This is a genomic window from Pseudomonas sp. NCHU5216 (assembly GCF_052156495.1).
Classification (GTDB): domain Bacteria; phylum Pseudomonadota; class Gammaproteobacteria; order Pseudomonadales; family Pseudomonadaceae; genus Aquipseudomonas.
This window is the reverse complement of record NZ_JBQLIX010000020.1, coordinates 1-92,967: the sequence shown is the minus strand read 5'-3', so window position 1 is coordinate 92,967 and position 92,967 is coordinate 1. Positions and strand designations below refer to the sequence as shown.

Below are 92,967 nucleotides of genomic sequence, written 5' to 3'. Positions count from 1 at the left end.
TTGGTGGAGCTAAACGGGATCGAACCGTTGACCTCTTGCATGCCATGCAAGCGCTCTCCCAGCTGAGCTATAGCCCCATCTCGAGGACGGGGCGCATGTTAAGAGCGCCCCGAGTGCCTGTCAACAATATTTTTCTTACGGCCCCAAATTTTTTGCCACTAGAACAATTACTTAGAGCCGGCCTTACAGTAGGGTGCGCCATGCGCACCGATGCTCAACAACTCGGCACGCGGCGCGCACAGCGCACCCTACACAGCCTTCAACCGATGCTGGCCAGCAGCTTCTCCCACTCCTTGGTCTCTTTCTTCGAGGTACCGCCGAGCAGCTCCAGCGCCTGGCGCAGGCGGAAGCGGGTAAGATCCGGGCCGAGGATTTCCATGGCATCGAGCACGGACACCGAGCTGGCCTGGCCGGTGATGGCAGCGAACATCAGCGGCATGGCATCACGCAGCTTCAGCTCCAGGTGTTCCACCACCGCCTGGATGCAGCCGGTGATGCGATCTTTCTCCCACTGGCGCAGCGCTTCGAGCTTCCACAGGATCAATTGCATCAACTGGCGAACCTGGTCGGGCGACAGCTTCTTGTGCTCGAACAGCTTGGCATCCAGGTTCAGCGCGCCGGAGAAGAAGAAGCCGGCCAGCGGTGCGATCTGGCTGAAGGTCTCCACCCTGCCCTGCACGTGCGGCGCGATCTTCATCAGGTACTCGGGATTGAGCGCCCACTTCTGCACCTCGGCGGCGAAGGTTTCTACCGGCAGCTCACGCAGCCACTGACCGTTGAGCCAGGACAGCTTCTCCCGATCGAAGATCGGCCCGCCCAGCGACACGCGGTTGATGTCGAAGTGCTCGATCATCTCGGCCAGGGAGAACTTCTCGCGCTCGTCCGGCATCGACCAGCCCATGCGCCCCAGATAATTGAGCATGGCCTGCGGCAGGTAGCCCATGCGCTCGTAGAAGGTGATGCTGGTGGGGTTCTTGCGCTTGGACAGCTTGCTCTTGTCCGGATTGCGCAGCAGTGGCATGTAGCACAGCGCCGGCTGCTCCCAGCCGAAGTACTCGTAAAGCTTGATCAGCTTGGGCGCCGACGGCAGCCATTCCTCGCCGCGCAGCACGTGGGTGATGCCCATCAGGTGGTCGTCGACCACGTTGGCCAGGAAGTAGGTGGGCAGGCCATCGGCCTTCATCAGCACCTGCATGTCCATGCGATCCCAGGGGATCTCGACGTCGCCACGGAGCATGTCCGGCACCACGCAGACGCCCTCGCTGGGCACCTTCATGCGCACCACGTGCGACTCGCCGGCGGCGATACGGCGCTGCGCCTCGGCCGGGTCAAGATGCATGCAGTGACCGTCGTAACGTGGGGTTTCCTTGTTGGCCATCTGCTGCGCGCGCACCTGATCGAGGCGCTCGGCGGAGCAGAAGCAGGGGAAGGCGTGGCCTTTGCCGACCAGTTCGTCCGAATACTTCTTGTAGATCTCGCCACGCTCGCTCTGCCGGTACGGGCCATGCGGGCCGCCGACGTCCGGGCCTTCGTCCCATTCGATACCCAGCCAGCGCAGGGCGTCGAAGATCTGCTGCTCGGACTCACGAGTGGAGCGCAACTGGTCGGTGTCTTCGATGCGCAAGATGAACTGGCCACCGTGCTGACGGGCGAAGCACAGGTTGAACAGCGCGATATAGGCGGTGCCGACATGGGGATCGCCGGTCGGCGATGGCGCGATACGGGTACGAACGGTGGTCATGAATGCTCTCGGAAGGAAGACACGAGGGTGAATCAAGCGGGCGATGTTAGCAGGCTGACCGGCCCCGGCTCCAGCAACCCACCACGGGTGATGGGCAAGGCGGCGATGAGGAAGTCGAGGAAGGCCTTGACCTTCATCGCCTGGAAACGCCGCGATGGGTAGATCGCGTAGATTTCCCCCACCGGCAGCCGCGCATCGGGCAGCAGCTCGATCAGGCGTCCGCTGCGCACCGCTTCTTCACTGATCATCACCGGCAGGCCGGCGATGCCCGCCCCAGCCACCGCCGCCTCACGGGCAAAGGTGATGTTGTTGCAGGTCAGTACCCGCTGGCAGGGCACGCTTGCATCCAGCAGCGGCCAGTAACGCGGCGCGTCGTGTTGCAAGAGGATGGCCCGGTGCCCCTCCAGCTCCGCCACGCTGCGCGGCGTACCATGGGCGGCGAGGTAGGCCGGGCTGGCGCAGAGACGTCGAGCGCTCTCGAACAGCTTGCGCGCGATCAGGCTGGAGTCCTGCGGCTGGCCGACCAGGATGGCGATATCCACCCCCTCCTCCAGCGGATCCACCAGGCGCGAGGTCAGTTCCACTTCGGCATTGATCTGCGGGTACTGGCGCATGAACTCGCCCAGCACGCGGCCGAGGAACAACTGGCCGAACTCGATGGGCGCACTGATGCGCAACAGGCCCGATGGCTCGTGCTGCAACTGCATCACGGCCTGCTCGGCCTCGGCGAAATCGAGCATGATCTGCCGACACCGCTCGTAATAGGCCTGGCCCACTTCGGTCAGGCGCAGCTTGCGCGTGGTGCGATTGAGCAGGCGTACACCGAGGCGCTCCTCGAGCAGGACGATGCGCCGACTCACGGTGGATTTCTGCATGCCCAGGCTGACCGCCGCCTGGGTGAAGCTGTGGCACTCCACTACGCGGGTGAAGATCAATGCGTCATCCAGCCCCATTATTGTTCCCCATAAGCAACAAAGCATGCCCAGTCTAGCCTCTACTAGCGCCAGCGGAACACTGTTAAATTTGCTTACATTCCCTCCGTTTGCCTTCGAGCCTCATGCATGCCCGCCCAATTGCAACGTCGTCTTCTCATCTTCGTGACCCTGCTGGTATTGATAATCGCAACCCTGTTCGGCCACTGGCTGCTGGTCGGGCGCTACCACGAGAGTACCGATAACGCTTACGTTCAGGGCGAGATCACGCGTATTTCCAGCCAGTTGAATGCACGCATCGAACAAGTGCTGGTGCGCGATAACCAGCACGTAGAAGCCGGCGAACTGCTGGTCACCCTGGAGGATGCCGACTTTCGCCTGGCACGCCAGCGCGCCGTCGCCGCTCTGCAAACCCACCAGGCCGAACGCGCCCAGGCGCAGAGCAAGCTCGACCAGCAGGCCAGCCTGATCGCCGCCAGCCAGGCCGATGTCGCTGCCAGCCAGGCCACCCTGGAGCGCGCCCAGCTGGATCTGAACCGCGCCCAGACCCTACGCAAGCCTGGTTATGTCTCCGAAGAGCGCGTCACCACCCTGGCTGCCGACAACCGCGTGGCCCGTTCGCAAGTCTCCAAGGCCCAGGCCGATCTGCAGGCGCAGCGTCAGCAGGTGGCCAGCCTGGAGGCCGAGATCAAGCGCCTGGATGCCCAGATCCTCTCCGCTCGGGCCGACCTGGAACAGGCCGATCTCAACCTCTCACGCACGCAGATCCATGCGCCGATCAGCGGCTTCGTTGGCCAGCGCTCGGCGCGCGAAGGCCAGGTGGTACAAGGCGGCGCCTACCTGCTGTCGCTGGTGCCGGATCAGGAAATCTGGGTGCAGGCCAACTTCAAGGAAACCCAGATCGGCCAGATGCGCCCGGGGCAGAAAGCCGAGCTGCGCTTCGACAGCTACCCCGACACCCCCATCGAGGGCCGCATCGACAGCCTGTTCGCCGCCTCCGGCGCGCAGTTCAGCCTGCTGCCGCCGGACAACGCCACCGGCAACTTCACCAAGGTGGTGCAGCGCATTCCGGTGAAGCTGACCTTCGCCGCCGACAACCCGCTGCACGGTCTGATCCGCCCCGGCATGTCGGTGGAAGTCAGCGTCGACCTGCGCAGCGACCAACGCCATGACGGGTGATGCGCTGATCCGGGCGACGGCAGAACCCAGCCGCCGCGACTGGATCGCCGTGATGAGCGCCATGCTCGGCGCCTTCATGGCGGTGCTGGACATCCAGATCACCAACTCCTCACTCAAGGACATCCAGGGTGCGCTGTCCGCCACACTGGAAGAAGGCTCGTGGATCTCCACCTCCTATCTGGTGGCCGAGATCATCATGATTCCGCTCACCGCCTGGCTGGTGCAGCTCCTTTCTGCGCGGCGCCTGGCGGTGTGGGTATCGGTGGGCTTTTTGATCGCCTCGCTGCTGTGCTCCATGGCCTGGAGCCTGGAGAGCATGATCGTGTTTCGCGCCCTGCAGGGCTTCACCGGCGGCGCGCTGATCCCGCTGGCGTTCACCATGACGCTGATCAAGCTGCCCGAGCATCACCGCGCCAAGGGCATGGCGCTGTTCGCCATCACCGCTACCTTCGCGCCCTCCATCGGCCCCACGCTAGGCGGCTGGCTGACCGAAAACTGGGGCTGGGAATACATCTTCTACATCAACGTGCCGCCCGGCCTGATCATGATTGCCGGCCTGCTCTACGGCCTGGAGAAGAAGGCGCCGCACTGGGAGCTGCTGAAGACCACCGACTACGCCGGCATCGCCACTCTGGGCCTGGGCCTGGGCTGCCTGCAAGTGTTTCTCGAAGAAGGCCACCGCAAGGACTGGCTGGAGTCGCAACTGATCGTCGGCCTGGGCAGCGTGGCGCTGGTCAGCCTGATTCTGTTCGTCATCCTGCAGATTTCCCGCCCAAACCCGCTGATCAACCTTGGCGTACTGCGCGAGCGCAACTTCGGCCTGTCCAGCATTTCCAGCCTGGGCCTCGGCGTGGGGCTGTACGGTTCGATCTACGTGCTGCCGCTGTACCTGGCGCAGATTCAGGGTTACAACGCCATGCAGATCGGCGAAGTGATCATGTGGATGGGCATACCGCAGTTGTTCCTGATCCCGCTGGTGCCCAAGCTGATGAAGATCATCTCGCCAAAGTGGCTATGCGCCCTGGGCTTCGCCCTGTTCGGCGCGGCGAGTTTCTTCTCCGGCGTGCTCAACCCGGACTTCGCCGGGCCGCAGTTCAACCATATCCAGATCGTCCGCGCACTCGGCCAACCACTGGTGATGGTCACCGTGTCGCTGATCGCCACGGCCTACATCCTGCCCCAGGATGCCGGCTCGGCCTCCAGCCTGTTCAACATCCTGCGCAATCTCGGCGGTGCCATCGGCATCGCCCTGCTGGCCACCCTGCTGGACGCACGCACCAAGGTCTATTTCGACTACCTGCGCGAATCCATCGTGCCGACCAACCCGCAGGTGGACGAACGCCTGCACCTGCTGACACAGACCCTGGGTAGCGAACAGGCGGCATTGGCCAGGCTGAGCCAGATCGCCCATGAACAGGCCACCATCATGGCCTACAACGATGCCTTCCATGCCATCGGCATCGCCCTGGCCGTGAGCATGCTGGCGATCCTGCTGACGCGAAAGCTGCCGCAGAACATGGCCGGGGCCAACGCGGCGCATTGAGTCCGGTCGTAGGGTGGATGCCGCTTTTTGCATCCACCAAGGCGGTGGATCGGTAAAGCGTGATCCACCCTACAGAACTGCATGGACGCAGGATGTAGCCCGGATGCAATCCGGGAATGGGATTATTGGCTGCGCTACACCTGCAACAAGCGATCACGCAGCTTCTGGATCTCGTCGCGCAACTGCGCTGCAGCCTCGAACTCCAGGTCGCGGGCGAGTTGGTACATCTTCTCTTCCAACTGGCGAATACGCTTGGTGATCTCGCTCGGCGAGCGCAGCTCGCTCTCGTAACGCGCGCTCTCCTCTGCGGCCTTGGCCATGCCCTTGCGCTTGTTGCTGCGCGCCCCCGGTACCACGGCGCCTTCGAGGATGTCCTTGATGTCCTTCTGCACGCCCTTGGGCACGATGCCGTTGGCCTCGTTGAAGGCCATCTGCTTGGCACGGCGGCGCTCGGTCTCCTCGATGGCTCGACGCATCGAGCCGGTGATGTTGTCCGCGTAGAGAATCGCCTTGCCGTTGAGGTTACGCGCCGCGCGGCCGATGGTCTGGATCAGCGAGCGCTCGCTGCGCAGGAAGCCTTCCTTGTCCGCATCGAGGATGGCCACCAGCGCCACTTCGGGCATGTCCAGGCCCTCGCGCAGCAGGTTGATGCCCACCAGCACGTCGAAGGTACCCAGGCGCAGGTCGCGGATGATCTCCACCCGCTCCACCGTGTCGATGTCCGAGTGCAGGTAGCGCACCTTGACGTCGTGGTCGCCCAGGTAGTCGGTCAAATCCTCGGCCATGCGCTTGGTCAGGGTGGTGACCAGCACGCGCTCGCCCACCGCGACACGCAGACGAATCTCCGACAGCAGGTCGTCGACCTGGGTGCGCGCCGGGCGCACTTCCACCTCGGGGTCGACCAGGCCGGTGGGGCGCACCACCTGCTCGATCACCCGCCCGGCATGCTCACCCTCGTATGGCCCGGGCGTGGCGGAGACGAAGATGGTCTGCGGGCAGGCCGACTCCCATTCCTCGAAGCGCATCGGCCGGTTGTCCAGTGCCGAAGGCAGGCGGAAGCCATACTCCACCAGGGTTTCCTTGCGCGAACGGTCGCCCTTGTACATGGCGCCAACCTGCGGCACCGAGACGTGGGATTCGTCGATCACCAGCAGCGCCTCGTCCGGCAGGTAGTCGTACAGGGTGGGTGGCGGCGCGCCGGCCGGGCGACCGGACAGGTAGCGCGAGTAGTTCTCGATGCCGTTGCAATACCCCAACTCGAGGATCATCTCCAGGTCGAAGCGGGTGCGCTGCTCCAGGCGCTGCGCCTCCACCAGCTTGTTGGCGCCACGCAGGTATTCCAGACGCTGCTGCAGCTCGGCCTTGATGTGCTCCACCGCCTCCAGCAGGGTTTCGCGCGGCGTGACGTAGTGGCTCTTGGGGTAGAAGGTGAAGCGCGGCAGCTTCTGGATCACCTCGCCGGTCAGCGGGTCGAAGGCGCTGATGCTCTCCACCTCGTCGTCGAACAGCTCGACACGGATGGCTTCCAGATCCGATTCCGCCGGGAAGATGTCGATCACGTCGCCACGCACACGGAAAGTGGCGCGGGCGAAGTCCATGTCATTGCGCGTGTACTGCAGCTCGGCCAGTCGGCGCAGCAGCGCGCGCTGATCCATCTTGTCGCCCCGGTCGAGGTGCAGCACCATCTTCAGGTACTCCTCGGGGCTACCCAAGCCGTAGATCGAGGACACGGTGCAGACCACGATGACGTCCTTACGCTCGATCAGCGCCTTGGTCGCCGACAGGCGCATCTGCTCGATATGGTCGTTGATCGAGGCATCCTTCTCGATGAAGGTGTCCGACGACGGCACATAGGCTTCCGGCTGGTAGTAGTCGTAGTAGGAGACGAAATACTCCACCGCGTTGTTCGGGAAGAAGGCCTTGAACTCGCCGTAGAGCTGCGCAGCCAGGGTCTTGTTTGGCGCCAGCACCAGGGTCGGGCGCTGCACCTGGGCGATGACATTGGCCACGGAAAAGGTCTTGCCCGAGCCGGTCACACCCAGCAGGGTCTGGTGCGACAGACCGGCCTCCAGCCCCTCGACCATCTGCCGGATCGCCTCGGGCTGATCGCCGGCAGGCTTGAAGCGGGTCACCAACTGAAACTCGGACATGCAGTACCTCGACGAATGACTGTGACGCTTCTCTTCGGACTGCGTCAAAAGCCATGAATTGCAGGGCGAGTTGGCAATAGCACCAGGTAGAGTCGAATCACCTGGCAAAAGGCCTTAATTCAGGGCTTTGCGCTGTCGCCCCCTGGATTCAGGGTCGTTATACTAACGCCCCGATTACGCGCCCCCTAGCGCTTTTGTCGGGGACGCCTGGCCTCCCACCCCTCACTCGAGTTGCCGCACCCATCATGAGTCTCTTCTCCGCCGTCGAAATGGCTCCGCGCGATCCCATCCTGGGCCTCAACGAAGCATTCAACGCCGACACCCGCAGCACCAAGGTCAACCTTGGCGTGGGCGTCTACTACAACGAGGAGGGGCGAATTCCGCTGCTGCGCGCCGTCGCAGAAGCCGAAAAGGCACGCATCGAGGCCCATGCACCGCGTGGTTACCTGCCGATCGAAGGCATCGCCGCCTATGACAAGGCCGTGCAGGAACTGCTGTTCGGCAAGGGCGCAGCCCTGATCGAAGCCGGCCGTGTGATCACCACCCAGGCTCTGGGCGGCACTGGCGCCCTGAAGATCGGCGCCGACTTCCTCAAACGCCTGCTGCCCGATGCCACCGTGGCCATCAGCGACCCGAGCTGGGAGAACCACCGCGCGCTGTTCGAGGCGGCTGGCTTCCCGGTGCAGAACTACCGCTACTACGATCCGTTCAGCAACGGCGTGAACCGTGGCGGTCTGCTCGAAGACCTGCGCAACCTGCCGGCGCGCTCCATCGTCGTGCTGCATGCCTGCTGCCACAACCCCACCGGCGTCGACCTGCAGATGGAAGACTGGAAAGCCGTGCTGGAAGTGTTGCGCGAGCGTGAACACGTGCCCTTCCTCGACATCGCCTACCAGGGCTTCGGTGACGGCATCGATCAGGACGCCGAAGCCGTGCGCCTGTTCGCCGATTCGGGTCTGGAGTTCTTCATCTCCAGCTCCTTCTCCAAGTCGTTCTCGCTGTATGGCGAGCGTGTTGGCGCGCTGTCGCTGGTCACTGGCAGCCGTGAAGAGTCGGCTCGCGTACTGTCGCAGCTCAAGCGCGTGATCCGCACCAACTACTCCAACCCACCGACCCACGGCGCCACCGTGGTCGCCAGCGTGCTCAACAGCCCAGAACTGCGCGCCATGTGGGAAGCCGAACTGGGCGAGATGCGCGAGCGAATTCGCAGCATGCGCCTGGCCATGGTCGAGCAACTGACCGCACTGGGTGCCAAGCGCGACTTCGGCTTTGTCGCTGAGCAGCGCGGCATGTTCTCCTACTCCGGCCTCACTGTGGAGCAGGTCGAGCGCCTCAAGGAAGAGTTCGGTATCTACGCCGTCGGCACCGGCCGTATCTGCGTCGCCGCCCTGAACAACGGCAACCTGGACAGCGTCACCCGCGCGATTCATGCGGTGCTCTGAGGCTTAGTAGAAACCAACAAAAACGCCGGCATTCATGCCGGCGTTTTTGCATGCAAAATGACTGATGACATGCCCTCGGACAAAATCATTTTCTGCTGCGGACATAAAAAAAATTCTTCCTCAGTCAGCATGTCGACAAGGGTCAACTTGCCATCAGGAAATGAACAGCCGGTATCTATGTAGACGACGTTGCCTAAATGCAACACCTCGGAAACCGTCGAGTGCCCGACATAGAGCCTATGAAGCCCCTCCACCGGACGACAGTCACGCGCCATGATTCGATTCCTAGCGTAAAGAGCCTGAACAAAGGCGTGATGCCGCTGTTCAGGATCAGCAACAGCTAACAACGCCAGTGCCTGCCTCCAATTGAAACCGCATTCCCAACCAGGCATTTCAGAATGGATGATTCCGGCATAATTGCCATTCATCAGTCGGACTTCAATAGCTATAGGCAAGAGCGCTAGGCGCTCAGCGATACGAAGCCGCTCTGAAAGCTCACACTCGTAAAACCATCGCCCCCCATTGCGCGCATGTCGTGGCGGATCTCCTACGCCAGCAACACTGTCGATTATCATCTGCTCATGATTGCCTCTGACCGCATAAAGCCAGGGCTTATCCAGCCACTCCAAAATCAGATGAGAGCACGGGCCGCGATCAATGAGATCACCCGTTACGAACAAGCGGTCTACAGACTCGTCAAAACCGACCTTGGACAGCAAGGCCTCAAGCATCTCAAAATGCCCATGGACATCCCCAACGACGAAATCACGCCCACGATCATTGACAGTGAAGTAGTGCGTAAGGATGGTTCCTGGCTGCATTTGCAAAACCGAGTCTACGAGATAATCAAGTCTGCAAGGCTACCAGCTCCGAAGCACGATGGAAAATAATCACTAGCTCAATGATGAGTAGCTGAATCGCTTGCACTCCATGGGCAACTAGATCACCACAAAGTGTTGACTTCCCTTTTTTAATCAGTAACATACGCGCCGTTGTTCCGCGATAGCTCAGTCGGTAGAGCAAATGACTGTTAATCATTGGGTCCCTGGTTCGAGTCCAGGTCGCGGAGCCAAATTCAAAGCCTCGGTTCATACCGGGGCTTTTTCGTTTTTGGCGGACTCTCAACAGGGACTGCGTCCCAGGTTATTCGCTTCGCTCACCCCTTCGGGGCCGCGCTAAAGCGCGTTCAGCTTCGCTGTCGAGTCCAGGTCGCGGAGCCAGATTCAAAGCCTTGGTTCATACCGCAACGCTGTTCACATGAGGTCGTGTGCGCTTTGCTCCCCTCTCCCATTTATGGGAGAGGGGCTGGGGGAGAGGGCTGAAAACGCCGCAAGTCTGCCGGCCCCCTCTCCTAACGCGGCCCACCCTAACCCTCTCCCCAGAGGGGCGAGGGGGGACTGCTCGCGCTAGGGTGTGCCTTGGTGAGAGTCCACCGAAAACGAAAAGCCCCAGCATGAACCGTAACGCTGTTCACTTAAGCTGCAGCCTACCCCTAACAACGAAAAAGGCCGGTCAAAAGACCGGCCTCAAGCAGCGTAATGCCGCCAAGCGTCAGTTCACGCTCAACTTGTCGCGATTCTTCTCCAGGGTTGCCTCGCCAATCCCCTTGACTTCCAACAGCTCGTCGACCGATGCGAATTTACCGTGCTGCTCACGGTACGCAACGATCGCCTGCGCCTTGGTCTCACCGATACCCGCCAGCTCACGCTGCAAGGTCGCAGCATCGGCGGTATTGAGATTGACCATGGTGGCCGGCGCCACCTGAGCGGCAACGGGCTTGGCGGCATCGGCCTTGGAGGTTTCGGCTGCAGAAACAGCCAGGGAGAAGGAAGCCAGAGCGGCGAATAGCAGAGAAGCAAGACGAACGTTCATCATGATATGTATCCTTACGTCAGTTGATCCATGTGAGGGCACCTAGCCCACATGGATCAACATACACACTGATGAATATCTGTCAACTCTCCGTGCGCTTCTGCAAGTAAAGCCAGTCGACGATCTCCCCCTCGGGACGATAACCGGAGACCACCTCGCGCAAAAGCTGCCGCACGCGCTCGTAGTCCTCACGCGCCACCGCCTCATGGAGTGCCTGCAGCACTTGCCTGTATTGCGCCCAGGGCAACATCTCTTCGTTGGCACGCATGATCATCGAATGCTCGGTGGGGCTGACATTGTCACCGATCAATAGCTCTTCGTAGAGCTTCTCACCGGGGCGCAACCCCGAAAACTCCACGGAAATATCTCCATGGGGGTTATCGACCGAGCGCACGCTCAAACCACTGAGCTGAATCATCTTTTCCGCCAGGTCGGCAATCTTCACGGGCTGCCCCATGTCCAAAACGAAGACGTCACCGCCCTCCCCCATGGAGCCAGCCTGAATCACCAGTTGCGCCGCTTCGGGAATGGTCATGAAGTAACGCGTGATATTGGGGTGCGTCACCGTCACTGGGCCACCACGCCGAATCTGCTCGTGGAACAGCGGAATCACCGAACCAGAAGAACCCAGCACATTACCGAAGCGCACCATGGTGAAACGGGTCTTGTTCACCCGATGCACTTTCTCTTCGCGCCCCCAGAGCACAGGCGCCGGTTCACCACTGAGTGCCTGCAATACCATTTCGGCCAAACGCTTGGTGCTGCCCATCACATTGGTCGGTCGCACCGCCTTGTCCGTGGAAATCAGGACGAAATGCGCAACCCCGGCCTTGACTGCAGCCTGGGCGGTGAACAGGGTGCCGAACACGTTGTTCAGCACGCCTTCGGCAATATTGTGCTCCACCATCGGCACATGCTTGTACGCTGCGGCGTGATAGACCGTATCCACCGCCCAGCTCGACATCACCTCCTCGAGCCGCTCCGGGTTGCGAATGGAGCCCAGAATGGGGATCAACTGAACGGCCAGGGACTCACGCTTGATCCGACCCAGCAACTCGGCATGGATGCTGTAGAGGTTGAACTCGCTGTGCTCGAACAACAGCAGGGTCTTAGGCTCACTGGAAAGAATCTGCCGGCAGAGCTCCGAGCCAATCGACCCACCCGCCCCGGTGACCATGACCACCTGGTTACGAATGCAGCGCTCGAACAAGGCCTTCTGCGGCGGCACCGGATCACGCCCCAGCAGGTCGGCGATGTCAACCTCCTGCACGTCATCCACCTTCACCCGGCCACTGGCCAGATCCATGAAGCCAGGCACGCTGCGAACATGCAGATTGTACTGACCGAGCAGCTCGAGAATCTCTCGCCGGCGAGCCCGCGAGGCGGAAGGCACCGCAAGGAGAATTTCCTGGGCGCCGGTTTCCTCGATCATCTGCTGGATATGCTTGGGCTTGTAGACCCTGAGCCCTGCAATCACGCGCTTGGCAATGGAAGAATCATCATCGATGAAAGCCACTGGCGTCAGCGTACGCCCCATGCGAAGAGCTGCCAGTAACTGGTTACCGGCTGCGCCAGCGCCGTAGATGGCCACTCGCGGCAAGCCCTGATCACGTATCTGCAGTCGATTGGGGCGATCGGCAGAAAACCAGTCCCCCATGAAGTACTGACGCATCAACAGGCGCAGCCCGCCAATCATCATCAGGCTCAACCACCAATAATTGAGCACCATGGAACGCGGGATCACTGCCGGTGCATCGCGGTACCAGTAAACCGCCAGAGCCAGTAGCAAGGCAGAAAGTGAAACGGCTTTGAAAATGCTCTTCAGCGCATCATTGCCGAAGTAACGCATCACCGCCCGATACATCCCCATGCGGATGAAAATAGGCACAGAAAGAAGAGGTGCCAGGGCAAAAAGCCAAGCGTGATGACCAAAAGGGTGGGCAGCATCCAGCTCCCCCATGCGCACTACGAAAGCCAACCACAGCGCGCACCAGACCAGCACGACATCCGTCATGACCTGAAGCATGCGCTTGGAGCGTCGAGACAACCCAATCAAACGCTCACGCAGGCGATCAGCAGCCTTTAACATCACGACCTCTCAACTTTTCATATCCCTTGAACGTGCACTAGCAGAACCTGTGAATGCGCAACACGCTGAGCATCGCCACTTCTGGCTCACGACGAAGAACGCACGCGATCACCAGCTCCCTTACCCAGCACCGTCATGAAGATGTACTTGAAATAATGCGCCAATGTCAGCTCACGGATCATCCGCTGATCGGTTTCCGCCAGCAATTGCGGTGTCGACATATCAATATCGCTCACCTGAGCCAAGCCAGTGATACCCGGCCGTACATCGAACACGCCACGACTGTCGCGCTCCGCTGTCAGCTCCTGCTGATTGGACAGCCCTGGGCGTGGCCCTACCAGACTCATTTCCCCTTTCAACACGTTCCAAAGCTGCGGCAATTCGTCAAGCTTGGTTTTACGCAAAAAAGCACCGAGGCGCGTGATGGAAGCACTGGAAGCCAGATGGCTGGCCACAGAGGCCGTATCGACCGTCATGGTGCGAAACTTGACCAGGATGAAAGGCTTCTGGTTGCGCCCTACGCGCTCCTGACGGAACAACGGCGAGCCGGTATCGAAAAGGCCCAACACATAGATCAACAGCAGTACGGGAAAACCGAACACCAACCCCAGCGAAGCAAACAGAACATCAAACAGACGAATCACGAACACACCTTCTCAAACCTTCTTTGACGGAAACGGGAGGCTCCCAACCTAACAACTCCCTTGTTTTGCTGATATCCACCTGCAGTGACCCCAGCAAGCGCTGAGCGACGGCACGCTTGCCCAATAGCGTTGCACCCAGGCTGAGCAAAGCAGCGGGCACAGGAATCAAACGCGCGGGCCTCCCCATGGCTTCAGCCACGCCACGCAGCAGCTCGGTCGTTGACAGATCCTCACCATCTCCAGCAAGAAAGACCTGATTGATAGCTGCCGGATGGTCGATGCAACGGACGATCAGGTCAACCAGATTGTCTATACCCACCAGAGAGCGTTTGTTATGAATAGCCCCTAATGGCAGCGGCAACCCTTTGCTCACGAGCTTGATCAGGCTGGCAAAGTTGCCCTTGACGCCCGGCCCATAAACCAAGGGCGGTCGGATGATGACGATCTCCAACCCGGTCTCGCTTGCCAGCTTCATAAGACCCTGTTCGGCCTCTAGCTTGGACAAGCCATATGGATCGTCGGGCATCAGGGTGTCAGAAGCTCGGTAAGGGGAACCTAAAGCAGTCTCCTCACCATGAACCTTTATAGAACTGATGAAAATAAAACGTCGCACACCTGCCGCGACAGCCGCCTTGGCCAAGTTCAGAGTAATCTCAGTATTGACGCGACGATACTCTGTAATAGGGTCGCTAACGGAATCTTGCATCACGTGAGCGCGCGCAGCAACGTGGATGACCACCGAATAACCGTTCAAAACAGCTTTCATAGCCTCCATATCGCCCAAAGAAGAAATTGTAAGACTGGAATAACCTGTAGAAGTGCCTGTTCGAGAAAGTGCCAAGAAGTCGACGCCTCGACGCTGTAAAACACCAACCAAATGACGCCCTACAAAACCGTTAGCCCCAGTCACCACAACTCTTGGCTCAAGAGCCATAACTAGCCCCCAAAACAATAGAGTCGAGCCTGGAAACGAAGGAATCGAAATTCAGCCTTTTCTTGAGCCCATGTCTTTCCATATCGATATCCAAGAAAGAGTAATTTGATCGTTCGACTTCTTGAAATGCAGAGACAACAGAATCGACATTGGGCGGCACAGCAATCCCCAGCCTATTATCTACAACCCAACGAGAAACACTGGTCTCGCTGCCACTGATCGCAAGAATTTTCGCCCCGGAAAAAACGTATGAAGACGATTTGCTGGGGAACGCATACTGCGTCACTTCATCCACGATAGGCAAGATTGCCCACTCATAGTCAGCGTTAATTTGCGCAGCCTCCCTAGCGCTCACCAGACCATAATAGTCGACATTCGCATGTTTCTCAGAGAGTGCTTTTAGCTGACCACTGAAAACACCACCGCCAGCGAACGCGAATTTCAAAGATCCACCGCCCGACAAATACTTTTCTATAGCATTGATCAGAAGCGGGATCCGCTGAAGCCTTCCCGCATTACCACAGAAAGAAAAACCAGGTGTTTTTTTGCTTTTCAACTCGATAGAGTCAAAGGAAACGGCAGGATTCTCGAGCACATGAACAGGGGCCTGGGTGGATGAACGCATACGGATGTATCCCGCCATCTGCTCGGTTATAGTAATAAGCCGAGTGGCTTTTCTCATGACCAGCACATCGGCCCACTTGAGTAATTTAAAAACCCATCGCTGAACAGGCACAACTACATCTGCAGCCTCCGGATGAATATCCTGAAGATGATATATATATTCAGCTCTAAAAATCTTGCAATAAATCATCACAATGAAGGGAACCACGACAGGAGGGTCAGTTGAAATATAAACTCTATTAGGCCGCAATTTCAAAAGCATCCCGAACACCCAGAGCATGAAGAAAATGGCATCAACAACTCGTGCCAGTACCGTACTGGAAGAACTTGTCCATGCTTTTACCGGAAAAAAGCAGACTCCTTTGCCGCGATTTTCTTCTGCCAGTCTGGAGCGAATGTCCGCATGATCTTGCAGGATTACCGACACCGAAACGTTATTGGCAGCGGCCTGCTCAGCGAAGCGCAGTAGCGCTTCACCGATCACAGGGTATACCGGCCAGAAGCTTCGATTGATAATGACCAATTTTTCGCCAGGCATCAGTACCGCTTCCAAACCGTACGCATAACGTAGTCGCGATAGCTGTGAACGATCCGCACTACCTTGTCCGCCACGTTGGGCATGCTGTAATCGTCCACCAAGCGCAAGCTGCGCTGGTCGCCACGACCTTGGGTTTCGATCACCTGGAGCGCCTGCATCACTCGCTCAACCTCGAGCCCTACCATCATCACGGCAGCTTCTTCCATGCCCTCGGGACGCTCATGCGCCTCACGTATATTCAGCGCCGGGAAGTTCAGGATCGAAGACTCTTCCGAGATGGTGCCACTGTCGGACAAAACCGCCTTGGCGCAGGCCTGCAGCTTGTTGTAGTCCTTAAAGCCCAGCGGCTTGAGCAACCGCACATTGGGGTGAAAGGTCACGCCCAGTGCATCCACACGCTTTTGGGTTCGCGGGTGAGTGGACACGATCACCGGCAGATTGTAGTGCGCGGCGACCTGATTCAAGGTTTCGGCCAGCTTGCGGAAGTTTTTCTCGGAATCGATGTTCTCTTCACGGTGTGCACTGACCACGAAGAACCTACCCTCCTCCAGCCCAAGGCGCTGAAGGACGTCGGAGGCGTCGATGCCTTCACGATAATAGGTCAGCACCTCGAACATCGGACTGCCGGTCTTGATCACCATATCCGGCGACAGCCCTTCACGCAGCAGGTAGTCGCGGGCGATGGTGCTATAGGTCAAGTTGATATCCGCCGTGTGATCGACGATGCGGCGGTTGATCTCCTCCGGCACTCGCATGTCGAAACAACGGTTACCTGCTTCCATATGGAAGGTAGGAATCTTGCGTCGCTTGGCCGGTATCACCGCCATGCAACTATTGGTATCGCCCAGCACCAACAATGCATCCGGCTGGACTTCAGCCAACACCTTGTCGACCGCGATGATCACATTACCAATGGTCTCGGCGCCCGTGGCACCTGCAGCATTGAGAAAATGATCCGGGCGGCGAATACCTAAATCGTCGAAAAAGATCTCGTTGAGTTCGTAATCGTAATTTTGTCCGGTATGGATCAATACGTGATCGCAGTGCTCGTCCAGCTTGGCCATCACTCGTGCCAGGCGGATGATTTCGGGGCGGGTGCCAACGACCGTGGCAACTTTCAGTTTTTTCATGGTTTCACCTGGCAAGCGTAGGTATCAGGATGCGCACGGTCGAAGATCTCGTTGGCCCAGAGCATCACGATCATTTCATCGTCGCCAATATTGGTGATGTCATGTGTCCAGCCGGGTACGGTTTCGACGATCTGTGGTTTATCGCCCTCAGTGACGACCTCATGGAGCTCACCCGAGGTCATATGGCGAAACCCAAAGCGGGCGCGCCCCTTGATGACCAGAAACTTCTCGGTCTTGGTGTGGTGATAATGGCTGCCACGGGTGATACCTGGGTGCGCGGTGAAAAACGAGAACTGCCCGCTATCGGGGGTTTTCAACATCTCGACGAACACACCACGTGGATCGCCGTACTTCGGCACCTCGTAGGTGAATCGATCGGGCGGCAGATAACTCAAGTAGGTCGAGTACAAGGCACGCACAAAGCCTTCACCCACCCGATCCGTGATCAGCGTACTGCGGCTTTGCTTGAAACCATGGAGGCGCTCGGCTATCTCGCCCACGCTCACCCGATATTGCGGCTGCACTCCGACACCGACCTCATCTCCCGCCAACAAGGCGAGGAAATGGCCAATCACGTCATCGATATACACCAGGGTGACGATGGCAGCCGGATCGTTGATCTGGATGGGCAAATCCCGGGCAATATTGTGACAGAAGGTGGCCACTGCCGAGTTGTAGTTAGGCTTGGCCCATTTGCCGAATACATTCGGCAGGCGCAGAATATGCACCGGGCTACCATGCTCCCGCGAGAGCGCCTGCAGGGCCTCTTCGGCGCCGCGTTTGCTCGCTCCGTAAGGGTTATCCAGCGCGGCCTGGCTCGACGACGTATACACGACCGGGATCTGCCGGCCACTGGCCACGATGGCCTTGCAAAGCTCAATGGTCAGTTCGGTATTGCCCTGACCGAATTCCGCAGGATCCTGGGGGCGATTTACCCCTGCCAGATGGAAAATAAAATCTGCCTGGGCAACACGCGCAGCAAGCGCCTCTAAATCGTCGGAACGACCGAACGTGAGAATCTCGACATCCGCACGCTCCCCTAGATGAACGATCAGATTCTTGCCAACGAAACCATTAGCTCCGGTGATCAGTACCTTCATGCTCACTCCTCGGGCGCTGCGTCTTCGCCACGCTGAATGGCGCGCATGAAATTCAACTTGAGCAACAGCTCCTGCATGCCCTGTACGTCAAGGCGCTCGGTGTTGTGCGAGTTGTAATCCTGCATATGAGAAATACGCTCTTCGCCCTGTTCCACGAACTTGCTGTAGTTCAGGTCGCGCAGATCCGGCGGCACGCGGTAGTATTCGCCATGATCCTCGGCGCAGGCCATCTCCTCACGGCTCAGCAACGCCTCGTAAAGTTTCTCACCATGACGTGTACCGATGACCTGAATTGGGTGTTCTGGCTTGCCCAACAAAGAGGTCAGCGCTTGCGCAAGCACTTCTACGGTCGCCGCAGGCGCTTTCTGCACGAACAGATCACCATTGCGACCATGCTCGAACGCATAGAGCACCAGGTCGACCGCATCGGCCAGGGTCATCATGAAGCGGGTCATGTTCGGATCAGTGATCGACAGCGGCTTACCCGCCCGGATCTGATCGATGAACAATGGAATCACCGAGCCGCGAGACGCCATTACGTTGCCATAGCGGGTGCCGCAGATGACCGTGCCGGAGTCGTCGAGGTTACGGGACTTGGCCACCATGACCTTTTCCATCATAGCCTTGGATATACCCATAGCGTTGATTGGGTAAACGGCCTTATCAGTACTCAGGCACACAACTCGCTTGACGCGATTCTGGATGGCCGCCTCAAGCAGATTTTCGGTACCTACCACATTGGTCTTGACCGCTTCCATAGGGTGAAATTCACAAGACGGAACCTGCTTGAGCGCAGCCGCATGAAATATGTAATCGACACCCCGGGTCGCATTCAAAATGCTCTGGTAATCACGCACGTCACCGATGTAGAACTTCAGCTTGGGACTGGCGTAATGCTTGCGCATGTCATCCTGCTTCTTCTCATCCCGGCTGAAGATGCGAATCTCAGCGATATCAGTATCGAGGAAGCGCTTGAGTACGGCATTGCCGAAGGAACCCGTGCCGCCGGAGATGAGCAGCTTCTTTCCATTGAACATATGCAATCCTGAAATCTGAATGCGAGACAGCCTAGCGGCGGCCTTGCAAGGCTGAATAAATAGAGTCACGTTTCTGCTGTGCGGTGGGGTAGCTGATCAACACAGCGCGATAAGGGCCTTTGAAGACGAAGAAGCTCCCCGCCGCCACGCCCACCACACCGCAGGCAGCGACCACCTTGTGCATGTCATCGAGGCAACCACCCCCGCCGAGCACTGTAAGTGGCACCGTAAGGGTCTCACGCAACTGAGCAGCCAGGGCCACATCATAGCCCTTCATCTTGCCGTCGTTATCAATGGAATTGATTACGATCTCGCCCGCCCCGAGCTTTTCCATTTCCAGCGCTACTTCGATGACGTTGCGCTTGGTATTGCGCGTGCCGTTATGCGTCCAGACATCCTGCGTTTTCCCCAGCAACCGCTGCTTGTGATCCAGAACCACCACAACACTTTGCCGACCGATCTCAGCGGCGATTTCGCTGATCAGCACGGGGTTGGCCAACGCAGCCGAACTGATTGCTACCTTCTCGACGCCCAGGGCGATGATGCGCTTGGCCTGCTCGGCGGTACGCACGCCCCCACCGTAACACAGCGGCATTCTGCACTCGGAAGCAAGGTGAGCGATCTTCTGATAGTCCGGCTCACGGTCATGGGCACTGGCATCGATATCGATGACGATCAGCTCGTCCGCTTCCTTCTCGTTGAAAATCTTCACGGCGTTGATCGGATCGCCGACATACTTGGGATCCTTGAAGCGTACGGTCTTCACCAGACCGCTATCCTGGATCAACAAACAGGGGATGATGCGTGGTCTCAACATTTCACAATTCCGCGAAGTTCTTCAGCAAGGCGACACCGCAGTGGTGACTCTTCTCGGGATGGAACTGCACCCCATACACATTCTTCGAAGCAACGGAGCAACTGAAGCTGGCGCCATAAGTCGCCGTCGCCGCGATATGCGCAGGGTCAGCGCACTCGAAAAAGTAGGAGTGAAGGAAGTAGAACAGCCAGCTCTCCTGTTGCCCCTGAAACAACGGGCTACCGGCGGCAGGCAGCACATCGTTCCAGCCCATGTGCGGCAGAGCCAGCTCGCTGGACTCAGCTACGGAATGGAAATTGCGCACGCGGCCCGGAATCCAGCCTAGGCCCGGCAGCACACCCTCATCACTGGAGTCGGCGAGCATTTGCATGCCCACGCAGATGCCGAGCACGGGAATACCCTGGCCAAGAACCATGTCATCGAGCGTTTGTCGCATTCCAGACGCATTCAGGCGCTGCATGGCATGGTCGAAGGCGCCCACGCCTGGCAGGATTAGTCTGCTGGCACCAGCGAGCTGATCAGCGCTGCTCGCTACCGTGACCGGTATATGCAGGCGTTTGTAAACGTTCACGAAGGCCTGAATGTTACCCAGACCGTAATCGATGATGGTGATCATCTGAAAAGTCTTCTCTCCAATCCGAGGGCGCTCATTACACGCGAACCGATGCCGATTAGAAAGCGCTTGTTCTTGTAATCCCGATACGTCTTGTTTTCGCCCTCGAAAATCGCCTGCAACTCATCGACCGAAAGCCCCAGTTTGTTGGCAACGAACTCGAATTCAGTTTTCAGGAATTGCTCGTCCATCTCGGGCTTGGCGATACGTTCCAGCGCTTCGTCGCGAGTCATCTGTCCCGTCATGATCAGGCTGGAGAAATGCGCACGGCGCTTCTCATAGCCGAATTTGCGAGGCATCCAATAATCCTCGTAGAAGCGCGTGAAGCGCGACTCGTGATGCTTGTGCTGGAACTTCTGCCAACCGAAACGCTGCTCCAGCTCTGCCTCCGCGTCTTTCTTGACGTAAGGCACCAGGTTGAGCGGCTTGACGATCTCCATCCCCAGCACCCGCTGATAGAGGATCTTGTAGGTCATGATATCGACCAGAGGGAAGGTTTTCAGCGGCCGCTTGCCGAAGCGTTTGTGAATATCCGCGAACAGGGTCTTGTCGATGCCCGGGTAGCCGCCCCACTCCTCAGGCTCGCGGCAGCACTCGGTGGAATAGTTACCCCCGGTCAGCACGTACTTGATGCCATGCTTGCGTGCGAACTTGTACAGGCCGGAGAAAAAGGCAGCATCCTGAGGCAAGTCCTGATCCGCAATCTGCGAACGCAAGAATGCCACCTGCAGATCCTTCATTTCTTCCCAGTTGATGACCTCGGTGTAAAGATCAAGGCCGAGGCCATCTACCAGTTTCTCGATATTACCTACGGCCTGGTCGGTATTCCAACCGGCATCGACATGGAAAAGCAACGGGCGCAGTCCCATCTTCTCCTTCGCAATATAAGCCGCGTAAGAACTGTCGAGGCCGCCGCTCAAGCCAATGATGCAGTCGAAATCCTTGCCCTCACCCTGCTTCTTGATCTTTGCGGCGAGTGCTGCAAGCTCAGCCTCCCCGCGCGCATCAGGATGCCAATTGGGGGCAATTTCTGATTTGAAGTTATTGCAGAAATCACAAACGCCGCCGGCATCAAAACTAATGCCTGGATCAGTGCTATCCATAATACAGGACGTACAAACTTGATACTCCACAACCACCTCTTCAGTCAAAAACTTAAGAGCAGTGCAATCATTATCACCACCACTCACCAATCATTGAGATCCGGTTTACGACACCAGTTAGCCAAAGCCTATCACAACAACAAAGAGCCATTCTATGCATCGAATAAAAACCACACAGCCACTTATTCATTGTATCGTACAAACTCTCAAACCCTTAGACCAGGCCGATAAAAGCCCAGCACTCGAATCTAAGCCCCCTCAAAAAATCCCTCTACCGAGCTCTCGTCCTTAAGAAAAACAACCTTCTTTCCCAGCGCCCTATATTCATAGCCAAGGAAAGAGTCATAAGAGACCATACATTCGCAGTCTGGAAAACATGACGCACCCAGCACTTCGTCAGCAAGAGCCAAAAGCTGCTCAACCGAACTATCGTACACATGCCTAGGATGGAGCTTGACAACAACAAAATACTCAAGGCCGTTTTTGACGCGCCGAATAAAATCAATCTCGAATTGAAGATAAGGGGCTGAGGACGCGAGGAATAGCACCCTCTTTCCCTCACCCACTTGCTGCAAATCGAACTTGGGCCGAATGATTGCCGAAGTACTGAATTTATAATAGCGTGCAAATACCGCCTCGAACCCTGAATCGAATACATACAAGCAATCCACCGTACCAAAGGGATTGGCAAACTCGATGTCACCATGGATATATGCGTGCTGGATAATCGAGCAACGATCCGTCAGCTTCGTGGCGATATAGTCCCAGCGCTGCAGGTTGCAATCGGTGACCAAGGCTTTCCCGGCACGCCCGGTCTTTTCTACAAACAGAGTGAACCAGGTGAGCTGCACTACGTCCACCGCGTGGAAGATCAGGTCACCGCGACGCACCCCACGCTGTTCTCGATAGCAGCTAATGGCAATTAACACACGCCAGACAATCACTATCGCGCGCAGGTAGTCAACAGCAGAAAGGTAGGGCAGCATGGCCCAAGGGCTCTTGCAACGAAAGCTAACTCGCTGATCGAAATCATCAAACAGGTAATGAAACAGCTTGAGATAGTCACTGTTGGGCAGGCTGATGCTATCCGGTAAATCAGCTATCGACAGTCGTTTGCGCAAGAGAGCAGCGAAAGCAAGAGCCAGGTTGCAAAGAGCAACGACAGACAAGGCAGGTAACAGCAGCAGGCGCATGACCTGTAAAATCAACAGAAACTTCCCGCCGTGTCGCTTCCACAAAGAAAACAGCGGCAAGATCTTGTACTGAGGTAAGGCATCAGCAGCCGCTTCATTAGCCAGAAATTTTTTCTTGAGTGAGCGATCGAGACAAACCTCGTTCACATAAGACTCAACGATAATCCGGGGCAGCGAGGAAACAGCACTAGCGCGCATCAATATTCTCTTTGAAAAAAAGCAAACGACTTCCACCCAGGATCATCAGATAGAAGAGCATATTGAACAAAACGATCCATTGCAGCATACTGCCTCGGAACATACTAAAGAAAAACAGCAACTCACAAGTAAAGACAAACAAGAACACCGGCCCCAAACTATAACGCAGGGAATACAGGAAGCAGATATAAAAAGAGTACAAAAACACAGGAACCACCCAAAAAATATAGCTCCCATAATTCAGATAAAGCTCTGTCTCGATTGGCCATTGCTGAGTAGCCGAACCTTCAAACCACTGTTTCGGGAAGTAGATCGAGGTCAGCCAGCGACTGATATCGTGCATGTACTCTTCAGAAGGTATGCCAAAGAACGTCAGCCATTTGTTCAGCGGATAATCCATGGTCAACAGGAACCCCGGCTGCATGTCTCGCAGAACCATGTCGTGCAGAAAAATGGTATTGAAATAGCTGAGGAAATATTCAAGCAGCATTTCCGGGGTACTGTAGAAACCATTGGAGCGAAAATACATGGCGAAGCTGAAAGTGAAGAGGAAGCCGACGAAGATGACGCCCCCCCTGACCAGGGTCAGGCGAGCCATGGTGACCCAGGGAATGCTGAAGAAGATGGCAAAGTAGAAGATCCGGCTCTTCACGCCCTGGATAAAGGCGCATAACACCAGCGCCGCCAGCACGAAGAGCACCAGGACCAGGCTTTTCCTGGGCTGGGTTTTCCAATAGAAACCCAGGACGAAGGCAAGAAAATTCGAGCTCATGATCAGAAGGAAATTGAGCAGGCCATAACCCTTCTTGTTTTCCAGGTAGGTATCGCTGTAGTTGCCGAACCAGGCCTCGACGCCCCCCGTTACCTGGAAGAAGAACAGCCCCCCCGCCAGCACCAGCGCAGTGAAGGTAAACAGCATGAAGGGGTTTACCCGATACTGCTCGAAGAGGCTCGCGGCCGACGTGCGTGCCAGGAGCACTTCGAGCAAGCGGGTAAAGAGGAAGAACAGCGTGAATACGTACGCATAGGAAAGCAGTGCTTCCTCGGAAAGCCGTAACCAGTCGTTGGTCTTGCCCCACGGCAGCACATACACCCAGTCAACCCACTCAAGAACGTAGAAGAGGGTGCTGGGGAAAATGAAGTACAGAAAATAGCTGCCAAACACCACGTTCGACGGACACAGTACCTCCCTGTTCCTGAACAGGAGGAAGACCGCCAGCATGAATACCACGATGAGAAATATCATACGCCTTGAGCCTCGTTATCGATCGGCTTCAAGGGCGTCGAGCTGCTTTTTTACGGCCTCGAAAACCAGGTCGTTTCCAGCAGCATTCAAGTGATGGTTGTCACTTAGGAATATCGTTGCAGCAGCACCTTGCGGATAGCACTCGTGGAGAAAACTTCCGGGAAATTGGCTGCGTAACAAGACATTGTACTCGTCGATCGATGAGGCAATACGCGGGTTCTTTGACTGATAAGCCTGGGAAGGCGGAGCGATGGGTACAACCATTATCCGTGCGCCCTCGAATATCTTGCTTAATGCCTGCAGATTCGCGCGAAAGATGGCCGGCTGTACATAACGGATATCACGCAAAACAATCAGCCTCGCATAAAAGCGCTTGACCAGGCGATGGACAGTACGATTTATCACAGATGGCAAGCGTAGGAGAATGGAAAGCTCAGCCTTCTTGATAGCACGTGGATAGCAGTCAACGATGCCCACCTGGAGCACGACGACATCGGGCTTTATCGCGGCGTAATAGTCCCTAGCCAATGACAGTAACTGGTTGCTGTCCATTCCTGGAACACTAACGCTTCGAAATTTGAAGCGGCCAGCGCAGTGATCCGCCAGGCGATAGGTCCAGCATTGATCATCGCGGATCACCGACGGGCTCATTCGTGGCAACCCAAGGGAGTCAGTTAGTACAAGCACTTTTTTCATGGGCGCCTTGAGTATGGATTTTTTTGAAAAAAGCCACGACCAATGCCCCAACCAGCAAAGCATTGAGCAAAGGCAGGAAGACAATTGCCGACGTGCCCGTATATAGGTAACCGAAACCAAATGACAGGCCGAGTCCCACCGCCATCAATGCCAGGTAGGCGATTGCCAGAAGACGCTCCAGACGCTGCGCAAGATAGAAGTTACAAATGAACCCAAGACAGATCAGCATCGTCTTGAGCAACAGCATCGATATGAGGATCTCGAAGATCGGCCATTCAAAACGGCCTATCACCAAGAGGAATACGCTGATCGCAGCAGTGAAGAACACAACCACGGCGGCCAGGAAGCTAGCGCACTTGACCATCATCGCCTTGAACACACCATGCTCGACGTCGTCGCCGCTGAACTGCTTCAACAAGCCGGGTGTGAAGTAATACAGGACGGACGTCATGCCGAGAAAATAGATGTTGGTTAACACATCGACGTACTGGAAGTCCGCCCTGACCTTTTCCGCTGCACCCAGTGTATTGAGGACCAAACGGTCGAGGGTCAACACCACCACAAGACCACTCGCCATCAGGAACATGTAGCGTGACGAGCCCAGGATCTTCCAGAACAACCGGGCACGCTCATCACGCCCCTCGTTGGCCAGCCCCAGCTTTACCCAGCAATAGACAAAGAACGATCCCACCACCGCAAAGGCCGCAAAAGCCCAAGCACCGAAGAAACGGATCTCCAGCGTGCCATCGGTGAACAACCAGAAGGTCAGGCCGAAACTGACGAAGAATGCACAGGCCCAGGAAACGTTCAGCACATTCAGATGAAGATCCATGCCCAATAAACGGAAAACCGTCTGACAAGCAGTTTTCAGATGGTTGACGCCGCCAATGAACAAACCTGCCATGAGGAAGAAGCGCTCATGGCAGATAACCGCTGCAAGTATCAGCAACAGGGCAATCAACAGCGAAAAACGGATTTCCAGGCGCAGGATACGCTCTTTTTCCTCGACACAAGGACTGATGGCCCCGTCGCGAATCGCGCCGTTATGGAAGCCCAGAGCCAGGAAGGTACTATAGGAAATCACGATGAACGCGATACTGGAGTCCGCCAGTGCCTGCTGGCTCGCCATATTGGTGAAATACAGCGTCAGCAATGCTATCAGCGAGAACTCGCTGTAGGTTGCCAACACGTACCTGAGCGCCCCGATCATGCCTTCATGCCTCATCGAACGGCAACTCCCGCATGACTCGACAGACCATCATGCATAACCGGCAATACGAGCATACAGACGGCTGTTCTCCAGGTGCTCGGACAACGAGCAAAGGCCTTCCTGGTCGGCCTTGAGGAAATGCTCGACCTGCAGGTAGAGCCCCGGTTTGTATTGGCTGTCCAGGCTCGCATCGATGTCGACTGGCGCCACGGCAACACTGTTGATCAATTGCACCTGGAGTTTTTCCAGCGGCTTGAAGATGAAGCGGCGCTTCTTCGTCAATACTTCAACGGCCCAGCGCCCCGGCGCCTCCCAATCCCCCGAATAGGAGAACAATGCACCTGCGCCCGTCACTCCAGCGCCGGCGAAACGCGCAGCGCGTTCGTGCCATGACAAGGCCCCGGCGTTGAAAGTGCTCAACTGGGCTGGGCGTCCGCCTAGGTAGAACGCCAGGTCAGTGACATGAGTGGTGTTGGCGAAGAACCAGTTTTCCTTGACGCCTTCGGCCTTGTGGATGGACTTGATGGTGTCCGACCACTCGGTAATTTCAAAGTTGAAGCTGGTGACCCCACCGTCTTCGGTGATCAGTTCTCGCGCCTTGAGGACCGACGCGAGGAAACGACGGTTGTACGCGATATAGACGGACGCGCCTAACCCTTCGGCTTTCTGCTGCAAGCGCTCGATCGACGCCAGGGTCAGGCCGCCCGGTTTCTCGATCAATAGCTGCTTGACGCCCTGCTCCAGAAGATACGCACTGGTGTACTCCAGTTGCTCGACGCCGACTGCCACGATCGCGTAATCAACCGAGGGGGGATCACCATCGAAGTACGCTTCGATCCCGCCGACGACAGGTTGGACACCGACAGCGGCGAAAAACGTTTCGGCAGATTGCGCACTGCGCCCTACGACCTGGAAGGGTTTGTCCATGCCCTTGAGGACATTGGCATACTGCACGGCCATGGGGCCGGCACCGACTAATAGAATCATACTCAATCCGTTCGTGTAATCAGGTAATGGGGCACAGCGTGTAGTTGCCGCAGTCATGCTCGTTGAAGAACGCCAGCAACGCGCGCAGGAACGGCGCGTGCAAGGCCGCCGACTCCTCGAAGGAGGTCAGCTGGCAAGGCGTTCCGCGGAAGACCGACTCGGCCACATGCTGGGTCAACTGGCTCTGGTACAACACCTGGAACGGCAGCGACTCGAGCGCCCCGCTCGCCTTGTCGAGAAGCTCACACTGGCCGGCGCCCTCATTGAGCATCACCCGATAGTCTTCGGTCTCGATCTCGACGCGCAGTGGCGCCTGGGTGGAACTGGCAAGACAGGTGAGGGAGAACGTGCTCTCGTTCCAACGACCGCTGAGCGTTCCGTTGATTTCCTTGTAACCCGGGCGTTTGCTGTCGACGACCTGTCGGTCCACGGAGGAAAGATCCGGAACATAGGAATCTGCACCGCAGAGGAACGCCCAGATATCGATGAAATGGATCGCGTTGCAGGCCAGGCCCCACTGCTCTCCCGTCACGCGTAGGGCGAGCGAGCCTTTGCCGCCCAGACGCCCGCGCAGCACCGAGTATCCCTGAAACATGCGGCGCGGGCAGTTGACCCAGACCTTGCAGCCGACCCGGGCAAACAACTGCGCTGCTGCCTTCAACTGTGCCTCGGACTGGAAAAGCACCTTTTCCAGCAGCAGATTTTTCACCGTCAAGCGTGCCAACATGTCCTCAAGCAATTGCAGCCGGCAGTCGGCATTGGTCGCGACAACGCAAAAATCGATATCGCCCTGAACCTGGCCGATATCGGCGAGGAAATCGATCGAGCGAATGGACGGCGAATGCTCGACCTGCGCCCAACGCTCCCGGGCACGCTCCAGGGATGCGGCGAACGGATCTACCACCTGAATGGTGATGTCAGAGAAATCGGCCAGGGCAAGGGCCTGCAGGTGACGGCTGCCTAGCTGCCCGGCACCCACCAGAAGAATATTGAACATGCTAACTCACTTTGTCCGAGAGCAAGCCTACAGGCTGAAGCCGTCGTCAACGACGATGTTTTGGCCGTTGACGTAGGTGGAGTGATCGGAGAGCAGGAACAGGATCGACCCCGTGACATCCTTGATGTCGAGCATGCCCTTGCCCAGCGTGTACTGCTTGTACGCCTCCAGGAAGCGCTCGGGCTGATGATCGAAGATCCCGCCCGGGCTTACACAGTTGGAGCGGAAATCGCTGTTGCCAACATAGCTGGCGAGGTACTTGCTCAGGTGGATCAACGCCGACTTGATCGCCGCATATTCCACCGGCATGGTCATTGGCGTGTCGTCGTAGACGTCGAAGCGCGGCGCGAGCACGCCATAGATCGAGGAAATATTGACCAGGGAAAACGGACGACGGCTGCGTTCAAAGTACTTCGCGCACTGTTGCATGAACAGGAACGAAGAGCCCAGATGCAGGGAGACGTTCTCGTTGAAGTCAGCGAGGGTCACGTTCTCGAACCTGGCGCCATAGCGCTTATTGCGCGGATAAGTGCAGTTTACCGCGCCGCCCAGGTCGTCTAGGGAGGCGAACAGCGCATCGACGGATGCGACGTCATTCAGGTCAAGGGTGACCCGGGTCACATCCGCATGCCGCGGATCGATGCCTTGCTGCTGGAGACGCTCGTTCATCAGCGGCAGGTTGATATCGGCGACGAGCACCTTCGCCCCTTGCGCCAGCAATGCTGCGCTGAGGGTGCTGCCCAACAGGCCGCCGGCACCGGCGACCAGAATTTTCTTACCCTTCAGCATGCCCTTTCTCTCTATCCATGTACAGCATTTCGGCCATTTTGAAATCGTAGATATCATCGATGTCGACAGCCCGCTCCCGCGGCACTACCACCGACCGGACACGGCCAGAAAAGATCCGCGATTGCTCCAGCACAAAGGCTGGACGGGTCACGTAGGCCACCGTGGTCATATCGAACACCGCCGGCGCGTCCTGCCGACGATGTACCGAATCACCAGAGCAGACCAACTGGCTGTTACCAGCCTCATCGCGTACGACCATGTTGAAATAGGGGCTGCGCGCGGCCGGAGTCACAGTCACCACGACATCGGTATCCTGCTCGAGTGCAGCTAGGCAGCTACGGACATCGTCAGTATTGCGCAGCGGACTGGTGGCAGGCAGGCTAATGAAGGTATCGAAATCGTCGCCACCCTCTTTGAGGTAATTGACGGCATGTCGCCATGCCAACCACTCCGCAGCGGTATCGGTTGCCAGCTCCTCCGGCCGCAGGATGACTTGCGCGCCATACCTGCTCGCCACCTCGGCGATTGCTGGCGAGTCGGTTGAAACGAAAACCTTATCAATATCTTCCACCTGTCGTGCAACGAGAATGGAATGGCCGATCAGGGGGATCCCCCCCAATGACCTGATGTTCTTCCCTGGCAGCCCTTTCGAATTGCCCCGGGCGAAGATGAACGCGTAGGTGCTCACGCTTTGATGCCTCCAATAGGAACAACCTGGCGCGCTGCAGCGGAGCGTTTCATGGCCTCGATCAGATGCAGCGTGGCCAGTGCATCCTCAACCCCCACCGCCGGTTGCGCGATCCCGCTTGCAACGCTGGCGAAGTGTCGTAACTGGTCAAGGTACATGTTATTGCGATCATAGAGCGGATCATCGAACAACACCGCTTGCTCATCATGCGCGCTGTGCAGGGAAACGCGGTTGTTCAGGATGTCCCATACCAGGGTGCCGACCTGACCGACGACCTTGCAGGTACGTACCGGTGCGCGCTGCAAGAAATCCATGTGCACATTAGCGACCAGCCCGTCTCTACGCACCAGCAAAGCGTCGACGGTATCCTCGACGTCGATCTCTAGCGCCCCGGAATTGCGCGCCGAACAATAGACGGTTTCAAACCGACCAAATATCCAGCCAAGGTAATCCAGCTCGTGGCTAAGCTCCAGCAAAACGCCCCCACCCAACTCACGGCGAGCAGACACGTTCTTGCGATAATCGCTGGCAGGACGCCAGTCGGGAAGGTACTGGCCGACTTCGATACTGACACTGCGCAGCGCCCCAATACGTCCCTCTTCGATAAGCGCCTTGAACGCCACAGCGGAACTCATATAACGAAGGTTGTAAGCCACGTCTACAACCGGGGAATACCCTATAAGTCGGTCGTTGACACCACTCAAGCGCTGCAGACTATCGGCGATCGGTTTCTCGATCAGCACTGGCACCCCCGCCTCCAACAATTGCAGGCTGTGTTCGATGTGCCACGGCGCCGGGGACGCGATGATCGCGAAGATTGGCTGTTCAGCCAGTGCCAGTGCGATCGAAGACAGGGTTAGGACACCCTCTCCCACATCCTCGGAGCTAAGCGCACGGCCAGAAGCGGAAACGCAGGCGACCCTGGCCGGAGCGAACAGCTTCTTCAGGTTACCGATATGACGTTTGGCAATACTGCCGCCCCCCACTACCAGATAAGTGCCTGGCTGACTCATAGACTGCCGAACTCTTGCTGGGCACGCTGGAAGTCTTCCATGCGGCCGATATCCAGCCAGTACTCATGTACCGGAAACATGTTGACATCACGACCAGCGGAAATCTCGTTCTCCAACAGGGTCGGCATGTCGACTCGGGTGCCTGCCGATACGCTCCTTACCAGCTCGGGGGACAGCAAGTAGATACCGGCATTGATGAAGAAACGCTGCACGGGCTTTTCCACCATCGATTGAATTCGATGGCCATCACTCTGGATCACACCGTAGGGTACGCAGTATTCGTACTCACGTACGCACATGGTGGCGGCACCGGAATGGGCTTCGTGGAACTCGAGCAGGTTTTTAAAATCCAGAGTCGTCAGCAGGTCACCATTCATCAGAAACATCGGTAGATCGATTTCATCGTGCGGTAACAAGCCGAGAGCCCCCCCTGTACCTAGTGGCGAGTCTTCATGGATATAACGAATACTCACCCCCCAACGACTGCCATCGCCAAAATGCTCACGGATCATTTCCGGCATGTAGTGAGTGGAAATGAAGAAACGATGAAATCCGGAGTTGATGAAGCGCTCCAGGATCAGTTCGAGAATCGGCTTTTCGCCGACTTTCAACAAAGGCTTTGGGCAGTTGTGGGTCAACGGGCGCAAACGAGTACCGAAACCTCCAGCCATGAGAAACACAGGATTGTCCCGTCGGGGCTTGTTTAGTAGGTCATGTAAGGTTTCCAGACCAATTACCACACCTCCGCGATCCAGCACCGGCAGTTGTAGCAACTGATAGCGCTCCATTACCGCCAGAATGCGCTCCTTAGCCCAGTCGCGCTCGGCCGTTCTCGGGGTCGAACACATCACCTCGCTGACGGGCGTACTCAGCGGCCGCTGTTTCAACAAAGCACGTCGCACATCCCCGTCGGTCAGTGTTCCCAACAGCCGGCGCTCCTGATCCACGACCATGACGATTCTCACTGCGACCTGATCCAGCGTCGCAATGGCCTGTTCCATAGAGCACTCAGGATCGACGAGCGTTAGTTCCCACTGCTTCATTGCATACCTTCTTTATTTTTCACGACCTACACGCGTCCCTGGCGCGGGGCGACGGCCCCATCAGAACAACTTGGGCGGGAACATCGCGCACAACAACGGTTCCAGCACCGATCAAGGCTCTCTCGCCTACGGTGATTCCCTGGGTAATCGTGGCCCCACTTCCAATAAATGCGCCTTCGGCAATCGTCACACCACCACACAGCACCACACCCGGAGCGACATGTACATGAGCAGCGATATGGCAATCGTGGTCAATCCCAACCTTGGTATTAACTATGCTACCGCAACCGATGAATACATCGGGTTGTAGTACAGCACCAGCCATCACTTGGGCTCCCTCCTCTAGCACAACCGAATCATCGACCCAGGCTGCTGGATGAAGCAGCGCGGGGAAACGGAAGCCCATGGCGCATGCTTTCTCGTGCACGCGCCGGCGCAGGTTACCGCCCACGACCTGACCTATGCCATTGACCAGCTCAACCTGATCTGGAGCATATCCCTCCAGCGCATCATCCGCGCCGAGCACCTCAAGGCCTCGCCAGTAATTGATACCTTGCTCGGCTAGGCCAGGATCACATACACCGAGCATTTCGTAACCACAAGCGCGGACTAGTGAAAGCAGGACTTTTGCGTGACCTCCAGCCCCCAGCAGAATCAATGGCAAAGGGCGTTGCGCAGTTACTGTCATTTCTCGATGATCTCGCCTGCATCGAACCCGCGACGGCTGGTGCTACCCACCAGCTCCCACAATGTGGTTGGTGATAGGCCGCTGCCACTGCGGGCGGTGGTGAGATCGTCACGGGTAATGATTGCCCCTGCAGCAATTTCCCGGGACGCAACAACCTGCTGCCGTGCAGCCGTTCGCGTATCCCACTCACTGGGCTGCGGCGCTTTGCAAGGATCGCCGAACGCGAGCTGAAGTGTTCGGATCTGGGCGACCATGGACTTGAGCTCCTCCGGTTCCAAGGACGCCTTGTGATCTGGACCAGGCATGGAGCGATCCAAGGTAAAGTGTTTTTCAATGACAGTGGCGCCACGAGCAACCGCAGCTACCGGAATCAGGCAACCTTCTGTGTGGTCGGAATAGCCGACCGCCAGCCCGAATGCCTTCAGCGTATCCATGGCCAGTAGATTGACCTCATGGGGCGGTGTCGGGTACTGAGAGGTGCAATGCAATAGGGTGACATGGCCTTGCAGACGACCACGGCTGAGCGGATCACTCCAGCATTTCCAGACATCATCCATGCTCGTGGGCTCGCACGAGGATGTCAGAGCATGAGCGACAATAGCAAGGCCCTGCTCCACTTCACTCATGGTTGCCATCCCGGTCGAAAGTACAAGGGGCTTGCCAGTATGCGCAAATTGCCAAAGCAGCGGGCCATTGGTCAGCTCACCCGACGGCACCTTGAAGAATGGTAAATTCATCTTGCAGAGAAATTGCAGGCTGCTGCTATCGAATGCCGTTGACAGGAACTCAATGCCCTTATTGTGTGCATAGGCCTGCAACTCGAAGTGCAATTCACGCGGCAATTCGAGCTTCTTGAGCATGGCAAGCTGGCTCTCCTGCACGTCGGTGTTCTGCTTCTGGTAACTCGCCTTCGGGGCGGCCTTCAAGGCCAGTCGCTCGGCATCGAAGGTCTGGAACTTAACGGCGTCGGCACCAGCGTCAGCAGCAATATCGACCAATTCAAAGGCTAGATCGCGCTCACCATTATGGTTAACACCCGCCTCCGCGATGATATATACCGCACCTGCATCGGATAATTTCATGGCTCAGCCTATATCATGAAACGACTTATGATGATTCAGATCGCAGCTTTCGAGAATGGCTACGATTCTTTGCGAAGCATTGCCCGCGCCATAGGGATTCACTGCGCTCCGGCAGACCGTGGCAAATTCACTGGAAAGTGCCATGCGCAAAGCCCGCTCAATGTCCTCGTCCCGGGCAGCACAATGCAGAACCGACTCCGCAGCCAGACGCCCATCCTGGCGGACCCCGATATTGACGGTGGGCACAGCGAATGCCGGTACTTCAATTATCCCGCTGGAAGAATTGCCTACCACCGCATCCGCCAGCGCGACAGCGCTCAGGTAGCGCTTGAAGCCGAGAGAAGGAATCGCCTTGATCCGTTCAGGCGACTTTTTTGCATAGGCTTCGAGCAGCGGGATAATGGCCCGCCCGCCATTATCAGCATTCGGATAAGTGATAATCACCTTGTGTTCCGGGAACCGGTCGAGTGCGGACAATAGCGCCTCGAAACTGCGCAGCGGATCTTCCTCTGCAAGTGTCACTGGATGGTAGGTTACCAATAGAAAAGGCGAGTTAAGGTCAAAGGCAAGGCTCTGTGAAAGCTCCGCACTGGTCATGCGCTCGCTGCGCAGCAGATGATCCAAGCCCACGGCACCAACATTGAAGACCCGCTCTGGCGCCTCACCTAGCTGGATGACTCGCTGCCTGTAGGCTTGCGCTGCGACGAAATGCAGATACGACATCTTGGTGATCGCGTGCCGAATGGCATCATCATAGGCGCCCTCGGTGATTTCACCACCGTGAAGATGAGCTACGGGAATCTTCATCACCAATGCGGCCTGAACCACAGCCAGCGCCTCGAAACGATCACCCAATACCACCAGCACATCAGGTCGCAGGCGATCCAGCGCGTCAGCGAAACCAAGGATGCCAAGCCCCATGGACTTGACCACCCCCACATCGCTGTCGGACGACAGTAACATTTCGACCTTGGCGTCAATAGTAAAGCCGTCGCTTTCCACCACCTTCCAGGTATCGCCAAATTCGGGAGACAGGTGCATGCCGCTGACGATTACTTGCAACTCCAGGGCCGTGCTGGCCTGGATGTCCTTCATCAGCCAATACAGTAGGCCATATTCAGCACGGGTACCGGTAAAGACTGCGACCTTGCGCTTCAAGCCGAGCTCCCCAACCGAACGCTGCTGGGCAGGTTCACCACACGGTCTTCGAGCCATAAGGCGTTGGCAAGGTCGCCGCGCAGCGCACTAGAAAACGCTGGCAGATGAGTCATCAGTTTCCAGATAGGACGAGTCATCACCCCTGCGTGATTGCTTTCCTGCAGCAGCGCATCACGCTGCCCCAAGTCCTCGCACACCACCGCGTTCAGCCAGTAGTTGGAACGACAGCCTTCCGGCTCGCGGAAGAACTGGATCGACTGCCCCTCAAAGAAATGCTCGTAGCTCGCCGCCAGCTCGCGCTTGCTGGCAACAAAGGCCTCCAAGTTTTCAAGTTGGGCGCAGCCTAGAGCGGCGTTCAAGTTGGGCAGGCGGTAGTTGTAACCAACCTCGTCATGAACATACTCGTAGGCGTGCGCTTTCTTGGCAGTAGTCGTAATGTGCTTGGCACGTGCGCCTAGAGTCTCTCCAGCCAGAATCATGCCTCCACCACCCGTGGTTATGATTTTGTTTCCATTGAAACTCAGCGTTCCAACGCAACCGAATGTCCCAGTGTGGCGCCCCTTATAGAGGCTACCCAAGGATTCTGCCGCGTCCTCCACCAGCGCAACATTCCAGCGCGCGCACACTACAAGTAGGCCGTCGATATCGGCAGGGTGCCCGAAGGTATGCATGGGCAGACAGGCTCGAAGCACACGATCTGTTTCTCTAACACGGCAAACACCATCGCCATCGAGGCGAGCATTTTCTTCCAGCCAGGCGTCAAGGGCCCGCGGGGAAAGCCCCATGGTGTGCCGATCGACGTCGATGAAAACTGGCTCGGCGCCGCAATAGGCAATAGCGTTGCAGGTTGCAACGAAGGTCAGCGGCTGGGTCAGAACCAGATCGCCTGACTTGACCCCCGCGAGCAACAGGGATACATGTAGCGCCGCAGTACCGTTCACCGTCGCGACAGCGCGAGGTGAGCCGGTATAGGCCGCCATGTCAGCTTCAAATCGGTCAACAAACGTGCCGACACTTGAGACGAACGTCGAATCGACGGTCTCCAGCACATACTGCTTTTCATTCCCGGGGAAAACAGGTGCATGCAGCGGGATGAACTGATCAGTACGGTATTGCTCACGAATGAAACCGATTAGCGCTTTGAACATGACGAGAACTCAGACGTTATAGAGATCAGCTTTGTATTTAGCCAAGTTTTCCACAACGGAAAACCAATTGATCGTTTCTTGCAAGCCCTGACGGATTGAATAGGCTGGTTTGAATCCGGTCAGACCATTGATCTTGGTGTTATCGCACCACAGTCGGAATACCTCCGACTTTTCGGGACGTAGGCGTTGGTCATCAGTTAGAAACTCGACGTCGCTACCCATCAGCTCACGAATCAGCGCCAGAGTGTCACCAACGGAAATCTCGTAGTTGGAGCCGATATTTACTGTTTCACCGATGGCCTTGTCGCAACGAGCAAGCTCCAAAAAGCCCCGACATGTATCAGTTACGTAGTTGAAATCTCGGGTGGGCGAAACATCTCCCAGCTTGATCTGCTTCTTGCCACTCGCGATCTGAGTAATAATTGTAGGAATTACTGCACGAGCAGACTGACGCGGGCCATAAGTATTGAATGGTCGCGCCGTAGTCAGAGGCAAGTCGAAGGCATTATAGAAACTCATCGCCATGGCATCTGCAGCAATTTTTGAGGCACTGTAAGGTGACTGGGGCTGCAAAGGGTGTTTTTCGTCAATAGGCACATACTGCGCAGTACCATAAACTTCGCTGGTAGAAGTGTGAATTACGCGCTGAATACCATTATCCAAAGCAGCCTGACAAATATTAAGCGTACCTTTTACGTTAGTATCAACATAGCTATCAGGCGCAACATAGGAGTAAGGGATTGCGATTAGCGCAGCAAGATGAAACACAGCATCAACCCCCTTAGTAATATGCTTGCAATAATGTGGATCACGAATATCACCACTCAAGACCTCAATATCCTTCAGGCACGAAACATCTTCAAGCCAGCCCCAGTAATTAAATGAATTATACTGAGAAAGGGCCTTAACCTCGTAACCCTCGAGAACAAGCAACTCCGTCAAGTGCGAACCAATAAACCCATCGGCCCCTGTCACTAATACTTTCTTCATAAAGCAGCACCTTAAGTTTCACACACAAAGAACAGAAGCAAACACATAAACTGAAGCTCTTCACTCAAAGCTATCGAGGAAAATTATATTTATCACGCACGACAAATATAAGCACAACCAAAACTCCGAGCAAAGCCCCTAACACCCCGCCAAGTACGATAATTAACCCTTTCTTCGGCTTGATCGGGTTCAACGGCTTGACCGCTGGCCGATCAACCCTCACCAGGTTCAACTGATCAAGATCCAGATTGATGCTGCGCAAGCGCGCCGCCTCTTCGCGCATCTCGGAAAGCTTGGCCAGAAACAGATCCTCATTCTCGCGGCTTTGCATCATTTCAACCTGGCGGTTGTGCTCAAGCATCTGCAGCTTGTTCTGGATCTTGGCGATCTTCGGTTCGGTATAGTCATCTGATTTTCGCTTGAGCAATGCCGCGCGCTCGGCTTCCAATGCCTCAGTTCCCATGAACTGCAAGGGGAACTGCTGATTGATGACCTCGGCACGAAATACACTGCCCTGCCCTTCCACTGTCGAATCGCTACCGCTCAACGATGTCGGGTTGGTTGGCTTGGTGATGCCCAAGGCTTTGGCGATGGTAATCGCTTCATCGAGCTGTGCGATACGGTTCTGCCGACGTGTGCGCAGTTCTGTTCTCAGCGCCTTGAGCTCATCCTGCAGGATGGCGCGCTGCAGCTTGTCATCTTCTTTGAGTTTGGCGATTGTGGCTTCTTTCTGTGCTTCATAGCTCGCACGCGCAGCCGCCATTTGCCGCTCGATCTTGTTCAGCCGGTTCTGAATCACACCTTCCATATCCAGCGCCACACGCTGCCGTTCGTCGATGATGGCTTGCTGGACGATGCCATTGAGAATTGCGACGCCATCCAGGGTTTCGGGGTAAACCAGTTTCAACCCGACGTATGCACTCAGGTTGTCCGTGCGCTTCGGATCCGGCTGCAACAGGGTGAAACTTTCGGCGTTGAAGGTCTCAAAACGCTGTTCCAGGCTCTTGTTGAGGCCTTTCAGATTGGCGAACAGCTCTGGATTATTGCGAAAGAACTCGGCTCGCGTGCTGTAGGAGTCTAGCGCAGCGCCAACCCGCTTCAATGCATCCTCAGGGGTCAGGCTGTATACACCTGTGCTGTTGAGCTCATCGAGTTCCTTGAGCGGCGCCGGGCGAAGGACGCTCTGCACCTGATAGTAAGGCGTCGCAAGAACGGCATAGGCGGCTGCACAGAGCGTCACGGCCAGGGTGCAGCCGATGATCAGAAACTTCTGCTGCCATAGCTTATGGAAGAGCTCGACCAGGTCGATCTCATCCGATCTGGTTTCACGGGGTATTACAGGCTGGATACTCACAGACACTCCAAAGTCGTTTACTGCGTTGAATCATTGGCACAAGCAGCACTGCCAGCATGGCGAATTTCAAAGCTGGGCAAGGCTGTCACAAGGGAATCTGCACGTCTACCTCATGGTCTATCGACATACAGTGAGCCAGCAACGCGCAGGCAAGCTCGCGCTTAGCTTCGGGGTCGCCATGCACGATGCGAATTTCTGCGGGCAAGTGACGCATTGCGCTGATGAAGCGAAGCAATCCTGCCTTGTCCGCATGCGCCGAGTAACCTCCGATGGTATGGATTTGTGCATGGATGGGATAACGCTGACCGTCGATATCGACGTATCCATTGCCCGGGCCGAAACGCTGTATCTGTTTACCCACAGAACCTTCTGCCTGATATCCCACGAACAGCACATCGTGGCGCTCATCCCCGAGCATTGCTTTGAAGTAATTGACGATACGCCCATTGGAGCACATACCACTGCCGGCAATGACAATGGCCGGCTGAGCGGTCTGCGCCAGGCGATTGACCATCGCCATATGTGCCTTGTGACTATCGACCGTGAGCAGGTTGCGAAAGGCCAGTGGGTTACGCCCCTTGGTCAAACGCGCCCTCGCCTCTGCATCCCAGAAGTGATCGAGCTCGCGATACACCGCAGTAAAACGACTGGCCAGCGGGGAGTCGAGGATAATCGGCAGGTTGGCCCAGTCCAATGCCGGAGCTTTACCTGATCTGGAGTCGTCAGACTTGACTGAGTCAGCCTTGGCCATCCCCTTCAGTACCCTGCGATGAATGATGTCCTCGAGCTCGTAGAGCAGTTCCTGAGTGCGACCAATACTGAAAGCCGGAACCAGAACCGTGCCCTGGTTGCTCAAGGCATGCTCCAGCACTTTTTCGAGACGCTGACGACGTGTGCGGCGATCTTCGTGCAGACGGTCGCCATAGGTGCTTTCGATGACCAGCACATCGGCTTTATAGGGTGCTTTGGGAGTAGGCAGGATCGGCGCATGGGGCGCACCGAGATCACCAGAGAAAACGATGCGCTTCTTTATGCCCGTCTCGGGGTAGAGCACATCCACCTCGACGTAAGCCGAGCCGAGGATATGGCCGGCACGCTGTAGACGAATGCGGGCTTGCAACTGCTTGTTGCCGACCAGGGTGAACCACTGCTTGTAGGGTAGCGCGACGATGCGCTGTTCGATCAGCCTGAGGTAGCGCTCGACCTGCTTCTGATCACGGCTGATACCAAGTTTGAAGGCATCTTCGAGCACTATGGGCAGCAACTTGGCCGATGGTTCGCTGCAGAGAATTGGCCCCTTGAAACCGGCCGCCAGCAGATAGGGAATACGGCCTACATGGTCGATGTGAACATGCGTAGCGACCAGGGCCTTGATGCCCTTTATGGGGAAGTCGATAGCGAGCTGCCCGGCACTGGCACTACCATCGGGAGAGGCTTCAGCCCCTTGAAAGAGACCGCAATCGATCATCAATGAAAATCCATCATCCATCATCAATTGATGGCAAGAGCCCGTCACGCCCGTGACAGCGCCGTGATGAACGATAGAGGGGTACCGCACGACTCAATCCCTTAGCACTTGTGAAACCTGAAGGGACTCAGCCCCAGCGGTACGGATCCAATTTCACTGAGAAACAAATGGCGGAAAGCCTGTGGACGGCTAACACTGTGAAACGCCTCACATTTTGCCGTTTTTTAAAGATTTGGCAAGCGAAGCAAAGAGACTTTAAAAAGCACGAACGTGCCGCATCAGCAGGTTAAAACCTCGCTTCACTCATCTTCATTGACCCGATCACGCAGCTCCTTGCCAGGCTTGAAGTGCGGCACGAACTTACCATCCAGGCGCACGGACTGCCCAGTCTTGGGGTTGCGCCCAACGCGCGGCGCGCGGTAATGAAGCGAAAAACTACCGAAGCCACGAATCTCGATCCGATCGCCCGTAGCCAAGGCCTGGGACATCTGCTCCAGCATGGTCTTGATGGCCAGCTCGACATCCTTGGAGGAAAGCTGCCCCTGGTGGGTGACGATTCTTTCGATCAACTCCGACTTGGTCATGGTTTTCCCTTCTTTTTCAAGCGGCTAGAAGATTCGGCGAATTGGTTTTAGCACGCTGATCACCTTTTGAACAGCCCTAAAAACAATGCCTTAGCACGCTTACCTGGCAAACCTCACAGCGATGGCTAAACGACGGCGACGCCCTGGAAGCCAGCGGCAACAACCGACGCGATGGCAAGGCAAGCCGAGCGTGTCCTCGAACGACAGCAAAAAGAAGAAGAGCAAGAGATAGAGCCGCCACAGAGATAAAGCACAGCGCATGCTCCAGAAACAAAAAAGCCTGATCATCTCTGACCAGGCTTTGATGTAGGGATTTTTTGGTCGGGACGGAGTGATCCAACGACACCGAGAAGCCAGAGCCATGCTTGCGAAACGCGCAGTAGCTGCGGCCCAACCTCAATAGCCAGCCTCTTTTTGATGACGGAAAGCCAAGACATAGGCAGTGTCATTTGCTCGCTCATAGCGGTACAGCGCAACGTAGCCAGACTCACCAAACTCGATGACAAGCTCGCGCAACTCCGGCAGATCTGCGAATGGACGCCCCACCTCCGGGTTTTCCTCCAAACGGGCCAACTGGTGCTTGATCACCTGGGCAGCACGCCGTGAAACCAGCGGATCTTTATCGGCAAGAAATCGCCTGCAACGCTCCAAGCCTTCTGCGGCGCCCTCAGTGACAATCAGTCGTGACACTTGGGAAGCTCTGCCTCAGCCTCTGTTCCCCAACCTTCAAGCCAAGTACGAGTCTCTTGAGCCGTCAGATGCCGACCGGTTTCCTGATAGGCAGCCCAAGATGCCAGCGCTTCCTGCTTGAAACCCTCTCGGGCCTCCTCACGCTCGACGTACTGAACGATAGCCTCACGCATGATCCAGTGCGATGAGCGCTGGCGCAGACTGGCCAAATGCTGAATACGACCTTTCAGCTCGTCATCAATCTTGATGGAAGTGGCCATGGCCTCCCCCCGTTATCTAAAGGTATTACCTTTGAACAAGGTAGCAGCGAAGAGGCATCGCTGTCCATGAACACACCAGTTGGCGATCAGAACAGCCAGCCCCCCCCCCCCACAACAGCAGACGAAAACATTCAGGCATAAAAAAATCCAGTCACCTGACGGTGACTGGATTTTTAGGGTTTTTTGGTCGGGACGGAGTGATTCGAACACTCGACCCCTTGCACCCCATGCAAGTGCGCTACCGGGCTGCGCTACGCCCCGACGATGCTTCCGGGTGACCGAAAGCGGGAGGAACTATACATTAAGCTTTTGAAATAAGGCAAGTTTTTCTTTGTCTTACTTTTTCAAAACGTGCAGAACGTCTTCGAGCTCGGCGATCATCTGCTTGATCAGTTGACGATACTGGGTGGTGTCGTCCTTGGCTTCATCGCCGGACAAGCGCTGACGCGCGCCACCGATGGTGAAGCCCTGATCGTACAGCAACGCCCGAATCTGCCGGATCATCAGCACATCCTGACGCTGGTAATAGCGACGGTTACCCCGTCGCTTCACCGGGTTCAATTGTGGGAATTCCTGCTCCCAGTAACGCAGAACATGGGGTTTGACCGCGCAGAGTTCGCTGACTTCACCGATGGTGAAGTAGCGTTTGCCGGGGATTGCCGGTAGTTCGTCGTTATGACTTGGTTCCAGCATAGGCCTCGACCCTGGCTTTCAGTTTTTGCCCTGGACGAAAAGTGACCACACGGCGAGCCGTGATCGGAATCTCTTCCCCTGTTTTCGGGTTACGGCCCGGTCGCTGGCGCTTGTCGCGCAAGTCGAAGTTGCCAAAACCCGAAAGCTTGACCTGTTCGTTCAGTTCAAGAGCCTGGCGGATCTCTTCAAAAAACAGCTCCACCAGTTCCTTGGCTTCCCGTTTGTTCAGGCCGAGCTCTTCGTACAGACGTTCGGCCATCTCAGCTTTCGTCAGAGCCCCCATACGCTACTTCCTTAACGTGGCGTTGAACCTTTGTTCGAGGGAGGTGAGGATATCCTGCGTGGTTGCACTCACCTCATCGTCGTTAAGAGTGCGCGATGGATGTTGCCAGGTCAAGCCAACCGCAAGGCTTTTTCTAAGCGGATCAATACCTTTACCCTGATAGACGTCAAATAGCTTGAGGTCTGTCAGCCACTCGCCCGCCGCTTCACGGATGGCAGCCAGCACGGCTTCTGCCGGCTGCTCACGATCGACCAGCAGCGCCAGATCGCGACGCACTTCAGGGAAGCGCGACAGCTCACGGAAGGCAGGCAGGCGCCCCGTCGCCACTTCGGCCAACAGCAGCTCGAAGAGGAACACCGGTTGATCCAGCCCCAGGGTCTTGGCCAACTCGGGATGCAAGGCCCCCATGAAGCCGACCAGGTGCCCTTCCCGCTCGATGCGTGCGGTCTGCCCCGGATGCAGGACGGCATGCTCGCCCGGCACGAAGCTGAACGCATCGGCTGCGCCGGCGTAACCCAGCAGCGCCTCGACATCGGCTTTCAGGTCGTAGAAGTCGACGCCCTCACGGCTGTTGGCCCAGCCTTCCGGCAGGCGACTGCCGGTGATCACGCCCGCCAGCATGGCCTCCTGCTTGAGCTCACCTAGCTGGCCGACGAAACGCAGGCCGCTCTCGAACAGGCGCACGCGCGACTGCTGGCGATTGAGATTGTGCTGCAGCGCCTTGACCAGCCCCGACCACAGCGAGGAACGCATGGCCGCCATGTCGGCGGAAATCGGGTTGGCCAGTTGCAGCGGCTCGACGCCCGGCGCGAACAGCTCGAACAGTTTGGGATCGATGAAGCTGTAGGTGATCGCTTCCTGGTAGCCACGGGCGACCAGCAGACGGCGCAGCGCCGGCAGCTCGGCACGCGCTTCTGCGCGCGCCTGCGGCGCGAGACGCGCTTGCGGGTAGCGCACCGGCAGGCGGTTGTAGCCATACAGACGGCCCAGCTCTTCGATCAGATCCACTTCCAGGCTGATATCAAAGCGGTGACTGGGCACACTGACCAGCCACTGTCCGGCCGCCTGGGCACTGACGCCCAGACCCAGCGAGGTCAGCAGGCGCTCGACCTCGGCGCCGTCCATATCCATGCCCAGCATCTGGCTGATGCGCTCGGCACGCAGGGTAATCGGAGCCACCTTGGGCAAATCGGCCTCGCTGATGGCCTCGATGATCGGCCCCGCTTCACCGCCGGCGATTTCCAGCAGCAGCGCGGTCGCGCGCTCCATGGCCTGGCGTGCCAGTTGCGAGTCCACACCACGCTCGAAGCGGTGCGAGGAGTCGGTGTGCAGGCCATAGGAACGCGCCTTGCCGGCCACGGCAATGGTGTCGAAGAAGGCGCTTTCCAGGAACAGGTCGCGGGTCTTGTCACTCACGCCGCTGTGCTCACCACCCATTACGCCGGCTATGGCCAGAGCCCGGCCGTGATCGGCGATCACCAGGGTGTCGGCGCGCAGGCTGACTTCCTGGCCGTCGAGCAGCACTAGCTTCTCGCCCTCTTCCGCCATACGCACGCGAATGCCGCCGTTGATTTCGGCGAGATCGAAGGCATGCATCGGCTGACCCAGCTCGAGCATCACGTAGTTGGTGATGTCCACTGCCGCATCGATGCTGCGGATGTCGGAACGACGCAGGCGCTCGACCATCCACAGCGGGGTCGGACGAGACAGGTCGACGTTGCGCACAACGCGACCGAGGTAACGCGGACAGGCCTTGGGCGCCAGCACTTCGACCGAGCGCACTTCGTCATGGGCAGGCGCGACGGCGTCGATAACCACCGGCGACACTGCGGCGCCATACATGGCACCGACTTCACGGGCCAGACCAGCGAGCGACAGGCAGTCACCCCGGTTCGGGGTCAGGCCGATCTCGATGCTGACATCGTCCAGATTCAGGTAGGCACGAATGTCCTGCCCGACCGACGCGTCGGCTGCCAGCTCCATCAGGCCGCTGTTATCTTCACTGATCTGCAGTTCGGAGGCCGAGCACAGCATGCCCTGGGACTCGACGCCACGCAGCTTGGCCTTCTTGATCTTGAAGTCGCCCGGCAGCTCGGCGCCGATCATGGCGAATGGAATCTTGATGCCGGCACGCGCATTGGGCGCGCCGCAAACGACCTGGAAGGTCTCGGCGCCGTTGCTCACCTGGCATACGCGCAGCTTGTCGGCGTCCGGGTGCTGTTCGGCACTGACAATCTCACCGACCACCACGCCACTGAAGGCACCGGCCACCGGCTGCACGGCATCGACCTCGAGGCCGACCATGGACAGGCGCGCGACCAGATCCTCACGGGATACGTCGGGGTTCACCCAACCACGCAGCCATTGTTCACTGAATTTCATGTTGTCTGTTCTCCTTAAACGAATTCGATACGTGCAATGCGGTCGCTAGCGAAATTGCGCCAGGAATCGCAGGTCGTTATCGAAGAACAGGCGCAAGTCATTGACGCCATAACGCAGCATGGCTAAGCGCTCGGCGCCCATGCCGAAGGCGAAGCCGGAGTATTTTTCCGGGTCGATGCCACTCATGCGCAGCACGTTCGGATGCACCATGCCGCAGCCCATCACTTCCAGCCAGCCGGTCTGCTTGCACACGCGGCAGCCTTTGCCACTGCACATCACGCACTGCATATCGACTTCAGCCGAGGGCTCGGTGAAGGGGAAGAAGGACGGACGGAAACGCACGCCCAGCGGCTTCTCGAAGAACACGCGGAGGAACTCTTCGATGGTGCCCTTGAGGTCGGCAAAGCTGATGCCCTCGTCGACCAGCAGGCCTTCGACCTGGTGGAACATCGGCGAGTGAGTGATATCCGAGTCGCAGCGATAAACACGGCCCGGGCAGACGATGCGGATCGGCGGTTGCTGCGACTCCATGGTGCGCACCTGTACCGGCGAGGTATGGGTACGCAGCAACATGTTGGCGTTGAAATAGAAGGTGTCGTGCATCGCCCGTGCCGGGTGGTGGCCGGGGATGTTGAGCGCCTCGAAGTTGTGGTAGTCGTCTTCGACTTCCGGCCCCTCGGCCACGCTGAAGCCGATATGGGTGAAGAACTGCTCGACACGCTCGAGCGTGCGCGTGACCGGATGCAGGCCACCAGAGGCCTGGCCGCGGCCCGGCAGGGTCACGTCGATACGCTCGGAAGCCAACTTCTCGGCGAGCAGAGCCTGCTCGAGCACGGATTTGCGGGCGTTCAGCGCATCCTGAACCTGCGTCTTGGCGGCGTTGATCAGGGCGCCGGCCTGCGGGCGCTCCTCTGCCGACAGCTTGCCCAGGGTCTGCATCAGGGCAGTCAGTTCGCCCTTCTTGCCCAGGTACTGAACCCGGAGCTGCTCCAGGGCGTTGACATCTTCGCTTCGTTGCACGGCCTCGAGCGCTTGGGAGACCAATGCATCCAGATTTTCCATGTACAGACTCCAGATACGAAATAGGGGAAGAGCTGTTAAGGCTCTTCCCCTATCTTTGACGTTGCCACCGGGCGAACCCGGTGATTGTCGGGGGACTTAAGCCAGAACGGCCTTGGCCTTCTCGACAATCGCAGCAAACGCCGCTTTTTCGTTCACTGCCAGATCGGCCAGAACCTTGCGGTCGATCTCGATCGACGCCTTTTTCAGGCCAGCGATCAGACGGCTGTAGGACAGACCGTTGACGCGAGCACCAGCGTTGATACGAGCGATCCACAGTGCGCGGAACTGACGCTTGCGCTGACGACGGTCACGGTAGGCGTATTGGCCTGCCTTGATCACCGCCTGCTTGGCGACGCGGAACACGCGCGAACGCGCGCCGTAGTAGCCCTTGGCGAGCTTCAGGATTTTCTTGTGACGAGCACGAGCGATGACGCCACGCTTAACACGAGCCATGAGTAATTACCTCTAAGTATCTTGACCGATTAACGAACGCGCAGCATGCGCTCGACTTTTGCCTTGTCCGACGGATGCATCAGCTGGCTACCGCGCAGTTGACGCTTACGCTTGGTGGACATCTTGGTCAGGATGTGGCTCTTGAAAGCGTGCTTGTGCTTGTAGCCCGAAGCAGTCTTCAGGAAGCGCTTTGCAGCACCGCTCTTGGTTTTCATCTTTGGCATGTTTAGTACTCCGCATTCATTAACAACTGATAACCATCAGGCCTGCCAGTGCCCGGGAGGTTATTTACGCTTCTTGGGAGCGATGACCATCATCAGCTGGCGTCCTTCCAGCTTGGGATGCTGTTCGACGGTGCCGAGCTCGATCAGGTCTTGTTCGACCCGCTTGAGCAGCTCCATCCCCAGCTCCTGGTGGGCCATCTCACGACCGCGGAATCGAAGCGATACCTTGGCCTTGTCCCCATCTTCAAGGAAACGTATCAGGTTGCGTAGTTTTACCTGATAATCCCCTTCTTCCGTCCCTGGACGAAACTTGATCTCTTTGATCTGCTGCTGGTGCTGGTTCTTCTTGGCAATAGCAGCCTGCTTTTTCTTCTCGAACAGGTGCTTGCCGTAGTCCATGATGCGGCAAACCGGAGGCACCGCATCAGCGGAGATTTCCACCAGATCCAGCTTGGCTTCCTCGGCGGCGTTCAGCGCCTCATCGATGGAAACCACACCAATCTGCTGACCGTCCGGCCCAATCAGGCGAACCTCACGCGCGGTGATGTTCTCGTTGATAGGCGCCTTGGGGGCGGCCCGCTTGTCCTGTCTCATATCACGCTTAATAGTTCTTACTCCAAATCTTGGCGACCACGCCGGGAAACCGCTTGCTGCAACTGCGCGGCGAACTGCTCGACAGGCATTGACCCCAGGTCAACGCCTTCGCGGGTGCGCACAGCAACGGATCGTGTCTCAACCTCCCGATCTCCAATAACCAAGAGATAGGGAACCTTGAGCAAAGTATGCTCACGGATTTTAAAGCCGATCTTCTCGTTTCTCAAGTCGGCCTTGGCACGGAATCCGCTTTGATTGAGGGTTTTCTCCACCTCACGGGCGAAATCGGCCTGTTTGTCGGTGATATTCATGATCACCGCCTGAGTCGGCGCCAGCCAGGCCGGGAAGGAACCGGCGTAGTGCTCGATCAGCATGCCGATGAAGCGCTCGAAGGAGCCGAGGATCGCGCGATGCAGCATGACCGGGCGCTTGCGGTTGTTGTCTTCGGCGATGTAGCTGGCCTCCAGACGCTCCGGCAGATTCGGGTCGTACTGCAGCGTACCGCATTGCCAGTTGCGCCCCAGGCAGTCCTTGAGGGTGAACTCGATCTTAGGCCCGTAGAAGGCGCCCTCGCCCGGTTGATATTCCCAGGCCAGGCCCGACTCGTTGAGCGCGTCGGCCAGCGCCCCTTCGGCACGATCCCACAGCTCTTCGGAACCCACGCGCTTGGCCGGACGGGTCGACAGTTTCATGGATACGTCGGTGAAGCCGAAGTCCGCATAGACCTGTAGGGTCAGCTTGATGAAGTCGGCCGCTTCCTTCTTCACCTGCTCTTCGGTGCAGAAGATGTGCGCATCGTCCTGCACGAAACCACGCACACGCATGATGCCGTGCAGCGCACCGGACGGCTCATTGCGGTGGCAGGCGCCGAACTCGGCCAGGCGCAGCGGCAGGTCGCGATAAGACTTGAGGCCCTGATTGAAGATCTGCACATGGCACGGGCAGTTCATCGGCTTGACCGCGTAATCGCGATTCTCCGACGACGTGGTAAACATGTTCTCGGCATAGTTGGACCAGTGCCCGGAACGCTCCCAGAGGATGCGATCGACCACCTGCGGCGTGCGCACTTCCACATAGCCATTGTCACGCTGCACCTGGCGCATGTACTGCTCCAGCACCTGGTAGACGGTCCAGCCATTGGGATGCCAGAACACCATGCCCGGCGCCTCTTCCTGCAGATGGAACAGATCGAGCTGCTTGCCGATGCGCCGGTGATCGCGCTTCTCGGCCTCCTCGATACGCTGAACGTAGGCCGCAAGTTGCTTCTTATCCGCCCAGGCAGTGCCATAGATGCGCTGCAATTGCTCGTTCTTCGAGTCACCGCGCCAGTAGGCACCGGAAATGCGGGTCAGCTTGAATGCCTTGAGGAAGCGAGTGTTGGGCACGTGCGGGCCACGGCACATGTCCACGTATTCTTCGTGGTAGTACAGACCCATGGCCTGCTCGTCCGGCATGTCGTCGATCAGGCGCAGCTTGTACTCTTCGCCACGCGCCTTGAACACCTCGATGACCTCGGCCCGCGGCGTCATCTTCTTGATGACGTCGTAGTCCTTGTCGATCAGCTCCTTCATGCGCTGCTCGATGGCGGCCATGTCCTCGGGAGTGAAAGGCCGCCCGATGGCGATGTCGTAATAGAAGCCTTCTTCGATGACGGGACCAATCACCATCTTGGCATCCGGGTAGAGCTGCTTGACCGCGTGCCCAACCAGGTGTGCGCAGGAGTGGCGGATGATTTCCAGCCCCTCTTCGTCCTTCGGCGTGATGATCTGCAGGGTCGCGTCACTGTCGATCACATCGCAGGCATCGACCTGCTTGCCGTTCACCTTGCCAGCCAGGGTGGCCTTGGCCAGGCCTGCGCCGATGGATTGGGCGACCTCCAGCACGGATACCGGATGATCGAACGAACGCTGACTGCCGTCGGGAAGAGTAATGGTGGGCATGGCGCCTCCTCTCCTAGTGGTGACCCCTACCAAAGGTCACGTGGGTTGGGATGAGCCAGGAAGCGATTCGGCGGTATACCCACCTAACGATGGCAGGAGCCCTAAGGCCAACCAGACCGAACCAGAGTCACTGGGGAAGTAAAGAGAGCGGATGCTTCCAGAAAGCCGCCACGCTGGCAAGCGCAACGACGCTCATGGTAGCTCGCCCCTGCACCGGGAAAATCCGGACAATAAAAAAAGGGGTCGCCTGGCGACCCCTTTTTATCGATTTGGTAGGCACAATTGGACTCGAACCAACGACCCCCACCATGTCAAGGTGGTGCTCTAACCAACTGAGCTATGTGCCTTCGATGGGTGCGCATTCTACGCAGATCTTTTTGGCCGTCAACAGGTTTTTTCGCTAACCCACTGAAATAGGCCAATTTTTTTACCAGACACCCTTGTTGGATATTTTGCACAGGCACTAGCCGGCCATTTTCAACTCAGGTAGCATCGGGCCATTCGTAAAAAATAAAGAACAGAGGTTCAAGATGGCGCACACTGCATACCCGCAATCCTATTACGCCGCGTCAGCCAACCCCGTCCCGCAGCGCTCTGCCCTGCAAGGCGAGGTGGAAACCGATGTGTGCATCATCGGCGCTGGCTATACCGGCCTGTCCACCGCGCTGTTCCTCCTGGAGAACGGCTTCAAGGTGAGCGTCGTCGAGGCGGCCAAGGTCGGCTTCGGCGCCTCGGGCCGCAACGGCGGGCAGATCGTCAACAGCTACAGTCGCGATATCGATGTGATCGAGCGCAGCGTCGGCCCCAAGCAGGCGCAACTGCTCGGGCAGATGGCCTTCGAGGGCGGTCGCATCATCCGTGAGCGCATCGCCAAGTACGACATCCAGTGCGACCTCAAGGACGGTGGCGTATTCGCCGCGCTGACCGGCAAGCAGATGGGCCATCTGGAGTCGCAGAAGAAGCTGTGGGAGCGCTACGGCCATACCCAACTGGAGCTGATGGATGCACAGCGCATCCGCGAGGTGGTGGCCACCGACAACTATGTCGGCGGTATGCTGGACATGAGCGGCGGCCATATCCATCCGCTTAACCTGGCGCTCGGCGAAGCCGCTGCCGTGGAATCGCTCGGCGGCGTGATCTACGAACAATCCCCGGCAACCCGTATCGAGCGTGGTGCCAACCCGGTGGTGCATACCCCGGAAGGCCGCATCAAGGCCAAGTTCGTGGTAGTCGCCGGCAACGCCTACCTGGGCAATCTGGTGCCGGAGCTGGCATCCAAGTCGATGCCGTGCGGCACTCAGGTGATCACCACCGAACCCCTGAGCGATGAAGTGGCGGCCAGTCTGCTACCGCAGGATTACTGCGTCGAAGACTGCAACTACCTGCTCGACTACTACCGTCTCTCCGGTGACAAGCGTCTGATTTACGGTGGCGGTGTGGTCTACGGTGCGCGCAACCCGGCCAATATCGAAGCGATCATCCGCCCGAAGATGCTCAAGACCTTCCCCCAGCTCAAGGATGTGAAGATCGACTTCGCCTGGACCGGCAACTTCCTGCTGACCCTGTCGCGCCTGCCCCAGGTCGGCCGCATCGGCGACAACATCTACTACTCGCAAGGCTGCAGCGGCCATGGCGTGACCTACACGCACCTGGCCGGCAAGGTGCTGGCCGAGGCCCTGCGTGGCCAGGCCGAGCGCTTCGACGCCTTCGCCGACCTGCCGCACTACCCCTTCCCGGGTGGCCGCCTGTTCCAGGTGCCGTTCAGCGCCATCGGCGCCTGGTACTACACGCTGCGTGACAAGTTGGGCGTCTGATCCTGCCCCAAACGAGAACGGCTCCTGCGGGCGCCGTTTTCGTTGGTTTCATGGACAAGCCGGCAAGGCCTGGCACTGCCCACCTGAACCACTGGTTTTCAGCGGCGCGGCGAAGCGCGAATCCTTCGGTGCCAAACGTTGCGCACAGGCCTGGGCCTGCTGCGCCTCATGGGCGCAGCCCTGGTCGCCCAGCACCTGCGACAGGTTGAACCAGCCAGCCGCGAAATCCGGCTCGCGCTTGAGGCTCTCGCGCAGGGCCTGCTCGGCGCCCTTGCGATCCCCCTCGGCATAACGGCTGTTGCTCAGGGCGAACCAGGGCAGCGATGCCTTCGGCCAGGCCTCGCTCGCCGTGCGATAGGCGCGCCGCGCGGCAGCGGCCTGGCCGGTCTGCTCCAGATCGCTGGCGGCCTTCATCCAGGTGTGCATATCGGCCTGTGCGGGCAAACGATCGGGCGACAGCGTCACCATCGCCCAGCGCCCACCTCGGGCCCAGGTTCTGTCGAAGGTGGTGAAGCTGGTTTCCAGCCGGCGCGTGGTGCCGGAACGCAGCATCAGCGTGCGCTCGCGGCGGTCATAGCCCATCACCACAGCGAAATGCCACTGCGGATACCAGTCGAAGGCCAGGTTCTGCAGCACCAGCACCGGGTTGCCAGCCGCCACCTCGGCCAGTATGGCGTCCAGCTTGGGCGCGAGCGGGTAGACCAGCATTTCGTGGCTGCGCGCGGCGGCCACCATTTCCACCTGCAGGCTGCCTTCGCGACCGGGGATGTACACCTTGTCCTTGAGCAGGCCGGGCGACGTCATCACGCCACGCTGGGTGAGCATGGTGGCCAAGGCCGCCGGCCCACACTGGTAGGCTTCCTGGGGGAAGAAGGGAACGTCGCTCAGCTCGACCCGCTCAGGCAAGCGCTCGCCCTCCGGTGACAGCACCGGGGAGCGAGCGCAAGCAGCGAGTAAAGCGAGAGAAAGGATGCAGCAGAGACGAATCAGCGATTGATACATTTGACGAAACTGAAGATGTTGGTGGCGCACAGCATATCAGTGATGATGAAGATCACCAGAAACAACACGATGATGCCCACCACGCCGGCACCTGCAGGGGCCTGATCCAGTTGCTGGTTGAACTGCGCCAGTTCTGCCGGCGTCAGGCTGGCGATGCGCGCCTCCACCTGCTGGCGATCCACGCCCATGGCGACCAGTTTGTCCTTGACCTGCTGATCGTCGAGCATGGCCAGCAGTTGCTGCTGATCGACCTGGTGCTGCTGCTCGGCGATGACCTCGGGCGTACCGATCATGGCCGCATGGGCCGCGGGAACCTGCACCACCAGTAGCAACTGCAGCAGTGCGGTGAAGGTGGCCAGACGACGCATGAAGGGGTTCATGGATATTGTCATTGTAGTGATCTCCTGAGGGACGAACTAGCCAATAGACAGCATCGTATCGATGGAGGTTCAGCCCTCACAGCGCCCTGCTCAAGCCCCCTGGAGCAGTTGGCTAAGCACCGCACGCAGCTTGCCGGGCTTGACCGGTTTGTTCAGCAACGGCACACCCAGGGCCTGCAACGCATGGCGGCAGGCATCGCTGCGGTCGGCACTGATGACCAGCGCTGGAATCGGCTGAGCGAAACGCTCGCGCAATTGCTCGATCAGTTGCGAACCGAGCGCACCGTGATCGAGATGGAAGTCGGCGACTATCACCTCCGGCGCCCTGCCCTGCAGCCGCTGCACGGCCTCGGGAAGATCAACCGCGGTGATCACCTCGCAGCCCCACTGCCCGAGCAAGGCCGCCATGCTGTGCAGAATCGCCGCCTCGTTGTCCACCACCAGCAGGCGCCGGCCCGGCAGGGGGTTGCCGAGCAGCGCCTGCGCAACGGGCTGCGCCTGGCGCTGCGGACGCTCCTCGGCCAGCGGCACGCGAATGCTGAACAACGAACCGCGCCCAGGCTGCGAGCGCACCTGCAGCGGATAACCGAGCATGCGCGCGATGCGCTCGACGATGGCCAGGCCCAGGCCAACGCCCTTGCGCTCGGCGGCGCGGCCGACATCGAGCTGGTTGAACTCGAGGAAAATCTTGTCCAGTTGGTCGCTGGCGATGCCTCGCCCGCTGTCCCACACCTGTATATCGAGAAAGGCGCCGCGCCGCCGCGCGCCGAGCAACACGCCGCCGCGCTCGGTGTAGCGGCAGGCATTGCTGAGAAAGTTGCGCAGGATGCGCGTCAGCAGGCGGAAATCGGTACGCACCGCACAGTCGGCGATGTGCACGCGCAAACGCAGGCCACTAGCCGCTGCCACGCCCTCGAACTCCGAGGCCAGTGGCGCCAGCAACTCTTCCAGGCGGTAGACGTCTACATCCGGCTTGATCGCGGCCTGATCCAGCTTGGAGATGTCCAGCAGGTCGGTGAGCAGATCCTCCGCCCCTTCCAGCGCCAGGTGGCTGCGCTCCACCAGATTGTGCTCGGCGCTCGGCAGCTCGCGCTCGCGCAGGGTAGAAATCAGCAGGCGTGCGGCATTGAGCGGCTGCAACAGGTCGTGGCTGGCCGCCGCCAGGTACTTGTCCTTGCTGCGATTGGCCGCTTCGGCGGCATCGCGCGCTTCGCGCAGGGCCTGCTCGATGCGCTCGCGCTCGGCAATCTGCTGCTGTAGGTTGTGGTTGGACTCGAGCAGCTCGAAGGTACGCGCCGCCACCCGTCGCTCCAGTTCGTCGTTGAGTTGCTGCAGGCGCTGCTGGGCCTGCTTGCGCTCGGTGATATCGGCGACGAAGCCCTCGAACACGCCATTGCCTTCGGGCTTGAGCAGCAGGTTCATCAGCACGTCGATGGTGCTGCCATCGCGCCGCCGCAGGCGCGTCTCGTAGCCCAGCAGTGCTTGCCCCTGGTTCAGCCGCTCACGGATCAGCGCCAGCTCGTCGAAACCACCGACGAACAGATGCCGGGCCAGGTCGCCCGGCGACCACAGCACCTGCTGCGGGTCGTCGTAGCCGAGCATGCGCGCCATGGCCGGGTTGGCCGCCAGCACGCCGTCCTGCAGGCTGGCCTGGATGATGCCGTGCACCGCATGCTCGAACAGCCATTTGTAGCGGTTGCGCTCGGTTTCCAGCTCCTCCAGACGCGCCAGCAGCTCCGGGTAATGACTCTTGCGTGCCGACTGGCTGCCCAGGCCCAGCAGCCCGGCCAGCGCCTCGTCAGAGCGCCTCGCCATAGACCACCTCGACATCGCGCTGGGTCGACTCGCGCGGGTTGGTGAGGATGCACGGGTCGTCCATGGCATGGCTGGAGAGGAAGGGGATGTCCGAGCTGCCAACGCCATGCAGACCCAGGGTTTCGCGAAAGCCCATGGCATGCTTGAAGGCGATCAGGTGCTCCACCAGGCGCTGGCGGATCTGGCTATGGTTGAGCCCCCGGCAGTCGATACCCAGGGTCTCGGCGATCACCTTGAAACGCTCCGGTGCGGCGCTGTAGTTGAAGGCCACCACATGCTCGATCAACACCGCATTGCACAGACCATGAGGCAGGTCGAGGAAACCGCCCAGGCTGTGGCTCATGGCATGCACCGCGCCGAGAATGGCGTTGGAGAAAGCCAGGCCGGCCTGCATGCTGCCGAGCATGATCTTCTCGCGCAGGGCGATGTCCTGCGGGTTGGCGATCATCTGCACCAGGTTGCCATTGATCAGGCGCATGGCCTCCAGCGCGTGGGGGTCGGTGAGCGGGCCGTGGCCGGTGGAGACGAAGGCCTCGATGGCATGCACCATGGCGTCGATGCCGGTACAGGCACTGAGGAAGGGATCCATGCTCAGGGTGGTTTCCGGGTCGATCAGCGACACATCCGGCACCACCGCCTTGCTGACGATGGAGAACTTCATCCGCTCCTGCTGGTTGGAGATGATCACGAACTGCGACACGTCCGCCGAGGTGCCCGCCGTGGTGGGAATCAGGATCAGCGGCGGGCTGGGCACGCTGATGGTATCCACCCCCTCGAACTCGAGAATGCTGCGGCCGTGGGCGACGACGATGCCGACACCCTTGGCGCAGTCCATGGGGCTGCCGCCGCCGACCGCGACGATGACGTTGCAGCCCTCGCTGCGATACAGCTCGGCGCCCTCCATCACCTCTTCCACACGCGGATTGGGCGAAACCTTGGTATAGAGGCAGTAGGCGATGCCCAGAGCCTGCAGGCTGGCTTCGACATCCCCGGCCCAGCCGGCGGCGACCACACCGGGGTCGGAAACGATCAGCACCTTGCGAGCACCGAAGGTTCGGGCGTAATTGCCAACATTGTGCCGGGAACCGGCGCCGAAAATGATCTCGGGGGAAACGAACTTACGCAGTTGCCTCAAATCGTGGCTCATACAACGGCCTGAATCTTGTTGTTATGGACTGGCCATCAGCCTAATGCATTGCCCGGTTTATGCAATGCGACCTAGGTCAGGCGCTGGTAGAAGGCGTGCTCGGCGCGTAGCGCTGCGGCCAGATGGGCGGCCTGGCGAAAGCCATGGCGCTCACCGGGGAAGAGGTGGTATTCGACGGCCAGGCCGCGCTCACGCAGCGCCTCGACCATGGACTCCGTCTGGCTCGGCACCACCACGGCGTCCAGCTCACCCTGGAAGAAGATCACCGGCACCTGGATGCGCCCGGCCTGCTGCAGGGGCGTGCGGCACCGATAGCGCTCGGCATCCGCTTCGGGGTCGCCGATCAGCCAGTCCAGATAATCGCCCTCGAACTTGTGGGTCGCCTGGCGCAGCGCCAGGGGATCACTGACGCCGTAGAGGCTGGCGCCACCGCGTAGAAACGGCAGTTCCACCAATGCCCGCAGCGCGCTGAAACCACCGGCACTGCCGCCGCGCACGAACACCCGTTGCGCATCGATACGGCCACTGCTGGCGAGCGCCTCGATGGCGGCGCGAATGTCCTCCACCTCCAGCTCGCCCCACCGCCCGGCCAGGCGCAGGCGATAGGCCCGGCCATAGCCGCTGCTGCCCCGGTAGTTGAGATCGAGCACGGCGTAGCCACGCAACGTCCAGAAGGCGATGCGCGGGTCGAACACCGGGTAGCAGGCCGAGGTAGGGCCGCCATGCAGAAAGACCACCAGCGGCGGGCATGCTGCGGATGAAACCGGGGCGTAGAAGAAGCCATGGCAGTGCTCGCCCTGCCCCACTTCGCAGCTCAAGGGCTCCGGCCGGGAAAGCTGTGCGCTGGACAAGGGCTGTTCGCCGCCGGCCAGCCTGCGCACCTCGCCATCGCTGCGACCAATAGCGAGCACCGCAGGCAGGCGATCCGGCGCAGCGGCAATGCAGTAGAAGTGTTCGTCATCGGCGGCAAGCGCGCGAAAACGGGAAAATTCCCCCGCCAGCTTCCGTTCGTAGGCTGCGCTGTGCGCACCGATTGTTTTGCCGTCGAGATCGCTGGTGCGCACGGCGCACCCTACCAACACGCCAACACCCTGCTCGAACCGCGTCAGCAGCAGCTCGTCGTTCGCCAGCGGCAGATAGGTACAGCCACCCAGTTGCCAGGGCGCCGGGGCATGATCGCCAGGCGCCCCCAGGGGCTGTGCCTCGCTGTCGACACACCAGGGCTGCCACCAGCCAGCCTGGTCGCTCAGCACCCATAACCGGCCCTGAACATCGAAGCGCGGCTGCTGCAAGGAGCGATCCCCCGCCTCACCAGCCAGTACGCAGGTAGGCTCGCCGGATTTGCGCTGGCACAGGCGCGTGGCGACCCAGGGCTGGTTCGGCCTGTCCCACTCGATCCAGGCCAGGCGCTGAGCTTCGGCATCGGCCACCGGCGCGGCATAGAAATCGGCGCCCTCGACCAGCACGTCGCGCCGGCCAGCGAGGCCGATACGCACCAGGCGATGCAGCACCGCGCCACTCTCATGACGTTCCTCCACCGCCAGCAACGCCTGCCAGGCGGGCACGAAACTCAGGTCGCCATAACGGCAGTGCGGCTGATCGGTGATCAGGTAGGGTGCGCCGTGCGCACCGCCGTCCAGGCCAATATCGATGCGATAGACCTGCTGGTCGCTCTCGTTGACGAAGGCCACACCCTGATCGGTAGCGCAGCAGGCACCGCCACCGTATTCGTAGACCCGGCTGCGCACGGAAAACCCTGGCGGCGTCAGCTCACGCACGACGCCGTCACGGCAGAAGAACAGCCCGCAACGCGCCAGCCCAGGGTCGAACGCCACCCACAGCACACCACCATGGGCCGCGTGCAGCTCGGCGAAGTCGGCGCTGGCGGCTGCGGCCTGTTCGGCGCTCCAGATGCTGTCGGGATCGGTGCGCACGGCGCACCCTACGCCTTGCATATGATCCGCGAGGCCTTGTCGTTGCGGTATTGCAGGGCATCCAGGCCCAGCGGCGCCTCGTCGGCCTGCCGCCGCGCGGCAAGAATCACCTCATGGTGCGCCGACTTGCTGCAAACCGGGTCGGCGTTGCTGGCGTCGCCGGTGAGCATGAAGGCCTGGCAGCGACAGCCGCCGAAGTCCTTGTGCTTCTCGTCGCAGCTCCGGCAGGGCTCGGGCATCCAGTCGTCACCACGAAAGCGGTTGAAGCCGAAGGAATGCCGCCAGATGTGTTCGAGGCTGTGCTCGCGCACGTTGGGAAATTGCACCGGCAACTGCCGCGCACTGTGACAAGGCAGCGCCGTGCCGTCCGGGGTGATGTCGAGGAACAGGCTGCCCCAGCCGTTCATGCAGGCCTTGGGGCGCTCCTCGTAGTAATCCGGGGTGACGAAGATCAGCTTGCACGGGTGCTTCTCGGCCGCCAGCTTGTCGCGCCACTGGTTGGTGATACGCTCGGCCCGCTCCAACTGCGCGCGGGTTGACAACAGCCCGGCACGGTTGAGCTCGGCCCAGCCGTAGAACTGGCAGGTGGCGAGCTCGACGAAGTCCGCCTCCAGCTCCAGGCACAGCTCGATGATGCGCTCGATATTGTCGATGTTGTGCCGATGGGTGACGAAGTTGAGCACCATCGGGTAACCGTGGGCCTTGACCGCGCGGGCCATGGCCAGTTTCTGCGCGAAGGCCTTCTTCGAGCCGGCCAGCAGGTTGTTCACCTCCTCGTCGGCGGCCTGGAAGCTGATCTGGATATGATCCAGCCCGGCCTCGGCGAACTCGGCGATACGCGGCTCGGTCAGGCCGATGCCGGAGGTGATCAGGTTGGTGTAGTAACCCAGGCCGCGCGCCGCCGCGATCAGCTCGGCGAGATCCTGACGCACCAGCGGCTCGCCGCCGGAAAAGCCCAACTGCGCCGCCCCCAGCTCACGGGCCTGGCGGAACACCTCGACCCACTCGGCGGTGGACAGCTCGGCGCCCTGCTGAGCGAAGTCCAGCGGATTGGAACAGTACGGGCATTGCAGCGGGCAGCGGTAGGTCAGCTCGGCCAGCAGCCAAAGCGGCTGACCAATCGGCACGCCCGGCTTAGCGAAGCTCGATCCAGAACTGTGCATGGGCCACCTCGATAAAGGCCAGGATGTCTTCGTCGATGCCCGGCACATCGGGGAAACGCTGCTGCAGGTTGGCGATGATCTCACCCACCGAGCGCGTGCCGTCGACCTGCTGGAGAATCTCGCTGGCGCTGTCGTTGAGCTTGATCATGCCCTCCGGGTAGAGCAGCACATGGCAGTCCTGAGCGGGCTCGAATTGCAGGCGGAAACCGCGGCGAATGGCGGGCACGCTGGGCAGAATGGTCGAGGTCATGGTTTCAGCTCCGTCGTGGTGCGCACGGCGCACCCTACGCAGGGCGCGGCCGTAGGGTGCGCCATGCGCACCGATGTCTTGCGGCTCATAGCGCGATCCCCCGGTGCCAGACGCGCTCGTTGGTCACCGTGTGATACGGCGGGCGCTGCAGTTCGTAAGCCATGCTCATGGCGTCGAGCATGCTCCACAGCACGTCCAGCTTGAACTGCAGGATCTGCAGCATACGCTCCTGGGCCTCACGGCTGCGGTAGTGTTCGAGGGTGATGCGCAGGCCATGCTCGACATCCCGGCGCGCCTCCTTCAGGCGCTTGCGGAAGTAGTCGTAGCCGGCGGCATCGATCCACGGATAGTGCTGCGGCCAGGCATCCAGGCGCGACTGGTGGATCTGCGGGGCGAACAGCTCGGTCAGCGAGCTGCTGGCCGCTTCCTGCCAACTGGCGCGGCGGGCGAAGTTGACATAGGCATCGACGGCGAAGCGCACGCCGGGCAGCACCAGCTCTTGCGACAGCACCTGTTCACGGTCAAGACCGACCGCCTCGGCCAGGCGCAGCCAGGCCTCGATACCACCCTCCTCGCCAGGTGCGCCATCGTGGTCGAGGATGCGCTGAACCCACTCGCGGCGGGTATCGCGATCCGGGCAATTGGCGAGAATCGCCGCATCCTTGAGCGGGATATTGATCTGGTAGTAGAAGCGGTTGGCCACCCAGCCCTGGATCTGCTCGCGAGTGGCACGCCCTTCGTACATCGCGCGATGGAACGGATGGTGAATGTGATACAGCGCACCCTTGGCGCGCAGCGCCTGCTCGAATTCGGCAGGGGTCATGGCAGGTTGGCTCATAGGCTCTCCGTTCTTCTTATTGGCCCGTCACAGGTGGATGCTCATGCCATCGAATGCGACCTCGATGCCGTGGGCGTCCAGTTCGGCGCGCTCGGGCGAGTCCAGGTCGAGAATCGGGTTGGTGTTGTTGATATGAATGAGGATCTTGCGTGCCGACGGCAGGCCGTCGAGCACTTCGATCATGCCGCCCGGGCCGCTCTGGCACAGGTGGCCCATCTCACTGCCGAGTTTGTCGCCCACCTCGCATACGCGCATCTCGTCGTCACGCCAGAGCGTGCCGTCCACCAGCAGGCAATCGGCGCGGCGCATCCAGCTCAGCAAGTGCTCGTCCACCTGGCCGAGGCCAGGTGCATAGAACAGGCTGCGACCGCTGCGCTTGTCCTCGATGAACAGGCCGATGTTGTCGCCGGGATGCGGGTTACCGCGATGAGGCGAATAGGGCGGCGCGCTGCTGCGCAGGGCGATGGCGGTGATGCTCAAGGCCGAGCAGGCCGGGATGCAGAAAGGCTCGGCATCCAGCGCGATCAACCGATGCTGCAGGCCGCCGTTCCAGTGGCCGAGCATGTTGAACAACGGAAAGCCCGTGGTCAGATCCTGATGCACCATCTCGGTACACCAGACCTGATGCGGGCAGCCTTCGCGCAGGGTCAACAGGCCGGTGCAGTGGTCGATCTGGCTGTCGAGCAGGACGATGCCGGCAATCGCCGTGTCGCGCAGCTTGCGCGCCGGCTGCAGCGCCGGGAAGGCCTCGATCTGCGCGCGGATGTCCGGCGAGGCGTTGCACAGGATCCACTGTTCACCGTCATCGGAGATGGCAATGGACGATTGCGTGCGTGGCTGCGCGCGCAGGGTGCCAGCGCGCACGCCACGACAGTTGCGGCAGTTGCAGTTCCATTGGGGAAAGCCACCGCCGGCGGCGGAGCCAAGAATCTGGATATGCATGGAAGTCACCAGCGGGATGCCCCGGACGGGCCGGGGCCAGGGGCAATCAGCGGTTGGCGAAGTACATGGTCACTTCGAAGCCAATACGCAGATCGGTGTAGGCGGGTTTAGTCCACATGATGCGGTCCTCTTGTTATGGCGCCGGGGCATTCCGGCACCCTCATTAAGCCCCCGCCAGGCAAGAGGCCAAATGGTACTTTGGGATGAGTCGGCACTGGCATTGGTAGGTGAATCCACTTAGTAGGAATGGATCGTGCCATGAAGGTTCCGGCGATTGCGCGAGCTGAAACATGCACCAATACAAAAGCGCCTGGCGGAATGTGGGTGGGGATCAGGAATTCATTCGCGATCATGGCCATGCGCAGAGCCCCCCATCGCCAATAAAAAACGCGGCCGAAGCCGCGTCGCGATAAGGTTCTGCTGCCGCGCATCAGGCAGGGTGCGCTGCGCGCACCAAACGATCACCTGGGCATCAGCCAGCGGTGCGCACAGCGCACCCTACGCTTCAGGAAGGCCGCACGCCGGAGCGAGCGTGCGACCTCAGGGGTTGGTGAATCAGAAGAAGCCCAGCGGATTGATGTCGTAGCTGACCAGCAGGTTCTTGGTCTGCTGGTAGTGGTCGAGCATCATCTTGTGGGTTTCGCGACCGACCCCGGACTTCTTGTAGCCGCCGAAGGCAGCGTGCGCCGGGTACAGGTGGTAGCAGTTGGTCCACACGCGACCGGCCTTGATCGCGCGGCCCATGCGGTAGGCGACGTTCATGTCGCGGCTCCACACGCCGGCGCCCAGGCCGAACTCGGTGTCGTTGGCGATCGCCAGGGCTTCGGCTTCGTCCTTGAAGGTGGTCACGCCGATCACCGGGCCGAAGATTTCCTCCTGGAACACGCGCATCTTGTTGCTGCCCTTGAGCAGGGTCGGCTGGATGTAGTAACCGCTGGCCAGGTCGCCTTCGAGTTTTTCCGCCGCACCACCGGTCAGCACCTGAGCGCCTTCCTGCTGGGCGATCTCCAGGTAGCTGAGGATCTTGTCGAACTGCTGCTGCGAGGCCTGGGCGCCGACCATGGTGTCGGTGTCCAGCGGGTTGCCGCGCTTGATCTGTTTGACCTTCTTCATCACCTCGGCCATGAAGGCGTCGTAGATCGACTCCTGCACCAGCGCGCGCGACGGGCAGGTGCACACCTCGCCCTGGTTGAAGAAGCCCAGCACCAGACCTTCGGCGGCTTTCTCGATGAAGGCCGGCTCGGCGTTCATGATGTCGGCGAAGAAGATGTTCGGCGATTTGCCGCCCAGCTCGACAGTGGACGGGATGATGTTCTCGGCCGCACATTTCATGATGTGCGAGCCCACCGGGGTGGAGCCGGTGAAGGCGATCTTGGCGATGCGCTTGCTGGTGGCCAGCGCTTCACCGGCTTCGCGGCCAAAGCCCTGGACGATATTGAGCACACCCGGCGGCAGCAGGTCGCCGATGATTTCCACCAGCAGGGTGATCGACAACGGAGTCTGCTCGGCCGGCTTGAGCACGATGGCGTTACCGGCAGCCAGGGCCGGAGCCAGTTTCCAGGCGGCCATCAGCAGCGGGAAGTTCCACGGAATGATCTGCCCGACCACGCCCAGCGGCTCGTGGAAGTGATAGGCCACGGTGCCGTCGTTGATCTCGGCGGTGCTGCCTTCCTGGGCGCGGATGCAGCCGGCGAAGTAGCGGAAGTGGTCGGCAGCCAGCGGCACGTCGGCGTTCAGCGTCTCGCGCACGGCCTTGCCGTTGTCCCAGGTTTCGGCCACGGCCAGCAGTTCGAGGTTGGCTTCGATGCGGTCGGCGATCTTCAGCAGGATGTGCGAACGCTCCTGCACGCTGGTGCGGCCCCAGGCATCGGCGGCGGCATGGGCAGCGTCCAGCGCCTTGTCGACGTCGGCGGCATTGGAACGGGGGAATTCACCGATCACCGAAGCGTCGACCGGGCTGGTATTGGTGAAGTACTGGCCGCTGAGCGGGGCGACGAACTCGCCGCCGATGTAGTTGCCGTAGCGCGGCTTGAGGGTAACGACGGCGCCTGCGGTACCGGGTTTGGCGTAAATCATGATGCGGTCCTCTCTTCTTGTCGGAGCCTGCAGCCGACGGGTGGAAGCAGGTCATGGTTCGATCTTAGAAAGCCCCCTGCGCCCTCGGTATGCGCCCATGGCACAGATCGTCTCGTCATTTGGTAGTAGAGCCGGTCTGGCACGGGGCTTTGGCGGCGAGGTGCGAGGCGATGGAAACTCACAGGCCGTTGAAAAACGTAGGCGAGGCAGGCAAAACAAGGCTAAAACAGCCGAAAAAGCGCAGTTTACGTGCTGTAAATGAGCATTTTTCGGCTTTTTTTAACGCAGTGTTGCCAACGCAGGTAGTTTTTCAACGGTCTGATAAAGGCTAGACCGGCTCGCTCGATCTTGCGTTCCCCGCCGAGAAAAAACGTCAGCGGCCGTTCAGGGTCATGAAACGACGATGGCCGGACAGAGCCGGCCATCGTCTGCTGCATCAGCCTGTTACTGCTTGGCCACCAGCTCCTTGGGCAGCTTGAAGGTCCACAGCATGCCGCCCTGGTTCAGGTGCTTGATGCGCTTGGCCACCTCGCCGCCCCACAGCGGTACCGCACCACCCCAGCCGGACAGCACCGAGACGTACTGCTCGCCGTCCATTTCCCAGGTCACCGGCGAGCCGATCACCCCGGAGCCGGTCTGGAACTGCCAGAGCTTCTCGCCGGTCTTGGCGTTGAAGGCCTGCAGGTAGCCTTCCGGGTTGCCGGTGAACACCAGATTGCCCTTGGTGGTCAGCACCCCGCCCCACAGCGGCGCATAGTTGGTCTGACGCCAGACCTCCTTGCCGGTCTTCGGGTCGATGGCGCGCAGCACGCCGATGTAGTCCTCGTTGAGCGGCTTGATGGTGAAGCCGGCACCGAGATAGGCCGCGCCCTTCTTGTAGGCGATGTCCTCGTTCCAGATGTCCATGCCCCACTCGTTGGAGGGCACGTAGAACAGGCCGGTATCACGGTTGTAGGCCATGGGCATCCAGTTCTTCGCGCCGAGGAAGGCCGGTGCGGAAAATACGCTCGTGCCCTTTTCCTTGGCGCTCGGCGAACCCGGGCGGTTGCTGTCGTCGTAGATCGGCCGGCCATTCTTGTCCAGGCCCTTGGCCCAGGTGATCTTGTCGACGAAGGGGAAGCCGCGGATGAACTTGCCGTTGGTGCGGTCGAGCACGTAGAAGAAGCCGTTACGGTCGGCGCTGGCTGCGGCCTTGATGGTCTTGCCGCCTTCCTGGTAATCGAAGGAGATCAGCTCGTTGACACCGTCGAAGTCCCAGCCGTCGTGCGGGGTGGTCTGGAAGTGCCACTTGATGCTGCCATCGTCCGGGTTCAACGCCAGGCGCGAGGAGGAATAGAGGTTGTCGCCGGGGCGCAGGTGCGAGTTCCACGGCGCCGGGTTGCCGGTACCGAAGAACAACAGGTTGGTGTCGGCATCGTAGTAGCCGCCGAGCCAGGGCGCGGCGCCGCCGGTCTTCCACAGGTCACCCGGCCAGGTCTTGCCGGCCTGGCCGCCGCTGATGCCGTTCTCCACCGCCTTGCCGTCCTTATATACGTAGCCCATGTGGCCTTCCACGGTCGGGCGAGTCCACAGCAGTTGGCCATTCTTCGGGTCGTAGGCCTCGATCTTGCCGACGACGCCGAACTCACCGCCGGATACGCCAGTGATCAGCTTGCCGTTGACCACCAGGGGAGCGGCAGTGATGGAGTAACCGGCCTTGTGATCGGCCACGCGCTTGCTCCACACCACCTTGCCGGTGTCCTTGTTCAGGGCCACCAGCTTGGCATCCAGGGTGCCGAAGATCACCAGATCGTCGTACAGCGCCACGCCGCGGTTGATCACGTCGCAGCAGGGGCGGATATCGTCCGGCAGGCGCGCCTCGTACTGCCACAATTCACGGCCGGTGCGCGCATCGACGGCGAACACTCGCGAATAGGAGGCACTGACGTACATCACGCCATCCTTGATCATCGGCTGGGCCTGCTGGCCGCGCTGCTTCTCGCCGCCGAAGGACATGGTCCAGACCGGGCGCAGCTCCTTGACGTTGTGATCGTTGAGCGTGCTCAGCGGGCTGTAGCGCTGCCCCTGCAGGCCCATGCCGTTGGTGACGATCTGGTCGGTGGTGGTGGCGTCCTGGAGAATCTCGGCATCGGTCACCGCCAGTGCGGCGGCGGATGGCAACAGCATGGCAGCACAGAGTGCGGTGAGGAGGAAGGGCTGGCGAAGACCGGCGTGTTTCATTGCGGCTACCTCTGTGGGTTCATTGTTATTACCGGGAAATTTTCCCGGTCTGCCGCGAATTCTTGGCTCCCACCGCTTACCCAACAATTGCACCCAGTGCCGATTTTCCTCCTTCCTTGGTAGCAATACCTGGCCCGATCACCGACACTGCCGCCCTGCTCACCCGCTCTGGAGACCGCCATGCCCCTCGACCCGCAAGCCCGCAAAGCCGTGCTGGAACATCCACAAGCGCTCGATTGCAGCGTCTACCGCCCGGACGAAAAGGACGAAGACGCCGAGGAGCTCGACCTCGGCGAAGCGCGGCTGCTGATGCTCGGCGCCTTCGAGCCGCCGCTGGACTGGGATGCTCGCCAGCGCGAGGAATATTTCGGCGAAGAAGACCCGGCGCTGTTCTTCAGCGCGCGTATCGAATGCCTCGCCGCACCGCTCAGCAAGGCCTTCTTCACGGTCGAGAGCGGCGACTACGTGGCCGCGCAACCGAGCCTGGGCGAAGTGGTGATGTACTACGTCTACGATCAGGAAGAGGACGCCGAGGGGAGCCGCTATATCCTCATCCGCGATGACGAGGAGCTTTGACAGCCTGCTACAGCTCCAGCGTCAGCAGCACCGCACAGATCAGCAAAAAGCCGCAGAACAGACTACGCAGCAGACGCTCCGGCAGCGAGTGCGCCAGACGCACGCCCCAACTGATGCTGAGCAGTCCGCCAACCGCCAGCGGCACGCCCAGCCACCAGTTGACGTGCTGGTGCGTGGCATAAGTGAACAGCGTGACGGCAGTGCTGGGCAAGGCCAGCGACAAGGACAGCCCCTGCGCCACCACCTGAGTGGTACCGAACACACTGGTCAGCACCGGCGTGGCCACTACCGCCCCACCCACGCCGAACAACCCGCCCATGCCACCGGCGACACTGCCGAGCGCGCCGAACCAACCCCAGGAATGGCGCAGCTCGCCACTCGGCAGCGCCTGCTGCATCAGCATGCGCAGCAGGTTGTACGCCGCCAGCGCCAGCAGGAAACAGACGAAAGCCCAACGCATGGTGCGCGCATCCAGGCCGACGGCATAGAGCGAGGCCAGCCAGGCGCAGAAGAAACTGGTCACCCCCAGCAGCAGGGCATGCCGTGGGTCGATGCGGTTACGCTGGTGATAACGCCAGATCGCCAGCATCACGTTCGGCACCACCATCACCAGCGCCGTACCCTGGGCCAGTTGCTGATCCAGACCGAACAGCACGCCGAGCACCGGAATGGCGATCAGCCCACCGCCAATGCCGAACAGCCCGCCCAGGGTGCCCAACGCCATGCCCAGCAACAGATTCAGCAATAGATCGAACGCACTCATGGGCACCTCCACAGTTGTGCGCATGGTAGAAGCCTGCAGCTAGTATGGAAACGCACAAGCGCGCACAATGGCTGTGCTTATCACGCACAGCGAACCCTCATGAACCCGGATGCCCTGACCGCTCAACTGGAGCTGTTTCTCGACGTACTGGAAGCCGGCAGCTTCTCCGCCGCCGCTCGCCGCCACCCGCTCACCCCCTCAGCGGTGGCGCGGCGCATCGATGCGCTGGAACGCGCCATCGGCAGCAGCCTGTTCAGCCGCACCACCCATGCCGTGCGGGTCACGCCGGCAGGCCTGGCCTTCGCCGAACGGGCCCGGCGCATCCTCAACGAGCTGCATCTGGCCCGCGCCGAGGCGGTGTCGCTGAGCAGCGCACCGGAAGGGTTGATCCGCATCGACGCACCGACGCCCTTCGGCCGCCGCCACCTGGGGCCGGCCATCGCCGAGTTCCTCACGGCCAACCCTGGGCTGGACGTGCAACTGCGCCTGATCGACAGCTTCACCGACCTGCATGGTGAGCATCTGGGCGAAGTGGATATCGTGGTGCGCATCGGCCCCCTGCCGGACAGCCGCCTGGTGGCCACCCCGCTGGCCTCGATGACCCGCATCGTCTGCGCCAGCCCGGACTATCTGCGTCGGCGCGGCATCCCGCGCAGCCCGCTGGAGCTCGACCAGCATGACGGCCTCGACTGGGACAGCCTCGCCCCGCCCTACGCCTGGCGCTTCGAGGTCGACGGCAAGTTGCAGCACTGCAAGCCCAAGCGCATGCGGCAAACCAGCAACAACGCCGAAACCCTGCTGTTCAGCGCCCTCGCCGGCCTGGGCATTGCCCACCTGCCGACCTGGATGATCAGCGAGCACCTGCAGCGCGGCGAGCTGGTGCCGCTGTTCTGCGAGAACGGTCTGCCCCCGACCGAGCCCAGCACCATCTACGCGCTGCGCCTGGAACGCGAGGCCAGCGCGCGAACGCGCCTGCTGCTCAGCTTCCTCAAACAACGCTTCGGCTTTCCGCCGCCCTGGGATCAGGCGTTACAGGCCAGCCTGGGCTGAGTAGCGCCGGTCAGGCGGCAACGACTCGCGTACCGGCCAGGTGATCGTGCACACAGCGCCGGTCGCTGCGGAAGATGAACAGGTAGTTGATGCCGCACAGCCAGGTGCCGGCGACGGGAATCAGCGACACCAGCCACACACTCAGGTAGCGCTTGAGCAACAGGCCCGGCAGCGCCGGCACCTGGCCCTGCATGTCGACGATGCGCACCTTGCAGATACGTTTGCCCACGGTTTGCCCGTAGCGCTTGAGCCAGGCCACATTGATCAGCACGAACACGCCCATGCCGATCAGCATGCCCTGCACCTGCAGCCAGATGCTCGGCTCGATGCCCTGCATGAGCATCTCGAAATCACCCTTGAAATAGGAGATCGGCACCGTGATCAGCATCATCAGCAGGGTGTCGATGATCACCGCGCCGAGACGTGCACCGCGCGACGCCAGCAACGGTTCATCCGCAGCCCGCTCCTGCAAGGCCGACTGAGGTGTTTGGTAAGGATTTTGAGCGTCCATGAAACCTCCCTGTCAAAAACGAGACATAAAAAAGCCCAGTCGGCTGACTGGGCTTTTCATCCTATCACCTGAATCAGGCCGGAGCCTGGGTGCGACCCTTGTAGGAAGCGTCGCGGGTGTCGATCTCGATCCAGTCGTCGATGTCGACGAACTCGGCAACCTTGATCTCGGTGCCATTGCGCAGCTTGGCAGGCTTCATCACCTTGCCGGAGGTGTCGCCACGGGCGGCGTTCTCGGTGTAGACCACCTGACGCACGATGGTGGTCGGCAGGTCGACGGAGATCACCTTGCCCTCGAAGAACACGGCTTCGCAGATGTCGGTCATGCCTTCTTCGATGAACGGCAGAACGCTTTCCAGATCTTCGGCACGCAGCTCGTAGGAGTTGTATTCCGGATCCATGAACACGTAGTCGTCACCGCTGATGTAGGACAGGGTCACTTCCTTGCGCTCGAGAATCACCGGCTCCATCTTGTCGTCGGCTTTGTAGACGGTTTCGGTCTTGGAGCCGTTGAGCAGGTTCTTCAGCTTCATCTTGACGATGGCGCTGTTACGGCCGGACTTGGTGAACTCGGCCTTCTGGATCAGCCACGGCTGGCCGTCGATCAGGGCCACGCTGTTGACTCTCATTTCCTGTGCAGTTTTCATGCGAATATCCGAAATATGCGGGAGGTACAGAATTCTAAGCCCGCTATGATAGCCAATTTCGGTGAAACTGCACCAGTGCCGAGGCAAGATCCGGCCGGGCGGCCTGCTGCAAGCACCAGCGCTCGGCATGTTCGCGCAACTCTTGCCAGTTGCGCTGTACCTCGCCCCAGGCCTCTGCCATGCCCTGTTCGGCGTTCCAGGCCGTCCACAACTGCACAAGAGCCGCATCCGCCGATGCACTGAGCCCCTGGCGATAGAGCGCGAGAAAGGCATCGAGCTTGTCCCAGTGCGCGCCCTCCTCCTGACGATAGATATGCCAGAGCAAGGGTCGCCCTGCCCACTGCGCGCGAATAAAGGAATCCTCGCCACGCACGGCATTGAAATCACAACACCACAGCAGACGGTCATAATCGGCCTGCGCCAGGAACGGCAGCCCTTGCAGATGCAGATTGCCGCGCTGGCAGCGCTCGCCAGGCGCCAGCGACGAGCCCAGCCAGGCCTGCACATCGGCGAGAATACGCCCTTGCGGCACCAGCAGTTGCGTGGGCCGCTCGGCGCCGGCGAGCGCCTGCAGCCAGTCGGCCAGGCCGGCGTTTTCATAGGCGAACAGCGAAATCAGTTGCGCCTGGGCCAGACGCACCACGCCCAATCGCCCCAGGAAGGCCGCTTGCGCGCCAGCATTGGCCTGCAATGCATCCCGCTCGGCAAGCAGACCGGCCTCACGCAGCAGGCCGCCAGTGCCCTCGACGAAACCGGGAAAGAAGAAGAACTTCTGCAACCCGCCCGGCTGCGGCGACGGCAGGCCATGGCAGCCCGCCACCCAGCCCTCGGCGCTGAGGTATTCCAGATTCAGCCACAAGGGCGGCACCGTGCGTGCGGCCATCGCCTCGACGTATTCGCTCGGCAGCGTGCAGGCGAAGGCTTCGATCACCAGGTCGGCCACCTCCACCGGCTGCCAGACGCCCGACCAGTGCCGCACCTCGACGCCCGCCTGCTCCTGCACTGCCGCGTGCGGATCGAGGGCCGGGCACAGGTGGGCGAAAGCACCCAGGTCATCCACCCACAGGCGTACCGCCAACCCATGTTCGGCCACCAGTTGCCGGGCCAGGCGCCAGGTCACGCCGATATCGCCGTAGTTGTCCACCACAGCGCAGAAAATGTCCCACTTCACGCCCAAACCCCGACCGGGAAAACGTCATCTTACCTGCACGAATAAAAGAAAGGCCCGCCATGCAGGCGCAATGCTGTTTGGCTCCCCTCTCCCATCATGGGAGAGGGGCTGAGTGCAGGAAATCGATCAGGCCAGAAAGGAGGATGACGCATCACCACGAACGGCAGTGCTCAACTGCCAGATCGCCTGGCAGGCCAGCGCCGCCTCGCGTGAAGCGAAGGGGCCGGCCTTGGGCTGGCCATCGACCAGCAGCAACCAGCAGGCCATCTGACCGTCGGACTTGAGCTCATCGGGCACGGCACTGCCCACCAGAGAAACCACATCGATGCGCGGCATAGCCACCTCCAAGCTGTTGCACGTTTCGTTGGAGTGAGCTTATGCCGGTGCCCCCGCGCGCAGAAATCGACGCTTTCAATGGTCACCATAAGGGCAATCGATGCTTATCAGGCCGTTGAAAAACGTAGGCGAGGCGGGCTGGCCTAGGCAAAAACAGCCGAAAAAGCGCAGTTTACGAGTTGTAAATGAGCATTTTTGAGGCTGTTTTTAACAACGGCCAGGCAACGCAGGTAGTTTTTCAACAGCCTGTTAGTCGGGTACGAAGCTGCGCAGGCTAGCGCCAACACGCTCCAGCAACGCCAGCAGTTGCTCCTGCTCCTCGGGCGAAAGCCCCTGCACCACCACCTCGTTGAGCACCTGCCCCTGCTGCCGCAACGCCTCATGTACCGCCTGCCCTGCCGGTGTCAGGCGCAGGCGCGTGATGCGTCGGTCAACAGCGTCCACCTGCCCGTCCAGCAGGCCCTTGTCACGCAGCTCCTTGATCAGCCGCGCCAGTTGCGCCTTGTCACGCCCGGAATGCTGCACCAGCTCGCGCAGCGTGGCATCAGGCTGGGCGGCGAAGAAGTTCAGCACCTTGTACTCCATGTGCGTGAGGTCATGCGGCCCGTCCCGCAGCACGCGGTACTGCTGGGCGCGATACAGGTGCATGACACCATGGATGGACTCAAAAACGGCATCCGCGAGTTTTTCGGCCATATCGTTGACTTTATCAACCATCTGCTTTTAGGATCGTTGATGTTATCAACTAATCATCCAGAGCCCCAAACATGACTACCCATACCCCGCAACGCCGCGTCCAGCGCGTGCGCCACGAACTGCGCCGCCGCGACGTGCTGATCCAGCATATCGAGCACCTGGCGGACGGCTTCGTCAGCATCAAATTCGGTGGCGAAGCCCTGGCCGACTTCAACTCGGCCTCCTTCGACGACCACATCAAATTCATCTTCAGCAACCCGGCAGGCGAAACCCTGATGCGCGACTACACCCCGCGCCATTTCGATAATGCCAAGTGCGAGCTGACCATCGAGTTCGCCCTGCATGGCCACGGCCAGGCCAGCGACTGGGCTGCCACTGCAAAGCCCGGCATGCCCGCCACCATCGGCGGCCCCAAGGGCTCGATGATCATTCCCATAGACTACGACTGGCACCTGCTGATCGGCGACTCCAGCGCCCTGCCCGCCATCACCCGCCGCCTCGAAGAGCTGCCCGCCAACAGCCAGGTGCAAGTGCTGCTCCTGCTCGATGAAGGCGTGACCTCTCGCACCCTGCCGGGCAGCGCAAAGGTCGAATGCTTCAACGACGGCGACAGCCTGCTGAATGCCCTGCAAGCGCGCTCGCTACCTGCGGGCGAAGGCTTTGCCTGGGCTGCCGGCGAAGCCAGCCTGATGAAACGCATCCGCAAGGAACTGGCACAGGAAAAAGGCCACCCCAACGAAGCCATGCGCGTAGCCGCCTACTGGCGCCACGGCGCCGAAGGCTTCCATGAGGAATTGACGGACAAGGAAGCGGATTGAAACGCGAGAATGATTCAGGGGAAACAGCGTGACGTGCTTGCGCAGCCAGGCGAATGCCTGGAACCCAATGACCGCTTGCCGGTACGCGGTCATCGGTTCTATCGCTCATGAATAGCTCTTGATCACAGCAACGCAGTTCGCCTTCGTGTTGGTGAACTCGAGAACATGGCTGAAACGCCGCTTCTGTCCGTTTGCAAAGGTCACCACGCCGCTCGCTGCACCGACTTTCCCGTGAGAAATCGCGTGCTCGATGACAGCAGCGGTGGGCTTGGTCTTTGCAGCCAGCACCTTGGCAATGGCGCTTCTTCCCTTGATGGGAGCGTCGGCAATGCCCTCCCAGACAGCATCATTGCTAAAACCCTCCCGCATCGCCTGGCCGGTTTCCAGCGCTATCGCCACATCCTGCACGAACCTGTTCTTGGGAGAATTGCCACAGTCCCCGCTGCCATGAATCTCGGTCATCTCACCCTCCATCACCCACGCCTCGACAGACTGTAGCCGTTGAGCTAAGTGTGGTTCGATTCAAGCTACCAGAACACCCACTCTCGAAGGTACGAGGGCATAACAATGCCAGAAGACAGCCGAACACTATTGCGCAACGAGCTGCTTGCCGGGGCCGCATCCAGGCCTGCACAGCCCGCAGACTCGCAATACTTCGCTCGCCTACGCCAACGAGTGCGACAGTCCAGGCAGGCAACTACGCCATCGAAATGAAACGAGCGGCAAGTGGGTTGGTGCCTTGTGTCGACAGGGCGGATAGAGGCCAGAAATCAAAAACCCCGAAAGCTTTTAAGCTTTCAGGGCTTCGGGCATTGCCAAAGTGGCGGTGAAGAGATTCGCCCCCGTTTCAGTAACGTGCCAATTCGTGCCAAACCCGTTTAATACGGGGCTTACCGCCCTGCCCACCTGCTCGATGCGTTGCTATTAGGCTCTATGATTTCGACACCTGAGCGGCTTAGCTTGAAACGCTTCGTCGCATCTATCACTCTTTCGCCCTGCTCCTAAATCACATATCTATGCAATCTTACTCTTAGCTTTCGCACACGAGATTTGCCCATCTAAGTTTTTTATAGCCTTCTCGATCTCTGGCTTCAGCAATCCGAGGTCTCTTTGCACTTCAATCGCCAAATTACGCACAGCCTGCGAAGTACTTCCCATATTAATAGTTTTCGCATGCTCGAAAGCCTTCATCAAATAATGCTCATCCCTAACACTTTCATCCGCTCCTCTACCAGCTATAGATAATAAATCTTTATCTACGGCCCGAACATATTCCGATGCCACCTTATGGCACTGCTCTGCCTCATGATTATTAAACTTGACATTCTCAACCAAACCTCTAGCCCTGCTGTAAATCCTTACTATCTTTTCGGCTACTTCAGGATCAATAGAAGACAACTCACCCAGCAAGCCCTCGTAAACTACAAAATTTGAACCACTCAATGGAAGTATTGAAAGATGCGGCTTCCCTTCTTCTTCGCTAAGAATCTCTTCGCCATACTCAGAGTAAAAAACATCCCACGCAGTAGTTATTTCTATACTTATCAAAACCAACGCTCTTTTGGCATTTTCCAGCTGCAATACCCGCCCTCTTTCAAACTCTAAGCGATGTGACTCCCTCGCACCCCTTAAGGTGTAATATCCACCCACAAATACACCTAGCGCACCAACAAAAAGCTCTTTTAACGGGATCAACCCAAGCAAATATATGAAAGTTTCAATCCATTCATTATCCATTTCACCCTCGCCTATCGCTTACAATTACCCCATTGAATTAAAACTGCTCGCCGCAGAGCAATAGCGCGTTTTCATACGGTCACTGCTTGTCTTGCGGTCACTGTCATAACGGGCACGCCAGGTTTTGCACTCTTCATGAAAGTGCTGTTTGGCGGCCTTACGGCATTCGCGGTAGTCGATTGATCCACGCCGATGATTGGCGCAGACGCTGGTGCCTTCGATGTAGTTGTTCACCGATAGCCATTCCGCCAGGTAGTTCGTGCCGCCATTCCAGCTCTTGATCCATCTGGAAGTCCGTTCGCGGCTTACCTGCCTAGCTTGGCGTTGCTGCGTCTGCTGGGATGCCTGGGCTATGCGGTGGGTTGCGGGCGGTGTGTAGGTGCTGGCCGGCTGCTTGGGGGTGTAGTTGTTATCATTGAAGACATTCTGCGCACTGGCAACCGCCCTCGCCTTTTCTTCCTCTGTCCACTCCATCGAGGCGTATGGCTGAGGCTGATTGGCCGACTGGTGTGCAACCCGTTGCGCGGGTGGATCGAGGGGAATGGATGACAGCCTTAGGTTCTCTTCCGGCTCGCTGATGGGCTGTGGCGCCGGTTGCTGGCTAAACAGAGGTTTGCCGTCTACGTGGATCGCCTGTTTGAGCTGATCCACATTGATCACGATTGGCTTGGCAAACATCGCGATCATGCCACAGGTAATCGCGAAACCCACGCCCAGGATTGCCACCATTCGCCATGGGCCGGGCTTTTTCTTACTGCGTAGATAGTCTGGTGCGTCGTCCCAGTTGGATTTCACATTGCCTCCTTGCTTTACTAGAAATCTTCACATCGCTATTTATGACTGATTTTTTAGCTCCAGCATATATTGCGAAAAGGAAACTGACATATTTTCAAGATTACTATCTTTCTGCTTTAAAAATTTCTCATATTGTTCTCCATCCCAAAAATCCCTTGCCACCGTCTCAGAATACACAAGGGCAACATTTATATTTTTCAGGAGTCTTTTTGCACCTAACAGTATCTGGTATTTCTCATCATCCTCATGATGCGCAAGCTGAATCATTGCAGACAATAGCCGCGGACCTATAGCCGCCTGAAGTAGCGCATAATGAATTTGATTATTATTTAAATGACTAGCAATTTCTACCAGCCCAACAATTTTTTCGAGAACAACATACTTTACCTCACCGTAATTTACTGCCCTACGAGCCATCTGTCTAAAGAAATTATTCCGTTCCTGATGTTCTTTGCCTCCCCAGGTATCCTTATCTTTAAAGGTACATGCATAGACCGCCAACTGGATGCCTTTAGTAGCCTCATCACCACTTGCAGCCTTAAAAAATGAGTCCCCTTTTATCTCATCAACCATCTTGAAGAAAGTACTCTCAAGCGATTGAGCATGCATAACCTTTAATTGCTCCGCAAGAATATTATTATTCTCCCTTGCCGTCTCCCTAGCTTCAGAAAGCTCTTTCCTTTGCAACCCTAGCGTAGCGACCAGCACCAGGACAGAGACAAAACCCAAAATTGGGTTTAGCGTGCCACCAACAAAGTCCCCGAACTGCCCCCAGACTTCCTGACTGGAACTTTTGGGACCATCAAATTGTGAAAAATATTGATACAAAACCACTACTGCGACTACCACTACAATCGCAACAGCAAACTCAACAATCCATTTCTGAAGAGAGCGGGCGATCAATTTAAAGTACGACACAATTACTCCTTTTAATACTGCCGGACATACCAATGCCTGGCCACTTCCATTGTAATCGCTATCCCGCGTTTAATTGGGAAAGTTTGAATTGGCCTGGTCGTATTCTGGGCTTGTTTGCCCTGCCTCAGGCGCAACCTCACCACTAACAACCTACAAAGCATATTTAGGAAATAGCTTAACGATAGCTTCGACCTCCTCTGCCTTGATCTCGCGCTTTCTGGCGGTGTTCATCAGGTTGTCCCAAGTGTAGCAACTGATACCAGTGCGCGCCTCCAACTCGGGAAGTCGAATCGCTGAGCATTTCAAAATAACCATAACACGCTCTTTAATCATAGCAACTTGATCTATATCTAACGCATCCAACACAGATCAAATCGGCATTATCCGTTTCGATACGATCCATTTTGGATAACGCAGTGCTGAATAACTGGCATTGACACGAATAGTGACGGAACGAGCATGGAACTGGAAGAGCTGGAACCTTCAAAGCTGATAGGCCCGCAACAGGACGTGGAAACCGTCGATTCTTGAGCCGACCGCAACGGCCTGACGTACGAGGTAGCACGCGCCTGGGCAATGGAGAGGTCATACCCAGAGCAAGCCAAACAAGCGCCCTATGAGCACGACAGGACAGCTTTACGTTCAAGCCATTTGCCAAAATGGCAAACCGACAGGGCGTATGATTTAGCGTAGGCTTATCGCATGAATTCGGAACCCCAAGCCATGCGCATCCTTACTGCCGGCAACGCACGCAGCAACCTTTACCAACTGATGGAGCAAGTAGCCGACACTCACGAACCTGTTCTGATCCGTGGCAAGCGAGCGAATGCTGTCCTGCTCTCTGCTGAGGATTGGGACGCCATTCAGGCAACCCTGCATCTGCTCTCCATTGCCCACATGCATGAAGCCATAAAGGAAGGCATGGCCGAAGCTGTCGATGAATGCTCGAAGGAGCTGCACTGGTAGCAGCAGCGGCCCATTGATGGAACGCTAGCCCGGATAAATGCCGAGAAGACTGCTATCGACGGGACTGGAAAGCCAGAAAGCAAAAACCCCTGCAGGTTTCCCTGCAGGGGTTTTGCGAAAGTGGCGGTGAAGAAGAGATTCGAACTCTTGATACGGTTTCCCGTATACACACTTTCCAGGCGTGCTCCTTCAACCACTCGGACACTTCACCGGATCTCGACGTTTTGGCGTGTAGCCTGTCGAGGCGCGCTAATGTAGTCGAATGATTCCGCGAAGGCAAACATTTTTTTAAAGGATTCATACGCTTATCTGTGCGCCTGGGTTTCCTCGGGCGGCATGGCGAGCAGGTCGTCGAAGCGCATGCGGCCGAACAGCAGGAAGCTCAGGGACACGCAGAGGCCCACCACGAAGAGCAGCGCCGCTCCCAGAGGCGTGTGCCACTCGGGTTGCAGGCTCAGCAGGATCGAGGCCGACAACAGCATCAGCGCTGCCAGGGCATATAGAACTTTCATCATCAGACTCCCCTAACAGGCTGTTGAAAAACTACCTGCGTTGCCATTGCTGCGTTAAAAACAGGCTCGTGCGCGAGTCCGATCAAAATGCTCATTTACAACTCGTAAACTCCGCTTTTTCGCCTGTTTGATTCGCTGGCGCTCACCCTTCGGGCCAGCCTTTGGCTGTTACTCCCGTTGGTCGTTGCGCCTTGCACTGGCTGCCTCGCCTACGTTTTTCAACGGCCTGTAAACACCTCTGCACTCTAGAGAGCGGCGCCCTTCGGCGGCCAATAGGCACATTGCATGACGGCGATAGGCAAAAAGCCTGACTGGCCAGTCGGTCACGGCGCTTTACCCGGCACGGCGGCCTGGGTACCTTCTGCCTCACACTGCCCGCAGGCCCAACAAGGAAACCGCCATGAGCGACCTGATCAGCTACCAACTCGAAGACGGCATTGCCACCCTCACCCTGAGCAACGGCAAGGTGAACGCCATTTCCCCGGAAGTGATCACCGCCTTCAATGCTGCGCTGGATCGCGCCGAGCAGGATCGCGCCATCGTCATCATAACCGGCCAGCCGGGCATTCTCTCCGGTGGCTATGACCTCAAGGTGATGACTTCCGGCCCACAGAACGCCATCGAGCTGGTTGCCGCCGGCTCCACCCTGGCGCGGCGCATGCTCGCGCACCCCTACCCGATCATCGTCGCCTGCCCCGGCCATGCCGTGGCCAAGGGGGCGTTCATTCTGTTGTCGGCGGACTACCGTATCGGTGTGGAAGGCCCGTTCAATATCGGCCTAAACGAGGTACAGATCGGCATGACCATGCACCATGTCGGTATCGAGCTGGCGCGCGACCGCCTGCGCAAGTCGGCTTTCCACCGCTCGGTGATCAATGGCGAGATGTTCGACCCGCAAGGGGCGCTGGAAGCCGGTTTCCTCGACAAGGTGGTGCCGGTCGAGGCATTGCAGGCCACGGCCCTGGCCGCCGCGCAGCAGCTCAAGAAGATCAACATGACCGCGCACCGCAACACCAAGCTCAAGGTGCGCAAGGCCCTGCTGGAAAACCTGGACGCCGCCATCGCCCTGGACAGGCAGCATATGAACTGAGGCGTTGTCTAAGGACAACAGCGAAAGCCAAGAAAAAAGGCTCATCACATTTCAGGGGGGATGCCGGACATTGGAATGGCAATAAGGTATTGGGGTTCTTCTGCCTTGTTCCGAATTGCCGCGTTTTTGCTGATGTCTTTGGTTTCGCCCTCCTGGGCGAGTCACTTTTGTATCCGGATGGCCGGCCCGACAAAAGTAACCAAAACCCTCCGCCCGGTCATCCGGCCCTGGCTGCGCCAGGGTTCGCTCACTCCATCGTCGCTCCAGAGGCCCGCCGCGGTGGGCCATCCCTGGCCCATCGTGGCTTTCGCGACATCCATGTCGCTCAACCTCTTCCACGAGGATTCCGTTCGCCCTCCTGGGCGGGCGCTGCACGCGCCTGAACCTGCGGTAACTCAGAAGTAGCACGGAGTGCTTGAGTGTTAGGGCAGCCAAGGGCGGACTGTTCGCTTAGGCTCCTGAGTCCGCCCTACGCGCCGCCAGGCGAAACGCAGACAGAAAAAACCCGGAAGCCTGTTCCGGGTTTTGTTTTTCGTCCCGCCAGCGGTCAGGCCTTGGCCTCACGCCCCTGGGCGACGAAGCGCATCATCCATTGCGCCACCGTGCTGCCCTGCTGCTCCTGATGCAGGCTGTCGATGCCGCTCTGGTAAACCTTGTCGCCCAGATGCTGCTGACGCAGGTCGAGCAGCGCGCGCGAGTAGTCGTGGACGAACTCGGGGTGGCCCTGAAAGCACAGCACCTGATCGCCGATATGGTAGGCGGCGTTCGGGCAGAAATCGCTGGTGGCGAGCAAGGTGGCGTTTTCCGGCAGGCGGGTGACCTGATCCTGATGACTGATCAAGAGTTGCAGGCTGTCCAGCGCGGGTTCCATCCATTGCGGCTGGCTGGCGATACGGTAGTGGTGCACGCCCACGCCCCAGCCCTGCTCGGCGCGCTCGGCCTTGCCGCCGAGCAACAGGGCCAGCAACTGGTGACCGAAGCAGATGCCCAGCAGTTTGTGGCCGCGCTGGTAGCGGTCAAGCAGGTACTCTTTGAGCTTCTGGATCCAGGGGTCGCTGCCGAAGGAGTCGGCCTTGCTGCCGGTGACCAGGTAGGCGTCGAAATGCTCGCTGTCCGGCGGGTAATGCCCCTCCACCACGTTGTAGATACTGAACTCCGCGGCCAGCGGCTGTTTGGCGAACAGTTGCTCGAACATCTGGCCGTAGCCGTGGTACTTCTCGACCAGTTCGGGGCGCAGTAAATCAGTTTCCAGAATGCAGATACGCAGTGACATGGGGTTTCCTGGATTGTGCACGACAAGGGTGTTTTCGTGCGTTTTACTTAACACAGCTACCTGTGCATTGAAATAGCCGAACCCGATTTCACGGCTATTGGCTCCAAGAATGCGACGATGCCAGACGGCGAACGGATGTCAATAAAAATTGACAAGTTCACGACTTGCGCAGCCCTCTGGCCTGCAGGCTCAGCAGGCGCATTTCGGCCTCGGCCAGCAGGTGCAGGCGCTCGATCTTGTCCAGGCGTTTCCAGGCCTTGATTTCCTGGCGGCTACGGCCACAGCCCAGGCAGATATCCTGCTTGAATTCACAGACCTTGATGCAGGGGCTCTTGCTCATGATGCGCGTCCTCGACCTTGGGATGTGCGCGCAGCATAAGGAATACGTGCACAGCGGCGGGATTGAAGGATTGCATGCGGCCTGTTGAGCCTTTCAATGCAAGGTTTCGTCACCTTCGAGGTCGGCCTGCACCTGCTCGGCTGGCGGCTCGTCTTCGGCCTGACGCAGGTCGTCGAAGTCGGTCTTGAGGCCTTCTTCCATCGAGTCGAGTTCGGCCAGCAGGCTGCGGAAGCTGGTTTCCTCGCGCGGTTCGGCGGGTTCGGGCTCGCCCTCCTCCAGCACCAGGTCGGCGCGTGCCTGCAGGCCTGCCGGCACCTCGGCCTCGTCGTCCAGGGCCAGTTGCGGCTCGGGCTCCAGCTCGCGCAGCGCAGCCAGCGGCGGCAGCTCGTCCAGGCTCTTGAGGTTGAAGTGGTCGAGAAAGCCCTTGGTGGTGGCGAACATGGCTGGGCGCCCCGGCACGTCGCGGTAGCCCACCACACGGATCCACTCGCGTTCGAGCAGGGTCTTGGTGATGTTGCTGTTGACTGCCACGCCGCGCACTTCCTCGATCTCGCCGCGGGTGATGGGCTGGCGGTAGGCGATCAGCGCCAGGGTTTCCAGCAAGGCCCGCGAGTAGCGCTGCGGGCGTTCTTCCCACAGGCGCCCGACCCAGGGGGCGAAACGCTCGCGCACCTGCAGGCGGTAGCCGGAGGCCACTTCACGAAGCTCGAAGGCGCGGCCCTCGCAGGACTGGCGCAGCACTTCGAGCGCCGCCTTAAACTGCGCGGGCTCGGGGCGCTCGCCCTCCTCGAGCAGCTCGTACAGGCGCTCCAGCGACTGCGGCTTGCCGGAGGCGAGGAGGAAGGCCTCGAGCAGTTGGGCCAGGTCTTTGGGGTCGCTCAGGTTCATTCGGCACGGGCTCTGACATGGATGGCGGCGAAGGGCTCATTCTGCACCAGCTCGACCAGTGATTCCTTGATCAGTTCGAGCACGGCCATGAAGGTCACCACCACACCGAGACGCCCTTCTTCGAGGGCGAAGAGTTCGACGAAAGGCACGAAGCCGCCGCCCTTGAGGCGTTCCAGCACCTCGCTCATGCGTTCACGGGTCGACAGCGCCTCACGGGTGACCTGGTGGCTCTCGAACATGTCGGCGCGGCGCAGCACCTCGGCCATCGACAGCAGCAGTTCTTCCAGGCTGACATCCGGCAACAGCTTGCGCGCCCTGGCCTCGGGGGCATCCAGGCGCGGTATGTGCACGTCGCGGCCAACGCGCGGCAGCTCGTCGAGATCCTCGGCGGCCGACTTGAAGCGCTCGTATTCCTGCAAGCGGCGGATCAGCTCGGCGCGCGGGTCGTCCTCTTCTTCCTCGGCCTCGCTGGAGCGCGGCAGCAGCATGCGCGACTTGATCTCGGCAAGCATGGCGGCCATCACCAGGTACTCGGCGGCCAGCTCCAGGCGCACCGAATGCATGAGTTCGACATAGCCCATGTACTGCTTGGTGATCTCGGCCACGGGAATGTCGAGGATGTCGATGTTCTGCTTGCGGATCAGGTACAGGAGCAGGTCGAGCGGCCCCTCGAAGGCTTCGAGGAACACTTCCAGGGCGTCCGGCGGGATGTACAGATCCAGCGGCAGCTCGGTGACCGCCTCGCCATACACCAGGGCGAACGGCAGCTCCTGCTGGGCGCCGGCCTGCGGCTCGGGGGTCGTGCCATCGCTCATCGCCACGGGCTCCATCAGCGGTTGTTCAGGCCCATGGCCTTGCGCACGTCGGCCAGGGTTTCGCGCGCTTCGTCACGGGCATGCTCGGCGCCCTCGGCGAGGATGCTGCGCACCAGTTCCGGGCTGTCTTCATAGTCGATGGCACGCTGCTGCAGCGGCGCCAATTCGCGCTGGATCGAGCTGCACAGCGCGCTCTTGCAGTCCAGGCAGCCGATGGAGGCGCTGCGGCAGCCCTCCAGCGCCCAGTGCATGCATTCGTCATTGGAATAGAGCTGGTGCAGCGACCATACCGGGCAGCGCTGCGGCTCGCCGGGGTCGTCGCGGTGCACCCGTGCCGGGTCGGTGGGCATGCGCCGCAGCTTCTCTTCCACTTCCGTCTCGCTGTCGCGCAGGTAGATGGCGTTGCTGCGCGACTTGGACATCTTGTGCCCGTCCAGGCCGGGAATCCGCGCCAGCTCCCCCAGCAGCGGCTGCGGCTCGGCGAGGATCACCTTGCCGTCACCGTCCAGATAGCCGAACAGGCGCTCCTGATCACCCAGGGTCAGGTTGCTCTGCTCCTTGAGCAGGGCCCGCGCGGTTTCCAGCGCCTCGGCGTCGCCCTGCTCCTGATAGGCACGGCGCAGGTTGCGGTAGAGCTTGCCGACCTTCTTGCCCAGCTTGCCGATGGCGGCCTCGGCCTTGGTCTCGAAATCCGGTTCGCTGCCATACAGATGGTTGAAACGCCGCGCCACTTCGCGGGCGAATTCGATATGCGGCAACTGATCAGCGCCCACCGGCACCAGGCCGGCGCGGTAGAGCAGGATATCCGCCGCCTGCAGCAGCGGATAACCGAGAAAGCCGTAGGTGGACAGATCCTTGCCGGTGGCCCGTTCGAGCTGCTCCTTGTAGGACGGCACGCGCTCCAGCCAGCCCAGCGGGCAGATCATCGACAGCAGCAGGTGCAGCTCGGCATGCTCAGGCACGTGCGACTGCACGAACAGGGTCGCCGAGCTGGGGCTGACGCCTGCCGCCAGCCAGTCGATGGCCATGTCCATGACGTGTTGCTGCAGATTGTCGACCTGCGCGTAGTCGGTGGTCAGGGCATGCCAGTCGACGATGCAGAAGAAGCAGTCGTACTCATGCTGCAAACGCACCCAGTTTTTCAGCACGCCTTGATGATGGCCGAGGTGAAGGCGGCCACTCGGGCGCATGCCCGACATGACACGGCGACCGGAGTCGATGGCACTCAAGAGGTTCTACCCTGAACGAGAAAAGTCCCGATTATAGCCAGCACTCAGGCCTCTTCGGCAAAGGGTGCCGGATCGCCGCAGCCGGCACGGATGATTTCCGGGCTGTCGCCGGCCAGATTGATCACCGTAGAGGCCTCCAGCCCTCCGAAACCGCCGTCGATGATCAGGTCCACCTGATGCTCGAGCAACTGGCGCATCTCGTAGGGATCGGACAGCGGCAGTTCATCGCCGGGCAGGATCAGGCTGACGCTCATCAAGGGCTCGCCCAGTTGCTCCAGCAGCGCCAGGGCGATGGGATGGCTGGGCACGCGCAGGCCGATGGTGCGGCGCTTGGGGTGCAGCAGCATGCGCGGCACTTCGCGGGTGGCGTTGAGGATGAAGGTGTACGGGCCCGGCGTGTGGTTCTTGAGCAGGCGGAAGGCGGCGGTATCGACCTTGGCAAACAGGCCGAGCTGGGACAGATCACGGCAGACCAGGGTGAAGTTGTGCTTGTCGTCGAGCTGGCGCAGGCGGCGAATGCGCTCCACCGCGTTCTTGTCGCCGATGGCGCAACCTACGGCGTAGGACGAATCGGTGGGATACACCACCACCGCGCCGGCACGGATGATCTCCACGGCCTGTTTGATCAGGCGTGCCTGGGGGTTCTCCGGATGTATCTGGAAGAATTGACTCACACTCGCTCCCTGTTCATGGGCTGACAGCAATGGACTGTGCATGCTCGAAGCGCTTCCAGAGCGCCGTCAGATCGTCCGGTAGCGGACGGTACAGGCCCAGTTCGGACCAATCGCCGGGGGCATGGAAATCACTGCCGGCGCTGGCCATCAGACCAAATTCGCGCGCCAGGATCGACAGGCCACCGACCTGCTCGGCCGGTTGCATGCCGTTGACCACTTCCAGGGCATGCCCACCTGCCGCAGCGAAGGCGGCCACCAGGCGCCGACGCTTACTACGAGTAAAGTCGTACTGCCAGGGATGCGCCAGGCTGATCCAGGCGTCGGCGGCGCGCAGGGTATCGACCACCGCCTCCAGCTCCGGCCAATGCTGTTTCACATCACCCAGCTTGCCGGCACCCAGCCATTTGCGAAAGGCCTCGGCACGGTCGCGCACGTGCCCGGCGCGCACCAGGAACTCGGCGAAATGCGGGCGCGCCGGAGCATTGCCGCTGTCGCCCAGTTCCTGCTGCACCGCCCGCGCACCGTCCAGAGCACCGGGCATGCCCTTGGCCGCCAGGCGCCGGTCGATTTCCTCGGCACGCTGCCAGCGCCCATGGTGCAGGGCCTCGATGGCCTGGCGCAGGGCCGGCGCCTCGCGCTCGAAGGCATACCCCAGCACATGGATGGTGGCACCGCCCCAGGTGCAGGACAGCTCGATGCCATTGACCAGATGCACGCCGAGATCGAGCGCTGCGCGATGGGCCTCATCGAGGCCTTCGATGGTATCGTGGTCGGTCAATGCCAGCAGCCGAATGCCGCGCTGATGCGCCCGCTGCACCAGCACGGCTGGGGCGAGAACACCGTCGGAGGCGGTGCTGTGGCAATGCAGATCGACATTCATGACGGCGCTTTCGTTGCAATTGATGTTTGTTATTATGCCCCACATGCGTCATCCGGCTGTCGCCATGTCGGAAATAAAGCCCTTCCTGTCGCCTCCCTTGTTCTAAGGATCGAGATGCTCTACGCCATCATCGCCACCGACGTTGCCAATTCCCTGGAAAATCGCCTTGCCGCCCGCCCGGCCCACCTGGCGCGCCTCGAGCAACTGCAAACGCAAGGGCGTCTGCTGCTGGCCGGCCCGCACCCGGCCATCGACAGCAACGACCCAGGCCCGGCCGGTTTCAGCGGCAGCCTGATCGTCGCCGAGTTCGAGTCCCTGGAAGCGGCGCAGAGCTGGGCCGACGCCGATCCCTATCGCGCAGCCGGCGTCTATGCCAGCGTCACGGTCAAACCCTTCAAGAAAGTCTTCCCCTGACACGCCGACAAGGAATCGCCATGCGTTCGATCTCGCTGCCCCTGCTGGGCACCTCTAAAAACGTAGGCGAGGCAGCCAGCGCAAGGCTAAAACAGGCGAAAAAGCACAGTTTACGTGCTGTAAATGAGCATTTTGAGCCTGTTTTTAACGCCGCGATGGCAACGCAGGTAGTTTTTAGAGGTGCCCTGCTGGCTGGCCTGCTGCTGATGAGCGCGACGATTCAGGCCGAAGAAGTCTCGCCCCCCGAGGCTCCGCCGGCCATGTCGGCCACCGCCCCCAACCAGGCGCAGATCGCCGAGCTGGAGCAGCGCCTGGCCCAGAGCGAGCAAGCGCGCGACGAGCTGGAAAGCAAGGACGCCCTGCTGCAGCGCCTGCGCCAGGAAAACCAGCGCCTGCGCCTGCAACTCAAGGAAAGCCAGGCCCAGGTTCAACCCAAACTGCTCAGTGAAGAGCAAACCTGGTTCGCCACCGGCGGTGCGCTGTGCCTGGTATCCCTGCTGCTGGGCGCGCTGTTGCGCGGGCAACGCAAGCCGCAGCGCGGTTGGACCAACTGAACGCCATGAGCCGTCTGCTGCTGATAGACGATGACCAAGAGCTGTGCGAGCTGCTGGCCAGTTGGCTGACCCAGGACGGCTTTCACATCACCGCCTGCCACGACACCGCCAGCGCACGCCAGGCGCTCGCCGAGCAGAGCCCGGATGCCGTGGTGCTGGACGTGATGCTGCCCGATGGCAATGGCCTGGAGCTGCTCAAGCAGTTGCGCAGCGAACATGCCGAACTGCCGGTGCTGATGCTTTCGGCGCGCGGCGAGCCGCTCGACCGCATTCTCGGCCTGGAGCTGGGCGCCGACGATTACCTGGCCAAGCCCTGCGACCCGCGCGAACTGACTGCCCGCCTGCGCGCCGTGCTGCGCCGCAGCACGCCGGCACCGGCCAGCAGCCAACTGGAACTGGGCGACCTGCGTTTCAGCCCCAACCGTGGCATCGCCACACTCGACGGCCATGACATACCCCTGACCCTGTCCGAAAGCCGCCTGCTCGAAGCCCTGCTGCAACAACCCGGCGAGCCGCTGGACAAACAGGCGCTGGCGCAACTGGCCCTGGGCCGCAAACTGACCCTCTATGACCGCAGCCTGGACATGCACGTCAGCAACCTGCGCAAGAAGCTCGGCCCACACCCCGATGGCCGGCCGCGCATCCTCTCGCTGCGCGGTCGTGGCTACTTCTACGCACCCTGAGCGGATTTATCCGTGAAGGGGTGTCAGCACCGGGGCCAGGATCTTTACCCAGGCTTTACCCAGCCCTGACGGCCCTTGACCTTGCTCGCCGCATACTGAGCCCATCCGGTAACGACCGGCTTCGAGACAAGGAGATACCACCATGCGCAAGACCCTGACCGCCCTGCTGTTCGCCGCCACCCTGCCAACCCTGGCTTTGGCCATGCCCGAAGGCCCAGGCCCGCACGAGCGCGGCCCGCAGCCCTTCAAGGAACTGAACCTGAGCAAGGAGCAGCGCCAGCAAGTACGCAAGCTGATGGGCGATGAGATGAAGGCCCGTCACCAGATCACCCGCCGCTACCTGGACAAGCTGCCAGAAGCACAGCGCCAGGCCATGAAGAAAGACCTGGACAAGGCCCGCGAAGACAATCACAAGGCCATCCGCGCCCTGCTCGACCCAGAGCAGCAGAAAGCCTTCGACAAGCACCTGAAAGAGCGTGAGGCGCGCCGCGCCGAAATGGAAGAGTTCAAGGCCTGGAAAGCCGAGAAGGACAAGAAGGCCAGCTAATCTCTCTGGCTCCCACCCTCACCGCCGTGCCCAACCGGGCCCGGCGGTTTCTGCATGAGGTTCTGCTGTGCGCTCATTGTTCTGGCGTATCCTCGCCACCTTCTGGCTGGCCCTGGCCCTGGTCGCCGGCCTGGCCATGCTGCTGGGGCGCGCCCTCAACCAGGACGCCTGGATTCTCAACCGCCACCCCGGGCTGAACGGCCTGGACAAGCGCTGGGTCGAACTCTACGAGCGCAAGGGTGAGCGCGCCGCCCAGGCCTTTCTCGAAGCGCGCAAGCGGCAGTTCCGCATCGACACCCAGGTGATCGGCGAGAACGGTCAACCCCTGGTCAAGGGCACCTTTCCACCGCGCGCCGCCGTCTACGAGCAGCGCCACCGCGATCGCCCCCTGCCCTGGCGACAACTGACCACCGAATACACCAGCCCAGGCGGCGACACCTACCTGTTCATCTACCGTATTCCCCACCCGGAACTGGCTGCCTGGCACCGTGACAGCCTGTTCTGGCCACTCAGCGCCCTGGCCATCGCCCTGGTGGTGCTGACCCTGTTCAGCCTGCTGCTGACCCTGTCCATCACCCGCCCGCTGGACAGGCTGCGCGGCGCCGTGCATGACCTGGGGCAGACCACCTACCAGCAGAACAGCCTGGCACGCCTGGCCAGGCGGCGAGACGAACTGGGCCTGCTGGCCAAGGACTTCAACCGCATGGGCGAACGCCTGCAGGGGCTGATCGGCAGCCAGCGGCAATTGCTGCGCGACGTGTCCCATGAATTGCGCTCGCCCCTGGCGCGGCTGCGCATCGCCCTGGCCCTGGCCGAACGCGCCGAGCCGCAGGAGCGCGAAAGGCTCTGGCCGCGCCTGCAGCAGGAATGCGACCGCCTGGAAGCGCTGATCAGCGAGATACTCGCCCTCGCCCGCCTGGATGCCGCGCCGGGCGCCGCTCAGCCGGTGGATCTGGCCGCCCTCTTCGCCAAGTTGCAGGAAGACGCAGGCCTGAGCGCGCCGCAACAGCGCATCCAGCTTAGCCTGGACAAGGGGCTGGTGGTACAGGGCTGGCCGGACATGCTCGAGCGTGCCCTGGACAACCTGCTGCGCAATGCCCTGCGCTTCAACCCAGCGGAACAGCCCATCGAAATCAGCGCCACGCGCCAGGGCCAGCAACTGCTCTTGAGCGTGCGCGACCATGGTCCCGGCGTGGCGCCCGAACATCTGTCGGAACTGGGCAAGCCCTTCTTCCGCGCACCGGGCCAGAGCGACGCCGGCCACGGCCTGGGCCTGGCCATCGCCCGCCGCGCGGCTCAGCGCCATGGCGGCGAGTTGTCATTGCGCAATCACCCGCACGGCGGCTTCATCGCCACCCTGGAGTTGCCGCTCGAAGCAGCGAAGGGATAAGCCTGTCGGTGAATTCGTTCGCAAGAGGGGTGGCGCCGGAGCGGCGATGATCGCGAATGAATTCGCTCCTACAAAAGAATGTGCCTGGATGCACGGTCGGTAGGAGCGGATCTATCCGCGAAAAGGGTCTGGCACCAAGCCAGACCCTATCGCTCATGAATCGGCGCCATCCCAGGCACTGACGAAGTCGCTCACGGCCAGCTCCGGCGCGCGGCGTAGCTCGCGCTCCGGGGTGCCGAGGTAAAGGTAGGCGATCAGCCGCTCGTCCTCACTCAGGCCCAGCCCCTTGGCGACATGGGCGTTGTAGGCCATGTCGCCGGTGCGCCAGACCGCGCCGATGCCCTGGGCATGGGCAGCGAGCAACAGGCCATGGGCGGCACAGCCGGCGGCGAGCAGTTGCTCCAGCTCGGGCACCTTGGGGTGGGCCTGCAAGCGGGCGATCACTACCACCAGCAGCGGCGCACGCAGTGGCATGCCGCGGGCCTTGTCCAGAGCCTCTGGCGTGGCCTCGCCATCGGCATGGCGCAGCGCCTCGGCGAAGAGTTCACCCATGCGCACACGGGCCTCGCCTTCCACGGTCAGAAAGCGCCAGGGCCGCAACTGGCCATGATCGGGCGCCCGCAGCGCCGCCCGAAAAAGCAGCTCGCGCTGCGCGGCATCAGGGGCAGGCTCCACCAGACGAGGAACGGAAACACGGTTGAGCAGAGCGTCGAGGGCATCCATCGCCACCTCCGGAAGGCTGAAAATGAAGCATTCTCAAGCTGCAAGCTGCAAGCTGCAAGCTGCAAGCTGCAAGCTGCAAGCTGCAAGCTGCAAGCTGAGCAATGTGCGGGCGGATGCCGAAGTCAGTCAAACCGTAGCCCGGATGCAATCCGGGGATTACAGCTCCCGGATTGCATCCGGGCTACGCGCTTAACTTGAAGCTTGTGGCTTGCAGCTTGTAGCTGCCTTCAAGCTACCCGATCCGGCGTCACCACCGGCTGCACCGGCGGGGTCAGGGGCGGCAGGCCGTGGGCGCGGCGCGCTTCGTCGCAACGCGGGTTGTGCACGCCGTTCTCCCAGGACGCCTCGAACTCCCGGCAACTGCTGGAGCGCTGTTCATACAGGGTGCAGCGCACGCCACACCCCACGTCACCGAGCAGTTGGACACAGCGCGCCGGCTTCGACTCGGTGCCACGCATGGCGACATAGTGCGGGCTGATCTGGATGACCTGTTCGTCCGGCACGGTACCGCCGGCAGATTGGCATTCGCCCCAGAAGAAGGACACACGAAAAAACGCGCAGCAGGCGCCGCACGTCAGGCAGGGATTGGCTTCGGACATGGATGAAGGACTCGGAAACCGGCGGGCGCCGGCAACTGGCGGCTATTCTATGATTCGCCATGGCCTTGTAAAGCCCCCGACAGCAAGTCCGAACCCTGCCGGTTTACAGGCTCGGGGCCACAGGTAGAATGGCGCGTCTTCCGCCACTCGCCAGAGTCCACAGCACATGGCCTTGCCGACGTTACGCATCATCGGTTTCATCATCGGCATCTTTCTCATCACACTGGCCTTGAGCATGGCCATTCCCATGCTGACGCTGCTGATCCTGGAACACCCGGAAGACCTGGAGGCCTTCCTCTGGTCGAGCCTGATCACCCTGGCCACGGGCCTCGCTCTGGTGATTCCCGGGCGGCCGAACAATGCCCAGCTACGCCCCCGCGACATGTACCTGCTGACCACCGGCAGCTGGCTGGTGGTGTGCAGCTTCGCCGCCCTGCCGCTGATGCTGATTGCCCATATCAGCTACACCGATGCCGTGTTCGAGACCATGTCCGGCATCACCACCACCGGTTCCACCGTGCTCACCGGCCTGGACAGCATGTCCCCGGGCATCCTGATCTGGCGTTCGCTACTGCAATGGCTCGGTGGCATCGGCTTCATCGGTATGGCCGTGGCCATCCTGCCGCTGCTGCGGGTCGGCGGCATGCGCCTGTTCCAGACCGAATCCTCGGACTGGGGCGAGAAGGTCATGCCCCGCTCGCACATGGCTGCCAAGTACCTGCTGCTGGTCTATGTCGCCATCACCCTGTTCGGCGTGCTGGCTTACTGGGCAGCGGGGATGAGCCTGTTCGATGCGCTCAACCACGCCATGACCTCGATCTCCACCGGCGGCTATTCCACCTCGGATTCGTCACTGGCCAACTGGCCGCAGCCCGCCGTGCACTGGACGGCAGTGGTGCTGATGCTGCTGGGCGGCATGCCCTTCATGCTCTATGTCGCCTTCATTCGTGGCAATCGCCAGGCGCTGTTCAAGGATCATCAGGTGCGCGGCTTTCTCGGCTTTCTGGTGCTCACCTGGCTGGTGTTCGGCACCTGGCTGTGGCTCAACTCCAACTATGAATGGCTGGATGCGGTGCGCATCGTCGCGGTGAACGTCACTTCGGTGGTCACCACCACCGGCTTCGCCCTCGGCGACTACACCACCTGGGGCAGCTTCGCCGTGCTGCTGTTCTTCTACCTCACCTTCGTCGGCGGCTGCTCCGGCTCCACCTCGGGCGGCCTGAAAATCTTCCGTTTCCAGGTGGCTTACGTGCTGCTCAAGGCCAACCTGATGCAACTGGTGCATCCGCGCGCGGTACTCAAGCAGCAGTACAACGACCACAACCTGGACGAGGAAATCGTCCGCTCGCTGATCACCTTCTCGTTCTTCTTCACCATCACCATCGGCGTGCTGGCCCTGGCCCTGACCCTGACCGGCCTGGACTGGATCACCGCGCTGACCGGCGCCGCCACTGCCGTGTGCAACGTCGGCCCAGGCCTCGGCCCGATCATCGGCCCGGCGGGCAACTTCGCCAGCCTGCCGGACTCGGCCAAGTGGCTGCTGAGCATCGGCATGCTGCTCGGCCGTCTGGAAATTCTCACCGTGCTGGTGCTGGTCACCCGCGCCTTCTGGAAGAGCTGAGTCAATGCCGGTTTCCCGACTGCGCATCCTCGCCTTCATCAATGGCATCTTCCTGCTCACCCTGGCGCTGAGCATGCTGGTGCCGGTGGTCACGCTGCTGGTCTTCGAGCGCCCACAGGAGATCGACGCCTTCCTCTGGTCGAGCCTGATCACCGCGCTGAGCGGCATGGCCATGATCGCCCAGGGGCGCCCCGAGCAGACCCAGCTACGCCCGCGCGACATGTACATGCTGACGGTCTCGAGCTGGGTACTGGTGTCGATATTCGCCGCCCTGCCGTTCGTCTTCGCCGAGCGCGCCAGCATCACCGACGCCTACTTCGAGAGCATGTCCGGCATCACCGCCACCGGCGCCACCGTGTTCAACGGCCTCGACGAGATGTCCCCCGGCACCCTGATCTGGCGCTCGCTGCTGCACTGGCTCGGCGGTATCGGCTTCATCGCCATGGCCGTGGCGATCCTGCCGATGCTGCGTATCGGTGGCATGCGCCTGTTCCAGACCGAATCCTCGGATCGCTCGGACAAGGTCATGCCGCGCTCGCACATGGTCGCCAAGTACATGGTGCTGGCCTATCTCGGCCTCAGCGCCCTGGCCGTGCTGGCGTTCTGGCTGGCGGGCATGGGCCTGTTCGACTCGATCAACCATGCCATGTCGGCCATCGCCACCGGCGGCTTCTCCACCTCCGACTCCTCGCTGGGCAAGTGGCAGCAACCGGCGATCCACTGGGTGGCGGTGCTGGTGATGGTGCTCGGCAGCCTGCCCTTCGTGCTCTACGTCACCGCCCTGCGTGGCAACTATCGGCCACTGCTGCGCGATGCCCAGGTGCGCGGGTTCCTCCTGCTGCTGATCGGCAGTTGGCTGATCCTGGCGTGCTGGAAATGGTTCACCACCGACCTGCACTGGTTCGACGCGCTGCGCCTGGTGGCGGTGAACATCACCTCGATCATGACCACCACCGGCTTCGCCGTGGGCGATTACCACCTGTGGGGCCCCTTCGCCAGCATGATGTTCTTCTACCTGGGCTTCGTCGGCGGCTGCTCCGGCTCCACCGCCGGCGGCCTGAAAATCTTCCGCTTCCAGGTGGCCTACATCCTGCTCAAGGCCAACCTCAAGCAGCTCATCCATCCACGCGCGGTGATCAAGCAGCAGTACAACGGCCACCGCCTGGACGAGGATATCGTGCGCTCGATCCTCGCCTTCGCCTTCTTCTACACCATCACCATCGCCAGCCTCGCCCTGGGCGTGGCCATGTGTGGGGTGGACTGGATCACCGCTCTGACCGGCGCCGCCGCCATGGTCTCCGGGGTCGGCCCGGGCATGGGTGAGATGGTCGGCCCGGCGGGCAACTACGCGGGCATACCGGATCTGGCCAAATGGATCCTGACCCTGGGCATGCTGCTCGGCCGCCTGGAAATCCTTACCGTGCTGGTGCTGTTCTTCCCCGCGTTCTGGCGGCATTGAGCGACAGGCGCCCAGCCCCTAGACTGGGCGCACGACAATAATAGGAGGTGCGCCATGACCACCCAGCCCCACGAACGCTTCCAGAGCTTCGCCGAGTTCTACCCTTATTACCTGCAAGAGCACAGCAACGCCACCTGCCGCCGCCTGCACTACGTTGGCAGCCTGCTGGTGCTGGCGATCCTCGCCTATGCCCTGCTCACGCTGCAGTGGCTGTGGCTGTTGGCCATCCCGCTGGCCGGCTACGGCTTTGCCTGGGTCGGCCATTTCGTCTTCGAGAAGAACCGCCCCGCCACCTTCCAGTACCCGCTGTACAGCCTGATGGGCGACTGGGTGATGCTCAAGGATGCCTTCACCGGGCGTATCCGTTTCTGAAACGCATGACCGTCTGGATACTGGCCAAGTGCCGTTTAGCGGTGATGCTTGGCTGGCCGCAACTCGCTTGGTTATGATCCTGCCCTGCAAGGCTCTGGAACGAGACTTGCCAATCGTCAGCACCCACAAGAGGTGTCACCTTTCCTGCAGGGACTCTTTGCGTACATGAAGCCAGCCATATCCAGCCGGGTCAGCAGTCTGCCGACACCACCGCTGCGTGAATACTATTCCCGCGTGCTGGCCTACATCGCCACCGCCGCCTGCATCGCAGCCGGTACGGCAATCGGGCACTTCGGCTATGACATCCTGTGGATGGTGCCCTACGCCCTGCTCTACCCCCACCTGGCCTATCAGGTCAGCCGTCGTTTCAAGCCCGATCACCCGCAACAGACCGATCTCGGCCTGCTGTTCGTCGATGCCCTGCATGCCGGCGCCAGTATCGTGCTGCTGGGCTTTTCCAGCGTACCGAGCCTGATGTTCCTGCTCACCCTGAGCTTCAGCGCCCTGGTGATCGGCGGCCTGTACTACCTGGGCATGGCCCTGCTGGTGGCCCTCGCCGCCCTGGCGCTGTGCGCGGCCGTGACCCATATTCCCGACAACACGGCGACCCCGACCCTGGTCAGCCTGGTCAGCATTCTGTTCACCGCCCTGTACATCGGCATCACCGCTTATTTCGTGCACCAGCAGGGCCTGCGCCTGGCGCAGGCGCGTACCGAGATCAAGCGCGAGCAGGAAAAAGCCGCGCGCCTGGCGCGCAACCTGGCCAAGTACCTGTCCCCCCAGGTGTGGGAGTCGATCTTCACCGGCAAGAAAACCGTGCGCCTGGAAACCCAGCGCAAGAAGCTCACGGTGTTCTTCTCCGACATCAAGGGCTTCACCGAGCTGACCGAAGAACTGGAAGCCGAGCAGCTCACCGACCTGCTCAACACCTACCTCAACGAGATGTCGAAGATCGCCCTGAAATACGGCGGCACCATCGACAAGTTCATCGGTGACAGCGTCATGGTGTTCTTCGGCGACCCCAGCAGCCTGGGCGCCAAGAAGGATGCCGTGGCCGCCGTGTCCATGGCCATTGCCATGCGCAAGCACATGAAAGTGCTGCGCCAGCAGTGGCGCGCCCAGGGCATCACCAAGCCGCTGGAAATCCGCATGGGGCTCAATACCGGCTATTGCACGGTGGGCAACTTCGGCGCCGACACGCGCATGGACTACACCATCATCGGCCGCGAAGTGAACCTGGCCAGCCGCCTGGAGAGCGCCGCCGAAGCCGGCGAGATCCTGATTTCCCACGAGGCCTATTCGCTGGTCAAGGACGTGATCATGTGCCGCGACAAGGGGCAGATCACGGTCAAGGGCTTCACCCGCCCGGTGCAGATCTACCAGGTGGTGGACTTCCGCCGCGACCTCGGCGCCACCTCCAGCTATGTCGAGCATGAACTGCCGGGCTTCTCCATGTACCTGGACACCAACGGCATCCAGAACTACGACAAGGAGCGCGTGATCCAGGCGCTCAACCAGGCCGCCGAGAAGCTACGCGACAAGGTCATTCTGTAGGGTGGACTCAGGAGCGAAGCGAACAGTCCGCCGGTCCATGTTGGATCCGGCACCACAACTTACGCCCAACACTCCAGCGGCGTACTGCTTCCGAGCGGCCGGGGGGGGGGGGGCGCCCCCCCCCCCCCCCGCCCCCCCCCCCCGCCGCACCCAACACCCCCCCCCCCCCCCCCCCAACACCCCCC

Annotated in this window: 93 protein-coding genes, 5 tRNA genes and 2 pseudogenes; 20 read left to right on the top strand and 80 right to left on the bottom strand. The window is 59.9% G+C overall.

Annotated elements, in window-relative coordinates; genetic code table 11:
* Position 1 precedes the first annotated feature (1 nt).
* The 3 genes from ACSVIK_RS15470 to ACSVIK_RS15460 all read right to left on the bottom strand — a co-directional run bounded on the left by ACSVIK_RS15470 (position 2) and on the right by ACSVIK_RS15460 (position 2,694).
* A tRNA-Ala gene (locus ACSVIK_RS15470) sits at positions 2-77 on the bottom strand.
* A 182-nt stretch (positions 78-259) separates the two neighbouring features.
* Positions 260-1,741 (bottom strand): glutamate--tRNA ligase, encoded by a 1,482-nt coding sequence (gltX, locus tag ACSVIK_RS15465; RefSeq protein WP_442445150.1) that lies wholly within the window; start codon positions 1,739-1,741, stop codon positions 260-262.
* 32 nt (positions 1,742-1,773) lie between these two features.
* Positions 1,774-2,694 (bottom strand): LysR family transcriptional regulator, encoded by a 921-nt coding sequence (locus ACSVIK_RS15460; RefSeq protein WP_442445149.1) that lies wholly within the window; start codon positions 2,692-2,694, stop codon positions 1,774-1,776.
* A gap of 108 nt (positions 2,695-2,802) precedes the next feature.
* On the opposite strand from ACSVIK_RS15460, the gene ACSVIK_RS15455 reads away from it, so the two are divergent.
* Together ACSVIK_RS15455 and ACSVIK_RS15450 are read left to right on the top strand one after the other, a co-directional pair.
* On the top strand, positions 2,803-3,852 hold the full coding sequence (locus ACSVIK_RS15455) for an HlyD family secretion protein (RefSeq protein WP_442445148.1): 1,050 nt from the start codon (positions 2,803-2,805) through the stop codon (positions 3,850-3,852).
* Positions 3,853-3,901: 49 nt separating this feature from the next.
* A complete protein-coding gene (locus ACSVIK_RS15450) occupies positions 3,902-5,395 on the top strand; it encodes an MDR family MFS transporter (RefSeq protein ID WP_442445153.1) in 1,494 nt (497 codons plus the stop codon).
* Positions 5,396-5,529: 134 nt separating this feature from the next.
* Here ACSVIK_RS15450 and uvrB read toward each other — a convergent pair whose 3' ends face one another.
* Positions 5,530-7,545, bottom strand: a complete 2,016-nt coding sequence (gene uvrB / locus ACSVIK_RS15445; protein ID WP_442445147.1) for an excinuclease ABC subunit UvrB — start codon at positions 7,543-7,545, stop codon at positions 5,530-5,532.
* 245 nt (positions 7,546-7,790) lie between these two features.
* On the opposite strand from uvrB, the gene ACSVIK_RS15440 reads away from it, so the two are divergent.
* Complete coding sequence (locus tag ACSVIK_RS15440; protein ID WP_442445146.1) at positions 7,791-8,987, top strand: amino acid aminotransferase; 1,197 nt, start codon at positions 7,791-7,793, stop codon at positions 8,985-8,987.
* Positions 8,988-9,019: 32 nt separating this feature from the next.
* Here the strand turns inward: ACSVIK_RS15440 and ACSVIK_RS15435 are convergent, their stop codons facing one another.
* Positions 9,020-9,808 carry a metallophosphoesterase gene (locus ACSVIK_RS15435; RefSeq protein ID WP_442445145.1) on the bottom strand — a complete coding sequence of 263 codons (789 nt, stop codon included), beginning with the start codon at positions 9,806-9,808 and terminating at the stop codon, positions 9,020-9,022.
* Between the two features lie 175 nt (positions 9,809-9,983).
* Between ACSVIK_RS15435 and ACSVIK_RS15430 the strand changes: the two genes are divergently transcribed.
* Positions 9,984-10,059: transfer RNA gene (locus ACSVIK_RS15430), tRNA-Asn, on the top strand.
* A gap of 479 nt (positions 10,060-10,538) precedes the next feature.
* Here the strand turns inward: ACSVIK_RS15430 and ACSVIK_RS15425 are convergent.
* The 41 genes from ACSVIK_RS15425 to ACSVIK_RS15225 all read right to left on the bottom strand — a co-directional run bounded on the left by ACSVIK_RS15425 (position 10,539) and on the right by ACSVIK_RS15225 (position 48,948).
* Positions 10,539-10,862 (bottom strand): ComEA family DNA-binding protein, encoded by a 324-nt coding sequence (locus tag ACSVIK_RS15425; protein WP_442445144.1) that lies wholly within the window; start codon positions 10,860-10,862, stop codon positions 10,539-10,541.
* Between the two features lie 79 nt (positions 10,863-10,941).
* Positions 10,942-12,948: a polysaccharide biosynthesis protein gene (locus ACSVIK_RS15420; RefSeq protein ID WP_442445143.1), complete on the bottom strand. Its 2,007-nt coding sequence runs from the start codon at positions 12,946-12,948 to the stop codon at positions 10,942-10,944.
* Between the two features lie 86 nt (positions 12,949-13,034).
* Positions 13,035-13,592, bottom strand: coding sequence for a sugar transferase (locus ACSVIK_RS15415; protein WP_442445142.1), 558 nt, complete (start codon positions 13,590-13,592; stop codon positions 13,035-13,037).
* A complete protein-coding gene (locus ACSVIK_RS15410) occupies positions 13,576-14,526 on the bottom strand; it encodes a UDP-glucose 4-epimerase family protein (RefSeq protein WP_442445141.1) in 951 nt (316 codons plus the stop codon). The genes ACSVIK_RS15415 and ACSVIK_RS15410 overlap by 17 nt, the downstream gene beginning before the upstream one ends.
* Positions 14,516-15,703, bottom strand: a complete 1,188-nt coding sequence (locus ACSVIK_RS15405; protein ID WP_442445140.1) for a glycosyltransferase — start codon at positions 15,701-15,703, stop codon at positions 14,516-14,518. Before ACSVIK_RS15405 ends, ACSVIK_RS15410 begins: the two co-directional genes overlap by 11 nt.
* Positions 15,688-16,818 (bottom strand): non-hydrolyzing UDP-N-acetylglucosamine 2-epimerase, encoded by a 1,131-nt coding sequence (gene wecB, locus ACSVIK_RS15400; protein ID WP_442445139.1) that lies wholly within the window; start codon positions 16,816-16,818, stop codon positions 15,688-15,690. The genes ACSVIK_RS15405 and wecB overlap by 16 nt, the downstream gene beginning before the upstream one ends.
* Positions 16,815-17,918: a UDP-2-acetamido-2,6-beta-L-arabino-hexul-4-ose reductase gene (wbjC, locus tag ACSVIK_RS15395; RefSeq protein ID WP_442445138.1), complete on the bottom strand. Its 1,104-nt coding sequence runs from the start codon at positions 17,916-17,918 to the stop codon at positions 16,815-16,817. Before wbjC ends, wecB begins: the two co-directional genes overlap by 4 nt.
* A gap of 2 nt (positions 17,919-17,920) precedes the next feature.
* The gene (locus ACSVIK_RS15390; RefSeq protein ID WP_442445137.1) at positions 17,921-18,955 is read right to left on the bottom strand and encodes a polysaccharide biosynthesis protein; all 1,035 of its coding nucleotides are present in this window, start codon (positions 18,953-18,955) and stop codon (positions 17,921-17,923) included.
* A gap of 31 nt (positions 18,956-18,986) precedes the next feature.
* Entirely contained in the window at positions 18,987-19,772 is a 786-nt protein-coding gene (locus ACSVIK_RS15385) for an AglZ/HisF2 family acetamidino modification protein (RefSeq protein ID WP_442445136.1), read from the bottom strand.
* 1 nt (position 19,773) lies between these two features.
* Entirely contained in the window at positions 19,774-20,388 is a 615-nt protein-coding gene (gene hisH, locus ACSVIK_RS15380) for an imidazole glycerol phosphate synthase subunit HisH (protein ID WP_442445135.1), read from the bottom strand.
* Positions 20,385-21,518 carry an N-acetyl sugar amidotransferase gene (locus ACSVIK_RS15375; protein WP_442445152.1) on the bottom strand — a complete coding sequence of 378 codons (1,134 nt, stop codon included), beginning with the start codon at positions 21,516-21,518 and terminating at the stop codon, positions 20,385-20,387. Before ACSVIK_RS15375 ends, hisH begins: the two co-directional genes overlap by 4 nt.
* Before the next feature lie 218 nt (positions 21,519-21,736).
* A complete protein-coding gene (locus ACSVIK_RS15370; RefSeq protein ID WP_442445134.1) occupies positions 21,737-22,879 on the bottom strand; it encodes a hypothetical protein in 1,143 nt (380 codons plus the stop codon).
* Positions 22,869-24,125 (bottom strand): hypothetical protein, encoded by a 1,257-nt coding sequence (locus ACSVIK_RS15365; RefSeq protein WP_442445133.1) that lies wholly within the window; start codon positions 24,123-24,125, stop codon positions 22,869-22,871. The genes ACSVIK_RS15370 and ACSVIK_RS15365 overlap by 11 nt, the downstream gene beginning before the upstream one ends.
* 15 nt (positions 24,126-24,140) lie before the next feature.
* Entirely contained in the window at positions 24,141-24,764 is a 624-nt protein-coding gene (locus tag ACSVIK_RS15360) for a hypothetical protein (protein WP_442445132.1), read from the bottom strand.
* A gap of 31 nt (positions 24,765-24,795) precedes the next feature.
* Positions 24,796-26,046 (bottom strand): hypothetical protein, encoded by a 1,251-nt coding sequence (locus ACSVIK_RS15355; RefSeq protein WP_442445131.1) that lies wholly within the window; start codon positions 26,044-26,046, stop codon positions 24,796-24,798.
* Positions 26,047-26,079: 33 nt separating this feature from the next.
* Complete coding sequence (locus ACSVIK_RS15350; protein ID WP_442445130.1) at positions 26,080-27,018, bottom strand: Gfo/Idh/MocA family oxidoreductase; 939 nt, start codon at positions 27,016-27,018, stop codon at positions 26,080-26,082.
* Between the two features lie 19 nt (positions 27,019-27,037).
* Positions 27,038-28,015 carry a Gfo/Idh/MocA family oxidoreductase gene (locus tag ACSVIK_RS15345; RefSeq protein ID WP_442445129.1) on the bottom strand — a complete coding sequence of 326 codons (978 nt, stop codon included), beginning with the start codon at positions 28,013-28,015 and terminating at the stop codon, positions 27,038-27,040.
* Positions 28,016-28,042: 27 nt separating this feature from the next.
* Positions 28,043-28,804, bottom strand: coding sequence for an oxidoreductase (locus tag ACSVIK_RS15340; protein WP_442445128.1), 762 nt, complete (start codon positions 28,802-28,804; stop codon positions 28,043-28,045).
* Entirely contained in the window at positions 28,791-29,492 is a 702-nt protein-coding gene (locus ACSVIK_RS15335; protein ID WP_442445127.1) for an acylneuraminate cytidylyltransferase family protein, read from the bottom strand. The genes ACSVIK_RS15340 and ACSVIK_RS15335 overlap by 14 nt, the downstream gene beginning before the upstream one ends.
* Positions 29,489-30,505: a Gfo/Idh/MocA family protein gene (locus ACSVIK_RS15330; protein ID WP_442445126.1), complete on the bottom strand. Its 1,017-nt coding sequence runs from the start codon at positions 30,503-30,505 to the stop codon at positions 29,489-29,491. The genes ACSVIK_RS15335 and ACSVIK_RS15330 overlap by 4 nt, the downstream gene beginning before the upstream one ends.
* Positions 30,502-31,548, bottom strand: coding sequence for a nucleotidyltransferase family protein (locus ACSVIK_RS15325; RefSeq protein WP_442445125.1), 1,047 nt, complete (start codon positions 31,546-31,548; stop codon positions 30,502-30,504). The genes ACSVIK_RS15330 and ACSVIK_RS15325 overlap by 4 nt, the downstream gene beginning before the upstream one ends.
* Positions 31,549-31,567: 19 nt before the next feature.
* A complete protein-coding gene (locus ACSVIK_RS15320) occupies positions 31,568-32,236 on the bottom strand; it encodes an acetyltransferase (RefSeq protein ID WP_442445124.1) in 669 nt (222 codons plus the stop codon).
* Positions 32,233-33,318, bottom strand: a complete 1,086-nt coding sequence (gene neuB / locus ACSVIK_RS15315) for an N-acetylneuraminate synthase (RefSeq protein ID WP_442445123.1) — start codon at positions 33,316-33,318, stop codon at positions 32,233-32,235. Before neuB ends, ACSVIK_RS15320 begins: the two co-directional genes overlap by 4 nt.
* Before the next feature lie 3 nt (positions 33,319-33,321).
* The gene (gene neuC, locus ACSVIK_RS15310) at positions 33,322-34,476 is read right to left on the bottom strand and encodes a UDP-N-acetylglucosamine 2-epimerase (protein WP_442445122.1); all 1,155 of its coding nucleotides are present in this window, start codon (positions 34,474-34,476) and stop codon (positions 33,322-33,324) included.
* Complete coding sequence (locus ACSVIK_RS15305) at positions 34,473-35,624, bottom strand: LegC family aminotransferase (RefSeq protein WP_442445121.1); 1,152 nt, start codon at positions 35,622-35,624, stop codon at positions 34,473-34,475. The genes neuC and ACSVIK_RS15305 overlap by 4 nt, the downstream gene beginning before the upstream one ends.
* A gap of 9 nt (positions 35,625-35,633) precedes the next feature.
* Positions 35,634-36,614 carry an NAD-dependent 4,6-dehydratase LegB gene (locus ACSVIK_RS15300; RefSeq protein ID WP_442445120.1) on the bottom strand — a complete coding sequence of 327 codons (981 nt, stop codon included), beginning with the start codon at positions 36,612-36,614 and terminating at the stop codon, positions 35,634-35,636.
* Positions 36,615-36,684: 70 nt separating this feature from the next.
* Positions 36,685-37,968 (bottom strand): Wzz/FepE/Etk N-terminal domain-containing protein, encoded by a 1,284-nt coding sequence (locus tag ACSVIK_RS15295; RefSeq protein ID WP_442445119.1) that lies wholly within the window; start codon positions 37,966-37,968, stop codon positions 36,685-36,687.
* An 85-nt stretch (positions 37,969-38,053) separates the two neighbouring features.
* Positions 38,054-39,526 carry an MBL fold metallo-hydrolase RNA specificity domain-containing protein gene (locus ACSVIK_RS15290; protein ID WP_442445118.1) on the bottom strand — a complete coding sequence of 491 codons (1,473 nt, stop codon included), beginning with the start codon at positions 39,524-39,526 and terminating at the stop codon, positions 38,054-38,056.
* Between the two features lie 209 nt (positions 39,527-39,735).
* Complete coding sequence (ihfB, locus tag ACSVIK_RS15285; protein ID WP_003243558.1) at positions 39,736-40,020, bottom strand: integration host factor subunit beta; 285 nt, start codon at positions 40,018-40,020, stop codon at positions 39,736-39,738.
* A 396-nt stretch (positions 40,021-40,416) separates the two neighbouring features.
* Positions 40,417-40,710: a type II toxin-antitoxin system RelE/ParE family toxin gene (locus ACSVIK_RS15280; RefSeq protein WP_442445117.1), complete on the bottom strand. Its 294-nt coding sequence runs from the start codon at positions 40,708-40,710 to the stop codon at positions 40,417-40,419.
* On the bottom strand, positions 40,698-40,970 hold the full coding sequence (locus tag ACSVIK_RS15275) for a CopG family ribbon-helix-helix protein (RefSeq protein ID WP_442445116.1): 273 nt from the start codon (positions 40,968-40,970) through the stop codon (positions 40,698-40,700). Before ACSVIK_RS15275 ends, ACSVIK_RS15280 begins: the two co-directional genes overlap by 13 nt.
* Positions 40,971-41,154: 184 nt before the next feature.
* Positions 41,155-41,231: transfer RNA gene (locus ACSVIK_RS15270), tRNA-Pro, on the bottom strand.
* A 75-nt stretch (positions 41,232-41,306) separates the two neighbouring features.
* Positions 41,307-41,663, bottom strand: a complete 357-nt coding sequence (locus ACSVIK_RS15265) for a MerR family transcriptional regulator (RefSeq protein WP_013716019.1) — start codon at positions 41,661-41,663, stop codon at positions 41,307-41,309.
* Entirely contained in the window at positions 41,644-41,946 is a 303-nt protein-coding gene (ihfA, locus tag ACSVIK_RS15260; protein WP_003243414.1) for an integration host factor subunit alpha, read from the bottom strand. Before ihfA ends, ACSVIK_RS15265 begins: the two co-directional genes overlap by 20 nt.
* A 3-nt stretch (positions 41,947-41,949) precedes the next feature.
* A complete protein-coding gene (pheT, locus tag ACSVIK_RS15255; protein WP_442445115.1) occupies positions 41,950-44,328 on the bottom strand; it encodes a phenylalanine--tRNA ligase subunit beta in 2,379 nt (792 codons plus the stop codon).
* 45 nt (positions 44,329-44,373) lie between these two features.
* Positions 44,374-45,390 carry a phenylalanine--tRNA ligase subunit alpha gene (gene pheS / locus ACSVIK_RS15250; RefSeq protein ID WP_442445114.1) on the bottom strand — a complete coding sequence of 339 codons (1,017 nt, stop codon included), beginning with the start codon at positions 45,388-45,390 and terminating at the stop codon, positions 44,374-44,376.
* Between the two features lie 96 nt (positions 45,391-45,486).
* The gene (rplT, locus tag ACSVIK_RS15245) at positions 45,487-45,843 is read right to left on the bottom strand and encodes a 50S ribosomal protein L20 (RefSeq protein WP_003243409.1); all 357 of its coding nucleotides are present in this window, start codon (positions 45,841-45,843) and stop codon (positions 45,487-45,489) included.
* 29 nt (positions 45,844-45,872) lie between these two features.
* Complete coding sequence (rpmI, locus tag ACSVIK_RS15240; protein ID WP_442445113.1) at positions 45,873-46,067, bottom strand: 50S ribosomal protein L35; 195 nt, start codon at positions 46,065-46,067, stop codon at positions 45,873-45,875.
* Positions 46,068-46,127: 60 nt separating this feature from the next.
* Positions 46,128-46,661 carry a translation initiation factor IF-3 gene (gene infC / locus ACSVIK_RS15235; RefSeq protein WP_442445112.1) on the bottom strand — a complete coding sequence of 178 codons (534 nt, stop codon included), beginning with the start codon at positions 46,659-46,661 and terminating at the stop codon, positions 46,128-46,130.
* A 17-nt stretch (positions 46,662-46,678) separates the two neighbouring features.
* Positions 46,679-48,601, bottom strand: coding sequence for a threonine--tRNA ligase (gene thrS, locus ACSVIK_RS15230; protein ID WP_442445111.1), 1,923 nt, complete (start codon positions 48,599-48,601; stop codon positions 46,679-46,681).
* A gap of 270 nt (positions 48,602-48,871) precedes the next feature.
* A tRNA-Val gene (locus ACSVIK_RS15225) sits at positions 48,872-48,948 on the bottom strand.
* A 183-nt stretch (positions 48,949-49,131) separates the two neighbouring features.
* Here ACSVIK_RS15225 and ACSVIK_RS15220 point away from each other — a divergent pair.
* Positions 49,132-50,415: an NAD(P)/FAD-dependent oxidoreductase gene (locus tag ACSVIK_RS15220; RefSeq protein WP_442445110.1), complete on the top strand. Its 1,284-nt coding sequence runs from the start codon at positions 49,132-49,134 to the stop codon at positions 50,413-50,415.
* Positions 50,416-50,463: 48 nt separating this feature from the next.
* On the opposite strand, the gene ACSVIK_RS15215 is transcribed toward ACSVIK_RS15220, so the two are convergent.
* From ACSVIK_RS15215 to ACSVIK_RS15160, 12 genes are all read right to left on the bottom strand, one after another.
* On the bottom strand, positions 50,464-51,417 hold the full coding sequence (locus ACSVIK_RS15215; RefSeq protein WP_442445109.1) for a PA2778 family cysteine peptidase: 954 nt from the start codon (positions 51,415-51,417) through the stop codon (positions 50,464-50,466).
* Positions 51,402-51,809, bottom strand: coding sequence for a PA2779 family protein (locus tag ACSVIK_RS15210; RefSeq protein WP_442445108.1), 408 nt, complete (start codon positions 51,807-51,809; stop codon positions 51,402-51,404). The genes ACSVIK_RS15215 and ACSVIK_RS15210 overlap by 16 nt, the downstream gene beginning before the upstream one ends.
* Before the next feature lie 78 nt (positions 51,810-51,887).
* Positions 51,888-53,612 (bottom strand): hybrid sensor histidine kinase/response regulator, encoded by a 1,725-nt coding sequence (locus ACSVIK_RS15205; RefSeq protein WP_442445107.1) that lies wholly within the window; start codon positions 53,610-53,612, stop codon positions 51,888-51,890.
* Positions 53,596-54,759 carry an alcohol dehydrogenase-like regulatory protein ErcA gene (gene ercA / locus ACSVIK_RS15200; protein WP_442445106.1) on the bottom strand — a complete coding sequence of 388 codons (1,164 nt, stop codon included), beginning with the start codon at positions 54,757-54,759 and terminating at the stop codon, positions 53,596-53,598. Before ercA ends, ACSVIK_RS15205 begins: the two co-directional genes overlap by 17 nt.
* 71 nt (positions 54,760-54,830) lie before the next feature.
* Complete coding sequence (locus tag ACSVIK_RS15195; protein ID WP_442445105.1) at positions 54,831-56,714, bottom strand: alpha/beta hydrolase family protein; 1,884 nt, start codon at positions 56,712-56,714, stop codon at positions 54,831-54,833.
* A complete protein-coding gene (gene pqqE, locus ACSVIK_RS15190) occupies positions 56,702-57,856 on the bottom strand; it encodes a pyrroloquinoline quinone biosynthesis protein PqqE (RefSeq protein WP_442445104.1) in 1,155 nt (384 codons plus the stop codon). The genes ACSVIK_RS15195 and pqqE overlap by 13 nt, the downstream gene beginning before the upstream one ends.
* The gene (gene pqqD, locus ACSVIK_RS15185) at positions 57,828-58,106 is read right to left on the bottom strand and encodes a pyrroloquinoline quinone biosynthesis peptide chaperone PqqD (RefSeq protein WP_442445103.1); all 279 of its coding nucleotides are present in this window, start codon (positions 58,104-58,106) and stop codon (positions 57,828-57,830) included. Before pqqD ends, pqqE begins: the two co-directional genes overlap by 29 nt.
* Positions 58,107-58,191: 85 nt before the next feature.
* Complete coding sequence (pqqC, locus tag ACSVIK_RS15180; protein WP_442445102.1) at positions 58,192-58,944, bottom strand: pyrroloquinoline-quinone synthase PqqC; 753 nt, start codon at positions 58,942-58,944, stop codon at positions 58,192-58,194.
* Positions 58,945-58,971: 27 nt separating this feature from the next.
* Positions 58,972-59,886 carry a pyrroloquinoline quinone biosynthesis protein PqqB gene (gene pqqB / locus ACSVIK_RS15175; RefSeq protein WP_442445101.1) on the bottom strand — a complete coding sequence of 305 codons (915 nt, stop codon included), beginning with the start codon at positions 59,884-59,886 and terminating at the stop codon, positions 58,972-58,974.
* Positions 59,887-59,932: 46 nt separating this feature from the next.
* Positions 59,933-60,004, bottom strand: coding sequence for a pyrroloquinoline quinone precursor peptide PqqA (gene pqqA / locus ACSVIK_RS15170; RefSeq protein ID WP_003243383.1), 72 nt, complete (start codon positions 60,002-60,004; stop codon positions 59,933-59,935).
* Between the two features lie 437 nt (positions 60,005-60,441).
* On the bottom strand, positions 60,442-61,962 hold the full coding sequence (exaC, locus tag ACSVIK_RS15165) for an acetaldehyde dehydrogenase ExaC (protein WP_442445100.1): 1,521 nt from the start codon (positions 61,960-61,962) through the stop codon (positions 60,442-60,444).
* Between the two features lie 444 nt (positions 61,963-62,406).
* Positions 62,407-64,182: a methanol/ethanol family PQQ-dependent dehydrogenase gene (locus ACSVIK_RS15160; protein WP_442445099.1), complete on the bottom strand. Its 1,776-nt coding sequence runs from the start codon at positions 64,180-64,182 to the stop codon at positions 62,407-62,409.
* 180 nt (positions 64,183-64,362) lie between these two features.
* On the opposite strand from ACSVIK_RS15160, the gene ACSVIK_RS15155 reads away from it, so the two are divergent.
* On the top strand, positions 64,363-64,758 hold the full coding sequence (locus ACSVIK_RS15155; RefSeq protein ID WP_442445098.1) for a hypothetical protein: 396 nt from the start codon (positions 64,363-64,365) through the stop codon (positions 64,756-64,758).
* A gap of 7 nt (positions 64,759-64,765) precedes the next feature.
* On the opposite strand, the gene ACSVIK_RS15150 is transcribed toward ACSVIK_RS15155, so the two are convergent.
* Positions 64,766-65,521: a sulfite exporter TauE/SafE family protein gene (locus ACSVIK_RS15150; RefSeq protein ID WP_442445097.1), complete on the bottom strand. Its 756-nt coding sequence runs from the start codon at positions 65,519-65,521 to the stop codon at positions 64,766-64,768.
* A gap of 99 nt (positions 65,522-65,620) precedes the next feature.
* On the opposite strand from ACSVIK_RS15150, the gene ACSVIK_RS15145 reads away from it, so the two are divergent.
* The gene (locus tag ACSVIK_RS15145) at positions 65,621-66,571 is read left to right on the top strand and encodes a LysR family transcriptional regulator (protein WP_442445096.1); all 951 of its coding nucleotides are present in this window, start codon (positions 65,621-65,623) and stop codon (positions 66,569-66,571) included.
* Between the two features lie 10 nt (positions 66,572-66,581).
* Here ACSVIK_RS15145 and ACSVIK_RS15140 read toward each other — a convergent pair whose 3' ends face one another.
* The 5 genes from ACSVIK_RS15140 to ACSVIK_RS15120 all read right to left on the bottom strand — a co-directional run bounded on the left by ACSVIK_RS15140 (position 66,582) and on the right by ACSVIK_RS15120 (position 69,931).
* On the bottom strand, positions 66,582-67,082 hold the full coding sequence (locus tag ACSVIK_RS15140) for an RDD family protein (protein WP_442445095.1): 501 nt from the start codon (positions 67,080-67,082) through the stop codon (positions 66,582-66,584).
* Positions 67,083-67,155: 73 nt separating this feature from the next.
* Positions 67,156-67,728, bottom strand: coding sequence for an elongation factor P (efp, locus tag ACSVIK_RS15135; protein ID WP_268178026.1), 573 nt, complete (start codon positions 67,726-67,728; stop codon positions 67,156-67,158).
* A gap of 43 nt (positions 67,729-67,771) precedes the next feature.
* On the bottom strand, positions 67,772-68,905 hold the full coding sequence (gene earP, locus ACSVIK_RS15130) for an elongation factor P maturation arginine rhamnosyltransferase EarP (RefSeq protein WP_442445094.1): 1,134 nt from the start codon (positions 68,903-68,905) through the stop codon (positions 67,772-67,774).
* A 120-nt stretch (positions 68,906-69,025) separates the two neighbouring features.
* Positions 69,026-69,235 (bottom strand): hypothetical protein, encoded by a 210-nt coding sequence (locus ACSVIK_RS15125; RefSeq protein WP_442445093.1) that lies wholly within the window; start codon positions 69,233-69,235, stop codon positions 69,026-69,028.
* A gap of 249 nt (positions 69,236-69,484) precedes the next feature.
* Positions 69,485-69,931, bottom strand: a complete 447-nt coding sequence (locus ACSVIK_RS15120; RefSeq protein ID WP_442445092.1) for a MarR family winged helix-turn-helix transcriptional regulator — start codon at positions 69,929-69,931, stop codon at positions 69,485-69,487.
* Positions 69,932-70,002: 71 nt separating this feature from the next.
* Between ACSVIK_RS15120 and ACSVIK_RS15115 the strand changes: the two genes are divergently transcribed.
* Positions 70,003-70,749, top strand: coding sequence for a siderophore-interacting protein (locus tag ACSVIK_RS15115; RefSeq protein WP_442445091.1), 747 nt, complete (start codon positions 70,003-70,005; stop codon positions 70,747-70,749).
* Between the two features lie 105 nt (positions 70,750-70,854).
* Here ACSVIK_RS15115 and ACSVIK_RS15110 read toward each other — a convergent pair whose 3' ends face one another.
* From ACSVIK_RS15110 to ACSVIK_RS15090, 5 genes and pseudogenes are all read right to left on the bottom strand, one after another.
* The gene (locus ACSVIK_RS15110) at positions 70,855-71,211 is read right to left on the bottom strand and encodes a hypothetical protein (RefSeq protein ID WP_442445090.1); all 357 of its coding nucleotides are present in this window, start codon (positions 71,209-71,211) and stop codon (positions 70,855-70,857) included.
* Positions 71,212-71,763: 552 nt separating this feature from the next.
* Complete coding sequence (locus ACSVIK_RS15105) at positions 71,764-72,486, bottom strand: hypothetical protein (protein WP_442445089.1); 723 nt, start codon at positions 72,484-72,486, stop codon at positions 71,764-71,766.
* Positions 72,487-72,510: 24 nt separating this feature from the next.
* Positions 72,511-73,281 carry a hypothetical protein gene (locus tag ACSVIK_RS15100; RefSeq protein ID WP_442445088.1) on the bottom strand — a complete coding sequence of 257 codons (771 nt, stop codon included), beginning with the start codon at positions 73,279-73,281 and terminating at the stop codon, positions 72,511-72,513.
* A gap of 39 nt (positions 73,282-73,320) precedes the next feature.
* On the bottom strand, positions 73,321-74,199 hold the full coding sequence (locus ACSVIK_RS15095; RefSeq protein WP_442445087.1) for a hypothetical protein: 879 nt from the start codon (positions 74,197-74,199) through the stop codon (positions 73,321-73,323).
* A gap of 69 nt (positions 74,200-74,268) precedes the next feature.
* Positions 74,269-74,532: pseudogene (locus ACSVIK_RS15090) on the bottom strand (XRE family transcriptional regulator).
* Between the two features lie 126 nt (positions 74,533-74,658).
* On the opposite strand from ACSVIK_RS15090, the pseudogene ACSVIK_RS15085 reads away from it, so the two are divergent.
* Together ACSVIK_RS15085 and ACSVIK_RS15080 are read left to right on the top strand one after the other, a co-directional pair.
* Positions 74,659-74,793 (top strand): annotated as a pseudogene (locus ACSVIK_RS15085) (DNA-binding protein); the annotation flags it as partial.
* A gap of 108 nt (positions 74,794-74,901) precedes the next feature.
* Entirely contained in the window at positions 74,902-75,165 is a 264-nt protein-coding gene (locus ACSVIK_RS15080; protein WP_442445086.1) for a type II toxin-antitoxin system Phd/YefM family antitoxin, read from the top strand.
* 121 nt (positions 75,166-75,286) lie between these two features.
* Here the strand turns inward: ACSVIK_RS15080 and ACSVIK_RS15075 are convergent.
* Both ACSVIK_RS15075 and ACSVIK_RS15070 read right to left on the bottom strand, forming a co-directional pair.
* Positions 75,287-75,376: transfer RNA gene (locus ACSVIK_RS15075), tRNA-Ser, on the bottom strand.
* Between the two features lie 94 nt (positions 75,377-75,470).
* Complete coding sequence (locus tag ACSVIK_RS15070; RefSeq protein ID WP_442445085.1) at positions 75,471-75,677, bottom strand: hypothetical protein; 207 nt, start codon at positions 75,675-75,677, stop codon at positions 75,471-75,473.
* Positions 75,678-76,077: 400 nt separating this feature from the next.
* On the opposite strand from ACSVIK_RS15070, the gene ACSVIK_RS15065 reads away from it, so the two are divergent.
* Positions 76,078-76,767 carry a crotonase/enoyl-CoA hydratase family protein gene (locus ACSVIK_RS15065; RefSeq protein WP_442445084.1) on the top strand — a complete coding sequence of 230 codons (690 nt, stop codon included), beginning with the start codon at positions 76,078-76,080 and terminating at the stop codon, positions 76,765-76,767.
* Positions 76,768-77,314: 547 nt separating this feature from the next.
* On the opposite strand, the gene ACSVIK_RS15060 is transcribed toward ACSVIK_RS15065, so the two are convergent.
* The 7 genes from ACSVIK_RS15060 to ACSVIK_RS15030 all read right to left on the bottom strand — a co-directional run bounded on the left by ACSVIK_RS15060 (position 77,315) and on the right by ACSVIK_RS15030 (position 82,866).
* A complete protein-coding gene (locus tag ACSVIK_RS15060) occupies positions 77,315-78,040 on the bottom strand; it encodes an amidotransferase (RefSeq protein WP_442445083.1) in 726 nt (241 codons plus the stop codon).
* A gap of 157 nt (positions 78,041-78,197) precedes the next feature.
* Positions 78,198-78,380: a DUF1289 domain-containing protein gene (locus ACSVIK_RS15055; RefSeq protein ID WP_442445082.1), complete on the bottom strand. Its 183-nt coding sequence runs from the start codon at positions 78,378-78,380 to the stop codon at positions 78,198-78,200.
* Between the two features lie 93 nt (positions 78,381-78,473).
* Positions 78,474-79,268 carry an SMC-Scp complex subunit ScpB gene (gene scpB / locus ACSVIK_RS15050; protein WP_442445081.1) on the bottom strand — a complete coding sequence of 265 codons (795 nt, stop codon included), beginning with the start codon at positions 79,266-79,268 and terminating at the stop codon, positions 78,474-78,476.
* A complete protein-coding gene (locus ACSVIK_RS15045) occupies positions 79,265-79,963 on the bottom strand; it encodes a segregation and condensation protein A (protein ID WP_442445151.1) in 699 nt (232 codons plus the stop codon). The genes scpB and ACSVIK_RS15045 overlap by 4 nt, the downstream gene beginning before the upstream one ends.
* A gap of 134 nt (positions 79,964-80,097) precedes the next feature.
* A complete protein-coding gene (locus ACSVIK_RS15040; protein ID WP_442445080.1) occupies positions 80,098-81,312 on the bottom strand; it encodes a tryptophan--tRNA ligase in 1,215 nt (404 codons plus the stop codon).
* Positions 81,313-81,356: 44 nt separating this feature from the next.
* On the bottom strand, positions 81,357-81,986 hold the full coding sequence (locus ACSVIK_RS15035) for an L-threonylcarbamoyladenylate synthase (RefSeq protein WP_442445079.1): 630 nt from the start codon (positions 81,984-81,986) through the stop codon (positions 81,357-81,359).
* Positions 81,987-81,999: 13 nt separating this feature from the next.
* Positions 82,000-82,866, bottom strand: coding sequence for a PHP domain-containing protein (locus tag ACSVIK_RS15030; RefSeq protein WP_442445078.1), 867 nt, complete (start codon positions 82,864-82,866; stop codon positions 82,000-82,002).
* A 114-nt stretch (positions 82,867-82,980) separates the two neighbouring features.
* On the opposite strand from ACSVIK_RS15030, the gene ACSVIK_RS15025 reads away from it, so the two are divergent.
* The 5 genes from ACSVIK_RS15025 to ACSVIK_RS15005 all read left to right on the top strand — a co-directional run bounded on the left by ACSVIK_RS15025 (position 82,981) and on the right by ACSVIK_RS15005 (position 86,454).
* Positions 82,981-83,280 carry a YciI family protein gene (locus ACSVIK_RS15025; protein ID WP_442445077.1) on the top strand — a complete coding sequence of 100 codons (300 nt, stop codon included), beginning with the start codon at positions 82,981-82,983 and terminating at the stop codon, positions 83,278-83,280.
* A gap of 206 nt (positions 83,281-83,486) precedes the next feature.
* On the top strand, positions 83,487-83,834 hold the full coding sequence (locus ACSVIK_RS15020) for a translation initiation factor 2 (IF-2, GTPase) (protein ID WP_442445076.1): 348 nt from the start codon (positions 83,487-83,489) through the stop codon (positions 83,832-83,834).
* 5 nt (positions 83,835-83,839) lie between these two features.
* Positions 83,840-84,517 carry a response regulator transcription factor gene (locus ACSVIK_RS15015; RefSeq protein WP_442445075.1) on the top strand — a complete coding sequence of 226 codons (678 nt, stop codon included), beginning with the start codon at positions 83,840-83,842 and terminating at the stop codon, positions 84,515-84,517.
* Between the two features lie 142 nt (positions 84,518-84,659).
* Entirely contained in the window at positions 84,660-85,064 is a 405-nt protein-coding gene (locus tag ACSVIK_RS15010) for a Spy/CpxP family protein refolding chaperone (protein ID WP_442445074.1), read from the top strand.
* A gap of 67 nt (positions 85,065-85,131) precedes the next feature.
* Entirely contained in the window at positions 85,132-86,454 is a 1,323-nt protein-coding gene (locus ACSVIK_RS15005) for a sensor histidine kinase (RefSeq protein WP_442445073.1), read from the top strand.
* Between the two features lie 153 nt (positions 86,455-86,607).
* On the opposite strand, the gene ACSVIK_RS15000 is transcribed toward ACSVIK_RS15005, so the two are convergent.
* Both ACSVIK_RS15000 and ACSVIK_RS14995 read right to left on the bottom strand, forming a co-directional pair.
* Positions 86,608-87,177, bottom strand: coding sequence for a nitroreductase family protein (locus tag ACSVIK_RS15000; protein ID WP_442445072.1), 570 nt, complete (start codon positions 87,175-87,177; stop codon positions 86,608-86,610).
* Between the two features lie 227 nt (positions 87,178-87,404).
* The gene (locus tag ACSVIK_RS14995; protein WP_442445071.1) at positions 87,405-87,776 is read right to left on the bottom strand and encodes a YkgJ family cysteine cluster protein; all 372 of its coding nucleotides are present in this window, start codon (positions 87,774-87,776) and stop codon (positions 87,405-87,407) included.
* Positions 87,777-87,942: 166 nt separating this feature from the next.
* Between ACSVIK_RS14995 and ACSVIK_RS14990 the strand changes: the two genes are divergently transcribed.
* From ACSVIK_RS14990 to ACSVIK_RS14975, 4 genes are all read left to right on the top strand, one after another.
* On the top strand, positions 87,943-89,397 hold the full coding sequence (locus tag ACSVIK_RS14990) for a TrkH family potassium uptake protein (protein WP_442445070.1): 1,455 nt from the start codon (positions 87,943-87,945) through the stop codon (positions 89,395-89,397).
* Between the two features lie 4 nt (positions 89,398-89,401).
* Positions 89,402-90,856, top strand: coding sequence for a TrkH family potassium uptake protein (locus ACSVIK_RS14985; RefSeq protein ID WP_442445069.1), 1,455 nt, complete (start codon positions 89,402-89,404; stop codon positions 90,854-90,856).
* Positions 90,857-90,910: 54 nt separating this feature from the next.
* A complete protein-coding gene (locus ACSVIK_RS14980; protein WP_442445068.1) occupies positions 90,911-91,228 on the top strand; it encodes an Mpo1-like protein in 318 nt (105 codons plus the stop codon).
* A 165-nt stretch (positions 91,229-91,393) separates the two neighbouring features.
* Complete coding sequence (locus ACSVIK_RS14975; RefSeq protein ID WP_442445067.1) at positions 91,394-92,782, top strand: adenylate/guanylate cyclase domain-containing protein; 1,389 nt, start codon at positions 91,394-91,396, stop codon at positions 92,780-92,782.
* Positions 92,783-92,967: the final 185 nt, after the last annotated feature.

Coding starts and splice junctions, on each gene's coding strand:
- ACSVIK_RS15150 (WP_442445097.1), bottom strand. CDS start 65,521: ATGAGTGCGTTCGATCTATTGCTGAATCTGTTGCTGGGCATGGCGTTG.
- neuB (WP_442445123.1), bottom strand. CDS start 33,318: ATGAAATTATCCGATGCAGGTGCGGTATATATCATCGCGGAGGCGGGT.
- pqqC (WP_442445102.1), bottom strand. CDS start 58,944: ATGAGCCAACCTGCCATGACCCCTGCCGAATTCGAGCAGGCGCTGCGC.
- ACSVIK_RS15440 (WP_442445146.1), top strand. CDS start 7,791: ATGAGTCTCTTCTCCGCCGTCGAAATGGCTCCGCGCGATCCCATCCTG.
- ACSVIK_RS15115 (WP_442445091.1), top strand. CDS start 70,003: ATGACTACCCATACCCCGCAACGCCGCGTCCAGCGCGTGCGCCACGAA.
- ACSVIK_RS15105 (WP_442445089.1), bottom strand. CDS start 72,486: ATGGATAATGAATGGATTGAAACTTTCATATATTTGCTTGGGTTGATC.
- ACSVIK_RS15365 (WP_442445133.1), bottom strand. CDS start 24,125: ATGATATTTCTCATCGTGGTATTCATGCTGGCGGTCTTCCTCCTGTTC.
- hisH (WP_442445135.1), bottom strand. CDS start 20,388: ATGATCACCATCATCGATTACGGTCTGGGTAACATTCAGGCCTTCGTG.
- ACSVIK_RS15070 (WP_442445085.1), bottom strand. CDS start 75,677: ATGAAAGTTCTATATGCCCTGGCAGCGCTGATGCTGTTGTCGGCCTCG.
- ACSVIK_RS15055 (WP_442445082.1), bottom strand. CDS start 78,380: ATGAGCAAGAGCCCCTGCATCAAGGTCTGTGAATTCAAGCAGGATATC.
- ACSVIK_RS15140 (WP_442445095.1), bottom strand. CDS start 67,082: ATGGACGCTCAAAATCCTTACCAAACACCTCAGTCGGCCTTGCAGGAG.
- efp (WP_268178026.1), bottom strand. CDS start 67,728: ATGAAAACTGCACAGGAAATGAGAGTCAACAGCGTGGCCCTGATCGAC.
- ACSVIK_RS14980 (WP_442445068.1), top strand. CDS start 90,911: ATGACCACCCAGCCCCACGAACGCTTCCAGAGCTTCGCCGAGTTCTAC.
- ACSVIK_RS15330 (WP_442445126.1), bottom strand. CDS start 30,505: ATGAGTCAGCCAGGCACTTATCTGGTAGTGGGGGGCGGCAGTATTGCC.
- wbjC (WP_442445138.1), bottom strand. CDS start 17,918: ATGAAGGTACTGATCACCGGAGCTAATGGTTTCGTTGGCAAGAATCTG.
- ACSVIK_RS15305 (WP_442445121.1), bottom strand. CDS start 35,624: ATGTTCAAAGCGCTAATCGGTTTCATTCGTGAGCAATACCGTACTGAT.
- ACSVIK_RS15205 (WP_442445107.1), bottom strand. CDS start 53,612: ATGGCGAGGCGCTCTGACGAGGCGCTGGCCGGGCTGCTGGGCCTGGGC.
- ACSVIK_RS15125 (WP_442445093.1), bottom strand. CDS start 69,235: ATGCCGCGCATCGATGTGGTTTCTCTGGTGGGCAGTGCCGTGCCCGAT.
- ACSVIK_RS15275 (WP_442445116.1), bottom strand. CDS start 40,970: ATGGCCACTTCCATCAAGATTGATGACGAGCTGAAAGGTCGTATTCAG.
- ACSVIK_RS15320 (WP_442445124.1), bottom strand. CDS start 32,236: ATGACAGTAACTGCGCAACGCCCTTTGCCATTGATTCTGCTGGGGGCT.
- ercA (WP_442445106.1), bottom strand. CDS start 54,759: ATGAGCCACGATTTGAGGCAACTGCGTAAGTTCGTTTCCCCCGAGATC.
- ACSVIK_RS15370 (WP_442445134.1), bottom strand. CDS start 22,879: ATGCGCGCTAGTGCTGTTTCCTCGCTGCCCCGGATTATCGTTGAGTCT.
- ihfA (WP_003243414.1), bottom strand. CDS start 41,946: ATGGGGGCTCTGACGAAAGCTGAGATGGCCGAACGTCTGTACGAAGAG.
- ACSVIK_RS15020 (WP_442445076.1), top strand. CDS start 83,487: ATGAGCGCGACGATTCAGGCCGAAGAAGTCTCGCCCCCCGAGGCTCCG.
- ACSVIK_RS15325 (WP_442445125.1), bottom strand. CDS start 31,548: ATGAAGCAGTGGGAACTAACGCTCGTCGATCCTGAGTGCTCTATGGAA.
- ACSVIK_RS15460 (WP_442445149.1), bottom strand. CDS start 2,694: ATGGGGCTGGATGACGCATTGATCTTCACCCGCGTAGTGGAGTGCCAC.
- ACSVIK_RS15110 (WP_442445090.1), bottom strand. CDS start 71,211: ATGACCGAGATTCATGGCAGCGGGGACTGTGGCAATTCTCCCAAGAAC.
- ACSVIK_RS15390 (WP_442445137.1), bottom strand. CDS start 18,955: ATGTTCAATGGAAAGAAGCTGCTCATCTCCGGCGGCACGGGTTCCTTC.
- pheS (WP_442445114.1), bottom strand. CDS start 45,390: ATGGAAAATCTGGATGCATTGGTCTCCCAAGCGCTCGAGGCCGTGCAA.
- exaC (WP_442445100.1), bottom strand. CDS start 61,962: ATGATTTACGCCAAACCCGGTACCGCAGGCGCCGTCGTTACCCTCAAG.
- ACSVIK_RS15160 (WP_442445099.1), bottom strand. CDS start 64,182: ATGAAACACGCCGGTCTTCGCCAGCCCTTCCTCCTCACCGCACTCTGT.
- ACSVIK_RS15015 (WP_442445075.1), top strand. CDS start 83,840: ATGAGCCGTCTGCTGCTGATAGACGATGACCAAGAGCTGTGCGAGCTG.
- rplT (WP_003243409.1), bottom strand. CDS start 45,843: ATGGCTCGTGTTAAGCGTGGCGTCATCGCTCGTGCTCGTCACAAGAAA.
- pheT (WP_442445115.1), bottom strand. CDS start 44,328: ATGAAATTCAGTGAACAATGGCTGCGTGGTTGGGTGAACCCCGACGTA.
- pqqD (WP_442445103.1), bottom strand. CDS start 58,106: ATGACCTCGACCATTCTGCCCAGCGTGCCCGCCATTCGCCGCGGTTTC.
- ihfB (WP_003243558.1), bottom strand. CDS start 40,020: ATGACCAAGTCGGAGTTGATCGAAAGAATCGTCACCCACCAGGGGCAG.
- ACSVIK_RS15195 (WP_442445105.1), bottom strand. CDS start 56,714: ATGCAAGGCGTAGGGTGCGCCGTGCGCACCGATCCCGACAGCATCTGG.
- ACSVIK_RS15210 (WP_442445108.1), bottom strand. CDS start 51,809: ATGACAATATCCATGAACCCCTTCATGCGTCGTCTGGCCACCTTCACC.
- ACSVIK_RS15080 (WP_442445086.1), top strand. CDS start 74,902: ATGAATTCGGAACCCCAAGCCATGCGCATCCTTACTGCCGGCAACGCA.
- ACSVIK_RS15355 (WP_442445131.1), bottom strand. CDS start 26,046: ATGAGGCATGAAGGCATGATCGGGGCGCTCAGGTACGTGTTGGCAACC.
- ACSVIK_RS14985 (WP_442445069.1), top strand. CDS start 89,402: ATGCCGGTTTCCCGACTGCGCATCCTCGCCTTCATCAATGGCATCTTC.
- ACSVIK_RS15385 (WP_442445136.1), bottom strand. CDS start 19,772: ATGTTGAGACCACGCATCATCCCCTGTTTGTTGATCCAGGATAGCGGT.
- pqqE (WP_442445104.1), bottom strand. CDS start 57,856: ATGCACAGTTCTGGATCGAGCTTCGCTAAGCCGGGCGTGCCGATTGGT.
- ACSVIK_RS15455 (WP_442445148.1), top strand. CDS start 2,803: ATGCCCGCCCAATTGCAACGTCGTCTTCTCATCTTCGTGACCCTGCTG.
- ACSVIK_RS15300 (WP_442445120.1), bottom strand. CDS start 36,614: ATGAAGAAAGTATTAGTGACAGGGGCCGATGGGTTTATTGGTTCGCAC.
- ACSVIK_RS15010 (WP_442445074.1), top strand. CDS start 84,660: ATGCGCAAGACCCTGACCGCCCTGCTGTTCGCCGCCACCCTGCCAACC.
- ACSVIK_RS15155 (WP_442445098.1), top strand. CDS start 64,363: ATGCCCCTCGACCCGCAAGCCCGCAAAGCCGTGCTGGAACATCCACAA.
- ACSVIK_RS14975 (WP_442445067.1), top strand. CDS start 91,394: ATGAAGCCAGCCATATCCAGCCGGGTCAGCAGTCTGCCGACACCACCG.
- ACSVIK_RS15345 (WP_442445129.1), bottom strand. CDS start 28,015: ATGTTCAATATTCTTCTGGTGGGTGCCGGGCAGCTAGGCAGCCGTCAC.
- rpmI (WP_442445113.1), bottom strand. CDS start 46,067: ATGCCAAAGATGAAAACCAAGAGCGGTGCTGCAAAGCGCTTCCTGAAG.
- ACSVIK_RS15215 (WP_442445109.1), bottom strand. CDS start 51,417: ATGTATCAATCGCTGATTCGTCTCTGCTGCATCCTTTCTCTCGCTTTA.
- wecB (WP_442445139.1), bottom strand. CDS start 16,818: ATGAAAAAACTGAAAGTTGCCACGGTCGTTGGCACCCGCCCCGAAATC.
- ACSVIK_RS15060 (WP_442445083.1), bottom strand. CDS start 78,040: ATGTCACTGCGTATCTGCATTCTGGAAACTGATTTACTGCGCCCCGAA.
- ACSVIK_RS14995 (WP_442445071.1), bottom strand. CDS start 87,776: ATGTCCGAAGCCAATCCCTGCCTGACGTGCGGCGCCTGCTGCGCGTTT.
- scpB (WP_442445081.1), bottom strand. CDS start 79,268: ATGAACCTGAGCGACCCCAAAGACCTGGCCCAACTGCTCGAGGCCTTC.
- pqqB (WP_442445101.1), bottom strand. CDS start 59,886: ATGCATATCCAGATTCTTGGCTCCGCCGCCGGCGGTGGCTTTCCCCAA.
- ACSVIK_RS15065 (WP_442445084.1), top strand. CDS start 76,078: ATGAGCGACCTGATCAGCTACCAACTCGAAGACGGCATTGCCACCCTC.
- ACSVIK_RS15265 (WP_013716019.1), bottom strand. CDS start 41,663: ATGCTGGAACCAAGTCATAACGACGAACTACCGGCAATCCCCGGCAAA.
- ACSVIK_RS15410 (WP_442445141.1), bottom strand. CDS start 14,526: ATGGCTCTTGAGCCAAGAGTTGTGGTGACTGGGGCTAACGGTTTTGTA.
- ACSVIK_RS14990 (WP_442445070.1), top strand. CDS start 87,943: ATGGCCTTGCCGACGTTACGCATCATCGGTTTCATCATCGGCATCTTT.
- ACSVIK_RS15350 (WP_442445130.1), bottom strand. CDS start 27,018: ATGATTCTATTAGTCGGTGCCGGCCCCATGGCCGTGCAGTATGCCAAT.
- infC (WP_442445112.1), bottom strand. CDS start 46,661: ATGAGACAGGACAAGCGGGCCGCCCCCAAGGCGCCTATCAACGAGAAC.
- ACSVIK_RS15030 (WP_442445078.1), bottom strand. CDS start 82,866: ATGAATGTCGATCTGCATTGCCACAGCACCGCCTCCGACGGTGTTCTC.
- ACSVIK_RS15420 (WP_442445143.1), bottom strand. CDS start 12,948: ATGTTAAAGGCTGCTGATCGCCTGCGTGAGCGTTTGATTGGGTTGTCT.
- ACSVIK_RS15425 (WP_442445144.1), bottom strand. CDS start 10,862: ATGATGAACGTTCGTCTTGCTTCTCTGCTATTCGCCGCTCTGGCTTCC.
- ACSVIK_RS15120 (WP_442445092.1), bottom strand. CDS start 69,931: ATGGCCGAAAAACTCGCGGATGCCGTTTTTGAGTCCATCCATGGTGTC.
- ACSVIK_RS15435 (WP_442445145.1), bottom strand. CDS start 9,808: ATGCAGCCAGGAACCATCCTTACGCACTACTTCACTGTCAATGATCGT.
- ACSVIK_RS15220 (WP_442445110.1), top strand. CDS start 49,132: ATGGCGCACACTGCATACCCGCAATCCTATTACGCCGCGTCAGCCAAC.
- ACSVIK_RS15340 (WP_442445128.1), bottom strand. CDS start 28,804: ATGCTGAAGGGTAAGAAAATTCTGGTCGCCGGTGCCGGCGGCCTGTTG.
- gltX (WP_442445150.1), bottom strand. CDS start 1,741: ATGACCACCGTTCGTACCCGTATCGCGCCATCGCCGACCGGCGATCCC.
- ACSVIK_RS15000 (WP_442445072.1), bottom strand. CDS start 87,177: ATGGATGCCCTCGACGCTCTGCTCAACCGTGTTTCCGTTCCTCGTCTG.
- ACSVIK_RS15025 (WP_442445077.1), top strand. CDS start 82,981: ATGCTCTACGCCATCATCGCCACCGACGTTGCCAATTCCCTGGAAAAT.
- thrS (WP_442445111.1), bottom strand. CDS start 48,601: ATGCCCACCATTACTCTTCCCGACGGCAGTCAGCGTTCGTTCGATCAT.
- ACSVIK_RS15145 (WP_442445096.1), top strand. CDS start 65,621: ATGAACCCGGATGCCCTGACCGCTCAACTGGAGCTGTTTCTCGACGTA.
- uvrB (WP_442445147.1), bottom strand. CDS start 7,545: ATGTCCGAGTTTCAGTTGGTGACCCGCTTCAAGCCTGCCGGCGATCAG.